The organism is Streptomyces sp. NPDC050759 (assembly GCF_044456945.1).
Taxonomy (GTDB): Bacteria; Actinomycetota; Actinomycetes; order Streptomycetales; family Streptomycetaceae; genus Streptomyces.
Map to the genome: position 1 here is coordinate 1 of NZ_JBITGI010000028.1, position 98,566 is coordinate 98,566.

Annotated in this window: 87 protein-coding genes, 1 tRNA gene and 1 pseudogene; 53 read left to right on the forward strand and 36 right to left on the reverse strand. The window is 71.0% G+C overall.

The features are described 5' to 3' along the window. Nucleotides 1–257: 257 nt before the first annotated feature. The 6 genes from ACIBJB_RS44785 (at nt 258) to ACIBJB_RS44810 (ending at nt 7,270) form a co-directional block, all read left to right on the forward strand. The gene (locus ACIBJB_RS44785) at nt 258–1,199 is read left to right on the forward strand and encodes an LLM class F420-dependent oxidoreductase (RefSeq protein ID WP_398939919.1); all 942 of its coding nucleotides are present in this window, start codon (nt 258–260) and stop codon (nt 1,197–1,199) included. Between the two features lie 11 nt (nt 1,200–1,210). Further along, nucleotides 1,211–1,981, forward strand: a complete 771-nt coding sequence (locus ACIBJB_RS44790; protein ID WP_398939920.1) for an SDR family NAD(P)-dependent oxidoreductase — start codon at nt 1,211–1,213, stop codon at nt 1,979–1,981. A 154-nt stretch (nt 1,982–2,135) separates the two neighbouring features. Beyond that, entirely contained in the window at nt 2,136–3,254 is a 1,119-nt protein-coding gene (locus tag ACIBJB_RS44795; RefSeq protein ID WP_398939921.1) for an LLM class flavin-dependent oxidoreductase, read from the forward strand. A gap of 94 nt (nt 3,255–3,348) precedes the next feature. Further along, nucleotides 3,349–5,079 carry an amidohydrolase family protein gene (locus tag ACIBJB_RS44800; RefSeq protein WP_398939922.1) on the forward strand — a complete coding sequence of 577 codons (1,731 nt, stop codon included), beginning with the start codon at nt 3,349–3,351 and terminating at the stop codon, nt 5,077–5,079. A 107-nt stretch (nt 5,080–5,186) separates the two neighbouring features. Then, complete coding sequence (locus ACIBJB_RS44805; RefSeq protein WP_398939923.1) at nt 5,187–6,599, forward strand: aldehyde dehydrogenase family protein; 1,413 nt, start codon at nt 5,187–5,189, stop codon at nt 6,597–6,599. Nucleotides 6,600–6,733: 134 nt separating this feature from the next. Further along, nucleotides 6,734–7,270 (forward strand): DUF3455 domain-containing protein, encoded by a 537-nt coding sequence (locus ACIBJB_RS44810; RefSeq protein WP_398939924.1) that lies wholly within the window; start codon nt 6,734–6,736, stop codon nt 7,268–7,270. A 75-nt stretch (nt 7,271–7,345) separates the two neighbouring features. On the opposite strand, the gene ACIBJB_RS44815 is transcribed toward ACIBJB_RS44810, so the two are convergent. From ACIBJB_RS44815 to ACIBJB_RS44835, 5 genes are all read right to left on the reverse strand, one after another. Then, entirely contained in the window at nt 7,346–7,846 is a 501-nt protein-coding gene (locus tag ACIBJB_RS44815) for a cupin domain-containing protein (RefSeq protein ID WP_398939925.1), read from the reverse strand. Between the two features lie 42 nt (nt 7,847–7,888). Continuing rightward, nucleotides 7,889–8,833 (reverse strand): NADP-dependent oxidoreductase, encoded by a 945-nt coding sequence (locus tag ACIBJB_RS44820; protein ID WP_398939926.1) that lies wholly within the window; start codon nt 8,831–8,833, stop codon nt 7,889–7,891. Between the two features lie 38 nt (nt 8,834–8,871). After that, nucleotides 8,872–9,696: a helix-turn-helix transcriptional regulator gene (locus tag ACIBJB_RS44825; RefSeq protein WP_398939927.1), complete on the reverse strand. Its 825-nt coding sequence runs from the start codon at nt 9,694–9,696 to the stop codon at nt 8,872–8,874. A gap of 121 nt (nt 9,697–9,817) precedes the next feature. Further along, entirely contained in the window at nt 9,818–10,642 is an 825-nt protein-coding gene (locus tag ACIBJB_RS44830) for a helix-turn-helix transcriptional regulator (protein ID WP_398939928.1), read from the reverse strand. A gap of 72 nt (nt 10,643–10,714) precedes the next feature. Further along, on the reverse strand, nt 10,715–11,107 hold the full coding sequence (locus tag ACIBJB_RS44835) for a nitroreductase/quinone reductase family protein (RefSeq protein ID WP_398939929.1): 393 nt from the start codon (nt 11,105–11,107) through the stop codon (nt 10,715–10,717). 104 nt (nt 11,108–11,211) lie between these two features. Here ACIBJB_RS44835 and ACIBJB_RS44840 point away from each other — a divergent pair, with 104 nt between their 5' ends. Further along, a complete protein-coding gene (locus ACIBJB_RS44840) occupies nt 11,212–12,039 on the forward strand; it encodes an endonuclease/exonuclease/phosphatase family protein (RefSeq protein ID WP_398939930.1) in 828 nt (275 codons plus the stop codon). Here the strand turns inward: ACIBJB_RS44840 and ACIBJB_RS44845 are convergent. After that, a complete protein-coding gene (locus tag ACIBJB_RS44845; RefSeq protein WP_398939932.1) occupies nt 12,031–12,195 on the reverse strand; it encodes a DUF397 domain-containing protein in 165 nt (54 codons plus the stop codon). The two genes, ACIBJB_RS44840 and ACIBJB_RS44845, sit on opposite strands and share 9 nt — an antisense overlap. A 26-nt stretch (nt 12,196–12,221) precedes the next feature. Here ACIBJB_RS44845 and ACIBJB_RS44850 point away from each other — a divergent pair, with 26 nt between their 5' ends. Continuing rightward, nucleotides 12,222–12,446: a hypothetical protein gene (locus ACIBJB_RS44850; RefSeq protein ID WP_398939933.1), complete on the forward strand. Its 225-nt coding sequence runs from the start codon at nt 12,222–12,224 to the stop codon at nt 12,444–12,446. Between the two features lie 13 nt (nt 12,447–12,459). On the opposite strand, the gene ACIBJB_RS44855 is transcribed toward ACIBJB_RS44850, so the two are convergent. Both ACIBJB_RS44855 and ACIBJB_RS44860 read right to left on the reverse strand, forming a co-directional pair. After that, a complete protein-coding gene (locus ACIBJB_RS44855; RefSeq protein ID WP_398939934.1) occupies nt 12,460–13,443 on the reverse strand; it encodes an NADPH:quinone reductase in 984 nt (327 codons plus the stop codon). 20 nt (nt 13,444–13,463) lie between these two features. After that, complete coding sequence (locus tag ACIBJB_RS44860) at nt 13,464–14,042, reverse strand: PadR family transcriptional regulator (protein WP_398939935.1); 579 nt, start codon at nt 14,040–14,042, stop codon at nt 13,464–13,466. A 126-nt stretch (nt 14,043–14,168) separates the two neighbouring features. Here ACIBJB_RS44860 and ACIBJB_RS44865 point away from each other — a divergent pair, with 126 nt between their 5' ends. Continuing rightward, entirely contained in the window at nt 14,169–14,561 is a 393-nt protein-coding gene (locus tag ACIBJB_RS44865; protein WP_398939936.1) for an ester cyclase, read from the forward strand. Nucleotides 14,562–14,824: 263 nt separating this feature from the next. Here ACIBJB_RS44865 and ACIBJB_RS44870 read toward each other — a convergent pair whose 3' ends face one another. After that, nucleotides 14,825–15,958 carry an FAD-dependent oxidoreductase gene (locus ACIBJB_RS44870; RefSeq protein WP_398939937.1) on the reverse strand — a complete coding sequence of 378 codons (1,134 nt, stop codon included), beginning with the start codon at nt 15,956–15,958 and terminating at the stop codon, nt 14,825–14,827. Between the two features lie 201 nt (nt 15,959–16,159). Here ACIBJB_RS44870 and ACIBJB_RS44875 point away from each other — a divergent pair, with 201 nt between their 5' ends. From ACIBJB_RS44875 to ACIBJB_RS44885, 3 genes are all read left to right on the forward strand, one after another. Then, nucleotides 16,160–17,002, forward strand: a complete 843-nt coding sequence (locus tag ACIBJB_RS44875; protein ID WP_398939938.1) for a TIGR03619 family F420-dependent LLM class oxidoreductase — start codon at nt 16,160–16,162, stop codon at nt 17,000–17,002. A gap of 58 nt (nt 17,003–17,060) precedes the next feature. Then, nucleotides 17,061–19,673, forward strand: a complete 2,613-nt coding sequence (locus ACIBJB_RS44880) for a bifunctional FO biosynthesis protein CofGH (protein WP_398939939.1) — start codon at nt 17,061–17,063, stop codon at nt 19,671–19,673. A 98-nt stretch (nt 19,674–19,771) separates the two neighbouring features. After that, nucleotides 19,772–20,332, forward strand: a complete 561-nt coding sequence (locus ACIBJB_RS44885) for a hypothetical protein (protein ID WP_398939940.1) — start codon at nt 19,772–19,774, stop codon at nt 20,330–20,332. Between the two features lie 13 nt (nt 20,333–20,345). Here ACIBJB_RS44885 and ACIBJB_RS44890 read toward each other — a convergent pair whose 3' ends face one another. Then, entirely contained in the window at nt 20,346–20,852 is a 507-nt protein-coding gene (locus ACIBJB_RS44890; protein ID WP_398939941.1) for a DUF2165 domain-containing protein, read from the reverse strand. 79 nt (nt 20,853–20,931) lie between these two features. Continuing rightward, nucleotides 20,932–21,408 (reverse strand): prevent-host-death family protein, encoded by a 477-nt coding sequence (locus tag ACIBJB_RS44895; RefSeq protein WP_398939942.1) that lies wholly within the window; start codon nt 21,406–21,408, stop codon nt 20,932–20,934. A 91-nt stretch (nt 21,409–21,499) separates the two neighbouring features. Here ACIBJB_RS44895 and ACIBJB_RS44900 point away from each other — a divergent pair, with 91 nt between their 5' ends. Then, nucleotides 21,500–24,010, forward strand: a complete 2,511-nt coding sequence (locus tag ACIBJB_RS44900; RefSeq protein ID WP_398939943.1) for a tetratricopeptide repeat protein — start codon at nt 21,500–21,502, stop codon at nt 24,008–24,010. Nucleotides 24,011–24,043: 33 nt separating this feature from the next. Here ACIBJB_RS44900 and ACIBJB_RS44905 read toward each other — a convergent pair whose 3' ends face one another. After that, nucleotides 24,044–24,472, reverse strand: coding sequence for a winged helix-turn-helix transcriptional regulator (locus tag ACIBJB_RS44905; protein ID WP_398939944.1), 429 nt, complete (start codon nt 24,470–24,472; stop codon nt 24,044–24,046). Between the two features lie 91 nt (nt 24,473–24,563). Here ACIBJB_RS44905 and ACIBJB_RS44910 point away from each other — a divergent pair, with 91 nt between their 5' ends. Both ACIBJB_RS44910 and ACIBJB_RS44915 read left to right on the forward strand, forming a co-directional pair. Next, the gene (locus ACIBJB_RS44910) at nt 24,564–25,388 is read left to right on the forward strand and encodes an NAD(P)H-binding protein (RefSeq protein ID WP_398939945.1); all 825 of its coding nucleotides are present in this window, start codon (nt 24,564–24,566) and stop codon (nt 25,386–25,388) included. Between the two features lie 142 nt (nt 25,389–25,530). Then, the gene (locus ACIBJB_RS44915) at nt 25,531–26,649 is read left to right on the forward strand and encodes an ADP-ribosylglycohydrolase family protein (protein ID WP_398939946.1); all 1,119 of its coding nucleotides are present in this window, start codon (nt 25,531–25,533) and stop codon (nt 26,647–26,649) included. A gap of 69 nt (nt 26,650–26,718) precedes the next feature. On the opposite strand, the gene ACIBJB_RS44920 is transcribed toward ACIBJB_RS44915, so the two are convergent. Both ACIBJB_RS44920 and ACIBJB_RS44925 read right to left on the reverse strand, forming a co-directional pair. Beyond that, nucleotides 26,719–28,293, reverse strand: coding sequence for a sodium:solute symporter family protein (locus ACIBJB_RS44920; protein ID WP_398939947.1), 1,575 nt, complete (start codon nt 28,291–28,293; stop codon nt 26,719–26,721). 126 nt (nt 28,294–28,419) lie between these two features. After that, a complete protein-coding gene (locus tag ACIBJB_RS44925) occupies nt 28,420–29,208 on the reverse strand; it encodes an SDR family oxidoreductase (protein ID WP_398939948.1) in 789 nt (262 codons plus the stop codon). 97 nt (nt 29,209–29,305) lie between these two features. Here ACIBJB_RS44925 and ACIBJB_RS44930 point away from each other — a divergent pair, with 97 nt between their 5' ends. From ACIBJB_RS44930 to ACIBJB_RS44955, 6 genes and pseudogenes are all read left to right on the forward strand, one after another. Beyond that, nucleotides 29,306–30,145, forward strand: a complete 840-nt coding sequence (locus ACIBJB_RS44930) for a hypothetical protein (protein WP_398939949.1) — start codon at nt 29,306–29,308, stop codon at nt 30,143–30,145. Nucleotides 30,146–30,227: 82 nt separating this feature from the next. Continuing rightward, nucleotides 30,228–31,121: an SDR family NAD(P)-dependent oxidoreductase gene (locus tag ACIBJB_RS44935; protein WP_398939950.1), complete on the forward strand. Its 894-nt coding sequence runs from the start codon at nt 30,228–30,230 to the stop codon at nt 31,119–31,121. 146 nt (nt 31,122–31,267) lie between these two features. Beyond that, a complete protein-coding gene (locus ACIBJB_RS44940; RefSeq protein WP_398939951.1) occupies nt 31,268–32,038 on the forward strand; it encodes a BTAD domain-containing putative transcriptional regulator in 771 nt (256 codons plus the stop codon). Nucleotides 32,039–32,117: 79 nt separating this feature from the next. Then, nucleotides 32,118–33,386, forward strand: a complete 1,269-nt coding sequence (locus tag ACIBJB_RS44945; RefSeq protein ID WP_398939952.1) for an MFS transporter — start codon at nt 32,118–32,120, stop codon at nt 33,384–33,386. 207 nt (nt 33,387–33,593) lie between these two features. Continuing rightward, the gene (locus ACIBJB_RS44950) at nt 33,594–34,292 is read left to right on the forward strand and encodes a BTAD domain-containing putative transcriptional regulator (protein ID WP_398939953.1); all 699 of its coding nucleotides are present in this window, start codon (nt 33,594–33,596) and stop codon (nt 34,290–34,292) included. A 23-nt stretch (nt 34,293–34,315) separates the two neighbouring features. After that, a pseudogene (locus ACIBJB_RS44955) lies at nt 34,316–35,134 on the forward strand (helix-turn-helix transcriptional regulator); the annotation flags it as partial. 27 nt (nt 35,135–35,161) lie between these two features. On the opposite strand, the gene ACIBJB_RS44960 reads toward ACIBJB_RS44955, so the two are convergent. The 3 genes from ACIBJB_RS44960 to ACIBJB_RS44970 are packed head-to-tail and all read right to left on the reverse strand — an operon-like array spanning nt 35,162 to nt 37,378. Further along, nucleotides 35,162–35,953 (reverse strand): thioesterase II family protein, encoded by a 792-nt coding sequence (locus ACIBJB_RS44960; RefSeq protein WP_398939954.1) that lies wholly within the window; start codon nt 35,951–35,953, stop codon nt 35,162–35,164. Further along, nucleotides 35,950–36,363 (reverse strand): hypothetical protein, encoded by a 414-nt coding sequence (locus tag ACIBJB_RS44965; RefSeq protein WP_398939955.1) that lies wholly within the window; start codon nt 36,361–36,363, stop codon nt 35,950–35,952. Before ACIBJB_RS44965 ends, ACIBJB_RS44960 begins: the two co-directional genes overlap by 4 nt. Then, entirely contained in the window at nt 36,353–37,378 is a 1,026-nt protein-coding gene (locus ACIBJB_RS44970; RefSeq protein WP_398939956.1) for a phosphotriesterase, read from the reverse strand. The genes ACIBJB_RS44965 and ACIBJB_RS44970 overlap by 11 nt, the downstream gene beginning before the upstream one ends. 213 nt (nt 37,379–37,591) lie before the next feature. On the opposite strand from ACIBJB_RS44970, the gene ACIBJB_RS44975 reads away from it, so the two are divergent. Then, nucleotides 37,592–38,278 (forward strand): SDR family oxidoreductase, encoded by a 687-nt coding sequence (locus ACIBJB_RS44975; protein WP_398939957.1) that lies wholly within the window; start codon nt 37,592–37,594, stop codon nt 38,276–38,278. Nucleotides 38,279–38,402: 124 nt separating this feature from the next. On the opposite strand, the gene ACIBJB_RS44980 is transcribed toward ACIBJB_RS44975, so the two are convergent. Next, complete coding sequence (locus ACIBJB_RS44980) at nt 38,403–39,971, reverse strand: FAD-binding oxidoreductase (protein ID WP_398939958.1); 1,569 nt, start codon at nt 39,969–39,971, stop codon at nt 38,403–38,405. Between the two features lie 157 nt (nt 39,972–40,128). Next, a complete protein-coding gene (locus ACIBJB_RS44985) occupies nt 40,129–40,962 on the reverse strand; it encodes a helix-turn-helix transcriptional regulator (RefSeq protein WP_398939959.1) in 834 nt (277 codons plus the stop codon). A 158-nt stretch (nt 40,963–41,120) separates the two neighbouring features. Between ACIBJB_RS44985 and ACIBJB_RS44990 the strand changes: the two genes are divergently transcribed. The 12 genes from ACIBJB_RS44990 (at nt 41,121) to ACIBJB_RS45045 (ending at nt 58,940) form a co-directional block, all read left to right on the forward strand. After that, complete coding sequence (locus ACIBJB_RS44990) at nt 41,121–42,155, forward strand: AfsA-related hotdog domain-containing protein (protein WP_398939960.1); 1,035 nt, start codon at nt 41,121–41,123, stop codon at nt 42,153–42,155. After that, nucleotides 42,152–42,853: an HAD family hydrolase gene (locus ACIBJB_RS44995; RefSeq protein ID WP_398939961.1), complete on the forward strand. Its 702-nt coding sequence runs from the start codon at nt 42,152–42,154 to the stop codon at nt 42,851–42,853. Before ACIBJB_RS44990 ends, ACIBJB_RS44995 begins: the two co-directional genes overlap by 4 nt. Then, nucleotides 42,850–43,116, forward strand: a complete 267-nt coding sequence (locus tag ACIBJB_RS45000) for an acyl carrier protein (protein WP_398939962.1) — start codon at nt 42,850–42,852, stop codon at nt 43,114–43,116. Before ACIBJB_RS44995 ends, ACIBJB_RS45000 begins: the two co-directional genes overlap by 4 nt. Then, nucleotides 43,113–44,348 carry a beta-ketoacyl-[acyl-carrier-protein] synthase family protein gene (locus tag ACIBJB_RS45005; protein ID WP_398939963.1) on the forward strand — a complete coding sequence of 412 codons (1,236 nt, stop codon included), beginning with the start codon at nt 43,113–43,115 and terminating at the stop codon, nt 44,346–44,348. Before ACIBJB_RS45000 ends, ACIBJB_RS45005 begins: the two co-directional genes overlap by 4 nt. Before the next feature lie 37 nt (nt 44,349–44,385). Then, complete coding sequence (locus tag ACIBJB_RS45010) at nt 44,386–45,090, forward strand: SDR family oxidoreductase (RefSeq protein WP_398939964.1); 705 nt, start codon at nt 44,386–44,388, stop codon at nt 45,088–45,090. 34 nt (nt 45,091–45,124) lie between these two features. Beyond that, nucleotides 45,125–46,648, forward strand: a complete 1,524-nt coding sequence (locus tag ACIBJB_RS45015) for an FAD-dependent monooxygenase (protein ID WP_398939965.1) — start codon at nt 45,125–45,127, stop codon at nt 46,646–46,648. Nucleotides 46,649–46,991: 343 nt separating this feature from the next. After that, nucleotides 46,992–47,987 (forward strand): aldo/keto reductase, encoded by a 996-nt coding sequence (locus ACIBJB_RS45020; RefSeq protein WP_398939966.1) that lies wholly within the window; start codon nt 46,992–46,994, stop codon nt 47,985–47,987. Between the two features lie 10 nt (nt 47,988–47,997). Then, nucleotides 47,998–48,858 carry an ACP S-malonyltransferase gene (gene fabD, locus ACIBJB_RS45025; protein WP_398939968.1) on the forward strand — a complete coding sequence of 287 codons (861 nt, stop codon included), beginning with the start codon at nt 47,998–48,000 and terminating at the stop codon, nt 48,856–48,858. Between the two features lie 48 nt (nt 48,859–48,906). Beyond that, on the forward strand, nt 48,907–55,161 hold the full coding sequence (locus tag ACIBJB_RS45030; RefSeq protein WP_398939969.1) for an SDR family NAD(P)-dependent oxidoreductase: 6,255 nt from the start codon (nt 48,907–48,909) through the stop codon (nt 55,159–55,161). Nucleotides 55,162–55,163: 2 nt separating this feature from the next. Continuing rightward, nucleotides 55,164–56,918, forward strand: a complete 1,755-nt coding sequence (locus ACIBJB_RS45035; RefSeq protein WP_398939970.1) for a type I polyketide synthase — start codon at nt 55,164–55,166, stop codon at nt 56,916–56,918. 19 nt (nt 56,919–56,937) lie between these two features. Continuing rightward, nucleotides 56,938–58,521: a methylmalonyl-CoA mutase gene (locus ACIBJB_RS45040; protein WP_398939971.1), complete on the forward strand. Its 1,584-nt coding sequence runs from the start codon at nt 56,938–56,940 to the stop codon at nt 58,519–58,521. 11 nt (nt 58,522–58,532) lie between these two features. Then, the gene (locus tag ACIBJB_RS45045) at nt 58,533–58,940 is read left to right on the forward strand and encodes a cobalamin B12-binding domain-containing protein (protein WP_398939972.1); all 408 of its coding nucleotides are present in this window, start codon (nt 58,533–58,535) and stop codon (nt 58,938–58,940) included. Here ACIBJB_RS45045 and ACIBJB_RS45050 read toward each other — a convergent pair. Together ACIBJB_RS45050 and ACIBJB_RS45055 are read right to left on the reverse strand one after the other, a co-directional pair. Next, on the reverse strand, nt 58,933–60,786 hold the full coding sequence (locus ACIBJB_RS45050) for an MFS transporter (RefSeq protein WP_398939973.1): 1,854 nt from the start codon (nt 60,784–60,786) through the stop codon (nt 58,933–58,935). The two genes, ACIBJB_RS45045 and ACIBJB_RS45050, sit on opposite strands and share 8 nt — an antisense overlap. Before the next feature lie 154 nt (nt 60,787–60,940). Next, nucleotides 60,941–63,619: a D-alanyl-D-alanine carboxypeptidase gene (locus ACIBJB_RS45055; protein ID WP_398939974.1), complete on the reverse strand. Its 2,679-nt coding sequence runs from the start codon at nt 63,617–63,619 to the stop codon at nt 60,941–60,943. A 235-nt stretch (nt 63,620–63,854) separates the two neighbouring features. On the opposite strand from ACIBJB_RS45055, the gene ACIBJB_RS45060 reads away from it, so the two are divergent. The 3 genes from ACIBJB_RS45060 to ACIBJB_RS45070 all read left to right on the forward strand — a co-directional run bounded on the left by ACIBJB_RS45060 (nt 63,855) and on the right by ACIBJB_RS45070 (nt 66,212). Further along, nucleotides 63,855–64,610 (forward strand): GPP34 family phosphoprotein, encoded by a 756-nt coding sequence (locus ACIBJB_RS45060; protein WP_057608460.1) that lies wholly within the window; start codon nt 63,855–63,857, stop codon nt 64,608–64,610. A 339-nt stretch (nt 64,611–64,949) separates the two neighbouring features. Further along, nucleotides 64,950–65,819, forward strand: a complete 870-nt coding sequence (locus ACIBJB_RS45065; protein WP_398939975.1) for a helix-turn-helix domain-containing protein — start codon at nt 64,950–64,952, stop codon at nt 65,817–65,819. 201 nt (nt 65,820–66,020) lie between these two features. Continuing rightward, entirely contained in the window at nt 66,021–66,212 is a 192-nt protein-coding gene (locus ACIBJB_RS45070; protein ID WP_266518024.1) for a DUF397 domain-containing protein, read from the forward strand. A gap of 226 nt (nt 66,213–66,438) precedes the next feature. Here ACIBJB_RS45070 and ACIBJB_RS45075 read toward each other — a convergent pair whose 3' ends face one another. Both ACIBJB_RS45075 and ACIBJB_RS45080 read right to left on the reverse strand, forming a co-directional pair. Beyond that, entirely contained in the window at nt 66,439–66,942 is a 504-nt protein-coding gene (locus ACIBJB_RS45075; protein WP_398939976.1) for a glutathione peroxidase, read from the reverse strand. Further along, nucleotides 66,939–67,943, reverse strand: a complete 1,005-nt coding sequence (locus tag ACIBJB_RS45080; protein ID WP_398939977.1) for an ArsR/SmtB family transcription factor — start codon at nt 67,941–67,943, stop codon at nt 66,939–66,941. Before ACIBJB_RS45080 ends, ACIBJB_RS45075 begins: the two co-directional genes overlap by 4 nt. A 76-nt stretch (nt 67,944–68,019) precedes the next feature. Here ACIBJB_RS45080 and ACIBJB_RS45085 point away from each other — a divergent pair, with 76 nt between their 5' ends. After that, nucleotides 68,020–69,231, forward strand: a complete 1,212-nt coding sequence (locus ACIBJB_RS45085; protein ID WP_398939978.1) for an MFS transporter — start codon at nt 68,020–68,022, stop codon at nt 69,229–69,231. A 50-nt stretch (nt 69,232–69,281) separates the two neighbouring features. Here ACIBJB_RS45085 and ACIBJB_RS45090 read toward each other — a convergent pair whose 3' ends face one another. Continuing rightward, complete coding sequence (locus ACIBJB_RS45090; RefSeq protein WP_398939979.1) at nt 69,282–70,424, reverse strand: DUF2235 domain-containing protein; 1,143 nt, start codon at nt 70,422–70,424, stop codon at nt 69,282–69,284. A 122-nt stretch (nt 70,425–70,546) separates the two neighbouring features. Next, a complete protein-coding gene (locus tag ACIBJB_RS45095) occupies nt 70,547–71,464 on the reverse strand; it encodes an N-acetylmuramoyl-L-alanine amidase (RefSeq protein ID WP_398939980.1) in 918 nt (305 codons plus the stop codon). 197 nt (nt 71,465–71,661) lie between these two features. On the opposite strand from ACIBJB_RS45095, the gene ACIBJB_RS45100 reads away from it, so the two are divergent. Beyond that, a complete protein-coding gene (locus ACIBJB_RS45100) occupies nt 71,662–72,438 on the forward strand; it encodes an SAM-dependent methyltransferase (RefSeq protein ID WP_398939981.1) in 777 nt (258 codons plus the stop codon). Between the two features lie 116 nt (nt 72,439–72,554). On the opposite strand, the gene ACIBJB_RS45105 is transcribed toward ACIBJB_RS45100, so the two are convergent. Continuing rightward, nucleotides 72,555–73,232 (reverse strand): polysaccharide deacetylase family protein, encoded by a 678-nt coding sequence (locus tag ACIBJB_RS45105; protein WP_398939982.1) that lies wholly within the window; start codon nt 73,230–73,232, stop codon nt 72,555–72,557. Continuing rightward, on the reverse strand, nt 73,232–73,900 hold the full coding sequence (locus ACIBJB_RS45110; protein WP_398939983.1) for a glycoside hydrolase family 11 protein: 669 nt from the start codon (nt 73,898–73,900) through the stop codon (nt 73,232–73,234). The genes ACIBJB_RS45105 and ACIBJB_RS45110 overlap by 1 nt, the downstream gene beginning before the upstream one ends. Before the next feature lie 307 nt (nt 73,901–74,207). Between ACIBJB_RS45110 and helR the strand changes: the two genes are divergently transcribed. After that, on the forward strand, nt 74,208–76,361 hold the full coding sequence (gene helR / locus ACIBJB_RS45115) for an RNA polymerase recycling motor ATPase HelR (RefSeq protein ID WP_398939984.1): 2,154 nt from the start codon (nt 74,208–74,210) through the stop codon (nt 76,359–76,361). Nucleotides 76,362–76,390: 29 nt separating this feature from the next. Here the strand turns inward: helR and ACIBJB_RS45120 are convergent, their stop codons facing one another. Next, nucleotides 76,391–76,753 carry a DoxX family protein gene (locus ACIBJB_RS45120; protein ID WP_398939985.1) on the reverse strand — a complete coding sequence of 121 codons (363 nt, stop codon included), beginning with the start codon at nt 76,751–76,753 and terminating at the stop codon, nt 76,391–76,393. Between the two features lie 106 nt (nt 76,754–76,859). Between ACIBJB_RS45120 and ACIBJB_RS45125 the strand changes: the two genes are divergently transcribed. Both ACIBJB_RS45125 and ACIBJB_RS45130 read left to right on the forward strand, forming a co-directional pair. Next, nucleotides 76,860–77,237, forward strand: coding sequence for a winged helix-turn-helix transcriptional regulator (locus ACIBJB_RS45125; RefSeq protein WP_398939986.1), 378 nt, complete (start codon nt 76,860–76,862; stop codon nt 77,235–77,237). A gap of 46 nt (nt 77,238–77,283) precedes the next feature. Then, nucleotides 77,284–77,643, forward strand: coding sequence for a hypothetical protein (locus ACIBJB_RS45130; RefSeq protein ID WP_398939987.1), 360 nt, complete (start codon nt 77,284–77,286; stop codon nt 77,641–77,643). Between the two features lie 58 nt (nt 77,644–77,701). Here the strand turns inward: ACIBJB_RS45130 and ACIBJB_RS45135 are convergent. Next, a tRNA-Arg gene (locus ACIBJB_RS45135) sits at nt 77,702–77,774 on the reverse strand. Between the two features lie 140 nt (nt 77,775–77,914). Between ACIBJB_RS45135 and ACIBJB_RS45140 the strand changes: the two genes are divergently transcribed. Together ACIBJB_RS45140 and ACIBJB_RS45145 are read left to right on the forward strand one after the other, a co-directional pair. After that, on the forward strand, nt 77,915–78,628 hold the full coding sequence (locus ACIBJB_RS45140; RefSeq protein ID WP_398939988.1) for an SDR family NAD(P)-dependent oxidoreductase: 714 nt from the start codon (nt 77,915–77,917) through the stop codon (nt 78,626–78,628). Nucleotides 78,629–78,693: 65 nt separating this feature from the next. Continuing rightward, a complete protein-coding gene (locus ACIBJB_RS45145) occupies nt 78,694–79,389 on the forward strand; it encodes a TetR/AcrR family transcriptional regulator (protein WP_398939989.1) in 696 nt (231 codons plus the stop codon). Between the two features lie 18 nt (nt 79,390–79,407). Here the strand turns inward: ACIBJB_RS45145 and ACIBJB_RS45150 are convergent, their stop codons facing one another. Then, complete coding sequence (locus ACIBJB_RS45150; RefSeq protein WP_398939990.1) at nt 79,408–81,033, reverse strand: helix-turn-helix domain-containing protein; 1,626 nt, start codon at nt 81,031–81,033, stop codon at nt 79,408–79,410. A 152-nt stretch (nt 81,034–81,185) separates the two neighbouring features. Next, entirely contained in the window at nt 81,186–82,463 is a 1,278-nt protein-coding gene (locus tag ACIBJB_RS45155; RefSeq protein ID WP_398939991.1) for a M6 family metalloprotease domain-containing protein, read from the reverse strand. 253 nt (nt 82,464–82,716) lie between these two features. On the opposite strand from ACIBJB_RS45155, the gene ACIBJB_RS45160 reads away from it, so the two are divergent. Next, on the forward strand, nt 82,717–83,361 hold the full coding sequence (locus ACIBJB_RS45160) for a TetR/AcrR family transcriptional regulator (protein ID WP_398939992.1): 645 nt from the start codon (nt 82,717–82,719) through the stop codon (nt 83,359–83,361). 132 nt (nt 83,362–83,493) lie between these two features. After that, nucleotides 83,494–85,035 (forward strand): MFS transporter, encoded by a 1,542-nt coding sequence (locus tag ACIBJB_RS45165; protein ID WP_398939993.1) that lies wholly within the window; start codon nt 83,494–83,496, stop codon nt 85,033–85,035. A gap of 106 nt (nt 85,036–85,141) precedes the next feature. Here the strand turns inward: ACIBJB_RS45165 and ACIBJB_RS45170 are convergent, their stop codons facing one another. Next, nucleotides 85,142–85,651 carry a MarR family winged helix-turn-helix transcriptional regulator gene (locus tag ACIBJB_RS45170; RefSeq protein WP_390106632.1) on the reverse strand — a complete coding sequence of 170 codons (510 nt, stop codon included), beginning with the start codon at nt 85,649–85,651 and terminating at the stop codon, nt 85,142–85,144. A 117-nt stretch (nt 85,652–85,768) separates the two neighbouring features. On the opposite strand from ACIBJB_RS45170, the gene ACIBJB_RS45175 reads away from it, so the two are divergent. Beyond that, nucleotides 85,769–86,560 (forward strand): dioxygenase, encoded by a 792-nt coding sequence (locus ACIBJB_RS45175; RefSeq protein WP_398939994.1) that lies wholly within the window; start codon nt 85,769–85,771, stop codon nt 86,558–86,560. Between the two features lie 17 nt (nt 86,561–86,577). Here ACIBJB_RS45175 and ACIBJB_RS45180 read toward each other — a convergent pair whose 3' ends face one another. Then, on the reverse strand, nt 86,578–87,108 hold the full coding sequence (locus tag ACIBJB_RS45180; protein WP_398939995.1) for a GNAT family N-acetyltransferase: 531 nt from the start codon (nt 87,106–87,108) through the stop codon (nt 86,578–86,580). 194 nt (nt 87,109–87,302) lie between these two features. On the opposite strand from ACIBJB_RS45180, the gene ACIBJB_RS45185 reads away from it, so the two are divergent. Then, nucleotides 87,303–88,301, forward strand: coding sequence for a sigma-70 family RNA polymerase sigma factor (locus ACIBJB_RS45185; protein ID WP_365652806.1), 999 nt, complete (start codon nt 87,303–87,305; stop codon nt 88,299–88,301). 517 nt (nt 88,302–88,818) lie between these two features. On the opposite strand, the gene ACIBJB_RS45190 is transcribed toward ACIBJB_RS45185, so the two are convergent. After that, nucleotides 88,819–89,793: a helix-turn-helix transcriptional regulator gene (locus tag ACIBJB_RS45190; protein ID WP_398939996.1), complete on the reverse strand. Its 975-nt coding sequence runs from the start codon at nt 89,791–89,793 to the stop codon at nt 88,819–88,821. 62 nt (nt 89,794–89,855) lie between these two features. Between ACIBJB_RS45190 and ACIBJB_RS45195 the strand changes: the two genes are divergently transcribed. The 5 genes from ACIBJB_RS45195 (at nt 89,856) to ACIBJB_RS45215 (ending at nt 95,876) form a co-directional block, all read left to right on the forward strand. Next, nucleotides 89,856–91,373 carry an MFS transporter gene (locus tag ACIBJB_RS45195; protein ID WP_398939997.1) on the forward strand — a complete coding sequence of 506 codons (1,518 nt, stop codon included), beginning with the start codon at nt 89,856–89,858 and terminating at the stop codon, nt 91,371–91,373. A gap of 164 nt (nt 91,374–91,537) precedes the next feature. Then, nucleotides 91,538–92,299: a DeoR/GlpR family DNA-binding transcription regulator gene (locus ACIBJB_RS45200; protein ID WP_398939998.1), complete on the forward strand. Its 762-nt coding sequence runs from the start codon at nt 91,538–91,540 to the stop codon at nt 92,297–92,299. 12 nt (nt 92,300–92,311) lie between these two features. Further along, on the forward strand, nt 92,312–93,259 hold the full coding sequence (pfkB, locus tag ACIBJB_RS45205; protein WP_398939999.1) for a 1-phosphofructokinase: 948 nt from the start codon (nt 92,312–92,314) through the stop codon (nt 93,257–93,259). Nucleotides 93,260–93,452: 193 nt separating this feature from the next. Then, nucleotides 93,453–95,522, forward strand: a complete 2,070-nt coding sequence (locus ACIBJB_RS45210; protein WP_398940000.1) for a fructose-specific PTS transporter subunit EIIC — start codon at nt 93,453–93,455, stop codon at nt 95,520–95,522. Nucleotides 95,523–95,621: 99 nt separating this feature from the next. After that, the gene (locus ACIBJB_RS45215; RefSeq protein ID WP_359378389.1) at nt 95,622–95,876 is read left to right on the forward strand and encodes a hypothetical protein; all 255 of its coding nucleotides are present in this window, start codon (nt 95,622–95,624) and stop codon (nt 95,874–95,876) included. Nucleotides 95,877–95,919: 43 nt separating this feature from the next. Here the strand turns inward: ACIBJB_RS45215 and ACIBJB_RS45220 are convergent, their stop codons facing one another. Continuing rightward, complete coding sequence (locus ACIBJB_RS45220; RefSeq protein ID WP_398940001.1) at nt 95,920–96,666, reverse strand: DUF6227 family protein; 747 nt, start codon at nt 96,664–96,666, stop codon at nt 95,920–95,922. Nucleotides 96,667–96,843: 177 nt separating this feature from the next. Next, complete coding sequence (locus ACIBJB_RS45225) at nt 96,844–98,070, reverse strand: Ig-like domain-containing protein (RefSeq protein WP_398940002.1); 1,227 nt, start codon at nt 98,068–98,070, stop codon at nt 96,844–96,846. Between the last annotated feature and the right edge of the window lie 496 nt (nt 98,071–98,566).

Consider the following 98,566-nt stretch of genomic DNA (forward strand, 5'->3'; position numbering starts at 1 on the left):
TCTCGGTCCTGATCGGGGCAGGTGGCCAGGCGACAGGTCCAAGATCAGTCATGGCCGGCAACCTATCGCACGCCCGTGAGAGTGATCCGAATGAATCTTGCTCCCCCAGCAGGGTCGCGGTCGCCCGGACGCGGCCCCAGGACCGGTACGGAGGTCCGGTCGCCTTTTCGGAGGACAGCCCCTTGTCTGACGATCCGTCAGATACGACCATTGGGGTGCGCCAGCGGAAGACGACGACCGTCAGTGAAGGGGGCGCCATGCGAGCCCTGCCGCCGGAAGAACGACTTGCCTACGGCATCCAGCTCCCCGTCCAGTCCCAGAGCACCATCTACGCCGAACCCTGGGAGGCCGGCGCCGGCCCGGAGGACCTCGCCGAGGTGGCCCGGGCCGCCGACCGCGCCGGGTTCGCGTACGTCGCGGCCTGCGACCACGTGGCGATCCCGCGCCGCCTCGCCCCCGCGATGAGCACGGTCTGGTACGACCCGGTCGCCACCCTCGCCTTCCTCGCGGGCGTGACCGAACGGGTGCGGCTGCTGAGTCATGTGGCGGTGGTCGGGCTGCGGCATCCCCTGCTCACCGCCAAGCAGTACGCCACCCTCGACCATCTGAGCGGCGGGCGGCTGATCCTCGGGGTCGGCGCGGGGCATGTGCGGGAGGAGTTCGAGGCGCTCGGGGTCGACTTCGCCCACCGCGGGGCCGTGCTCGACGAGTCGATCGACGCGCTGCGCAAGGCCCTGGGGCCCGAGGAGTTCCCCGAACACCACGGCAAGCTCTACGACTTCGAGGGGCTCGGCCAGCGTCCCCGCCCCGCGCAGTCCCGCGTGCCGGTGTGGGTCGGCGGGTCCTCCCCGGCCGCCGTACGCCGGGCCGCGCTCAAGGGTGACGGGTGGCTGCCCCAGGGAGACCCCCGGGACCGGCTGCCCGCACAGATCGAGCGGATACGGCGGCTGCGGGCGGAGGCGGGCATCGAAGGGCCGTTCAGCGTCGGGGCCATCGCCGAGCCGCTCTACGTCGGCACGCCCACGTGGGACGTCGGCCGCCGGACGCTCAGCGGCAGCCCCGACGAGCTCGCCGAGTCCCTGCGTGCCTACCGCGCGATGGGCGTGGACCAGATCCAGGTGCGCTTCCGCAGCCGCGGCCGTACCGAACTCATCGACCAGATCTCGGCGTTCGGCGCCGACATAGGCCCCCACCTCTGAGGAGTCACCGCATGGGCAAGCTGGACGGACGTGTCGTCCTCGTCACCGGCGCGGCGCGCGGGCAGGGCGAGCAGGAGGCCCGGCTGTTCCGGGAGGAGGGCGCCGAGGTCGTCGTGGGCGATGTGCTGGACGAGCAGGGGAAGGCGCTCGCCGAGGAGATCGGGGCGTTGTACGTCCACCTGGACGTGAGTCAGGAGTCCGACTGGCGGCGGGCGACGCAGGCTGTCGTAGAGGAGTACGGCCGGGTCGACGGGCTCGTCAACAACGCCGGCATCCTGCGCTTCAACTCCCTTCTCGACACGCCGCTCGACGAGTTCATGCAGGTCGTGAACATCAACCAGGTCGGCTGCTTCCTCGGCATCAGGACCGTGGCGCCGGTCCTGTCCGACGGCGGCACGATCGTCAACACCGCCTCCTACACCGGGGTGACCGGGATGGCGGGCGTGGGCGCCTACGCGGCCTCCAAGCACGCGATCCTCGGGCTCACCCGGGTCGCCGCCCTCGAGCTGGCCCCACGCGGCATCCGGGTCAACGCCATGTGCCCGGGTGCCGTCGACACCGCGATGTCCAACCCGGCCGTCCTGGACCCGTCGGCGGACGGCGAGGAGGCCTCCCGGGGGCTCGACCGGTTCTACCGCAAGGTGGTCCCGCTGGGCCGGATCGGGCGGCCGGAGGAGGTGGCGGCGCTCGCGCTCTTCCTGACCTCCGCCGACTCCTCGTACATCACCGGCCAGCCGTTCGTGATCGACGGCGGGTGGCTCGCCGGGGTCTCCGTCATCTGACGGGACATCTGACGAAAGCATCTGGCGGAACATCTGACTGGCCGTCAGCTATTGACGGTGTCTGCGCCCGGTGCCACAGTCGGCGGCAGATCGAGAATCTGACGGAGTGTCAGAAACGGGAGTGTCAGAGACAGACTGGGGACGGTGAACCTCCTTGGAATTCGGGCTCTTTGTACAGGGATACGTGGGCAAGCGCGCCGAGACCGACCCGCTGGCCGAGCACAAGGCGCTGATGGAGGAGACCGAGTACGTCATCCAGGCGGACCGGTCCGGCTTCAAGTACGCCTGGGCGTCCGAGCACCACTTCCTGGAGGAGTACTCGCACCTCTCCGCCAACGACGTGTTCCTCGGGTACCTCGCGCACGCGACCGAGCGGATCCATCTCGGCTCCGGGATCTTCAACCCGCTCGCCCAGGTCAACCACCCCGTGAAGGTCGCCGAGAAGGTGGCCATGCTCGACCATCTCACCGAGAACCGCTTCGAGTTCGGGAGCGGGCGCGGGGCGGGCTCGCACGAGATCCTCGGGTTCATACCGGGCGTGACCGACATGAACTACACCAAGGAGATCTGGGAGGAGACCATCGCGGAGTTCCCCAAGATGTGGCTCCAGGACGAGTACGCCGGCTTCCAGGGCAAGCACTGGCAGCTGCCGCCGCGCAAGGTCCTGCCGAAGCCGTACGGGAAGTCGCACCCCGCGATGTGGTACGCCGCCGGGTCGCCGCCGTCGTACGCCATGGCCGCGCGCAAGGGGCTCGGGGTGCTGGGCTTCAGCGTGCAGAAGGTCTCCGACATGGAGTGGGTCCTCGAGCAGTACAAGACGGCGGTGGTCGACGCCGAGCCGATCGGGGACTTCGTCAACGACAACGTGATGGTGACGACGACGGCGATCTGCGCGCCGACGCACGCCGAGGCGATCGAGATCGCCGTGAACGGCGGGCTGCACTATCTGCCGTCCCTGGTGTTCCGGTACCACGACACCTTCCCGCGGCCCGAGGGGTTCCCCGTGTGGCCCGAGACGCTGCCCGAGTACACCGCGGAGTTCGTCGAGCTGCTCATCGAGGAGGAGCTGCTGATCTGCGGGGACCCGGACGAGGTGGTCCGGCAGTGCAAGCGGTGGGAGCAGGCCGGCGCGGACCAGCTGAGCTTCGGGCTGCCGGTGGGGGTGCCGAAGGAGGAGACGCTGCAGACGATCCGGCTGATCGGGGAGCACGTGATTCCGAAGATCGACACGGATCCTGTGCATCGGACCACGCGGTTCCGTCGGGGGGTTTGAGCGTCGTTGGCGGCTGCGGGTTGTTCGTGGCTGGTCGCGCAGTTCCCCGCGCCCCCAGGTGGGCGATCCGACCCCGTATCAGGAGGTGAACCCCATGTTCGATCACGTCATCAAGGGCGCGTCTGTCGTCGACGGAACCGGCGGCCCCGCATACACCGCCGACGTCGGCCTTCTGGACGGCCGTATCGCTGCCATCGGCGAACTCACCACAGAATCCCGCACCACCGAGGACGCCACCGGGCTCGTCCTCGCCCCCGGGTTCGTCGACCCCCACACCCACTACGACGCCCAGCTGTTCTGGGACCCGTACGCGACCCCCTCCCTCAACCACGGGGTCACCACGGTCGCCGCCGGGAACTGCGGCTTCACCCTGGCACCGCTGAACCCGGCCCGCCCTGACGACGCCGACTACACCCGCCGGATGATGTCCAAGGTCGAGGGGATGTCCCTGGTCGCCCTGGAGGAGGGGGCGCCCTGGAGCTGGAGTTCCTTCGGGGAGTACCTGGACGCACTCGAAGGCCGGATCGCGGTCAACGCCGGTTTCATGGTGGGGCACTGCGCGCTGCGACGGTATGTCATGGGGCCGGACGCCATCGGAGGGCAGCCGTCCCAGGAGCAACTCGCCGAGATGCTGCGGCTGTTCCACGAGGCCATGGACGCCGGCGCCTGGGGTTTCTCCACCACCCAGTCGTCCACGCACTCCGACGGCGACGGAAAACCCGTGGCGTCCCGGCACGCGCTGCCCGCCGAACTGCTGGCGCTGTCACGGGCCGTCGCGGAGCACGAGGGGACACAGATCGAGGCGATCGTCGCCGGGTGCCTCGACCAGTTCAGCGATGCCGAGATCGACCTGTTCGTGGAGATGAGCGCGGCGGCCGGGCGGCCGCTCAACTGGAACGTGCTGACCATCGACTCCTCCGTGCCGGAGCGGGTGCCGAGGCAGCTGTTCGCGAGCGAGCAGGCGAGGAAGGCGGGCGGCCGGGTCGTGGCGTTGACCATGCCGATCCTCACCCCGATGAACATGTCCCTGGGCACCTTCTGCGCGCTGAACCTCATCCCCGGGTGGGGCCCGGTCCTCGGACTGCCCGTCCCCGAGCGGATCGAGAAGCTCCGCGACCCCGACGTACAGAAGGAGCTGCTCAGGCAGTCCCAGGCCAAGGAGGCCGGCGTCTTCCGGCGGCTGACCAACTTCGGGCGGTACGTCATCGGCGACACCTACAGTGAGGCCAACCGCGGGCTCAGCGGGCGGGTCGTGGAGGACATCGCGGCCGAGCGCGGGCAGGAGCCGTTCGCCACGCTGGTCGAGATCTGCGCGGCCGACTCCTTGCGTACGGTCCTGTGGCCCATGCCCACCGACAACGACCCGGCGTCCTGGGCGATGCGTGCCGAGGCCTGGCAGCACGAGGACGTGCTGCTCGGCGGGTCCGACGCGGGCGCGCATCTCGACCGGATGTGCGGGGCGCCGTACACGACCCGCTTCATTGGGGACTGTCTGCGCGGCCGGAAGCTGACGTCGCTGGAACAGGCCGTGAAGATGCTCACCGACGACCCGGCCCAGCTGTTCGGGCTGCGGGAGCGCGGGCGGATCGAGGAGGGCTTCCATGCGGACCTCGTCCTCTTCGACCCGGAACGGATCGCCGCGGGCACGGCCACCCTGGTGCACGACCTGCCGGGTGACAGTCCACGGCTGGACTCCAAGGCGATCGGGATACGGGCCGTATGGGTCAACGGGGTCGAGGCGATCCGGGACGACGTGGTGAGCGGGGCCGTACCGGGCCGGGTACTGCGGTCGGGGCGGGACACGCGGACGGTGAGCACGAGGTGACTGCGTCGGGCGGTGCCTCGGGTCGTGCTTCAGGCCGTGGGTCCGGTGCGCGTGGGTCTGCGGTTGGTTCCCCGGAGGAGCAACGGCTGTTCGTCGGCGGCGAGTGGGTGGTGCCGGACGGCGGGCATTACGCGGTGGTCGATCCGGCCACCGAGGAGACCGTCGGGTGGGCTCCGGAGGCCTCGCGGGATCAGGTGCACGCGGCCTGTGCCGCGGCCCGCGAGGCCTTCGGGCCGTGGTCGCGCATGCCGGCGGGGGAGCGGGCGGCGATCCTCGCCCGCGCCTCCGACCTCATCCGCTCCCGCCTGGTCCCGTACGCCGAACTCGCCCAGGCCGAGACGGGGGCGACCACCGCGACGGCCCGCGCGATGCAGGTCGGTGTCGCCGCCGCCCGCTTCCGGCGGTACGCGCAGGTCGAGCCCGCCGAGTGGGCGATCCCGCCGCAGATCAACGAGGCCGGCCCGATGGGGAAGGCCGCGGTGATGGGCGCACTGGCCGTCCGGCAGCCCGTGGGGGTCGTCACCTGCATCACGTCGTACAACAACCCGTGGGCGAATCCGTCGGGCAAGATCGCCCCCGCGCTCGCCATGGGCAACACGGTGGTCGTGAAGCCCGCCCCGCAGGACCCCCTCTCCGTCTACCGCATGGCGGAGGCGCTGGAGGCCGCCGGGGTTCCGCGCGGGGTCGTGAACGTGGTCAGCGGGCGCGCGGTGGAGGTCGGCGAGGCCGCCGTCGACTCCCGGGACGTCGACATGGTCAGCTTCACCGGCTCCACGGCCGTCGGACAGCGCATCGGCGAGGTGTGCGGGCGGTCCATCAAGCGGCAGTTGATGGAGCTGGGCGGAAAGGGAGCGGCGGTCGTCTTCGAGGACGCGGATCTCGGGTCGGCGGTGGCCGGGATCGGGACCACCTTCTCCTTCTACAGCGGACAGATCTGTACGGCTCCGACGCGGGTGCTGGTGCAGCGGGGGGTGTACGAGCGGCTGGTGGAGAGGCTGGCCGCGTATGCCGGGCGGCTGAAGGTCGGGGATCCCCGGGAGCCGGACACCGTCGTCGGACCGGTGATCTCGGCCGCGCACCGGGAGCGGGTGGAGTCGTACGTCGAACTGGGCCGCAAGGAAGGCGCTTCCGTCATCGTGGGTGGTGAACGGCCCGCCAGGGACCGGGGTTTCTACGTCGCCCCGACCCTGCTCGCCGACTGCGGCCCGGAGATGCGGGTGGTCCGCGAGGAGATCTTCGGCCCGGTGGTGACCGTGACGCCCTTCGACGACGAGGAGGAGGGCATCGCGCTCGCCAACGACAGCGACTACGGCCTCATCGACTACGTCTGGTCGGCGGACGTGGCCCGCGCCTTCCGCGTGGCACGGCGGCTGCGGGCCGGGGGAGTCGGGGTCAACACGGTCGGCCGCAACATGGAGGCACCGTTCGGAGGCTTCCGCAGCAGCGGGGTCGGACGGGACTGCGGGTCGTACGCGCTGCACGCCTACAGCGAGGTGCAGTCGATCGTCTGGCCCGGGTGAGCGGGTCTCTCGGGACGGAGTTCGGCCAACTGGCCGGTAACTTGCGGGTGGGCCCGTAGAGTCCCGGACCGGAGGGCGGTGACATCGATATCGCCGCCCTGACCGACAGTCAATATCCCTTCCGGAGAACCGACTTGAAGCTCACCAAGCGACTCGTTCTGACCACGGCGGGCCTCGCCGCCGCGACCGCCCTGCTGGGCACGACCACCGGTTACGCGACCCCCTCGGACGCCGCGCCGAAGCCGGTGAAGGCGCCCGCGGCCCTCAAGGTGCCCGACGGCAACAAGCTCACCGGCGTGTACCCCGCCCGGGGCGTACAGACCTACACCTGCACCGACGGTGCCTGGAAGCTCCTGGAGCCGGCCGCCACCCTGTCGGACCGGAGAGGCCGTACGGTCGCCCTGCACTCCCGTGGCCCCGTCTGGGTCTCCACGGTGGACGGCAGCGCGGTGAACGCCGCGGCGATCGCCAACTCCCCCAAGACCGGTACCATCCCCGAGCTCCTGCTCCAGGCCACCGCCACCCGGGGCGCGGGCGTCTTCGGGGGCGTCTCCTACATACAGCGCCTGAACACCACCGGCGGTGTGGCCCCGGCCACCGCCTGCACCGGCACGGACCAGGTGAGCGTGGCGTACACGGCGACGTACGCCTTCTACAAGCCGGCGAAGTGACGCGGGCGAGTCTCTGAGCGGGACGGCGGCGGGCTTCCGCCGCCGTCCCGCCACCTGCTCAGGTGCTCGTGCCCCTCACAGGAACTCGCTCCGGTAGGCCGAGGCCAACTCGGCCGCGCGGCGGCGGCGTTCCGTGAGCTCGTCCTCCGACAGGTGGGGCGGCGGCGCGTCCTTGCCCGCGACGACATCGCCGATGCGCGTGAAGTACTCGTCCTGGCCGGCGGGGGTGCACATGCACAGCATGCGGGCCGGCGCACCCGAGGCGTTGCGGAAGTTGTGGGGCGCGTTGGCCGGGATGTTGACCGTGGACCCGGCCCGTACGGTGTGCTTCTCGCCGCGGAAGGTGAACTCGATCTCGCCCTCGAGGATCGTGAACATCTCCTCGAAGTCGTGCCGGTGCGGCGGCGGGCCGCCGCCGTCGGGGACACGCATGTCGATCAGGCAGTACCGGCCGTCGGTCTGCTCGCCGGTGACCAGCATGCCGTACGTGTTGCCCACCAGGGAGATGTACGTCGTACCGGGATCGTCGGGGTCCGCCACGGTCAGCGAGCGGGACGGGTCGTCGTCGGGGATCATCGCGATCGTCTCCTTCGAAGGTCAGAGGCCAGAGGTCAGAGGTCAGGCGGCAGGCGCGACGATGACGACCTTGCCGTGCAGTTCGCCCGTGGCGGCCTGGGTGTGGACTGCCGGCAGCTCCGCCAGCGGCACTCGCCGCGCCACGTCGACGCGCAGCTCGCCGGAGTCGACCAGCGCCACCAGCCGCGACAGCTGTTCGGCGTCGCTGTTGACGAACAGGTCGATGCCGCGCACGCCGCGTGTTTCGTCGCTGGGCGCGGGCATCCACACCGTGGTGTTCACCAGTACTCCACCGGAACGGATCAGGGTGAGCAGCGCGGCCAGCCGCGCCGGGTCGATCGGCGCGAGGTTGAGCACGATGTCGACCGGCTCGGTCACCGCCGCGGTCACCTCGGTGGCGGTGTGGTCGACGACCTCGTCGGCACCCGCCGTCCGCACGCGCTCGCGGCTGCGCGGGCCGGCCGTGGCGATCACGTAGGCGTCGGCGTTCTTGGCCAGCTGCACGGCGTAGCCGCCGACCGCGCCGCCCGCGCCGTTGATGAGCACCCGCTGCCCCGGCGCCAGCTTCGCGTGATCGAACAGCGCCTGCCAGGCCGTGAGACCCACCAACGGCAGCGCGGCGGCGTCGGGCAGCGGGATGCTCGTCGGCGCCGGCGTCAGTATCCCAGCCGGTGCCACCACGTACTCCGCGGCGGCACCGCTCCCCGTCATCGGCAGGAAACCGACGACCCGGTCGCCGATCTCGAGGCCGGTCACGCCCTCACCGAGCGCGTCGACCGTGCCGGAGACGTCGATGCCGGGAGTGTGCGGCAGCGTCACCGGGATGGGGCCCTGCATGAAGCCCCCGCGGATGTTGCCGTCGACACCGTTGAAGGATGTCGCGGCGACCCGTATCAGAACCTGACCGGCGCCGGGTACGGGCTGCTCGACGTCCTCGTAACGCAGGACGCTCGGGTCGCCGTACTCGTGGAAACGTACTGCCTTCATGGGAAATCCTTTCGAAGCACTTGGGGGTCGTGCGATGCCTAAGCGCCCAATGCGGGCAGGAGTTGGAGCTTCTGGTAGCTGGGTGTGCCGGGTGTGGCGGAGAAGACGAGCAGTTCCTGGGCCTGGTCGGGGTCGATCAGGCGCTGGCAGTACAGCTCCAGTTCGCCCAGCTCGGGATGGCGGTAGCGCTTGAGGTCGTTGTGGTGGCTGACGTCCACCTCGTGCAACCGCCAGGCCTCGGCGAACTCGGCGCTATTGGCCAGGAGCGCGGCGACGATCTCGCCGGCCCGGCCCTGCGGGTCCGCCGTGTACGCCGCCCGGATCTCCGAGGTGAAGACCCTGCCCCGCAGGGCGTGGTCCTCGGCGGGGTAGAGCTCGCGTTGCGCCGGGTCGGTGAACCAGCGGTAGACCAGGTAGCGGGACATCCCGGTGAACCGGGTGTAGTCACCGAGCAGGGCGACCGCCGGACGGGTCTGCAGCAGCGCCTCACCGAAGCGGGACATCACCAACACCGGTGTGTCCGCGAGTCGTTCGACGATGCGCATCATGGTGGGGCTGACGTGGTCGTCGCGCAGGTGTCGGCGTGGCGCGGAGTGCCCGGCGAGTTCGAAGAGGTGGTCGCACTCGCTCAGGCTGAGGTGCAGGCCCCGGGCGAGCCCGGCGAGCACCTGCTCGGACGGCATGGGACCGCGCTGCTGCTCGATCCGGCTGTAGTAGTCGACCGACATCCCGGCCAGCGCGGCGACCTCCTCGCGCCGCAGCCCACCGGTACGGCGCCGAGCACCGCGGGGAAGCCCCACGTCCTCCGGCTGCAGCACCTCCCGGCGCGCCCGGAGAAAGTCGGCCAGCAGCGCCCGGTCCATCTCGACCTCCCGTGTTCGACGGACCAAGCGTCGCGTGAGTCGGAACACGGATGAAGGCCTGACTTATCCACGGACAAGTTGTCCGTGGCAGGGCGAGCGGGCAGGTGGGGATGAACGCGGACTAGTCCCGCACGGCGGACAGGAGCTGGAGCTTCTCGTAGCTGGGTGTGCCGGGTGTGGCGGAGAAGACGAGGAGTTCCTGGGCCTGGTCGGGGTCGACCAGGCGCTGGCAGTACAGCTCCAGTTCGCCCAGCTCGGGATGGCGGTAGCGCTTGAGGTCGTTGTGGTGGGTGACGTCCACCTCGTGCAGCCGCCAGACCTCGGCGAACTCGGGGCTGACCTCCAGCAGTGCGGCGACGATCTCACCGGCGGTTCCCTCGGGGTCCGCCGTGTACGCCGCCCGGATCTCCGAGGTGAAGACTCTGCCTCGCAGTTCGTGGTCCTCGGCGGGGTAGAGCTCGCGTTGGGCCGGGTCGGTGAACCAGCGGTAGACCAGGTAGCGGGACATCCCGGTGAAGCGGGTGTAGTCGCCCAGCAGGGCCACCGCCGGTTGATTCTGCAGCAGCGTCTCGTTGAATCGTGACATCACCAACGCCGGTGTGTCCGCGAGCCGTTCGACGATGCGCATCATGGTGGGGCTGACGTGGTCGTCGCGCAGGTGCCGTCGCGGGGCGGAGTGCCCGGCGAGTTCGAAGAGGTGGTCGCGCTCGCTCAGGCTGAGGTGCAGGCCCCGGGCGAGTCCGGCGAGTACCTGCTCGGACGGCATGGGACCGCGCTGCTGCTCGATCCGGCTGTAGTAGTCGACCGACATCCCGGCCAGCGCGGCGACCTCCTCGCGCCGCAGCCCACCGGTACGGCGCCGAGGCCCGCGGGGAAGCCCCACGTCCTCCGGCTGGAGCACCTCCCGGCGCGCCCGGAGAAAGTCGGCCAGCAGCGCCCGGTCCATCCTTCTCCCAGCCTCCGCGAACGAGCCACATGCCGAGGGACTGTCCGGTTCGGCGAGATCCACCGTATCTCTTCAGTGGTCGAGATCCACCCGAACGGTCAACTGACCGGCCCCTATGGCCCGTACGGCCGCGCTGTTCATCGGGGGCAGCGAGCGCAGTCGTACGGCGATGTCGTCGTCCGGCATGAGATGGGCGGTCCCGGTGTGCCACCGCCCCCGGATGCGCACCCGCACCCGCGGATCGGCCTTGATGTTGCGGACGTACTGCGACCGCTCGCCGAACTCCGAGACCAGCCAGAAGGATCCGCCGATCCGCTTGCCGCCCACGGGGGTCCGGCGGGGCAGGCCTGAAGTGCGGCCGGTGGTCTCCAGGACGGTCTGGAGCGGCAGTCGGCGCATGATCGGGTTGAAGCGGCGCTGGAGGGCCGTGACGGCGCGGTACTTGCGCTCGGCGTTGGGGGGCATGGGCGGTGAGACTCCTGTCTCTGGTGCTCTCTCCGGTCTTCCGTAACCTGACCGGCGGACTTGATGATCTCAGGGTGCGGCCGGGTGGACGAAGGGTGTCGGCGATGCGCGTGGTGACCTGGAACCTGTGGTGGCGCTTCGGCCCGTGGGAGGAACGCCAGAAGGCGATCCTGGCGGTGCTGCGGGAACTGCGGCCGGACGTGGTGGGCCTGCAGGAGGTGTGGTCGGCGGGCGGTTCAGGTGGCGAGAACCTCGCGGAGTGGCTCGCCGGCGAGCTCGGCCTGCACTGGGCGTGGGCCGCGTCGCCCGCCTCGGAGCGCTGGCAGCGGCGGATCGGCGACCCTGGGGTGGAGGTCGGCAACGCGGTACTGAGCCGCTGGCCTGTGGTCGACCAGGCGGTTCTCCGGCTCCCCGCCCCCAACGCGCTGGACGACGGCCGCCTCGCCTTCCACACCAGGCTCGCGGGACCGTCGTACGACATCCCCTTCTTCACCACCCACCTCACCTCTGCGCCCACCGCGTCGGCGATCCGCTGCCAACAGGTCACGGCGCTGGCGGAGTTCGTGGCGGCGCGCCGGTCGGGCACCGACTTCCCGCCCGTCGTCACCGGCGACTTCAACGCCTGGCCCGACTCCGACGAGGTCCGCCTCTTCGGCGGCTACAAGACGGCCCCGGCCGCCCCGGACCAACTCTTCCTGGACGCCTGGGAGTACGCGGACCCTACGGCCCCGTCCGCGACCTGGGACCCGGCGAACCCGTACGTCCGCGTGGCCCCGCCGGTCCGCATCGACTACATCCACGTGGGCCCGCCGGGGGCGACGGGGCTGGGCCACGTCCTGGGCGTACGGCGGGCGGGCGACGGTCCGGTGGACGGGGTCTGGCCGTCGGACCATGCGGCGGTGGTGGCGGACCTGGCGGACAGGTCAGAGTGACTTCAGCAGGGCGACGAAGGCGCGGTGGCTGACGGTGACGATGGTTTGGGCGGCGTCGGAGTCCGTGATGTGGACGTTGTCGGGGTCGGTGGATATGTGGACGCAGGCCTCGCCCTCTTGGCAGTAGGACGACTTCCGCCAGGTGTTGGTGGGCATTTCGGCTCCTTCAGAGACTCTGGATGATGGAGTGGATCAGATCCCGGGACTTCTGGGGACTGAGGGCGATGCCCTTCACGACCGACAAGCCCCCCGCCGCCCCGGACGCCGAGAACGGCCGCGGCCTTCACCTCGTACGGGCCTGCGCCGGCGCGATGGGCGTGTCGGTACTGCGGCACTTGGGCGCGTCGAAGGGCGGGAAGCTGCTGTGGGCGGAGTGCGGGTCCGGACCTACTGGCACCGGGTCCTGATCAGGAACCTGCGCTAGTGGGGGATGGTGAGCAGGATGCGGCCGTGGCCACCGCCGGCGTCGACGTGGTCGTGGGCCTTGGCGATGTCGTCCAGCGGGTAGCGGTCGCCGACGGCGACGGTGAGGGCGCCGACGGCAGCGGCGGAGGTGAGATCGCGGGCGGCCTGGCGCTTGGCCTCGGTGGGGAAGTCGTCGCTGCCGAGCAGCCGCAGGGTGACGTTGTTGAACAGCAGAGGCCAGAAGGGGATCTCGGTGCGGTCCGTGCGGGTGGCGTAGGCGGCGATGACGGCCCCCTGGGCGGCGACGGCGTTGTCGAGATCGGCGTTGTCGGACAGCGCGACCTCGATGATCCGGTCGACGCCCCGCGGCGCGTACGAGCGGATGGCTGCGGCGGGGTCGCCGGTGTCCAGGGCGACGGCGTGGGAGACCACGGCCGGGTCGACGCGGTCGAGGTCGGCGGTGCGGCGGACGGTGGCGATCACGGTGGCGCCGGCCCAGTGGGCGAGCTGGGCGGCCAGGGAGCCGACGCCGCCGAGAACTCCGTGGACCAGGACCAGTTGGCCGTCGACCGGGCCGTCGGCGAAGACGGTGCGGTGGGCGGTGATGCCGGGAATGCCGAGGCTCGCGCCCAGTTCGTCACTGAGGTGGTCGGGCAGGAGTACGGCCTGGTGGTCGGATACGACGGTGTACTGGGCGGCGGTGCCGAAGGGGCGGTAGGACTGGGCGCCGTACACCCAGACCCGTTGTCCGACGCGGTGGACATCGACTCCGGCGCCCACGGCGTCGATGACTCCGGCGCCGTCGCTGTGCGGGATCACCCGCGGGAAGGGCATGGACGAGCCGAGCCAGCCGCGCCGTTTCTTGGTGTCGCCGGGGTTGACGCCCGAGACGGTGACGCGGACGCGGACCTCGTCGGGGCCGGGGGCGGGATCGGAGAGTTCACCGACGTGCAGGACATCGGCGGCGGGGCCCTGGGCGTCGTACCAGGAAGCAAGCATGGGGGTACCTCCGTGGACGGTCAGCTCGCGGGAGCGGCGGGCGCATGCGGATCGCTGTCGGTGCCTGCGGTGTCGAACACGGGCGGTTCCTCCCCGAGGGTCTCGCGCAGCCAGGTCCGTTCGGCGCGGCTGGTGGCGCGGGCGGTGAGCAGCATGCCCCGCCGATAGGGGTCGGCGACCTCCTCGGCACGCAGGGGCTGCTCGTTGTCGTAGAAGAAGCTCGCCGGTTCTTCCAGGAACTCCAGCCGCCGGCGCAGCACCGCGTGCTGTTCGGCCACGTCGGGCAGGTGGGAGAGGAAGGCCAGGACGACGTAGAACCGGGTGAAGTCGGTGATCTCGTGGTCGGCGGGCTTGCGCAGGCGCTGCAGCATGTCGGCCCGCCCGGCCGCGGTCAGGCTGAGCACGAACCGGGCCGCCCCCGCGGCCGGGTCGGCGCGCCGCTCGATCAAGCCCGCCCTGGTCAGGCGATTGATCGCCGGATACAGGCTGCCGTCACTGACCGGCCGCGTATAGCCGGTCAGCTGCGAGATGCGGCGGCGCAGCTCGTGTCCGGGCAGGGGTCCCTCGGCGAGGAAGCCGAGTATCGCGAGTTCCAGCATGAGTCCAGTGTCGCACGCGAACATCGAATCGATGTGAACATCGATTCGATGTTACGCTCGCAGGCATCCGCCCAAACGTCTCTGGAGAGGCACAGCAAGATGCCGTCGCAGTCCACCGAGTCAGTGATGAACCGTTTCGTCGAGTTCATCAACACGGGCAACGAGGGTCTCGCCCGCGAGGTCATTTCTCCGGACGCGGTGTTCCACGCGCCGAGCCACCCGGAACCACTGCGGGGGCCCGAGGGGTACATGGAAGTCCTCGGGATGATGCGCGGCGGCTTCTCGGATGTGGAGTGGACGCTGGAGGAGACGGTCACCGAAGGTGACACCGTGGCCGCGCGGTTCACCATGCGGGGAACCCACGACGGTGAATTCTTCGGGATCCCGGCGAGCGGCAACAAGATCTCGGTGCAGGCCATGAACTTCTACTACCTGGCCGACGGCCGGATCGTCGGCGAACGGGGCCAGCCCGATCTCCTCGGGGTGATGCAGCAGATCGGTGCGGTACCGGCGCCGTGACCTTGTAGCGGGTTCGGGCTCCTTCGACACCCCCCCTCGACGACCGACCTGCGCACCGTCCGCCTCGCTGCCTCACCCACCGCACTGGAGCTGCTCCGCACCTACGACCGCGCCAGCACGGCCGCCCTGCAACGCGCCCTGGCCGATCTGACCCCGAGCAGCCGCGAAGCGATCGAACACGCCCTACCCGCCCTCGCAGAGCTGCTCACTGTCCTCGAGGCCGACTAGTACTCCCGGTTTCGCGGGGCGTTCGGCGCAGGCGCTCAGTCAGCCTGCTCCTGCCCCGTGAACATGTCGATCAGGCCGTGCGGTGTGCTCTCGCCGAACATCAGGGCGTAGAGCTCGGTGCCCTCGGTGGCGGTTGCGGCGCTGCGGGGGAGCATGGCCCGCTCGTACTCGGTGAGCGCGGTCTCGAGGTCGTCCGGGTACGCCGCGAGGAACTGCGCGAGCTCCGCGCCGTCGAGCATGGCGAGGTTGGCGCCCTCGCCGTTCGGGGCGGCGACATGGGCGGCGTCGCCGATCAGCGTCACTCCCGGCACCCGCTCCCATCGGTGCTCGACGGGCAGGGCGACGAGGGGACGCAGGACCGGGGCGGTGTCGGTGTCGGTGATCAGTGCCGTGAGTTCCGGGGCCCAGCCGTCGAACTCCGCCGCGATGCGGGCGGTGGCCACGGCGGAGTCGGTGAAGTCGATGTCCGCGAACCACTCCTGCGGGCGGACGAACATCACATAGGTGTGCAGGTTGCTGTCCCTCTCCCGGTGCGTCACGAAGCCCTTGCCCGGCGCGAGCACGAACAGTGCCCCGCCTCCGACCGTTTTCGCGCTGACCGGGTGCCGGGTGTCGGAGTCGTACAGGTACACCTCGACGCAGGACATGCCGGTGTACTCGGGCACCGCGTCCGACAGCAGCGGCCGTACCCGTGACCACGCACCGTCCGCTCCGACCAGCAGGCCGGTGACGACGGTGCTCCCGTCGGCGAACGTCACCTCGTGGCGGCCCTCCCCGAGCGCACGCGTGCCGCTGACCTTGTGGCCCCAGCGGACCGTCCCGGGCGGAAGCGAGTCCAGCAGAAGCTGCCGCAGCTCGCCGCGCTGCACCTCGGGGCGGCCGCCGGTGCCGTCGTCGGCCTTCTCGAACAGGACGGTCCCGTCCCGGTCGACGAACCGCGTCGCCTCACGACCCTCCAGGACGAGACCGCGGAACTCGTCCATCAGGCCCGCCGCCTCCAGCGCGAGCTGTCCGTTGTAGTCGTGGATGTCGAGCATCCCGCCCTGCGCGCGCACCGTGGGCGAGGACTCCGCCTCGTAGACGGTGGACGGGATGCCGTTGACGTGCAGGACACGGGCGAGCGTGAGGCCGCCGAGTCCGGCGCCGATGATCGTGACGTGGGTGGTCATGGTGACTCCTGGAGTTCGCAGGGCCGTCGGGCGGTCACCCGGCGGGGTCTGCGACAAGACTCCGGGCCCCTGTCGACAAGCCCCCGACATCCGACCGACAGCGCCGACAGATGACCGACATAGGGCCGCGGACTCGATCACGGCGTTGATTCCGACCAGTCGGTATGGACATCCCCGCCCCGGCCCGGTACAGATGCAGTCATGCGAATTTCCGTGACGATCTTCCTCACCGATGAGACCATCACCCCGACCCGGATCGCCCGTGAGCTGGAGGCACGGGGCTTCGCCGGGCTGTATCTGCCCGAGCACACGCACATCCCCGTCGAGCGGGTCACCCCGTACCCGGCGGGCGGCGACCTGCCGCGCGAGTACGGCCGAACCCTCGACCCCTTCGTCGCGCTCGGTCAGGCCGCGGCCGTCACCGAACGGCTCGGCCTCGGCACCGGCATCACGCTCGTCGCCCAGCACGACCCGATCGACCTCGCCAAGCAGATCGCGACCCTCGACCACCTCTCCGGCGGGCGGTTCACGCTCGGACTCGGCTTCGGCTGGAACGTCGAGGAAGCCGCCGACCACGGCGTCGAGTGGCGTACCCGGCGCGAGCTCGTCCGGGACCGGATGGCGCTCATGCAGGCGCTCTGGGCGGACGAACCGACCGCCTACGAAGGGCAGTTCGGGAGTGTTCGAGCCAGCCACGCCTTCCCCAAGCCCGTCGGGAAGCGGACTCTCGTGGGCGGCGCCGCCGGACCCAAGCTGTTCTCCCACATCTGCGAGTACGCCGAAGGCTGGCTCCCCATCGGCGGCCGCGGCCTCACCGAGTCCCTGCCCGTGCTGCGCACCGCCTGGACCGACGCGGGCCGCGATCCGGCCGCCCTCCAGGTCGTCCCGTACGCCGTCGTCCCCACCCCCGGCAAGCTCGCCCACTACGCCGAGCTCGGCATCGAGGAGGTCGTGCTGCAGCTGCCGCCGGCGGGGGAGGCCGAGGTGCTCAAGGTGCTGGACGAGTATGCCCGTTATGTCCAGGACGGTGGGGATGGAGTGTGACGTCACCCACCTCTGTGCGGCACCGCCGCCCTGATCACCCCGCTCGTATGCTCGAAGGATGACGACTTCCGCGGCCTCCGGAACCGGCCCCACCGACCGCCCCGGCGGTACGGGTCCCACCGAGAACTCCATGCGTCGCGCTCTCAAACGTGCCCGGGATGGCGTCGCGCTCGACGTCTCCGAGGCCGCGGTGCTGCTCCAGGCCCGCGGCCCGGCCCTGGACGACCTCACCGCGTCGGCCGCCCGCGTCAGGGACGCGGGCCTCGCGCAGGCGGGCCGCCCCGGTGTCATCACGTACTCGAAGAGCGTCTTCATCCCCCTCACCCGGCTGTGCCGGGACAAGTGCCACTACTGCACCTTCGTGACCGTGCCCGGCAAGCTCCGCCGGGCCGGCCACGGCATGTTCATGTCCCCCGACGAGGTCCTGGACGTGGCCCGCAAGGGCGCCGCGCTGGGCTGCAAGGAAGCCCTCATCACCCTCGGCGACAAGCCCGAGGACCGCTGGCCGGAGGCCAGGGAATGGCTGGACGCGCACGGTTACGACGACACCATCGCGTACGTCCGGGCCATCTCCATCCGGATCCTGGAGGAGACGGGACTCCTCCCGCACCTCAACCCGGGCGTGCTGTCCTGGACCGACTTCCAGCGGCTGAAGCCCGTCGCGCCGAGCATGGGCATGATGCTGGAGACGACCGCCGAGCGGCTCTGGTCCGAGCCCGGCGGACCGCACTACGGCTCCCCCGACAAGGAGCCCGCCGTACGGCTGCGGGTCCTGGAGGACGCCGGGCGTTCGTCGGTGCCGTTCACGAGCGGCATCCTCATCGGGATCGGGGAGACGTACGAGGAGCGCGCCGAGTCCCTCTTCGCGCTCCGGCGCACGGCACGGGCGTACCACAGCGTCCAGGAGCTCATCATCCAGAACTTCCGCGCCAAGCCGGACACCGCGATGCGCGCCATGCCGGACGCGGAGCTGGACGAACTGGTCGCCGCGGTGGCCGTGGCCCGGCTCATCATGGGCCCGGCCGCCAACATCCAGGCCCCGCCGAACCTGGTCGACAGCGAGTACGAGCGCCTCATCGGGGCGGGGATCGACGACTGGGGCGGGGTCAGCCCGCTCACCATCGACCATGTGAACCCCGAGCGGCCGTGGCCGCAGATCGAGGAGCTCACCGAACGCTCCGCGGCGGCCGGTTTCGAGCTGCGGGAACGGCTCTGCGTGTATCCCGAGTTCGTCCAGCGCGGTGAGCCCTGGCTGGACCCGAGGCTGCGCCCGCACGTGGCCGCGCTGGCCGACCCCGAGACGGGCCTCGCCCGCCCCGACGCCCTCCCGCAGGGACTGCCCTGGCAGGAGCCGGAAGAGGTGTTCGTGGCGTCCGGCCGCACGGACCTGCACGCCTCCATCGACACCGAGGGCCGTACGTCCGACCGCCGCGACGACTTCGACGAGGTCTACGGCGACTGGGGCGCCCTGCGCGAGGCGGCCGCCCCCGGCATGGTGCCCGAGCGCATCGACACGGACGTACGGGACGCGCTGCGCACCGCCGCCGACGACCCCACCAAGCTGACCGACGCGGAGGCCCTCGCGCTGCTGCACGCCGACGGGCCCGCCCTGGACGCGCTGACCGGGATCGCCGACGACGTGCGCAGGTCGGTGGTCGGCGACGACGTCACGTACATCGTCACGCGGAACATCAACTTCACCAACGTCTGCTACACCGGCTGCCGGTTCTGCGCCTTCGCCCAGCGGCGCACCGACGCCGACGCCTACACCCTGTCCCTGGACCAGGTGGCCGACCGGGCCCAACAGGCCTGGGAAGTGGGCGCGGTGGAGGTCTGCATGCAGGGCGGCATCCACCCGGACCTGCCCGGTACGGCGTACTTCGACATCGCGAAGGCGGTGAAGGAGCGGGTCCCCGGCATGCATGTGCACGCCTTCTCGCCGATGGAGGTCGTCAACGGCGCGACCCGCACCGGGATGTCCATCCGCGAGTGGCTGACGACGGCCAAGGAGGCCGGCCTGGGCTCCATTCCCGGCACGGCCGCCGAGATCCTCGACGACGAGGTCCGCTGGATCCTGACCAAGGGCAAGCTGCCCACGGCGACCTGGATCGAGGTGATCGAGACCGCCCACGAGGTCGGCCTGCGGTCCTCCTCCACAATGATGTACGGCCATGTCGACCAGCCACGCCACTGGCTGGGCCACCTGCGCACACTGGCCGCAATCCAGCAACGCACCGGCGGCTTCACGGAGTTCGTGACACTCCCCTTCATCCACACCAATGCCCCGGTGTACCTGGCCGGCATCGCCCGCCCCGGCCCGACGATGCGGGACAACCGCGCGGTCACCGCGATGGCACGCCTCCTCCTCCACCCCTGGATCCCCAACATCCAGACCAGCTGGGTCAAGCTCGGCACCGAGGGCGCGGCCGAGATGCTCCGCTCCGGCGCCAACGACCTCGGCGGCACGCTGATGGAGGAGACCATCTCCCGGATGGCGGGATCGTCGTACGGCTCGTACAAGTCGGTGAAGGACCTGATCGCGGTGGCGGAGGCGGCGGGCCGCCCGGCGAAACCCCGCACGACGCTGTACGGGGAGGTGCCGGAGGAGCGGCAGAAGGCGGCGGCCGTGTCGGACGGGCGTCTGCCGGAGCTGTTGCCGGTGCTGGACTGAGTGAGGCGGAAGTGAGGCGGAAGTGAGGCGGAAGGTGTCTCGGCGGGGGCCGGTACGATGATCCGACCCCCGTTCGACGGGGATCCTTAGCCGAGGAGATGCGTGCCGTGCCAGCCCCGAAGGTCTGGGTGACGGGTCTGACCGTGGGGGCGATAGCCGCCGTCGTCACCCTGGCCGTACAGGCCGACAAGGGAACAAAGCCGAGCGCGGTTGCCACCGCCCGGCCGAGCGCCTCGTCGTCCCCGCGCGCGTCCGCGCAGCCCGAGCCGTCGGCGACCGCGGTTCCGGACGCCTCCGGGACCGGCCGCCGGATCGTCTACTCGCTCGGCGACAAGCGGGTCTGGCTGATCGACGCGAGCGAGGCGGCCCGGCGGACCTTCGCCGTCTGGCCGGGGACGGTGGACCCGGCCCCCGGCACCTACTCGGTCTCACTGCGCCGGGAAGACCCGACGACCGGGTCCGACGGCGTGCGGATCGAACACATCGTGTACTTCACCGCCGTGGGCGGCGTGAACGTCGCCTTCTCCAACGCGGTGGACGGCTCCTCGCCCCCGCCGGCGAACGGCGTCCAGACCGGCGGCATCCGCATGAAGACGGCGGACGGCTCGGCACTGTGGACGTTCGGCGAGACGGGGACGAAGGTCGTAGTCGTCAACTAGCGCCAACTGGTGGCTAACTGGCAGTACGGTCCGGCAGGTTGACCACCAGCAGCACGACCCCGCTCAGCACGAACACCCGCAGCGCCGCGTCCAGCCCGTTCCAGGTGTCCGACTGCCACATGGAGAACCACTCCCCGCCGATCGCGATGAACCCGGCGCCGAACAGCAGCATGAGCATGAGCAGGCCGTAGGTGGAGAAGCGCCGGGCCCGCGGATCGTCCCCGCGCACCCACAGATAGGTGCCGTAGATCAGCACGAGCGCGGCCAGCGTCTCCCAGACGATGATCGCGACGTACGCCGTGTTCTGAAGTCCCTTGCTGGTGATGGCTCTCCACATCAGATCGTCGTCCTTGAACGTCGTATCCATCGCGAGAACATGCTGCACGAACGCCTGGTTGGTCCCGAAGTCCGTGATGTTCCCGAACGCCACGAGCGCTATGTACAGCGCGACGCTCGCGGTGAGAAGGGTGGCGGAGAGGTGGAGTGCGCTGCGTGTGGTGCGTGGGGGTGTCGATGCCATGGGGGCCATCTTCCCAGCGAGAGGCGATGTGATCCAACGCCAATTCCCTTGGCGGAGAGGCTGCTTGGCCGCGGCTGGTCTACTCGGTGTCTTTGGGGGGCGCCGTCACCTCGCCATGGTCCTCGTCCGGCAGTCGACGGGTGAGCTGTGCCGTGAGACCGGGATCGGCGAGGATCCGGGCCGTCGCGCGCCATTCGACGACGACTCGGTGCAGATTGGCGTGGACGTCCAGTTGTGCGGCGTCGTACGTGGCGTCGATGAGCTCGGCCACGAACTCCTTCGATTCGTCTGCCGACAGATGGCGCATCCATGGGAAAACCGAAGGCAGAGCACGCAGTATGGCCCGCTCGCCGGCGTCACTGCGGACGAGGGCGGCGAGAAGACGAGCCGTGATGTCCGCCGTCTCCTCGCGCTGCTGGTCGTGGCGGGCAGTCGTCAGGTACAGATCCTCGCCGTCTCGACGCGTGATGTGCACGCGCTGGGTCCGGTCGAGCGTTTCGGCGACACGCTTTGAGTTCTTGGAGAGCTCGGAGAAGGCGACCGTGGGGGTGGACATGATCCAACGCTACTTCGGAACGTATTCCGAAGTCAATCGCTGGACGGCTGTCCAGGGCATCGGGACCTCTGCCAGACTGCGGGGTGTTTGCATGACGGGGGTGAGTCGGATGGCGGCGCGGCCGTCGATGCAGGAGCTGATCCGGCAGCGCAGGCGGGCCGGATTCGTGGGGCGGAGCGACGAGCGGGCGATGTTCCGGCGCAACCTCGACCTGGCGCCCGAGGACGAGCGGCACCGGTTCCTCTTCCATGTGCACGGCAACGCCGGTGTCGGAAAGACGTTCCTGGTCCGAGAGCTGGAACAAGTGGCCCGCGAGAAAGGCGCGTTCGCGGCCTATGTCGACGAGAGCGTCGGCAGTGTGCCGGAGGCGATGTCGGCGATCAGCCGCCAACTGGGCACTCAGGGCTGCCGCTTCAAGGAACTGGAACGACTTCTCGCCACCCACCGCGAACGTCTGCGCGAGGCGGAGGCCGCCGCCGTTGTCACCCTCGAAGCGGAGCCCGAGGGCCCCTCGGCGGGCAGCATGGCCGCGGCGCGGGCCGGACTGGCCGGACTCGGAATGGTGCCGGGCGTGGGAGCTTTCGCGGGAGCCCTGGACCCGGCTCAACTCGCCCACGGAGCCGACCGGTTGCGGGCCGGGCTCAGCGCGCGCTTCCGCAGCCAGGAAGACGTCCAACTGGTCATGCACCCGGAGCGGGTACTCACCCCGGTGCTTCTGGACGAACTCACCGACGCGGCGGCCGCGGCCCCCTGGATCGTCCTCTTCTTCGACACGTACGAGCGGACCGCCCCGTTCCTCGACGGCTGGCTGCACGAGGTCATGACCGGTGACCGGTACGGCACCCTCCCCGCGACGGTCGTCGTGGTGACGGCGGGCCAACGTCCCTTCGACACCACCCGCTGGGGTGCCTTCGCCGACTTCATGACGGACGTGCCCCTCGGACCGTTCACGAATGCGGAGGCCCGGGGGCTGCTCGCGGCCAAGGGAGTGGTCGCCGAGCCCGTGGTGGAGGAGGTGCTGCGCCTCACGGGCGGACTGCCCGTCCTGGTGTCGACCCTTGCCGAGCAGCGCCCCACCGACCCCGAGGACATCGGCGATCCCAGTGCGACGGCCGTAGAACGCTTCCTGAAGTGGGAACAGGATCCGGTACGGCGATCCGCGGCCCTCGCGTGCTCGCTGCCCCGCCAACTGAACATGGACGTGTTCCGGGCGGCCGTGGACTGCCCGGACGACGAGGTGGAACAGCTCTTCACCTGGCTGCGGTCCCTGCCGTTCGTCACCGACCGCGGCGACCGGCTCCGCTACCACGACCTGGTGCGGGAGGCGATGCTGCGGATGCAGCGCGGGCGGTCGCCGCGCGGCTGGGGCCGGCAACAGGAGCGTCTGGCCCGGATATTCGGCGAGTGGCGGGTGGCGTCCGAAGACGGGCGCGCGGACGGGGAGCTGTGGGCGGACGAGGAGTGGCGGGAGCTGCGGCTCGCCGAGTCCTACCACCTGCTGTGCGCTCAGGCGCGGGTCGCGCTGCCGCTGGTGCTGCGGGACTTCATGGACGCCTGTGACACGGACGATGTCACCGCGGCCCGGTGGGCGCGGACCCTGCTGGACGCGGGCCGGGACGGCCACATGGAAGCGGTGTCCAAGTGGGGGAGCGAACTGTCCCGGACGCTCACCGAGGGCGGCGTCCCCGCGGCACTCGCCCGACTGCTGTCCCGGGCGGCCCTCGACGAACCGGCCCAGGCACATGCCCGAGTGGTACGGGGCAGCGCGCTACGGCGCCTCGGCGCGCTGGAGGAGGCACTGCGCGAGTACGACCGGGCGGTTGCGCTGGATCCCGGGCTCGCGCGCGCCTACCGGGGCCGTTCCTACGTGCGCGGCGAACTCGGCGACTACGAAACGGCGGTCGACGACCTGGACCAGGCCCTCGCGCTGGAGCCGGACAACGCCTCCGCCCACTCGGTGCGGGGTGAGTACCACAGGGTGCTGAACCACACCGACGAAGCGCTCAGGGACCTGGACAAGGGGATCCAATTGGACCCCGCCCACCACTTGGCCTGGGCGTCCCGAGGCGCCGTCCGCCTGACCCGAGGTGAACTCGACTTTGCCCTGGCAGACTTGGACCGGGCCCTCGACCTCAAACCCGACTACACGTGGGCTCTGGTCCGCCGCGCCCGCGTATGGCGCGGTCTCGGTGATCCCGCCCGCCAACTGGCCGACCTCGACCGAGCGGTCACCCTCCAGCCGGACTGGCCCTGGGGCCGCTGCGAGCGCGGCGACGCCCTCCGCAACGCAGGCCGCCTCGAGGAGTCCCTCCGCGACTACGACCGCGTACTCGCGCTCGCCCCCGACTACGCCTCGGCCCACGCGAGCCGAGGCGCCGCCCTGTCCCAACTGGGCCGCTTCGAGGAGGCACTCACCGCCCTGAACCGCGCCCTGGACCTCGACCCCACCTACACCTGGGCCCTGTGCCGCCGAGCCGAAACCCACCTCGCCCGCGCCACCTTCGACCTGGCCCTCGCCGACGCGGAACGCGCATGCGCGCTGAACCCGGACGATGAGCGGGCGCTTGCGGTGCGGGACCGGGTTCGGGGCGTCGCCGGATAATCCTCAGCGGGTGGGCGGTATACCTGCCCGGCGTCACGCCGACCGCCCGCCGCCCCCGTCCCTGGCGTCATAGGCCCGCCGGGCCTCCTCCACCCGCTCCAGGTTCGGTGACCACTCCGCCAGGGTCGCGAACAACGGGGCCAGGCTGCGGCCCAGTTCGGTGATCTCGTATTCGACCCGGGGCGGGACCTCCGCGTGGTACGTGCGGTGGACCAGGCCGTCGCGTTCCAGTTGGCGCAGGCGCTGGGTGAGGACCTTGGGGGTGATGGTGGCGATCCGGCGTTCCACTTCTACGAAGCGCTGACGGCCGTACTCGTGGAGGGCCCAGAGGATCGGTGTGGTCCAGCGGCTGAAGACGATGTCGACGACGGGGGCGATGGGGCAGGCGTTCTCCGGGGGGACATCGGTCCCGGGCCCGCGGCCGCGTGCTGTGGTCTCCGTCACATCAAGCCTCTCCGCCATTACTTTCCTCTAGGTACCTACTGTCCTCCCGATAGTAGCTTCGCCGTGTGTCCACAGGAACCAGTCCAGGACCTCGGAAAAGGGGAGCAACATGATCGTGGTGACCGGTGCAACGGGGAACGTCGGGCGGCCCCTCGTGAGGGAGCTCCTCGCGGCGGGGGAGCGGGTGACGGCCGTCTCCCGGCGGAGTCCCCGTGAAAGCCCGGCAGGGCTACGGCATCACCCGGCCGACCTCGCCGCACCCCAGACCCTCAAGCCTGCCCTCGAGGGAGCCGAAGCGCTCTTCCTCCTGACCTCCGGCGACTTCGTGGCTCAGGGCGGCAACCTCGACGACGTCCTCGACGTCGTCCGGGCCGGTGGTGTCCGGCGGGTCGTGCTGCTGTCCTCGCAGGGCGTCACCACCGGCGACCATCCCTCCGAACTGGAGGACGCCGTAAGGCGGTCGGGGCTCGAATGGACCATGCTGCGGCCCGCCGGGTTCCACTCCAACACCCTCCAGTGGGCCGGCGCCGTGCGCGCCCAGCGGACCGTGGCGGCGCCCTTCGGGGACGTCGCGCTGCCGACCGTCGACCCGGAGGACATCGCCCAGGTGGCCGCCGTGGCGCTGCGGGATCCCGGCCATGCCGGGCGCGTGCACGAACTGACCGGGCCCGCCCCGATATCCCCGCGGCAGCAGACCGCCGCGATCGCGGACGCGGTGGGAGAGCCGGTGCGCTTCGTCGAGCAGAGCCGGGATGAGGCCAGGGCGGAGATGGTGCGGTTCATGCCGGAGCCGATCGCGGACGCCACCCTCGACATCCTCGGCGACCCGTCACCGGGCCTGCGCCGGGTCAGCCCGGACGTCGAGCGGGTCCTCGGCCGGCCGCCCCGCGCCTTCGCCGACTGGGCGGCCCGCAGCGCCTCCCTCTTCCGGTGACCGCGGTTTCCGGTTGATAGCCGCACTTCGAGGACCAACCGGGTCTCACCTCGCATACCCCCACGCCCCCTGAACCCCGCACCCCCCGTCGATTACAGTGCCTGACGTCGTACATACGGACGGTCGCCACAGGGAGGTCTTGGTGGGTGCGACAGCCGGGGCCGTCGTCTGGGGGCGGGCCGAGCAGCAGGACTTCCGTAGCCGGGTGCGTGGGACACTCCTCGGGGCGGCCGTGGGGGACGCGCTGGGCGCACCGGTCGACGGGCTCGGACTGGACGAGATCCGGGAGGCGTACGGCGCCGAGGGGCTCGTGGACCTCGGGTTCGGGTACGGCCGACGCGGCGCCGTCACTCATCTCACCCAGCTCAGCCTCTTCACCGTCGACGGGCTCATACGGGCCCAGGTCCGCCGGGACACCGGCGCCTGGCATCCGCCCACCGATCTGCACCGGGCGTATCTGCGGTGGGCCGCCACCCAGCGGGACTGGGGGCCCGACGAGCGGCGCAAGGACGACGGGTGGCTGGCCCGGGAGGAGTGGCTGTACGCCCGCCGCGACCCGACCCGGTCCCTTCTCCTCGGGTTCGGCGACGACACCATGGGGACCCTGGAGTCGCCCAAGAACCCGAACGAACTCGGGCCCGAGGCCACGGCCCGGTCCGCGGCCTTCGGGCTGCTGGTCGGGTGGGAGCCGCAGCTCGTCGTACAACTGGCTGTCGAGTGTGCCGCGCAGACCCACGGGCACCCCGTCGCCTATCTGTCGGCGGGCGCGTACGCCGTGATCGTGCACGCGCTGGCCCTCGGCGACAGTCTCGACGGGGCGGTGCAGCGGGCGCTCGCGCTGCTGGCCGCGCGGCCGGGGCACGAGCCCGTGTCGGACGCGCTCCAGCACGCGCTGGGTGCCGTACGGCAGGGGATGCCCACCCCGGCGCGGGTGGAGGAACTCGCCGCCGACGGCTCGGCGGACGGGCTGCTGTCCGCCGCCGTGTACTGCGCGCTGGTCGGGGAGGACGTACGGCACGGTCTGTGCCTCGCCGTGAACCACGACGGGCCCTCCGCCGCGGCCGGCTCGCTCACCGGCGGCCTGCTGGGCGCCCTGCACGGCGAGACGGCCCTCCCGCCGGCCTGGCTGGCCGAACTGGAGGGCCGTCCCACCCTGCTGGAACTCGCCGACGACTTCGCCATGGAGATGACCCAGGGGCCCGCGCTGCACGGTCCGGCGGGGGCGTCGCCGGGGTGGCTGGCCCGCTATCCCAGGGCCTAGACCGGTCCGGTGTCCGAGGGCCTGGACCGGTCCGGTGTCCGAGGGCCTGGACCGGTCCGGTCGTGACTTCTAGTCCTTGACCTTCGTACCGATCACGTCCTCCACACCGCCCACAGGCGTCGGGATCGCCGCGGCCGCCGCCCCGTCCCCGTCCGTGTTGATCTTCTCGATGATCGCGAGGCGCTCCGGGGTGTCCTCGGGCTTGATGAAGCCCACGAGGATGTACAGGATCAGCGAGACCGCCAGCGGGATCGAGACCTGGTACTGGAGCGGGACACCGCCGTCGACGTTCCAGTTGATCGGGTAGTTGACCAGCCAGAAGGCGAGCAGACCCATCGACCAGCTGGTGAGCGCGGCGGTCGGGCCGGAGCGGCGGAACGGGCGGAGCAGGCCGAGCATCATCGGGATGGCCATCGGGCCCATGAGACCGGCCACCCACTTGATCACGACGGTGATGATGTCCTTGAACGCGGGGGAGTTGACCTGGGTCGCCGCCGCCATCGACAGGCCGAGGAAGACGACCGTCGTGATACGCGCGACCCGCAGGCCCTGACCCTGGTTCCAGCTGCGCGCCCTGCGCCACACCACCGGTGCGCAGTCCCGGGTGAAGACGGCCGCGATCGCGTTGGCGTCGGAGGAGCACATGGCCATCGTGTGCGAGAAGAAGCCGACGATCACCAGGCCCAACAGGCCGTGCGGGAGCAGCTGTTCGGTCATCAGGCCGTAGGAGTCGGAGCCGTCCGGCTTCTGCGACTCGACGAGCAGCGGTGACATCCACATGGGGAAGAACAGGACGACCGGCCACACCAGCCACAGGATCGCCGACAGCCGCGCCGAGCGCTCGGCCTGGTACGCGTTCGCCGTGGCCATGTAGCGCTGGGCCTGGTTGAGCATGCCGCCGTTGTACTCGAAGAGCTTGATGAAGAGGAAGGCGAGCAGGAAGACCGTGCCGTACGGCCCCACCAGCGGCTCTCCGTGCCCCTGGAGCTCGGGCTCGTCCCAGGCGCCGAAGAAGCCGATGCCCTTGTCGTTGAGCTTGAGGACGACGGCGATGAACATCGCGACACCGGCGAGGAGTTGGATGACGAACTGGCCCAACTCCGTGAGCGCGTCGGCCCACAGACCGCCGATCGTGCAGTAGATGGCCGTGATGCCGCCGGTGATGAGGATGCCCTGGTTGAGCGACATCCCGGTGAACACCGACAACAGGGTCGCGATCGCGGCCCACTTGGCGCCCACGTCCACGATCTTCAGCAGCATGCCCGACCAGGCCAGCGCCTGCTGGGTCTTCAGGTCGTAACGGTTCTTCAGATACTCCAGCGGGGAAGCCACATGGAGCCGTGAGCGCAGCCGGTTGATACGCGGCGCGAACAGCTTCGAGCCGATGGCGATGCCGAGTGCGATGGGGAAGGACCAGGTGACGAACGACGTGACGCCGTACGTGTAGGCGATGCCCGCGTACCCGGTGAACATCACCGCGCTGTAGCCCGACATGTGGTGCGAGATGCCCGACAGCCACCACGGCATCTTGCCGCCGGCCGTGAAGAAGTCGCTGACGTCGTCCACCCGTTTGTGCGACCAGACGCCGATCGCGACCATCACGCCGAAATAGCCGATGAGCACGGCCCAGTCGAGACCGTTCATATGCGCCCTCCCAGGGATCAGCCCGGCGCTCATCGTGGGCGCCACCGCGTGGACACGACAAGCTGGTGTAGGGTCAAAGGGAGGTAAAGATATTCGTGATGATGGCCTGCGTTCACCTACATGAACTCACCGCATCAGCTCCCCGGCGTTGACCAGCAACGACTGTCCGGTGATCGCTCGCGCCCGGTCCGAGGCCAGGAACACCGTCGCGTCCGCCACGTCCCCGTCGGTCGCGAGCTCGGGCAGCGCCATCCGTTCGGTGAGCCGCTTCAGTACGTCCGCCTCCGGCACCTTCTCCGTATGCGCCGTGAACTGCACGTACGCCTGCACCGGCGGCCCCCACATCCAGCCGGGCAGCACGGTGTTGACCCGGATCCGGTCCGGCCCGAGCTCCCGCGCCATCGAGTACATCGCGCTGGTCAGCGCCCCCTTCGAGGCGGCGTACGCGGCCTGCCGCACCTGCGAGGGGGCGGCCACGGCCGACTGCGTCCCGACGAACACCACCGACCCGCCGCCCGCCGCCCTCAATCCCGGCAGACAGGCCCGGGTCATCCGCAGCGAACCCAGCAGGTTCACGTCGATGACCGACTGCCAGGTCGCGAAGTCCGCGTCCTCGAGCCCCCCGAAGTAGCTGTCCCACGCGGCCACCTGCACGACCGCGTCCAGCCGCCCGAACCGCTCCACCGCCAACTCCGCGAGTCGCACGCACTGGTGCTCGTCGGTGATGTCCGTCGACCGGTACGCCGTGTGCGCCCCGTCCGGATCGATCTCGGCGGCGCTCTTCGCGAGGTTCGCCTCGGTCCGCGCACCCAGTACGGCGTTCCCGCCGTCCCGCACGACGGCTGCGGCGACCTGATGACCGAGCCCGGCCCCGACGCCCGACACGACGACTGTCTTCCCGGAGAGAAGTGACATACCGGCGGCCTCCCTGATTCCTGCCTGGTTCCTGGCTCTGGCGCATTATCTGACGGGGCGTCAGAGTATGGGCGAGTGCTGGAGGAGGGAAGGTCCCATGTCAGAAGAGACCCACAGCGAGACGTACGCCGAACTGGCCGCCGTAGGGCCCTACGGAGCCGATCTCGGCCATGCCCTCATCACCATGGTCGAGCCGCACCCCGGCCGGGAACGCGAGTACAACCGCTGGTACGAGGACGACCACTACATCGCCGGCGCGATGGCCATGCCGTGGATGTACGCCGGGCGCCGCTGGGTGGCCACGCGGGACCTGCAACTCCTGCGCTACCCGGAGAACTCGGCCGTGGCGCAGCCGGTGACGGCCGGCTGCTATCTGTCCGTCTACTGGATCACCGCCGGCCGCTACGCCGACCACATGCGCTGGACCGTCGGCATCAACAAGCGCCTCAACCGCGACCACCGCGTCTTCCAGGACCGCACCCACGTCTTCACGGCCTTCCAGGACCATGTCGCGACCGTCTATCGCGACGGCGACCACGGCCCGCGTGACATTCACGCCCTCGACCATCCCTACGCCGGGCTCGTCGTCCAGGTCATCGACACCGAAACGCCCGAAACCCGCGGGGAGTTGCTCACCTGGCTGCGCGACGATCACCTTCCCAAACAGCTGGCGGGCTCGCCCACGGCCATGGTGACCGTCTTCGCCCCGACGCCGCTGCCCCTGGACCGGATGTCCTACGTCAAACAGGTCGACGGCGTCGGGACCCGGCTGACCCTGCTGTGGTTCCTCCAGCAGGACCCCCGCGAGGCCTGGGACGACCACTTCACCGGCCTGGACACGGCGGTGGCCGCCTCGCGGCTGGGCGACGTGCGGTTCGTCGCGCCGTTCGTGCCCACCGTGCCCGGAACGGACCGGTATGTGGACGAGCTGAGGTGACGGCTGAGTGGGGGTTGGGCAGGACACTGGTGCAAAGAGCACCAGGGACCTCCCTCGCTCCGGGCACCCGTTTCCGGCCAGAGTGGAAGGCACGCCGAGCCCGCGCGGTGGACAGCGCGAGGACGTTGCGGCGGCATCTGTGGAGGTGGCCGAGATGGCTGGAAACAAAAGGGTCGCCCTGGTGACCGGTACGACATCGGGACTGGGCAGGGAGGTGGCCCTGGCCCTGGCCGCACAAGGGGTACACGTTCTGGCACACGGCCGTGACGCGACGCGTCTGGAAGCGGTCGGCGCCGAAGTGCGGGCCGCGGGCGGTCAGGTGGACACCTATCTGGCCGACCTGGCCGATCTGTCACAGGTGCGCGCGCTGGCCGAACAGGTCGGAGCGGACCATCCCGAGCTGGCGATCCTTGTCAACAACGCCGGCCTCGGAGGTGGCCCGCCGCCCCACAAGAAGCGGGAAGTGAGCGCCGACGGCTACGAGTTGCGGTTCGCGGTGAACTATCTCGCGCCGGTGCTGCTGACCCGGCTGCTGCTGCCGCGGCTGATCGCCGGTGCGCCGGCCCGGGTGGTCAACGTCGGGTCGGTGGGGCAGGCGCCGCCCGACTTCGGTGACCTCCACATGGAACGGCGTTACGACGGCGCCGACGCGTATTTCCGCAGCAAGTTCTCGCTCGCCGCGTTCACCTTCGACCTGGCCGACGAACTGCGGTCCACCGATGTCCATGTGAACTGTGTGCATCCGGCCAACTTCATGGACACCTTCCAGGTGCGCGAGGCGGGCATCACCCCGTGGACGTCCGCGGCCGCCGGTGTGGAGCCGGTGCTCAACCTCGCACTCGGCCGGGGCGGCGAGTCGACCGGTCAGTATTTTGACGGGACGCGTTCCAGTCGAGCGAATTCCAAGACCTACAAGAAATCGGTGCGCCAGGAACTGGGAAAGGTCACCGAGGATTGTCTGGCGGCGTTCCTCTGAGGGTACGGGCAGTCGACTGTTCGGCTGCTCGAATTTAGAATCATTTGGGATGCCTGAAACTTGCCTTTTAATGTAAGGCGCGAGGATGGGAGCGTGGTGCGGCTGCAACGGCGGAGCCGCTGGGTCCATATTCAGGGGGAATCAGCGTGGAATTCCGCGTTCTTGGGTCTTTGGGTGTTTCGTCCGAAGATCATGAATGGTATGTTCCCAGTGCCCCGAAGCAGCAGCAGACACTGGCTCTTCTGCTGCTTCAGGCAAACAGGTTCGTCTCCGCTTCCTCGCTTTCCAGGGAGTTGTGGGGAGACGCTCAGCCGAAGACCTCCGGTGCCACCCTCCAGGCCTATATAGCACAGGTCAGACGCTTTCTCGCGAAGGTGTACGGGGAGTCCGTCGAGCGGATCATGAAAGAAGTCCTGGTGACGGAGTCAGGTGGTTACTCGCTTCGGGCAGGTATTCCCGACCTCGATTTGACCTCTTTCGAGGAAAGGGCGCGAGAAGGCCGTGCCGCACTCGCTGAGGGAGATGTCGAAGCGGCTCGCGTACTCTTAAAGCGGGCGCTGGAACTGTTCCACGGATGTGTCCTCGAAAACGTTCCCCATGGTTCCGTGATCGAGGTTCAGGTGCGCCGGATAGAGCAGTTGAGGCTCGCGGTGACCGAGCAGTGCTACGAGCTGAATCTCAGGATGGGACGCCATCACGAAGTCATCGGCGCGCTCTCGGAGATCGTCGAGGAAAATCCGTTCCACGAGAATTTCCACGCGCTCCTGATGCGCGCGCTCCACCAGAGCGGGCAGCGCGTGGAAGCCCTGCGGGTCTACCACCTGCTGCAGTCCCGCCTGAGCGAGGAACTCGGCCTCGCCCCCTCCCCGCAGGTCATGGCGCTGCGCCAGTCCATCCTCGAACCCTCCGCGCGGTGACCGGCGCTCCCTGGTAGCGGTTGCACCAGTACCAACGCTTTCTGGTTGCCGCCGCACCGCGGCGGCACCATCGGTCACCATGAGCCAACTCTCGCAGCGGCGGCCCGACAGCGCCGGGTCCGAACCGGCACCCCTGCGTCACAACAGCCGTACAGTGCGCGTCTTCGCGGTGGTGGCGGGCCTGTGCGTCTCGAACCTCTACTACGTCATCGTCCTGCTTCCCGAGATAGCCGCGTCCCACCACCGCCCCGCGCAGGACTTCGCGCATCTGCTGTCGCTGACCCAGGGCGGATACACCCTGGGTCTGCTGTTTGTCGTGCCGCTCGGCGACCGCGTGGACCGGCGCAGGCTCTGCACCCTGCTGCCGGCCGCCGCCTGCCTGGTGTGCGCCGCCGTCCCCTGGGCGCCCACAGGCACCTACCCGGTGCTCTTCGTGCTGCTCGGGCTGTGCAGTGTGACGGCGATGGTGCTGGTGCCGTGGGGCGCGGACCTGGCCGACGACGCGGCGCGCGGCCGGGTGGTCGGCACCATCATGACCGGCCTCATCCTCGGTACCCTGCTCTGCCGTACGGTGGCCGGCGCCCTCGCCCAACTCGCCTCCTGGCGCCTCGTGTACGGGACCGCCGCCGTCCTCATGGCGCTGTGCGTCGCCGCCCTGTACTGGGGCCTGCCGAGCGGGCAGACGGATCCGCGCCGACCGCGCGACACGGACGGCGAGAGCTACCTCCACCTGCTCGGTTCCCTGCCACGAATCCTGCTGCGCACGCCCCACGTCGGTGAGCGCAGCCTGTACGGGGCGCTCGCCTTCGGAGCCTTCAGCGCGTTCTGGGCCGTCCTGCCGCTGCACCTCCAGGCACGTCCGTTCTCCTTCGGGCCGGCCGAGATCGGGCTCTTCGCGCTGCTGGGCGGCGCCGGGGTGGTGGGGGCCTCGGCAGCGGGCCGGCTCGCGGACCGCGGGCTCCAGACCCCGACCACCCTCGCGGCCTTCGCCACCGTCGTGGCCACCTTCCTGGTGCTGGGCGCCTGGCCGGGATCGCTCGCCCTGCTGATCGTCGGCACAGTCGTCCTCGACATGGGCATCCAGGTCGCCCACATCACCAACCAGAGCGTGATCTACGCGGGCAACCCGGCCATGCGCAGCCGCATCACGACGACCTACATGGTCCTGTACTTCGTGGGCGGCACCCTCGGCTCGGCCGTGGCCGCGACCGTGTGGGGGCGGGGCGGCAACTGGGGCACCACCTGCCTGGTCGGAGCCGGGATGGGGGCCTGCGCGCTGGCCGTCGCGGCACTGCGGGCCGGGCTCGGGCGTCTGCGGGCGGGCAGGACGGCCGACGTACGGCGCTGACCCCCGTAGCTGGGAAGTTCACCGGGACACTGGGTGGGCTCTGGCGGTGCTGGGACAAGCCGCTGGATCTTGTTGCGATGGTTGATGTGGCAAGCATCCGGAACAACGGACGTCTCGGCACCACCGCATATGGGGGTCAGCGTGGCACACAGCCTGATGCAGTCGATCGCTCGTGAACGGCCAACCGCCGGGGCCCGGACGGGCACGGTGACAGTGCGACTCCTGGACGGATTCGCGGCCGGCCCGCTGGTGCCGTCACCGACGCCCGGCAGCGTGTGGCGGATCGCCGCCTACCTGGCGTTGTACGGTCCCACGGCGCGCCACCGGGTTGCCGGGGAACTGTGGCCCGAGGCCACCCAGGAACGCGCCCTCGGCAGCCTGCGCAGCGGGGTGTGGCGGATTCAGCGGGAGCTGCCCGGGCTCATCGACGCCCGCCGGGCGCTGCTGTCCCTGACCGATCGCGCCGTGGCCGACGTGGACGAACTCGTCAGGGAGAGCCGCGCGATCCTGGAGTGCGACAGCCACCTTCCGGTGGACGCGTCCGTGCTGCTGCGACCCGGCGAGTTCCTGCCGGACTGGCACGACGAGTGGATCGTGGTCGAGCGGGAGCGGCTGAGCCAGCTTCGGCTCGACGCGCTGGACGCCCTGGCCGGCAGGCTGCTGGCGCGCGGCAGGTTCGGACTCGGTCTGGAGAGCGCGCTGGCGGCGCTGCGCACGGACCCGCTGCGGGAGAGCTCCTGCCAACGGGTCGTCCAGGCCTGTCTGTTGCAGGGCAACACGGCCCAGGCCCGTCGGCACTACGAGTTCCACGCCGCGCGGCTGAGGAAGGAACTGGGCGTCGAGCCCGCCCCGTTCAGGGCGGCGCTGGTGAGCCTGTCGGAGTCGGCCCGCGCACTGGCCGGGTGAGCCGCGTGGAGACCGTTGACATCGTGGACAGGGCACGGACCACCGGGCCGGCCCGCGCCGAGCTGGCGGAGTTCCTGCGCAACCGGCGGGCCCGCCGACAGCCTGCGGAGGTCGGGATCAGCACCCTCGGCCGGCGCCGCACACCGGGCCTGCGCCGGGAGGAGGTCGCCACCCTCGCCGGTATCAGTGCCACCTGGTACACCTGGCTGGAGCAGGCGCGGGAGATCGGGGTGTCGCGCGGTGTGCTCGGACGGCTGAGCGGGGTCCTCGGGCTGGACCCGGCCGAACGGGCCCATCTCTTCCGGCTCGCGGGCCATGTGCCGCCGGCCCGCGACACCGCGGGGGTGAGCGAGTGCGGGGCACCGCACCGGATCCTGCTGGCGCAACTCGACCCCAGTCCGGCGGTGCTGACCAACCGGCGCCTCGACGTCATCGCCTGGAACCGGGGTTACCAGTCGCTGTTCGGGGACCTGGGCAGGTTGCCCGGCGGCGACCGCAACCTGCTGTGGCTGGCCTTCATGGATCCACGGTTCAGGGCCCTCTCCCCGGAGTGGGAGACCGAGGCGGCGGCCATCCTCGGGCAGTTCCGCGACCGGCTCGGCGACCGGGTCACCGAGCCGGTCACCCGCGCCCTGGTGCGCCGACTGGAGGAGGCCAGCGCGGACTTCCGCAGGCTGTGGCGGGCCATGTCCGTGGCGCCCGCCCGGCCTCGGCGCCGTCCGATCCTGCACCCCCGGCTCGGCCGTATCGAACTGGAGACGATGGAACTCGCGATCTCGGACGGCGGCGAGGCCACGGTGCTCGCCTCGCTGGCGCCGCCGGGGTCGGACCTCGCGGAGCGGCTGTCCGCCCTGCTGGACGAGGTCGATTCAGGCGGCGTCCACCTCGGTGGCACCGCGCGTCGACACGGCGGCGAGATGGTCGCCGAGCACCGCCGACACGACCCGGTGGTGGTTCGGCGCGAGAAAGGCGAAGTGTCCGCCGGTGAGCAGCACCACCCGGCAGTCGGCACCGCTGTGTTCGACCCATCCTGACAGGGTGTGCGCGGGAACCAGCGAGTCGCTGAGCCCGCCGAGCACGGTCAGTGGCACGGACAGTCGTACGTCGGCGAAGTCCTGCTCCGCCTCGGCTCCGAGCCGGATGTCCGCCCGCAGTCTGAGCAGGACGGACGCCCTGATGTCCGGGTCGGCGAGGATCGTCTCGGGGACATCGCCGGCCCGGCCCAGGACGGTGAGCAGGTCCTGCTCACCGGTCACATGCAGGGGCCAGCGGGGGCCGGGGCCGGGAGCCTGGGACGCGGCCACGACGCCGTCGAACAGCTCGGGCAGCCGGTGCGCGGCCCGCACTGCCAGCAGGGCGCCGACACTGCACCCGAACGCCGTGGTCGGGAGGGGCTCACGCGACGCGAGCTCCGTGGCGAGGGCTGCCAGCACCCGGGTCAGGGTGGTCTCGGGCGTCTCCGTGAGCCGTCGCTCCCGGCCCGGCAGGGAGAGGGCGAGCACCTCGGTGCCGGCGGGCAGCAGGTCCACGAGCCCGCCGAGTGCGTGCGGTCCGGCACCGGCGTGCGGGAACACCACGACCCGGTGCCGCGGCCGACCGGCAGGTCGGTGCAGGTCGGTGAGCCAGGAGGGAGCGACCGGGACGGCGCCGTGCAGGTTCATCGGCCGTCCTCCGGGGCCGGTGCTGCGGTGCGCAGTTCGATGGCGACCAGCTTCAGGGGCCGGTCCGAGGTGTTGGTCATGCGGTGCGAGAAGGGGAGCCGCTGCCGGTTGAGCTGAACGGTGCCCTCGACCGCCGTCCCGGCGGCGAGGAGGATGCCGTCCGGGGTGCGGGACTCGCCGTCGGCGCCCGCGAGAACCACGGTGAGCCAGGGATGGCGGTGGGTGTGCGGGGGGCGGCTCTCGCCGGGGGGAACCTCCTCGATCCAGCACTTGACCGTGGGTTCGTCCACGATCAGGCGGGCACCCACGGCCTCCCAGGGTTCGAGGGCCGACCAGGGCTCTTGAGACCAGGGCTCGTCCGGTTGCGGGGTGGTGGACAGCGGCTCGGTGGGCAGCGGTTCACGTCGCATGGCGCGTCTCCCGGTTCGCGGCCGCGTGGCCGGTGAGCAGCCGTCGGGGATTGTCCTCGAAGAGGGTGGTGAGATCGCCGTCGGCGAGGCCTGCCCGGCGCAGCGCCGGGATCACCCGCAGCGGGAGATGGTCGTAGGACCAGTCCGGCATCATCGACTGCCGTACCTCCTCGGGGAAGTGGTCGATGAAGGACGCGCAGTCGTGCGAGAGCAGCAGCTGGCGCAGATGGCCTCGCGCGACCAGGTCGAGCACGTTGGAGACGCGCTGCTCCTCCGGGACCATGACCATGCCGAAGCGGTCGCACCCGATGTAGGCGCCGGAGTCGGCGACCTCGCGCAGATAGCCGGCGTCGGCGATGTCGCCCGCGTGGGCGAGGACCACGTCGCCGGGGTCGACCCCGTGCTTGCCGAGCAGGTCGAGCGCGAGCAGGGCGTTGGGCAGGTCCGGGTCGGTGTGCACGACCACGGGCACTCCGGTACGGCGGTGCACCTCGGCCACCGCGGCCGCCACCCGGCGCAGCGTCGGCCCGGCCTCCTGGTCCTCGCAGGCGAACTTCACCAGGGAGGCCTTCGCCGCAGTTCCCGCGACACCATCGCGAATGTCGGACTCCAGCAGATCGACCAACGGATCCGGCATGTCGAGAATTTCTCCCGGCCCGCGATAGCGCACGATCTGCGGAAGGCCGTCGAGAGCGTATATTCCGGTGGCCAGGACGATATTGACCCGGGTTTTCTCCGCGACCTGTGCGATGAGCTGCGGATCGCGGCCCTGGCCGAGCACCGTCAGATCGACGATGGTGCGGACGCCCAGCTCATAGGCGTCATCCAGCTGGCGTGCGGCACGCTCGACGCCGGCCACGGAGTCCCACAAAGCGGGGAAGTTGCGATGGAATTCCGGGTTCCAGACGAAGAGGTGCTCGTGTGTCAGCGTCATGCCCAAGGCGTCCGCGCTGATATCGCCGCGAACTGTGGATATCCGGTCGGACGGTGTGGTACGGGTATCTTCAGCAGGCATGAAAAAAATGCTAGGGGCGGCGGAGAAGGCCCCGCAAGACGGTCTACCTGGTATTTAAATTCCTGGTATTCGGCTTGCTGGTACCGAAACCAACAGTATCGGCGCGGTTCTCGTCTGCCTGGTAGTGCTGCCACCAGCACAACGCGCATCTGGAAGGCCCTCCGGCGGGGCCTCAGGATCAGTGGCGCAAGCAGGGAATAACTGGAGGCAATGATGCGTGTTGTGATCTTGGGCGGTACGTCGGGTATCGGCCTGGCGACGGCGGAGAAGCTGACAAAGGCCGGCGCCGAGGTGATCGTCACCGGACGCGACGCCGAGAAGCTGGCCGCGGTCAAGGACCGGGTGGCCAGCGCCGAGCAGGTGGACGGCACGGACGAACAGGCCGTCGCCGGGTTCTTCGAGCGGGTCGGCTCCTTCGACCACCTCGTACTCGCCTTCAGCCCGGGCGCGCTGGGGCTCGGCCCGCTGGCCGGCGTTGACGTCGCGGACATCAGGTCCGCCTTCGAGGGCAAGCTGTTCGCCTACCTGTCCGCCGTCCAGAAGGCGCAGGTCACCGGCTCCATCACGTTCGTTTCCGCGGCCACCGCGCGCTCCGCCGCCCCCGGCACCGTGACGTTCGCCGCGGTCAACGGCGCGATCGAGCGGATCGTCTCGCCACTGGCGGCCGAGCTGTCTCCGGTCCGCGTCAACGCCGTGGCGCCGGGTGCCGTGGACACGCCCTGGTGGTCGTTCGTGCCCGAGGAGGCGCGGGCCGGCCAGTTCACCGCGATGGCCCAGGACCTGCCGATCAAGCGGGTCGGCAAGCCCGGCGAGGTGGCGGATGCGATCGCCTATCTCGTCGGTGCGGAGTACGTCACCGGCACGATCCTCCCGGTCGACGGCGGCTTCACGGTCGCCTGACCGCGAAACGCTTCTCGGGGCGGGCTTCGCTGGGCCCGGCTCCGAGAAGCAGGGCCGTCCCCCGGGCCCGATCGCGCCCCACCGGACCGGATCCGGTGGGGCGCGGTGCTGTGCGGGTGCGCTCTCAGTCCGGTAGCCGTACCGACAGCGGGTGCCGGAAGACGTCCCCGGGGTCGTACGCGGCCTTGACCCGCTGGAGCCGCGGGTAGTTGTCCTTGAAGTACAGGGTGTGCCAGGGCACGCCCGAGGTGTTCCAAGCCGGGTCGGCCAGGTCGGTGTCCGGGTAGTTGATGTACGAGCCGTCGGTGGCGCCGTCCGGCACCGGCACTCCTCCGGTCGCCGCGTGCATGTCCCGGTAGATCCCTCGCACCCAGTCCATGTGCTCCTCGTCCCGTGCCGGGTCGGCCCAGGCGGCGCCGGTGTACGCCTTCAGGACGGAATCGCGCTGGGCGACGGCGGTGGCGCCGGGGTCCACCGCGTTGACGCGTCCGCCGTACGACAGGAGGTTCACCGCGCCCCGCCCGGTGAAGGACGGATCCGTCAGATGCCGGTACATGACGGCGACCTGGTCGGCCGTGTACGGGCGGCGCAGATACGCGCCCTTGCCCTTGTAGCGGTTGTCGGTGAGGGAGACGCTGCCGAACAGGTCCGAGTAGACGGCCGTGATCCACGGCATGGTCCTCAGACCGACCGTGCGTGGCGCCCGCACACCCGCGTTCACCGCGTCCAGATACCCGTCCATCAGGGCTGCGGCGTTCGGCGCCGTACCGTCCGTCTCGGCCACCAGCGACAGGGTGCCGACGGACCGGGAGGACAGCACGAGCGAGGTGTACAGGCCGGCGTACGGGGAGCCGTCGGCGCTGTGCTCGGCGTGCCAGGCCCCGTGGTTGCCGACGAGCCGGGTGAAGTCCGCCTCGGTCATGCCCTCCCAGGACCAGCGGACGGTGGCCACCAGGCTGCGGCCGGGCGGCTTCGGCAGCGCTCTCGCCGGGTCGTTGCCCCGCGCGTGCGGCGACCGGAAGAGGAACCGGGTCACCACCCCGAAGTTGCCGCCGCCCGCACCCGTGTGACCCCACCACAGATCCCGGTGCGGATCGCCGGGCTCCCGGGTCGCCACGACCGTACGGGCGCGCCCCGCGCCGTCCACCACGACCACCTCGACGCCGTGGAGATGGTCGACGATCAGCCCCTGCTCACGGCAGAGCGCGCCGAAGCCACCGCCCTGCGTGTACCCCGCGACACCCACGGTGGGGCAGGTGCCGCCGGGTATCACCACACCGTGGCCGAGGTACAGCTGCTTGTAGACGTCGCCGAGCTGCGCACCGGAGTCGACGGAGAAGGCGGCGTGCTCGGGGTCGTAGTACACCGAGTTCAGGCGGGAGACGTCGATGAGGGACGTGACGTCGGGGCGGTCCACCAGGGACTCCAGGCAGTGTCCGCCGCTGCGTACGGCGATACGCCGTCCCGCGGCGACGGACTCGGCCACGGCCTGTTCCACCTGCCGTGCCGTGAAGACCTGGTGGATCACCTCGGGGCGGGAGGACAGCCGGCGGTTCAGACCGCGGGCGCCGAGGTAGTCGTAGCGGGGGTCCTCCGGGGTGACGGCGACCCGTGCGGGTGGCGCGGGGGCCCGGTGGCCGTGCGGGAACTCGGAGGCGTTCGGGACGGTCGTGCCGTCCAGGATTCCGGCCATGTGTGCAGCACACCCATCGTGCGGCCGGTCCGCCCCGGCGGTCCGCCGCACGTCTCGGACCGGGAGGGATCAGGGACGGACCCGAGTGTGGCGAAGGGTTCCAGAATCGCGGCTCAGCCCCGCCAGAGCCGCGCCAGTGGAGACATCAGGGGGCGGCTCAGTCCTCGCGCTCCCGCAGCAGCTCGCCCAGGCGCCGCTCCAGGTCCGAACCCGGATTCACGAGATACGACACGAGGGTCTTGTCGTCGTCCGCGACATGCATCTTGATGTACTCCAGCTCGATCACCCCGAGCCGCGGATGGTTGACCGTGCGCGGCTTGGGGACGAACGGGGCCAGCTCCTTGAGCTGCCACAGCCGGGTGAAGTCCGGGCTGGATTCCTCGAGGGCGTCGAGGAGTTCCACGACGTCGGGGTCGAGGATGCGCTCGCCGACCTGGGTGCGGAACAGGGCGAGGGTGTGTGAGGCCTCCTCCTCCCAGTTCTCCGCCATCGCCCGTACCTCCGCGGAGGTGAAGGTGAGCCACAGGACGTTGCGGCGCTCGTCGGGGAGGGCGCCCAGGTCGCCGTAGAGCAGCTCGCAGCCCTGGTTCCAGGCCAGGATGTCGAAGCGGCGGTTCACGATGAACGCCGGATTCGGGTTCAGGTGGGTGAGCAACAGCTCGTACTGCTTGGGGAGTTCGAGGCGTGGCGGGGCATCGCCGGGTGGTACCTCGCCGGCCAGCCGGAACAGGTGGTCGCGCTCGACCGGGTCCAGGCCCAGGGCGTTCGCGAGGCTGCCCAGCACCTGCCGGGAGACCTTGATCTCCCGCGCCTGCTCCAGCCACGTGTACCAGGTGATGCTGAGGCCGGCGAGCGTGGCGACCTCCTCGCGCCGCAGCCCCGGTGTGCGCCGGTGGCCGACGACGGGCAACCCCACGTCCTGGGGCTTGCGTCGCTCGCGCCGACTGCGGATGAACTGAGCCAGCTCACGCCGCTGTTCCTGCGTGCTCACCTGATCCCCCTCTGGTTTTCCACCCGCCGACCAGCCTAAACGGTGGCCGTGCCGGGACCGGCATGACGGGGCGATGACGGTGCCGTCACGACCCCTGGGTCACTCTCTCCTCGGTTCCAACCGACCGCGCACAACGCGCCGACCGAAGGGCCGGACCGATGGAGGACCTCTCCTTCCAGCAAACCGTCGATCGTGTTCTGGTCCATCGGCACGCGGTGAACGAAGTGTTCCTCACCGACCTGGTGCCGATCGACCGCGACACCTGCGTCATCGGCGCTCAACTCCCCCTGTCGCACCCTTATTTCCTCGACCAGCGCGCACCGACGGCACGGTACGACGCGCTGCTGCTGACGGAGTGCTGCCGACAGGCGGGCACCTATGTCGCACACACCCAGTACGGGGTGGCGCGCGACTGGGTGTTCCTGGCCGCCGCCACCTCCATCGAGCTGGAGCGCACCGACGTCCTGGAGGTAGGCGACAGTCCGGGCGAGCTGACTCTCGAGGTGCACTCCCGGCCCTCCTTCCGTGGCGGCCGGCTGCGCAGCGTCCGCACCCGCCTCGACCTGTCGATGGCCGGCGAGCGGATCGGTGTGATGGAGGGCGAGGGGCGCTATCTGGACCGCGAGGAGTACGGGCTGCTGCGCCAGGGCGGCCGCGGCGGGCAGGTGCCGCTGTCCTCGGCCCTCGGCGTGGAGCCGGCAGGGGTGCCGGTCGCTCCCCGTCTGGTGGAGCGGCGCGATCCCCGCAACGTCCTGCTGGTCGATGCCCACGGCACCACGGAGGGCGTGGCCGCCCGGCTGTGGGTCTCCGGCCGGCACGCGACGATCTTCGATCACCCGCTGGACCACTACCCGGCGATGGCCCTGTTGGAGGCGGCCGCGCAGGCCACGACACTCGCGGTACGGCTCGACGGCGCCTCGTCCGGCCGGGCCGACGGCGCCTTTGCGGCCCGGACCGATGGGGCCGACGTACGGATCACCGGACTGGCGGCCGACTACGTCCGCTTCGCCGAGGTCGACGCCGACGTCGACATCACGGCGACGATCACCGAACGGCCCCCGGCCGCCGGCCACGGACCGCTCGCGGCGAACGTGGTGTTCCGGCAGCGGGGCGCCGTCCTCACGGAGATCGCCGTCAGCGCGGAACTCCATGCCACCGACCGCACCCCGGCCCGACAGGCGGTGGCCGCGTGACGACGGTCCACGAACGGCAGGAGCCACCGGTGCGGGCCGTGTGGACCGACTTCGGAGGCGTCTGCACACCACCCGTGGGGGACACCATGCGGGTCTTCAGCGAGCGGGTCGGCGTTCCGCAGGACCTGCTGCAGAAGGCCATCGGACGGGTCACCGAGCATGCCGGTCTGAGCGACTCCATGGAGCTGCTGGACACCCCGCTGATCACGGAGGCCGAGTGGGCACGCCGGGTCGAGGCGGTGCTCGCCGAGGAGTTCGGGATGTCCGCGGACCTCGGCGACCCGGGACAGGCCTGGTTCGGCGGTCGCCCCGCCAACGACGCGTGGGTGGCACACCTGCGGGACCTCAGGGCGCGCGGTGTCTTCGTCGGCCTGCTGTCCAACATGGTCCCGACCTGGGAACGGCACTGGCGGGCCATGGTGCCGCCGGACGGCGTCTTCGACGCGCTGGTCATGTCGTACCAGGTGGGCGTGCGCAAACCCATGCGCGAGATCTTCGACCACGCGGCCGCCGTCGCGGGCGTACCGCCCGAGGCCTGCGTGCTCGTCGACGACCTCCCGGCCAACTGCGCCGGGGCCGTCGCCGCGGGCTGGCGGGCGGTCGAGTTCAGGAACACCCCGAAAGCCGTCGCCGACGTGGCACGGCTGACCGGCTCCGGGCCCGATCCGGCCCATTCCCAGAGAGGTGACGTGCGATGACCGCAGCGAACAACGAGATCGAGCTGTTCGTCCAGGAGATGCTCCGGACGCGTTTCGACGTGCCCGAGGCGAAGCTCACCGAGCAGGCCACCCTCAAGAGCCTCGGGCTCGACTCCCTGGGCGGCGTGGAACTCAGCCTCACCATCAAGAAGAGGTACGGCGTGCAGTTCATCGCCGGTGAGATCGGCGTGGAGTTCACCGTCACCGACGTGGCGGACCTGACCCGCCAGAAGCTGGGCGAGCTCGAAGCGGCGGCCTCGTGACCGGCACCGCGGGCCGGCGCCCCGACGTGGTGGTGACCGGCCTCGGCGCGGTGTCCGCGGCCGGTGTCGGGGTGCCGGAGAACTGGGACCGGGTCTGCGCGGGCGTCTCCACCGCGGCCCCCGACCCCGGTCTGCCCGGTCTGCCGGTGAACATCACCTGCCGCGTCCCCGGTTTCGTGCCCGCCGACGTGGTCGGCGCCCAGGAGGCCCGGCGCACCGACCGGACCACCCAACTGGGCCTGGCCGCCGCCCGGGAGGCGTGCGTCGACGCCGGGTTCGACCCCCTGGACTGGAACGGCGCCCGCGTCGGCATCGTCATGGGCACCTCGATCGGCGCCGCGCACAGCTACGAGGCCGAGCACCTGCGGTACGTCGAGGAGGGCCACGAGTGGGTGTCCCCGTTGTTCGGCGTGACCGCGCCGATGAACCTCCTGGCGGGCTACCTGGCGGCGGCGCTGCACGCGTACGGCCCCAACATGGTCGTCAACACGGCCTGCGCCGCGGGCCCGGCCGCGATCGGCACCGCCCGCCAGCTGCTCCAGGCCAACCTGTGCGACGTCGTGCTGGCCGGCGGCGCGGAGGCTCCCCTGACGGGGCTGGTGATCAGCGGCCTGGTCCAGATGGGCGCGATGTCCCGGCGGACCGACGACCCGGCCGGCGCGTGCCGCCCGTTCGACGCGGGCCGGGACGGCATGGTCCCCGCCGAAGGCGCCGGCGTACTGGTCCTGGAGCGCGCCGAGGACGCCCGGGCGCGCGGTGCGCGGATCCGAGCCGGTGTCGCCGGGTACGGGGCCTCGGCGGACGGCTACCACATGACGGCGCCGGACCCGGAGGGCGTCGGCGCGGAGCGGGCGATCCGCATGGCGCTGGCGGACGCGGGACTCACCGGCGCAGACATCGGGCACGTCAACGCGCACGGCTCGTCGACCCCGCTCAACGACCTGACCGAGAGTCAGGTGATCGACCGGATCTACGGATCACCGGCGGTCACCTCCACCAAGGGCGTGGTGGGGCACGCGCTGGGCGCGGCCGGGGCGCTGGAGTCCGTGTACACGGTCCTCTCGCTGGAGAACGGCCTGGTGCCCCCGACGGCCAACCTTGTCGAGCAGGATCCCGCGATCACCGTCGACGTGGTCTCCGGCAAGCCGCGCGAACTGGCCCTCCAGGCGGCGATGACCCATTCGTTCGGCTTCGGCGGACAGAACGCCGTCGTCACCTTCACCCGGGCGTGAGGCACCGGGTCCTGCCAAGGGAAGGAACCCCCTCTCCATGAGCCGGTCCGTACTGATATCCGGCGGCAACCGCGGAATCGGCCTGGCCGTCGCGCGGGCGTTCGCCGAGGCCGGGGACCGGGTGGCGGTCACCTACCGCTCCGGCACACCCCCCGAGGGTTTCCTCGCCGTGCCCTGCGACGTCACCGACACCAAGAGCGTCGAGGCCGCCTTCGACACCGTCGAGCGGGAGCAGGGAACCGTCGAGGTGCTGGTCGCCAACGCCGGCACCACCCGCGACGGCCTGGTCCTGGCGATGGACGACGACGACTTCCTCGATGTCGTGGACACCAATCTGGCGGGCGCCTTCCGGATGGCCCGCCGCGCCGCCGGCGGCATGCTCGAACAGCGCTGGGGGCGCCTGCTGTTCGTGTCCTCGGCCGTGGCCGCCATGGGCGGCGCCGGACAGGCCAACTACGCGGCCTCCAAGGCCGGGCTCGTCGGCTTCGCCCGGTCCCTGGCCTGGGAGCTGGGCAGCCGCGGCATCACGTCCAACGTGGTGGCCCCGGGGCCCGTCGAGACCGACATGAGCGCCGCCGTCGACCCGGCACGCCTCGAATGGGTGCTCGGCGCCAGCGCCCTGGGGCGGATGGGCGCCCCCGAGGACGTGGCCGCGGTCGTGCGCTTCCTCGCCGGGGACGAGGCCCGTTTCGTGACGGGCGCCGTCGTCCCGGTCAGCGGCGGCTTCGCGATGGGGGCGTGATCCACGTGAGCGTACGAGACCTACGAGGTGAGCTGTGAACGAGAACACCGACGTACTGATCGTCGGGGCGGGCCCCACCGGGCTCACCCTCGCGGCCGGACTGCTGAGCCGGGGCGTGCGGGTGCGCGTCGTCGACCGTGCCGAGCGGGCCAGTCCGCACTCCAAGGCGATCACGCTGTGGCCGCGGTCCTTCGAGGTGTTCGAGGCGCTCGGCATCGGCCGGGAGCTGTACGACCGCAGCGTGAAGCTGGCCGCGACGAACTACTACACCGGCGACCGGCACATCGGCCGGCTGCGCATGCGCCCGCTGGCGGGCACCCGGTTCCCGGTTCCCGTCTCGCTGCCCCAGGTCACGACCGAGGAGGTGCTGCGCGAGGCGGTGGGCCGCCACGGCGGCCGCGTCGAGTTCGGCAGCCGCCTGGAGTCCTTCGACCAGGACGACGACGGCGTCACCGCCCGGCTCGCCGACGGCACGGAGATCAGGGCCGGCTGGCTGGTGGGCTGCGACGGCGCGCACAGCACGGTGCGCGAGGGCGCCGGAGTCTCCTTCGAAGGCGCCACCTACCCGCAGTCCTTCGTCCTGGTCGACGGCGAGTACGACACCGAGTACGCCCACGACGAGTCGTACTACGTCATGGGGCGCACCGGCGTGATCGTGGTGGCCGGTCTGCCCGGCGGGCTCTACCGCTTCTTCGCGAGCGTGCCGCCCGGGGTGGAGGTCCAGGACGCCGAGGCGGCCGTGGCCCGCGCGGTGGCGGAGAACTCCCCGCTGCGGGCGGAATCCGTGAAGGTGGCGGGCAGCGGCGTCTTCCGGATCCACCGCAAACTCGCCGACCGGATGCGGGTGGGCCGCGTGCTGCTGGCCGGGGACGCCGCCCACATCCACAGTCCGGCCGGCGGACTCGGCCTCAACACCGGTGTCCAGGACGCCGGTTCCCTCGCCTGGCGGCTGGCCGCGGTCGTCCGGCGCGGACTGGACGAGGCCGAGCTGGACGCCTGGCAGGAGGAACGGCTCTTCGTCGCGCGCGGGGTCGTCGCGGAGGCCGACCAGCAGACCCGGATGTGGCTGCTCAAGGGCTGGCGCAGATGGCTGCGGGACATCGGCATCACGGTGGGCCTGCGCACCGGCGTGATCGAGCGGGTACTGCCGCGCCGCATGTCCCAGCTGGATCTGGTGCTGCCCGTGCAGGGACCGGCCGCCGGACGGCTGCGGCCCGGTTCCCGTCTCCCCGACGTGCCGGTCACGGGCCGGGGACAGCACCTGTACGACCTGCTGGGCGGCGGACACCTGCTGCTCGCCGCCGGCGAGGAGGGCGTCGGCGCGCTGGCCGGCCTCGGACTGCCGGCCGACGCCGACCCGGAGGTGCTGCGCATCGTCACCGTCCCGGCGCACGGGGCGCAGTCCCTCGGCGTGCCGCGCCGTTCGCTGTGCCTGGTCCGCCCCGACGGCGTCGTCGCCGCCGCGGCCGTTCCGTCCGACCGGGTGGGCGTCGAGGCCCTGCGCGCCCGTCTGCTGGCCCTCGTCGCGCCCGCACCCGCCGAGAGCCGGGCGCGCTGACCCTCCGCCCCATGCCACGCAAGGCGCCCCCGGGAGGCACCGCGCCCCACGCCGGGACGCACGCCCACCCGGACACAGGCCCGCCGGCCACCAGCGCCGCCGGACGCCCACCCGGCACGCGGCAGCCGACACGCACCGCCCGCCTCGAAGCGCACCGCCCCCGGGAGGCACCGCGCCCCCACGCCGGGACGCACGCCCACCCGGACACGGGCCCGCCGGCCACCAGCGCGGCCGGCCGCACGACGCCCACCCGGCACGCGGCAGCCGACACGCACCGCCCGCCTCGAAGCACCGCCCCCGGCCTGCGCAAGGCGCCCCCCGACGCAAGGAGAGAGCACCCACCATGACGACCACACCCCCGTCCCCGGTCCCCCGGGTCCCCCTCGGCGCGCGGCTGGAGGTCTCCGCGATCGGGCTCGGCTGCATGGGTATGGCCGAGTTCTACGGCCCCTCCGACGAGCAGGAGTCCCTCGCCACCATCGAGCGGGCCGTCGACCACGGCGTCGACTTCGTCGACACGGCCCACATGTACGGCGGCGGCCGCAGCGAGGAGATCGTCGGCCGGGCGCTCGCCCGCATCGGCCGCGACCGGGTCACGCTCGCCACCAAGTGCGGCCTGGAGCGCACCGACACGGGTGTGCGGATCGACGGCACCCCCGACCGCATCCGCGCGGCCGTCGACGAGAGCCTCTCCCGCCTCGGCACCGACCACGTCGACCTGCTGTATCTGCACCGGGTCGACCCCGAGGTGCCGGTGGAGGAGTCGATCGGCGCCATGGCCGAGCTGGCCGCCGCGGGCAAGGCGCGGTTGCTGGGAATCTCCGAGGCCGGCGAGGACAGCCTGCGCCGGGCGCACGCCACCCACCCGATGGCGGCGCTCCAGTCGGAGTTCTCGCTGTCCACACGCGAGCCGCAGCGCACCCTCCTGCCGGTCTGCCGGGAACTGGGCATCGGGTTCGTCGCCTGGGGGCCGCTCAGCCGCGGACTGCTGACCGGGAAGCTCCCGGCGACCGAGTTCCCGGGCGACGACATCCGCAGCGTGCTGCCGCGGTTCGGGCGGGACGCCCTGGCCCACAACCTCCGGCTGGCCGACCGGCTCGCCGGGTTCGCCCGGGACCGCGGTCTTACACTCGCCCAGCTGGCCCTGGCGTGGATCATCGCGCAGGGCGCGGTGCCGATCCCCGGCGCGATGAACCGCGGGCAACTGGACGAGAACCGGTCAGCGGCCGACCTCGCCCTGGACGCACCGACCCTGGCCGAACTGGACGAGCTGGCCCCGGAGGGCGCCTTCGCCGGCGACCGCTTCCACGCGCCGATGCTCTCCACGGTGGACCGGTAGGGGGCCCGCGATGCAGGTGATCGGATTTCCCGGCCAGGGCGCGCAGTCCAAGGGCATGGGAAGTGAACTGTTCGCCGAGTACCCCGAGTTGGTGGCGCAGGCCGACGAGGTGCTCGGGTACTCCATCGAGCGGCGCTGCCTGGACGATCCGCGGGGCGAACTGCGCGGCACCCGGTTCGCCCAGCCCGCCCTCTACGTGGTCGAGGCCCTGGCCTGGCTGCGGCACCGGCAGGACCATCCGGAGCCGGACGTGCTGATGGGCCACAGCGTCGGAGAGTACGCGGCCCTCTTCGCGGCCGGTGTCTTCGACTTCGCCACCGGACTGCGGCTGGTACGGCGACGCGGCGAGCTCATGGCAGCCGGCACCCCGGGCACCATGGCCGCGCTGCTGGGCCTCGACCTGCCCGAGGTCAGGGACCTGCTCAACGGCAACGACCTGACCGAGCTCGACGTGGCGCTGCACAACGCGCCGGGCCAGGTGGCGCTCGCCGGGCCGGAGGACGCCGTGGACCGGCTCGTCGACGTGGCGGCCGAGGCCGACGTGAAGTGCGTACGGCTCAATGTGAGCGGGCCCTTCCACTCCCGTTACATGCGACAGGCCGCCCAGGGCTTCGCCGCGGAACTCGCCCGGGTCGAACTCGCCGCACCACGCGTCCCCGTCGTCGCCAATGCCACCGCCCGGCCCCACGAGCCGGGCCGGGTGGCCGACGCGCTCGTCGCCCAGATCACCGAGCCCGTGCTGTGGCGGGAGAGCGTCGAACGCCTCCTCGACGAAGCCGGCCGTGAGTTCACCTTCACCGAACTCGGGCCCGGAACCACCTTGACCGGAATGGTGCAGCGCATCCGCCGGTCCGTCACGGCGCCGCTGTAGCCGCCGTCGTAGGGCCGAACGCACCCACCTGATCACCGGGAGAACCTCGTGACCGACGCACCACACCCCCCGCTCGCCGTGGTCGGCATGGCGGGGCGTTTCCCCTCCGCCCCCGACCTGGACAGTTTCTGGCGGCTCCTCATGGAACGCGGTGACGCCATCCGGCCCGTGCCCGAGGACCGGTGGGACACCTCGCAGCCGCTCGACCCCGAGGTGCCCGTGCAGTCCGTGGGCGGGTTCATCGACGGGGTGCAGGACTTCGACCCCACCTTCTTCGGCATCTCCCCGCGCGAGGCCGCCAGCATCGACCCGCAGCAGCGGCTGATGCTGGAGACCGGCTGGCGGACCCTGGAGGACGCGGGCATCCGGGCCGCCGACCTCGCGGGCTCCCGCACGGGCGTGTACGTCGGCGCGCTCTGGCACGACTACGAGGTGCTGCGCAAGGACCGCGGCGCGCCGGCCACGCAGCACAGCGCCTTCGGCAACGCCAACGACATGATCGCCACCCGGCTCTCCTACTTCCTCGGCCTGCGCGGCCCCAGCCTCACCGTGGAGACGGGCTGCTCGGCGTCCCTCGTCGCCCTGCACCTCGCGGCCCAGGCACTGTGGGCGGGCGAGATCGAGGCGGCGATCGTCGGCGGCACCAACCTGATGCTCGCCCCCGACCTGACGGTGGGCCTCAGCCACTTCGGCGGCCTGTCGAAGACCGGACGCTGCCAGGCGTTCTCCGCGTCGGCCGACGGATACGTGCGCGGCGAGGGCGTCGCGGCCCTGTACGTGAAGACGCTGGACCGCGCCCTGCGCGACGGCGACCGGATCCACGGCGTGATCGCGCACTCCGTGGTGAACAACGACGGCGGCGGCGAGAGCCTGGTCACCCCGGACCCGGCCGGCCAGGAGGACCTGTTGCGGCAGGCCTGGACGAGCGCCGCAGTGTCCCCCGACGAGGTCGCCTACATCGAGGCGCACGGCACCGGTACCGGCCGCGGCGACCCGGTCGAGGCCACCGCCGTCGGCCGCGTCCTCGGCCGGGCCCGCCGACCCGACAGTGGTCCCCTGCCGGTCGGGTCGGTCAAGTCGAACGTCGGTCACCTGGAGGCCACCGCCGGACTCGCCGGCGTCATCAAGGCACTGCTGTCGATGCGGCACGGGGTGGTGCCGCCGAGCCTGCACTCCGAGATCCTCAACCCGGCGATCGACTTCGACGACCTCAACGTCACCGTCGTACGGGAGCCGCTGCCGCTGCCACGCGACACCGAGTACTACATGGGCGTCAGCTCCTTCGGATGGGGCGGCACCAACGCCCACGTCGTCCTGCGCACCCCGCCCGCCGTGCTGCCCGCCGCCGGGGAGCCCGTGCGGCGGGACACGCTGAGCCTGTTCCTGTCCGCACAGGGACGCCAGGCCCTGGCCCACCGGGCCCGTGAGGTGGCGGCGGCGCTGCCCGCGGCCGGCGACCCGTACGGGTTCGCGGGAACCCTCGCCCGGCGACGCGACCACTTCGCCGACCGGGTCGCCGTGGTCGCCGGCGACGCCGGGGAGGCCGCCGAGCTCCTCACCCGTTTCGCCGAGGCCGGACAGGCCGAGGACGCGACCGAGGAGATCCCCGGCCTGGTCACCGGGCGGGCCCGAAAGCCCGGCCGCACCGCCTTCGTCTTCCCCGGCCAGGGCACCCAGTGGGCGGGCATGGCGAGCGAACTGTTCGCCCGTGACGCGGTGTTCGCCGCGACGATCCACCGCTGCGCCGACGCCCTTGCCCCCCACGTCGACTGGGACCTGACCGGCATCGTCTCCGGCGAGGCCGGTGACGGCTGGCTGGAGCGCGTCGACCTGCTCCAGCCGACCCTGTGGGCGGTGTCCGTGGCCCTCGCCGAGGTGTGGCGGGCCGCGGGCGTGGAGCCCGACGTGGTGATCGGCCACAGCCAGGGTGAGGTCGGCGCCGCCACCGTGGCCGGCATCCTCTCCTACGCCGACGCCGCGATGATCGTGGCCCGGCGCAGCTCCCTGGCCCGCCGTACCTCGGGCCGGGGCCTGATGCTCGCCGTCGACCTGGACGTCGCCGGGGCGCTGGCCGCCCTGGAGGGCTTCGAGGAGACCGTTTCGCTCGCCGTCAACAACGGTCCGCGCTCCTGCGTCCTGTCGGGCGAGAAGGAGTCCGTCCTCGTCCTGAAGGAACTCCTGGAGGCGGACGACGTCTTCTGCCGTCTGGTCAACGTCGACTACGCCTCGCACAGCCCGCAGATGGACGAACTGGAGGACGACCTCCGCGCCGCTCTCGCCGAGGTCGCGCCCCGGACCGGCTCCGTCCCGTTGATGTCCACGGTGCGGACGGCCGTCCTGGACGGACCCGAGATGGACGCCTCCTACTGGGTGGACAACCTCCGGCAGCCCGTGGCCTTCGCGGACGCCATGCAGGCGCTCTTCGCCGACGGGGTCACCCACGTCGTCGAGGTCTCCGGCCACCCCGTCCTGGTGCCCGCGCTGGAGGAACTGGCGCAGGCGCAGAGCGACCCCGTGCGCGTCCTGCCCACCCTGCGCCGCCACCAGGGCACCGTCCGCGACCTCGGCACGGCACTGGCCAGGGCCTACGTCACCGGCCTCGAACCGTTCGGCGGCCTGCCCCGCGACTCCCGGGAGGCGGTGCCCGGCTATCCGTGGCAGCGGCGCCGGTACTGGGTGGAGCAGGGCCGTCGGCGAGGCACCCCGAACGGCGGGACGGACTTCGCCCTCACCCCGTCACCGGCGGAACAGGACACCTGGGAGGGCGGCTGGGAACTGGGCCGCGACGACACGCCCTGGCTACGGGACCACCAGGTGTTCGAGGCGGTCGTCCTGCCCGCCACCGCGATGATGGCGTTCGCCCTCGACACGGCCCGCGCCCGCACCGGGGTGACCCCGCGTGTCCTCACCCACGTCGACTTCCGCCAGGACCTCACCTTCGCCGACGCACCGCGCCGTCTCTCCGTGCGCTGGCAGGAGGACACCAAGGACGGCGGCTCGTACACCCTCATGTCGCTCGCGGAGGGCGCGACGAGCTGGGCGACCCACGCGACGTCACGCGTCTCCTACACCGCGCCGCCCGGGAGCCCTGTTCCCGGTTTCCCCGAGCGGCTCACCGACGTGCCACCGGCCGGCGTAGAGGAGTTCTACGCCGCCCAGGCCGCCCGCGGTCTCCGCTACGGCCCGGCGTTCCAGGGACTGCGCTCGCTGCGGGCCGACGGACGCGAGGCGCTGGGCGAGGTGCTGCTGCCGGAGCGGTGCCGCGCCGGAGCCCGCCCGCACGGCCTGCACCCCGCCCTGTGGGACGCGGCCCTCCAGGTCTCCCTCGCCCTGTACCCGCGGGACACCACCGTGGTGCCCAGGTCGGTACGCCGCGTCGAGCTGCTCCAGGACCCCGCCGAACCGGTCACCGCGATCTGGTCCCACGCGGTGAGGCACGAGGACGGCGAGGTCGACCTCCACCTGTACGACAGCGCGCGCCGCCCCCTGCTGACCATGACGGGCCTGGTCATGGAGCCGCTCGCGACCGCCGACGGCGACACCGACGAGACCGGCACGCACACCTACGGGTTCGGCTTCGTCGAGCAGCCATGGGGCGCGGTGGACCCCGCACCCGGCACCTGGGCGGTCGTCGCGGGCACGGCCGACGACGCGGCCCGTGAGCTGAGCCAGGCACTGACCGCCGCGGGCGCCCCCGACCCGCTGCTGATCGACGGGGACGAGACCGCCGAACCCTTTGCGCGACTGCGGGGCGCCGCCGAGCTGGCGGGCGTCGCCTTCCTCGCACCCGTCGGCGACCTCGACGCACAGCGCCGCGGCCTGCTCACGCTCACCGGGCTGGTCCGGGCGTGCGCCGCCCGGCCGGTGCCACCGCGGCTCGCCGTGGTCACCTCGGGCGCGCAGCCGGTCACCGGCGACGACGACGTCGACCCGGGCGCCGCACTGTACTGGGGCTTCGGCAGGGTCCTGCGCCAGGAGCACCCCGAACTGCGCTCCCTCCTGCTCGACGTGGCCCGCGCCGACCAGGGCTGGCAGCAGGAGTGCGTGGCCGAACTGCTCACCGTGGACGACTCCGAGGACCAGGTCGCGGTGCGCGCCGGCCGCCGCCTCACCGGCCGCCTCACCCACGGCGAGCCGGAACCGGCCGCCACCCCGCCGGCCTGGGCCCGTCCCGAACCCGCCCACCACCTGGTGCCGGAACGCCCGGGACTGTGGGAGGGCCTGGTGTTCCGGCCGCTGGTCCGGCGCGCACCGGCCGCCGGCGGGCTGGAGATCGCGGTGACGGCGTCCGCGCTGAACTTCCTCGACGTCATGAAGGCCCTCGGCACCTTCCCCGACCCGCGAGGAGCGGACCTGCTCGGCATCGAGTGCGCGGGCGTCGTCACCCGTGTCGGCGAAGGAGTCACCGACCTGACGGTGGGGCAGCGCGTGATCACCTGTGCCCTGCCCGCGCACGCCTCGCACATCACGGTGCGGGCCGACCACGTGCGGCCGGTGCCCTCCCACTGGAGCGACGAGGAGGCCGTCAGCCTCCCCATCGCCCTGACGACGGCCTGGTACTCGCTGCACGACGTGGCCCGTCTGGAAGCAGGCGAGACCGTCCTGATCCACTCCGCGGCCGGCGGCCTCGGGCTCGCCGCCGTGCAGCTCGCCCGGCTGGCCGGCGCCGAGATCATCGCGACGGCCGGCACCGCGGACAAGCGTGCCCACCTCAGGGAGCTGGGCATCCGCCATGTCTTCGACTCCCGCGGCCTGGACTGGGCCGAGGAGGTGCGCGCCGCGACCGACGGCCGGGGCGTCGACGTCGTCCTCAACTCCCTCGCCGGGGCGGCCATCCCGCTCGGTCTCGACGTACTGGCCGAAGGCGGCCGGTTCGTCGAGGTCGGCAAGCGCGACATCTACGCCGGACACCGGGTCGGCCTCACCGCGTTCAGAAAGGGCATCAGCCTGGCCTCCGTCGACATCGCCGCCATGATGAACCGCAGGCCCGAGCGCTTCGCGCGCCTCCTGCGGGACGTGTGGAGTGTCGTGGCGGCCGGCGACATCGCTCCGCTGCCCGTCGTGCGCTACCCGATGGCGCGGGCCGCCGACGCCATGCGGGCCATGTCCCAGGGCAGTCACATCGGCAAGTTCGTCCTCACCGCGGACCCGGACGTCCCCGTGGAGGTCGCCCCGCAGCCGATGCGGGAGGGCCGTCTGCGCGCCGACGCCACCTATCTGATCACCGGCGGCCTCGGCGGACTGGGCCTGTCCCTCGCCGAGTTCCTGGCCGACCGGGGCGCCGGCGCACTGGTCCTGCTGGGCCGTTCGGCACCCGGCACCGAGGCACAGGCGCGCATCAAGGTCCTCCGCGACAAGGGACTGCGCGTCGACACGCGCCGCGTCGACGTCTCCGACGCCGAAGCCGTCCACCGCACCCTCGAGCATGTGCGGGCCGAACTGCCCGAACTGCGCGGGGTCGTGCACGCCGCCGGGCTCCTCGACGACGCGACCATCCGCACCCTCGACGCCGGACAGCTCGCTCGCGTCCTCGCCCCGAAGGTCGACGGCGCCCGCCACCTCGACGCAGCGACGGAACAGGACCCGCTGGACTTCTTCGTGCTGTTCTCCTCGGTGGCCTCGTTGGTCGGTCTCGCCGGACAGGCCGCCTACAGCGCGGGCAATGCCTACCTGGACGCCCTCGCGGTCCGGCGCAGGCGCCGTGGGCTGCCGGCCCTCAGCGTGCAGTGGGGCCCCTTCTCCGACGTGGGCCTGGCCGCACACGAGGACGCCCGCGGCTCCCGGCTCGCCGAGCGCGGCATGGGCGGACTCGCCACCGACGAGGCGTGGCCCACCCTCGCCCGGTACCTGGACCACGGTCACGAGGTGGCGTCCTACGTACGGCTCGACGTACGCCGGTGGCTCGACTCCTACCCGGACACCGCGGCGAAGGCGAGCTGGAGCATCCTCCTCGCGGAGGGCACGGACAACGCCCGCGGCACGGCCGGGACCGGCCGGTTCACCGCCGAGCTGCTCGGCACCCCCGACGAGGAGCGCCTGCCACTGATCGAGGCACAGGTGCGCGAACTCGCGGGCCGGGTGCTGCGCCTGGAGACCGCGGCCGTCGATCGCGAGGTGCCGTTCAAGGAACTGGGACTCGACTCCCTGCTCAGCCTCGAGTTCCGCAACCGGCTCGAAGGCGTCTTCGCGCTGAAGCTGTCGCCGACCCTGCTGTGGACGTACGGCACCGTACGCGCCCTGTCGGCGGCGCTGGCCGAGCGTCTCGCGCAGGCCGCGGGGCTCACATCAACGGGAACGGAGTGAGCATGCAGGACACGGCCGGCGGGTCCCCCACCCAGGGACCCGCCCCGGCTCGGGGGGCCACCCCCCTGACCCGGGCGATGGAGACGATCAAGCGCCTCAGGGCGGAGCTCGCGGAACGGCGCGGCGACGGCCCGGTCGCCGTCGTCGGCGTCGGACTGCGCCTGCCGGGCGGAATCACCGGACTCAACGCCTACTGGGAGGCGCTGCACGACGGCCGGGACCTGGTGCGCCCGCTGTCCGACGAGCGCAAGAAGCCCTTCGCGGCCCAGTGGGCCGACCTGCCGCACCGCGGCGGCTTCCTCGACGACGTCTTCGGCTTCGACGCCGAGTTCTTCGGCATCCGCGGCCACGAGGCCCGCAGCCTCGACCCGCAGCACCGGATGCTGCTCGAAGTGGCCTGGGAGGCCCTGGAGGACGCCGCGCTGCCCCCGGACCGCCTCTCGACGGCCAAGGTCGGCCTCTACGCGGGCCTGACCAACCACGACTACGAGCACTGGCGCGACGACGACCCCGAGTTCGGCTGGATCCTCGGCAACATGCCCTGCTTCGCGGCCGGCCGGGTCTCCTACACCCTCGGCCTGCGCGGACCCGCCCTGTCCGTGGACACCGCGTGCTCCTCCTCCCTGGTCACCGTGCACCTGGCCCGCCAGGCGCTGGCCAGGGGCGAGTGCGAGGTGGCTCTCGCGGGCGGGGTGAACCTCATCGTCGCCCCCCACATGACCCGGCTGATGTCCCAGTCCGGCCTGCTCGCCCCCGACGGCCTGTGCAAGCCCTTCGACGCCCGCGCGAACGGATTCACCCGCTCGGAGGGGTGCGGGATCGTCGTCCTGAAGCGGCTCGACGACGCGGTCCGGGACGGCGACCGCATCCACGCCGTGATCGAGGGGTCCGCCGTCAACCACGACGGCCGCTCCACCAGCATCAGCGCGCCCAACGTCCTCGCCCAGGCCGAACTGATCAGAGCGGCCCTCGACGACGCCGGGCTCGAACCGGCCGACATCGGTCTGGTGGAGACCCACGGCACCGGCACCGCCCTCGGCGACCCGATCGAGATGGAGGCCATCACCGAGGTACTGGGCCGGCCGACCGCAGGGTCGAAGCTGTGGATCGGCTCGGCCAAGGCGAACCTCGGCCACCTGGAGGCCGCCGCCGGCATCGCGGGCCTGCTCAAGGCGATCCTCAGCCTGCAACACCGCGTCGTGCCGCCCCTGGTGCACTACCGCACCCTCAACCCGCGCATCGACCTCTCCGGCACCGGGATCTCCATGCCCACCGCACCGGAGCCCTGGGAGACCGGGTCGAGCGGCCGCCACGCCGCCGTCAACTCCTTCGGTCTCAGCGGCACCAACGCGCAGGTCATCCTGCGCGCCCCCGACCCCCAGCAGGACCGGCAGGAGGTCCCGGTCGACGGCTTCGAGCTCTCCGCGAAGACCCCCGAGGCACTGCGCGAACTGGCCCACAGCTACCACACCCACCTCGACGCCACCGAGGACGACGCGTACCCGGCCTTCGCCTACACCGCCACGGAAGGCCGCGCCCGCCATCCGCACCAGGCCCGGATCACCGCGCCCGACCGGACGACAGCGCTCACCGCTCTACGCGCACTCGCAGACGGAACAGACAGCCGGGACGAGGACGCCCCGAGCCCCTACCGCCCGCTGCCGCGCCGGGTCGTGGCCCTGCCCGCATACCCCTGGCAGCGCCGCCACTACGCCGTCGACCCACCGACGAGCGACGCGAGCAGCGTCCGCCACTGAACAGGGAGGACGGAATTCCATGACCTCACGACGGACGTCGGAGTCCGGTCTGCCCATCGAACCCGTCTACGGTCCGGAGACGCTGCAGGGCTGGGACCCGGCCGAGAAGCTCGGTGCGCCGGGCGGGTATCCCTTCACGCGGGGTGTGTATCCGTCGATGTACACGGGCCGGCCCTGGACGATGCGCCAGTACGCCGGTTTCGGTACGGCGAGGGAGTCCAACGCCCGCTACCGGCAGTTGATCGCGCACGGGACGACGGGTCTGTCGGTCGCCTTCGACCTGCCCACCCAGATGGGCCACGACTCCGACGCCCCGATCGCGCACGGTGAGGTCGGCAAGGTCGGGGTGGCGATCGACTCGATCGACGACATGCGGGTGCTGTTCGGCGGGATCCCGCTGGACCGGGTGTCCACGTCGATGACGATCAACGCCCCGGCCGCCGTGCTGTTGCTGCTGTACCAACTGGTGGCGGAGGAGCAGGGGGTGAGCGCGGACCGGCTCACCGGCACGATCCAGAACGACGTGCTGAAGGAGTACATCGCGCGCGGCACGTACATCTTCCCGCCCAAGCCGTCGCTGCGGCTGATCGCCGACATCTTCAAGTACTGCCGGGCCGAGATGCCCCGGTGGAACACGATCTCGGTCTCCGGCTATCACATGGCGGAGGCGGGTGCCTCGCCGGCGCAGGAGATCGCGTTCACGCTGGCGGACGGCATCGAGTACGTGCGCACCGCGGTCGCGGCGGGCATGGATGTCGACGACTTCGCGCCGCGCGTGTCGTTCTTCTTCGTGGCGCGGACGACGATCCTGGAGGAGGTCGCCAAGTTCCGTGCGGCCAGGCGGATCTGGGCGCGGGTGATGCGGGAGGAGTTCGGTGCGCGGAACCCGAAGTCGTTGATGCTGCGCTTCCACACGCAGACGGCCGGGGTGCAGCTGACGGCCCAGCAGCCGGAGGTCAACCTGGTCCGGGTCGCCGTACAGGGTCTCGCCGCGGTCCTCGGCGGTACCCAGTCGCTGCACACCAACTCCTACGACGAGGCCATCGCCCTGCCGACCGACAAGTCCGCCCGCCTGGCCCTGCGCACCCAGCAGGTGCTGGCCTACGAGACCGACGTGACGGCGACGGTCGACCCCTTCGCGGGCTCGTACGTGATCGAGAAGATGACGGACGAAATCGGGACGGCCGCAGGGGAGTTGCTGGTGAAACTGGAAGAGCTGGGTGGTGCCGTGGCCGGCATCGAGCGCGGCTTCCAGAAGGCGGAGATCGAGCAGAACGCCTACCGCATCGCCCAGGAGACCGACTCCGGCGAGCGGGTCGTGGTGGGCGTGAACCGCTTCCGGCTCGACGAGGAGGAGCCGTACGAGCCCCTTCGCGTCGACCCGGCGATCGAGACCCAACAGGCCGAGCGGCTCTGCAAGTTGCGCGCCTGGAGGGACCAGGACCGGGTGGACGTGCACCTCGTCCTGCTGCGGAAGGCTGCCGCGGGGGACGACAACGTCCTCTATCCCATGAAGGACGCCCTGGCCGCCGGAGCCACGGTGGGCGAGGTGTGCAACGCGCTGCGCGAGATCTGGGGCACCTATGTGCCGCACGAACTGTAGAGGAGACGTCCATGCTCACGCCGATCCGCGTGGTGATCGCCAAACCCGGCCTGGACGGCCACGACCGCGGGGCCAAGGTGATCGCCCGTGCCCTGCGTGACGCGGGCGTCGAGGTCATCTACACCGGGCTCCACCAGACCCCGCGACGGATCGTCGACACGGCACTCCAGGAGGACGCCGACGGGATCGGGCTGTCGGTGCTCTCCGGGGCCCACATGACCCTGTTCGCCGAGGTCGTCGCGTTGTTGAAGCAGGCGGGTGCCCAGGACATCACCGTCTTCGGCGGCGGCATCATCCCCGAGGCTGACATCGCGACGCTCCGGGCCATGGGGGTGGCCGCGCTCTTCAGCCCCGGCACACCCACCGGCGACATCGTCCGCTGGGTGAAGAGCGGTCTGCGGCCCCCGGCCGTCACTTGAGCTCGTCGGGACAGGGCGTGCCCCGCGGCACCGTGTACGGCGCCGCCAGCCGGTACGTCCCCGCCTTCGGCGCGACCAGCATCGTCCACTTGTCCCCGTCCGCGTCCTCCGGCGTCTCCATCAGGCACCCGTTGACGTTGTCGAAGGTCTTCGGCTCCCCGTCCTCCCGGTCCTTCGACGCGTCCGTCTCCTGCGGCGGCTTCAGCTTCTTGCCCTCCGCGTCCACGATCGACAGCCAGGGCGAGTAGGGGATCCGGATGAGGATGCGCCCGGCCTTCTTCACGCGCATGGTCATCTCGCCCTGCGCGGCCCGGTCGACGACCGTGTTCGGGGAGGCGAGCGGCGCCGGGTCGGTCACCTGGAACAGCTGCCAGTTCGCGTCGCCCCAGATCTGCTTCAGATACGGCATCCCGCGCTGGACCAGCTCCCGCTCCCGTTCGCCCCCGTCCCCGTCGGGCTCGTCCTTCGGCACGACCACGAAGTGCACGGCCCAGCGCTGGAGCCACTCGTGGTAATTCGCGGAGTTCAGGGTGTCGTCGTAGAAGAGCGGGTTGCGCTCCATGTCGGCCTGCCGGTTCCAGCCCCGGGCGAGGTTGACGTACGGCGCGAGCGCGGACGCCTCGCGGTGGGAGGCGGCCGGTACCACCTCGACGCGGCCCTTCTCGGCGCCGACCTCCTGGAGCTCGTTGACCAGGGGGGCCAGCTCGCGTGCCCAGGACGCCGTGGGGGTCGTGTGGACGACGTCGTCGACGGACTTGAAGCCGATCCAGGTGGTGAAGCCGGCGAAGGCGACGACGAGGGCGTACCACTTGCGGGTGCGCGGCACCGCGAACGGCAGCGCGGCCGCCAGGGCCACCCCCGCGAACAGCATCGACAGGCGCGAGATGTTGGAGCCGATCTGGGAGCTCACCAGCCAGACCAGGACGACCGACAGGCTGTAGACCCCGGCCGTGATCCGGACCGTCGTCCACTCGCGCGGGACGAGGAGGAACACCAGGAGGCCGTAGGCCAGCGGCAGGAGCACCGAGGCGATCTTCATCGGCTGGGTGCCGGCGAACGGGAAGAGCCAGGCGGACACGGCGACGACGGCCGTGGGCGCGATGCCCAGCGCCCAGGTGCCGGGACGCCGTTTCTGCAGGAAGAGGGCGACCGCGACCAGGCCCACGAACAGGCCGGCGACCGGTGAGGCCATGGTCGCGAGCGCGGCGAGCGAGGCCGCGCACAGGGCTTTCGCCCGGCGTTTGTGGCGCCAGCGGTGCGGCCAGCAGAAGACGACGGCGACCGCGCCGAGCGCGAACATCGTGCCGAGTCCGAAGGTCACCCGGCCCGAGGCCGCGTTGCACAGGAAGGCGTACACACCCGCCAGCGAGGCCCACAGGGGGTTCTTCACCGACCGGCTGCGGATGAGGACCAGCGTCAGCAGCCCGGCCGAGACGGTCCCGGCGAGCATCATCGTCGTACGGACGCCGAGGACCGACATCAGATACGGCGAGACGATGCTGTACGACACCGGGTGCATGCCGCCGTACCAGGCCAGGTTGTACGCGGAGTCCGGGTGCCGGCCGACGAACTCGGCCCACGCGTCCTGTGCCGCGAGGTCGCCGCCGCTGTTCGCGAACGTGAAGAACCAGACGATGTGGAGGACGCCGGAGAGCGCGGTCATGGAGAGGACGGGGTGGCGCAGCAGGCGCTCGCGCAGCGCGAGGAGGGCGGTCCAGGTCCTGGCTCTGAGGCCCGTGGGAGGGCTGCCGGTCCCGGTCTCAGGTTCTGCGGGCTCGCGTATTCGCGGGCCGGTACCCGGGCCCGGGTCGGTGTCGTCGGCGCGTGTCGGCTCCGCAGTGGCCACCTGAAGGCACTCCCCGTGGTGTCCCGTCTTCATGTCCCGGTCGCGCCCCAGCGTCGACCTGCCCCGGTTCGTGACGCTAGCACGCGGCCCGCCGTCCGGAACCCGGGCGGGGTCCAGGCGGTGGGCCGCGTGAGGTGTCGGTCCCGGTTCCGGGTCAGCCGACGCGGGTCAGCTTGTCGGTGAATCCCGGTTCGGTCAGATCCTTCTGCAGGGTGACCGGCACCTTGACCGCGCCGCCCTCGCCGTCACCGACGGTGAGGCTGCCGACCTTGGTGCCGGCCTTCGCGGTGTGCGGTACGTCGTCGGCGGCGAAGGACAGCTTCACCTTGAAGCCGGCCCAGCCGACGGCGGTGACGTCCTTGGTCAGCACGACGGGGGTGTGGCCGCCGAGGCCGTCGTCCACGTATCCGACGACGTCGCCCTTCTTCAGGATCTTCGCCGAGGTCAGGGCGTCCTCGGCGGCGAGCAGCGCGACCTTGCTGACGTCGTTGACGGTCTTGATGATCGGTGCCTTGTGCTGGCCGAGGATCGCGCCGACGACGGTGACGGTCTCCCCTCCGACCTCCTTGCGGCCCGCGAAGAGGAGGTTGCCGCCCGCGGCGGTGGTGGTGCCGGTCTTGATGCCGATGCCGGTGTAGGGGACCAGATAGTTGTAGTTGTACCACTTCTGTCCGGACGGATCGATCCACTGTCCCATGGACGTGATCTCCACCAGTGCCGGGATCTTCACCAGCTCGTTGCCGAGCTTCACCTGGTCCTCGGCGGTGGAGACGGTGGTCTCCTTCAGGCCCGAGGCGTCGGTGTACTTCGTGTTCTTCATGCCGAGTTCCTCGGCGGTGTCGTTCATCTTCTTGATGAACGCCGCCTCGGAACCGGAGTCCCAGCGGGCGAGCAGCCGGGCGATGTTGTTGGCGGACGGGATCATGATCGCCGCGATCGCCTGCCTCTGGGTGAGGACGTCGCCCTCCTTGACGGTGTTGAGGGTGGACTCGCCCTGCTTGTTGTAGCCGCCCTCCTTCTCGGCGAGCGCGTCGACGGTGATCTTCGCGCCCTCCTCACCGGACTTGAGGGGGTGGTCCTTCAGGACGATGTACGCGGTCATGGCCTTGGCCACGGAGCCGATCGCGACGGGGGTCTGCTTGCCGAAGTCCCCCATCGTGCCGACGCCGTTGACGTCCAGCCAGCCCTGGCCCTGGGTGGGCCAGGGGAGGGTGGCCTTGCTGCCGTCGAAGGTGTAGGAGTCCTCGGCGGTGAGGCTGAGGGTGGGGGCCGGCAGCGGGCGCAGGGTCTGCGCGATCGCAAACGCTACGACCAGGAGGAGCAGGATCGGGGTCCAGATCTTGACCCGGCGGCCGAGGGTGCGCAGGGGGCTGGGCGGGGGCGGCGGAGTGTTGGTGAGCTCCGCGAGCAGGTCGAGGGGCGGCTTCGGCGGCAGGGGCTGCTGCGTGGTCCGTTCCGGGCCGACCTGACCGACCTGACCTACCTGGGGGACGGCGGCCGTCACGTCCGGCTTCGGGCGTGACTCGCGGGGCTCGTCGAGGGCCTTCAGCGCGACGAACTTGCTCGTCCGCTCGGCGGGGGTCTCCGGCTTGCGGGGGGTGTCGGGGTCCTTGGGCTCCGCCGCCTTGCCCAGTTTCAGCATGGTGGTGGGCTGGTCCACGGGGGGCCGGGGTGCCTTGAAGACGGCGGTGGGCTGGTCGACGGGGGGCTTGTCGCTCACATCCGCGTCACCGGACCCACCGTCTTCGGCGGTCTCGCCGTCGTCGCCGGGCTCGTCGTCCGTCTGCGGGGCGGTGGGGGCGGGGCGGGAATCCGAGTCCGGCTCGTCGTTCGTCTGCGGGTCGGTGGGGGCTGGTCGCGCAGTTCCCCGCGCCCCTGGGGGGTTCGTGTCGCCGGTGTCCGGGCTGGGCCGGTCGTCGGGGCCGTCGTTCGTCTGCGGGTCGGTGGGGGCCGGTCGCGCAGTTCCCCGCGCCCCTGGGGAGTCCGTGTCGCCGGTGTTCGGGACGTGGTCCTCGGCGTCGGCTACGGCGGTCTCGGGTGCCGCGTCGGTGTCCGTGGCCGGCTCCGGCTTGCTGTCGGTTTCCGACTGGGCCTTCGGCGCGGTGTCCGGGGCGGACTCGTCCTCGGAGGCGTCGTCGGTGGACTCGGCGCCCTTGCCCTCGGGGTTCTTCGCGGCCTCCGCCTTGCTGGAGCCGCCCTCGGGCCCGGTCTTCTCGTCCCCTGTGCGGACCCACGCCGCCACCGCATCCCGCAGCCGCGCATCGGGTGTGCCGGAATCGTCCGGGTCGTCGGTCGTGTTCGTGGCGTCCGGGTCTTCCGCCGTGCCGGAGTCGCCCGAGCTTTCGGCCGTGCCGGAGTCGTCCGCGTCTTCTGTCGCGCCGGAATCGTCCGGGTCGTCGGCCGTGCCGGAATCGTCCACGTCTTCCGCCGCACCGGAGTCGCCGGACCCGCTGTCGGAGTCGCCGGGGCTCTCAACCGTGGCCGAGTCCTCCGGGCTCTCCGTCCCGGCGGGGTCCTCAGGGCGCTTCTCCGCGGACGAGGGGGTGTCGTCGGGGTTCCCGGTGTCGGATCCGCCTGTTCCGGCCTCTGTGGGGCTCTCGGCGGGCTTCTCGGGGGTCTCCGGGGCCTTAGGGAGGTCGCGTACCGAGAAGGCCCTCGTGGCCGTGTCGACGCCGGCGAGGGAGATGGACTCCCGTGCCACCGCGAGCCGGGGATCGCGGGTGGAACTCCTCGCCTCGGGAACCGGACTCGCGCTCCCCGACGTCGGTTCTGCCGACGACTCGCGCTGCTTCGACCTGTCGGGGGACTCGCCCGCCACCGATGCCTCCTCCATGTGCCGCGGGTGATCGGTATCCGTCACCCTGCGTCTGCCGAACCGTTGAATCGCCGCCCGGGCAGCCGCCACACCACGCTGTCCGAACCATGTACCAGTGTCCTGTGTGTGGCCCTGTCCCAAGCGGTAGACGAGAACGACATACCTACCGGTTCCACTACAAAGAGGTCACGCACCCTCGACAGACCAATGTGAGAGGGGTCACCCTGTCTTTCATCCACGCGGGGAGGCATGGATGGGCAGGAGCCGCAGAACACTTCCGGAAGAGCTTCTGCTGCTGGCGTTGGACCCGACCACGGGTACCACCGCACAGCCGCAGTCGCTCGACCTCGGTCTGGCCGGAGCACAGCTAGTGGAGCTGGCGCTGGCCGGACGGATAGCCCCGGACGGGGATCGTATCGCCGTGGTAGCCCCACGGCCGACTGGAGATCCGACTTTGGACTGCGCGTTGGAGTTGCTGCGAAGGCGTGGCGCTCCCGTGCGGGCAGTGAACTGGATCGGCGGGCCGCGACTGGGGCTCCGCCAGACATACCTCTCGCATCTGGAGCGGTGCGGCATGGTTCATGCCGTGGCGGGTCAGATGTGCGGAGTGCTGCCGACGACTCGCTACCAGGCGACGGACAACGAGATCAGCCGGGAGATCAAGTCCCGACTGGACTCGGCGATCCGCACCGGCGTACCGCCGGACCCGCGGACCGCCGCGCTCGCCGCCCTGGCGCACGCGGTCGGCCTCGGCAAGCACCTGTATCCGGGCAACGAGGGACGTTCCTCGAGGTCCCGGCTGCGGGACCTGATCAGGCACGACCCGATGGGCGGTCTCGTCGCGCACGCCGTGATGGACGTCCAGAACGGTGTGGCCGCACAGCCACGTCGTAGCCCGGCACCCGCCGGCCGTCAGGCCGCCCCGGGAGCCAGGCCCGCACCGGAACCCGCTCGCGGCGTTCCGATGCAACCGCGCCGAGGACCGATGGCGCGCGCCGTGGCTCACTGAGCCGCAGTCCCACGGCACGCACCGCCGACAGCACGACCCGCACCACGCACCACACAGCCGCCGCACCGTCAGTCCCCACAGACCGGTTCGGGAGCCGCTGGTCCGCGCGGGGTGACGGAACGGTACGTCCGTACATCGGGCGTCGCCGGTTCCGCCGCCCCGCGCGGCCGCATGTCCGGGCGCGGTCGGCCCGGCGTTCTTCGACCCGCGTCCCTCAACTGACGTGTACGCAGCGCATATACACCGTTTCCCAGCGGTAATAAGCACCTTGGTGGCAGTCTGCTCAACAGCAGATACGCAAAGTCAAGAACGAGGCACGCAGCCGGAGGTGCACGTCCCGTGGCGTCCAATGTCAATCCCACCGTCAGGCGGCGCCGGCTGGGCCAGGAGCTGCGCAGGCTCCGCGAGCTCAAGGGCATGACGGCCGAAGAGGTGGCGGAGCGGCTGCTGGTGTCGCAGTCGAAGATCAGCCGGCTGGAGAACGGCCGGCGCAGCATCAGCCAGCGCGACGTCCGCGACCTGTGCGGGGTGTACGAGGTCGAGGACCAGCGCATCGTCGACTCCCTGATGCAGATGGCCAAGGACTCGCGGCAGCAGGGCTGGTGGCATGCCTTCGGGGACATCCCGTACAGCGTCTACATCGGTCTGGAGACCGACGCCGAGTCGCTGCGGGTGTACGAACCCCAGATCATCACCGGCCTGTTGCAGACCCGGCCGTACGCCGAGGCCATCGTGCGCGGCGGCGCGCCCGAGGCGACGGAGACGGAGAACGACAAGCGGGTCGAGGTACGGCTGCGGCGGCAGAGCCGGGTCGCGGCCGAGCGGGATCCGCTGCGGCTGTGGGTGGTCCTCGACGAGGCGTCCCTGCGCCGGGTCGTCGGCAGCCGGCAGGTGATGCGCGAGCAGCTGGAGTACCTCGTCGAGATGTCCCAGCAGCCCCATATCACCGTGCAGGTACTGCCGTTCGACGTCGGCGCCCATCCCGGACTCAGCGGCCAGTACTCCATTCTGGAGTTCTCGGACGCGGCCGATTCCAGCGTCGTCTACATCGAGGGCGTCACCAGCGACCTGTATCTGGAGAAGGCGCACGACGTGCAGAAGTACACCGTGATGTACGAGCACTTGAGGGCGCAGGCGCTCAACGTCGACCAGTCGCGTCAGCTGATCGAGGACATCGCCAAGGAGTACGCCCGGGAATACGCCCGCTGAAACGCTTCTGAGCCGCTTCCGGACAAGGCGGGCCGGATAGTACACCCCGGCCTTGCCCGTCTGGAAGAGTCCCTTGGAATATGCCACCAGAAGAGTGAACGACTGCTCCGAAAGAGGAAGTCGGCGAGTAGCGTCGATCACGCCAACGATCAATAAAGGTTGGCGTGATCCGCACACTGCACATCTGGCTACGGAGCGAATATGGCAATTCGTCTGGGAAACCTGGACACATGGACGACCTCCACCTACACCAACGCCAACGGCGCGTGCCTGATGGTGAGGTCGACCGAAGAGGAAGCACTCGAACTCGGCGACACGAAGATCCCCGAGGGTCCCAAGCTGGCCTTCCCCGCCGAGGCGTGGAGCGCCTTCGTGGCCTCGGTCAAGGTGTGAGGGGCGGACCGGTCTGATCCCCGTCCCGTTCATCCACAACTGCACACCACAACTGCTCGCGACAACAGCACAAGCACCACCACAGAGCCCTCTCGACCAGATCGCCGTCCTTGCCGAGGGGGCTCGGCGTGTGCCTGCGGCGCCCCGCGCCTCTTGAGTAGGTCCAGCTGCACCCACCCAGGGGCGCGGGGAACTGCGCGACCAGCCACGACGGACCCGCGGCCGCCTACGCCAGCGCACCCTCCACGGCGGAGACGACCTCGTCCGACTCCGGCTCCGTCTGCGGGGAGAACCTCGCCACGACCGACCCGTCCCGGCCGATCAGGAACTTCTCGAAGTTCCAGCGGATGTCCCCGGTGTGCCCCTCGGCGTCGGCGAAGTCCACCAGACGCTCGTAGAGCGCGTGGCGCCCCTCGCCGTTCACCTCGACCTTCTCGGTCAGCGGGAAGGTCACCCCGTACGTCGCCGAGCAGAACTCCGCGATCTCCTCGGCGCTGCCGGGCTCCTGGCCCATGAACTGGTTGCAGGGCACGCCGAGCACGGTGAAGCCCCGCTCCGCGTAGCGCTCCTGGAGCTTCTCCAGGCCGTTGTACTGCGGGGTGAGCCCGCACTTGGAAGCCACGTTCACGATGAGGACGGTCTTGCCGGCGTACTGGCCGAGGTCGGCGGAACCGCCCGTGAGGGCACCGATCTCGACGCCCAGGGGAGAGGAACCATCTGTAGTCGTCATGACCGGATGCTAACTCCGCTCAGTGAATCCCCGGTTCCGGCCCCCGACGCCTCCACCAGCACCTCCCCGGCCGCCGTCCGCGCATACAGCACCGACCGCCCCGCCCGCCGCCGCTCCACCAGCCCCGCGTCCAGCAGCACCCGCAGATGCCGTCCCACAGAGCCCAGCCCCTGCCCGGTCACGGCGACGAGCTGGCTGGTGCTCAGGGGGGAGTCCAGGAGGACCAGCACCCGGGCCCGCGCGGCGCCGAGCAGCGTGCCGAGGCTCGCGGGCACGCTCCGGGCGCCCGGGTCGGCGAGGGCGCCCGTGCAGCCGTAGACGATGGCGTACCGCCGCGGCTCCTCCCACGTCGCCCAGCCGCGGCCGGCCGTGACCGGGAGGAAGACGAGTTCGGCGCCGCGGATGTCGCGGGGCGGGCGCTCGTGCCGGTTCACCTGGAGCCGGTTGTCGCCGAGCCAGCGTGTCTGCCCCGGCAGCAGGGAGTCGATGACGGCCGCCCAGCCGCCCCGGCTCACCTGGGCGGTCCGGGCCACGACGTCCGCCTCCAGGATCCGCCGCCGACGGTGCCAGTCGGGCCGTACGGTCGCCGTCCAGACGTGGGCGAGGAGCGCGGCCGCCCGCTCCGGGAGGTCGTCGCGTTCCAGGGCGGCGGGCAGCGGGCCGCGCAGGGAGACCCGGACGTTCGCGCGGGCCTCGGCGGGGTCGGTCGCCCGGATCCGCGCGAGCGTCTCCTCCAGGGGCGTGCCCTCGCGCGGCAGGGGCGCGAGGAAGTCGGCGATCCAGGACGTGCCCATCGCCGAGCGCACCAGCAGCGCGGTCACCGGGTCGGCGGCGAGGCGCGCGCGGTAGCCGGGCAGGTGGGTGCGGAGCCAGGCCTCCTCGCCCGGGTGGGCGGCGGTGCCCTTGTCCAGCAGCCGCAGGGTCGCGAGGGTCTCGGTGAACGGGCAGACCACGAACCGGCTGCGGACAAGGGTGTCCGCGTTGACCTGCCACCAGCCCATGGACCTGGACCCCCCTTGGTTTCGCGACCGCGCGAAACACTAACCGTCAGCCGCAGGCCGCTCCGAGACTCCCCGCATGCGCAGCTACCGCACCCTCTTCCGCACCCCGGAATACGCCCCCTTCCTGCTCTCCTTCGCCGGCTACGCCGCCGCCCAGACGATCGCCGGCCTGGCCCTCGCCACGCTGGTCTACCGGGCCACCGGCTCCCCGCTGCTGTCGGCGGTGAGCATGTTCGGACCGCAGCTGGCGCAGTTACTGGGAGCCGCGTTCCTGCTCTCCGGCGCCGACCGCCTGCCCCCGCGCGCGATCCTCACCGTGATCTCCCTCGCCTTCGCGGCGGGTACGGCGGTGCTGGCGCTGCCCGGTCTGCCGGTCTGGGCGGTCTTCGTCGTCCTGCTCCTGCAGGGCCTGGTCGCGTCGCTCGGCGGGGGAGTGCGCGGGGGACTGATGAACGAGATCCTGCCCAAGGACGGTTACGTCCTCGGCCGTTCGGTGTTCAACATGCTCTGGGGCCTGGTGCAGGTGACCGGCTTCGCGACCGGCGGCGCGCTGCTGGCCCTGCTGTCCCCCCGCGTCTGTCTGCTCCTCGCGGCGGCGTTCTACGTGGCGTCGGCCCTCGTCAACCACGTCGGCCTCACGCCCCGCCCGCCGCGCTCCGCCGGCCGCCCCTCCTTCTCCGCGACCTGGCGCACCAACGCCCTCCTGTGGTCCTCCCGCCCCCGCCGCCTGGCCTACCTGGGCCTGTGGGTCCCCAACGGCCTGGTGGTCGGCAGCGATTCGCTCTACGTCTCCTACGCCCCCGCGGCCGCCGGCACGATGTACGCGTGCGGGGCGCTGGGCATGTTCGTGGGCGACCTGGCGGTCGGCCGCCTGGTGCCGCCCGCGCTGCGCCCCCGTCTCGCGACCCCGCTGCGCCTGCTGCTGGCGGCGCCCTACCTGTTCTTCGTCCTACGGCCGTCGGTGGCGCTGTCGGTCGCGGCCGTCACCGTCGCCTCCGTCGGGTTCGCCGCGAGCCTGGTCCTCCAGGAACGCCTGATGTCCCTCACCCCCGACGACCTCGCCGGTCAGGCCCTCGGCCTGCACACCACCGGCATGGTCGCCCTCCAGGGCATCAGCGCCGTCGTCGCCGGCACCCTGGCCCAACTGACCTCCCCCGCCACGGCGATGACCCTGATGGCGACCGCGTCGGTCGCGGTGACCCTGACGCTCTTCACACTGGAAAGGCGCGAGGAACGACAGCCGGGTGCCGGTGTGCCGACCGCCGCGGAGGCGACCGGCACCGGGTGAAGGGCGAGGACGACCGGGAGCGCGAGGCCCCGGGGCGCGGTCGTCGGACCCTACGGAGTGGCGACCGCGCCTTCGGTGGCGGTGAGGGGGACCGTTTCGACGTCCCGCTCCCCGACCTCCTTCAGGTAGCTCTCGAGCGCCGGCGGGCGATAGCCGGCGTCGCCCTTGCGGCGCAGCAGGACCGTGTCGGCCAGGTATTCGTGGCCGACGAGGCGGCCCCGCTCGTCCTTCTCCTGTCCGATGGGGCGGTGCAGCGGCTTGAAGATCCGGTAGAACCCCTTCCGGGAGGGGTCCCACGGGCCCATCGGGTTCGGCTGGACGGCGAAGTCGACGCGCTCGTCCGGGTCCATGGTGTCCGGCCCGTGCTCGCTGAGGACCAGGGGGTCGAACTCCAGGTCGTACCGGGCGGCCTGCCGGACCATCCACAGGAGGGTGATGTCGGACAGGCCCGAGTCCTTCTCGCCGCCCCCGACGGAGGTGTGCACCCCGGAGAACCAGACCTGTCTCAACTCCTGGCCCTTGGGAGCGTGTTCGTCCTTCCGCCACAGGGTCGGCGGGAACGCGGAGCGCTCCTCGTCCACGGCCAGGGCTTGGAAGGCGCCGTTCACCGACTTGCCGAGGGTGGTGTCGTGGAAGGCCCAGCGGTGGTTGAAGCGGTTGACGAGCGGCTGGAGGAACGAGGGCGCCGGCACCGGAATGCCCAGGGAGCCGACCGTGTCCCAGACGCCCACGAAACGGATCTCCGTCTCGTACGAGTACGCCCTGCGGAACAGCGTGGCGGCCACGCTGGTCGGTTTGTCGACGCGGCTGCGGTACAGCGCCCATGCCTCGTCGATCCGGTAGGTCTGGTCCGGGCGCAGGATGCCGCAGTTGTGCACCAGCCCCGCCAGACTGCGCGCGGTGAACGCGCCCCGGCTGAACCCGAACAGGTACAGCGTGTCCCCGGGTTCGTAGGTGTGGATCAGGAAGCGGTAGGCGTCGAGCACGTTGCGTGAGAGCCCCACCCCGAACGCCCCGCCCCGCAACCTCTCCCGCCGGTTCGTGCCGACCCCGCTGTGGTAGTACACCCGCTGTTCCGTTCCGACAGCGGAGCGTCGCCGTACGGCCAGGGCCACCTTGGCGACATTGGTCTTGCTCGGCTGGTCGGCGAGATTCCAGGTCCCGTCGCAGCAGATCACCAGACGCTTGGCCATCATGTGTCTCCTCTCCCTGTAGAGAGGACCCCGCGACTGCTCGGTGGATACAGCCAGTACCGCAGGGACCGTGCCGACCCGCAACTCGGAGCCCCGGTGGCGGGTCGGCGGCGGACCGGTGATCAGGCCACGACCGTGAACAGTCCCGTCTTCTCGCCGAGCTTCGTCAGCGAGCTCTTGCCGGGGATGCCGTTGGCGTCGGCGCCGCTGTAGCCCAGGTGGCGCTGCCACTTGGCGTACGCGGTGATGGTGGTGGTGCCGAAGGAGCCGTCGCCCGCGTAGGTCCGGGAGAGATAGCCGAGTTCGACGAGGGCGGCCTCGGTGAGGTTGGTGCCGGCCATGTAGCTGACGTGGCCCTGCTTGGCCCCGGGATCGGTCTTCGCGGCCGTGACCAGCCGGGACAGGTCCACGCGGGGCTTGCCCGCCGGCTTCGTCGGCTCCGTCTTGCCGACTCCCGCCGCCAGTTGCTTCTTCACGGCGGCCCGGAAGTCGTCCATGTCGAAGCTGGGGTCGATCTTCCCCGGCTGGCACTCCTTGTGCCCGGCGACGGACTTCTCGCTCCAGCCGTGGGCCCGGCAGATCGCCGCCGCCCACAGCACGGCCTGCCGGTACTGCGCGTCCGGGTACGGGTCGCCGCCCTTGCCGAGGTTCTCGATCTCCAGGCCGTACAGACAGTCGTTGCCGTCGGCCCTGGCCACGTCGTCGTGGGGGAGCGGCTTCTCCTCGCGGAGCGCGTTCAGGACATCGATGTCGGCGTAACCGGCGTGGTTGGTACGGCCGTTGCCGATCATCCACAGCCCGGCGGTCTTCCCGAGCCAGGCGTGGCACAGCGGTCCCGGCAGGTCGGATCTGCCCTGGTAGCAGAGCTCCTTGTCGTTGTGTCCGCCGGTGTGGTGGATCAGGACCCCGATGACGGGTCCGAAGGACTTCCCGGACGCCGCGTCGCGGTTGTGGGTCTTCCAGCCGGCGTGCTCGTGCACGGTGAGGCCCTCGGCCTTCAGCGCGGCGAGCATCTTCGCGGCGGACAGGGGTGTGGCCATGGTGGTGGTTCCCTCCGGGGGGTGCGTCGAAAACGCGTCAACTACTGTTCGGATCTTGTGGGTTGACGTTTCGTTGGCATTCAGTGGGACGTGCTCGCCCCGCAGTTGCCCATGATTACGTCAACACCGCGCCCGGCGGGGGGAATCGCAGCATTCACAGCCGAACGGGGCCCCGCCCCTCGTCCGCAGGAGTTGCCGTGCCGCACACCCCGATCGACACCAGCAAGCCGCACTCCGCCCGCTTCTGGAACTACTTCGTCGGCGGCAAGGACAACTACGAGGTCGACCGGGAGATCGGTGACCAGATCAAGGAGATCTTCCCCGGCCTCGTCGACGTGGCGGTCACCAGCCGCCGGTTCCTGGGCCGCGCGGTCCGCCATCTCGCCGGGGAGCAGGGCGTACGGCAGTTCCTGGACGTCGGCACCGGCCTGCCCACCGCCGACAACACCCACGAGGTCGCCCAGCGCGTCGCGCCGGACGCCCGGATCGTCTACGTCGACAACGACCCCATCGTGCTGGCCCACGCGAACGCCCTGCTCACCAGCGCACCCGAGGGCAGGACGGCCTATCTGGACGCCGACCTGTACGACCCCGAGTCCGTCCTGGAGGCGGCCGCGGACACCCTCGACCTGTCCCGGCCGGTCGCCTTGATGATCCTCAACACGCTCGGCCACGTCGCCGACCACGACCGGGCCGTCGACCTGGTCCGGCGGCTCATGTCGGGCCTGGCGTCCGGCAGTTACCTGGTGATCAGCGACAGCACGGCCACGAGCGAGGGGATGATCGCGGCGTCGGAGGCGTACAACTCCAGCGGGGCGGTGCCGTACCACGTACGCCCCGTGGCGGACATCGCCGCGTTCTTCGACGGCCTGGAGCTGGTCGAACCGGGGGTGGTGCGGGTGACGGAGTGGCGGCCGGAGGAGCCCGGTCCGGCCGGGGTGGACGCGTACTGCGGTGTGGGGCGCAAGCGCTGAGCGCTGTGGGCGTCGTACGCGCGTAGTGATCGCTCAGTGATGCGGTGAGCCGCGTTCGGCGCGGCGGCCCGAGGGGGACGGCCGCCGCGCCGGGGCGGGGTCGCCGTGGCCGTGGATCAGCCCGGCGCCACCGCGCGGCCGGTCTGGGGCGAGATCATGCCGGAGCACAGCCCCTTGGCGGCCAGTGTCTGCGCGATGCGCGGGATCGCCGCGCGGGTGTTGGCGGGCCAGTCGTGCATGAGGATGACCTGCCCGTTGGTGAGCCGCCCGACCGCCGCGACGATCGCGTCGGTACTGGCGTTGTTCCAGTCCTGCGAGTCGACCTGCCACAGGACCTCGGTCAGCCCGTACTTGGCCTCCACGGCCTTCACCGTCGCGTTGGTCTCGCCGTACGGCGGCCTGAACAGCCTGGGCGTGCCGCCGCCCGCGTTCGCGATCGCCTGCTGGGTGCGGGAGATCTCGGAGTCGATGGTGGCCTGGCTCTGCTGGGTCAGATGCGGGTGCGTGTAACTGTGGTTGCCGACCCACATCCCGGCGCTGACCTGGGCCCTGACGAGGGCCGGGTTGGCGGCCGCGTACTGGCCCTCGTTGAACATGGTGGCCCTGAGGCCGTACTGCCGCAGGGAGTTGAGCAGGGTGGTGGTGCCGCTGCCCGGGCCGTCGTCGAAGGTGAGTCCGACGTATCCGGCGCAGGCGGCGGCCTGCTCGGGGGCAGCGGCGGCGGGGACCGCGAGGGTGCCGGCGGCGGCCAGAGCGGCGGCGGCCAGTAACGGGAGATGCGACCGGGCCCTCATCAGGACACCGTGATGTTCGAGCTGCCGCTGCTCTGGTAACCCTCGGTAGCGAGGATCATGTAGTACTTGAAGCTGCCCATCGGCATGCCGGCCCGGGCCCACGCGTCGAAGTGGTTGCCGGTGGTGATGGTGCCGCCGGTCCGCCTCGACTGCCGGACGCTCCAGTACTGGTTGAAGGTTTTGGTGCCCTCCACGGACGGGGCGTTGTACCGGGTGGTCTGGTAGATGTCGTACGTGCCGCCGTCGCTGGTGACGGTGCCCTTGTACGTTCCGGTGGGCCGGTAGGTGCCCCAGTTGTCGACGATGTAGTACTCGACGAGCGGGTTCGAGGTCCAGCCGTAGAGGGCCAGGTAGGCGTTGCCGGACGGGTTGAAGCTGCCCGAGTAACTGACGGTCCTGCGGGAGCCGTTGGCCCAGCCCTTGCCGGCCACGAAGTTGCCGGTGTTGCGCCAGGACGTGCTGTAGTTCCCGCCGGAGTTCAGGGTCATGGAGACCGTGCCCTGGGCGTCGGTCCAGAACGAGTAGTAGTAGCCGTTGTTCGTTCCGGTCTGGTTCGTGGTGATGACCGTGGCCGCCTCGGCGGTGCCGGGCAGGGCCAGGGTGGCCCCGGTGGCCAGCAGGAGGCCGCAGACGCTGCGGCGCGTGGGGTGTGCGGGTGTGGAATTCATGCCCCATAGTTTTGGTCTGCCCCTGTCAAGCGTCAACAGTTTCGGCAGATGTTTCGAATGCTTCGAGATCGCTCTCACCTGAGGAAATCGGCGAAATCTTTCGGAAGATCGCAGAGAGGTGGGGGTGGGAAAGGTCGACAGGACGTCGAATGTTTCGAAGAGTTTCCGGACGCCCGGGGCAAAAGAAAAAGGCAGGGAGGTCAGCACCTCCTTGCCGTGTTCAACGTATAGCGTACTGGGGGGCTTGCGGCAAGGCCCCGGGGTGGGCGCACACTTACCGGCCGTACCCGAAACCGGAGCTGCTGACTTGAATTCCCTGCCCACGAGCGTGTTCGATCTCCCGGACCGCCTCGCCGCCAAGGCCGACCCCGCACTGATCGCCGACGACGAGCGGCACTTCGCGGCCATCGCGGAGTGCCTGGAGCAGACGATCGCCGAACTGTCCGCCACCCTCGACGCCACCCGCAGGGCGCCCGGCGGCATCGGCCAGGAGGCGATGGACCGGGACACGGAGATCCACCGGCTCAGCGCCCGGCTGCGCACCCTGCGCCGCTTCGGCCTGGACCTGTGCCTCGGGCACATGGTCGGCGCCGACGACCCCGAGCCGGTGTACGTCGGACGGCTCGGCCTCACCGACAGCACGGGCCGCAGGCTGCTCGTCGACTGGCGGTCCCCCGCGGCCGAACCGTTCTTCGGGGCCACCCACGCCCGCCCGATGGGGCTGGCGAGCCGCCGCAGGTACCGCTGGACGGGCGGCCGGATCAGCGACTACTGGGACGAGGTGTTCTCCCCGGACGGATTCGCCGGACACCACGCCTCCCTCGACGACCAGTCCGCCTTCATCGCCAGCCTGGGCAGCGACCGCTCGGAACGGATGCGGGACGTCCTCGGCACCATCCAGGCCGACCAGGACGCCATCATCCGCGCGGGATCCCGCGGCGCGCTCGTCGTCGACGGCGGGCCCGGCACCGGCAAGACCGTGGTCGCCCTGCACCGCTCCGCCTACCTGCTGCACGCCGACCCGCGTCTCGGCCACCGCCGCGGCGGAGTGCTGTTCGTCGGCCCGCACCGGCCCTATCTGGCCTACGTCTCCGACGTCCTGCCCAGCCTCGGCGAGGAGGGCGTCCAGACCTGCGTCCTGCGGGATCTCGTGGCCGAGGGAGCCACCGCAGGGGTCGAGACCGACCCGGAGGTGGCCCGGCTGAAGGCCTCCGCGGACCTGGTGAAGGCGATCGAGAAGGCCGTCAGGTTCTACGAGGAGCCGCCGACCGAGGGCATGACCGTCACGACCCACTGGTCCGACATCCCGCTGACCGCCACCGACTGGGCCGAGGCCTTCGACGCGGCGGAAGGCGCCCCGCACAACGACGCCCGCGACCAGGTCTGGAACGAACTGCTCACGATCCTCGTGGACCGGCACGAGGGCGACGCCCCGGAGAACCTGCTCCGCAAGTCCCTGCGCCAGAACCGGGAGCTGCTCACGGCCTTCAACCGCGCGTGGCCGCTGCTGGAGGCGGCCGACCTGGTCTCGGACCTGTGGACGGTCCCCGCCTATCTGCGGATGTGCGCCCCCTGGCTCGACCGCGACGACGTGCGCAAGCTCCAGCGCGCGGACGGCCAGGCCTGGACGGTGTCCGACCTGCCGCTCCTGGACGCGGCCCGGCAACGGCTCGGCGATCCGCGGACCTCGCTCCGCAAGCGCCGGAACGAGGCCACCCTCGCCGCCCAACGCGAGCACATGGCCACGGTCGTGGACAACCTGAGTGCGGTCGCCGACGACGACTACGGCATGGGCCTGGTGACGATGCTGCGCGGCGAGGACTTCCACCACGCCCTGGTGGACGAGAGCGCCCTGCACACCGCCGACCCGGACCTGCTCGCCGGCCCCTTCGCGCACGTCGTCGTGGACGAGGCGCAGGAGCTGACCGACGCGGAGTGGCAGATGCTGCTGCTGCGCTGCCCGTCCCGGAGCTTCACCATCGTCGGGGACCGCGCCCAGGCCAGGCACGGCTTCACCGAGTCGTGGCAGGAGAGGCTGGAGCGGGTGGGCCTCGACCGCGTGGAAATGGCCTCCCTGAGCATCAACTACCGCACCCCGGAAGAGATCATGAAGGAGGCCGAGCCGGTCATCCGCGCCGTCCTTCCCGACGCCAACGTCCCGACCTCCATCCGCAGCACCGGCACCCCCGTCACCCACGGCTCGACCGCCGACCTGACCCCGACCCTGGACACCTGGCTCACCGCCCACCCCGACGGCATCGCCTGCGTCATCGGCGACCCCGCTTTCCGGGCGACGCCCCGGGTCCGCTCCCTTCCTCCAGAACTCTCGAAGGGCCTCGAGTTCGACCTGGTGGTCCTCGTCGACCCGCAGAACTTCGGCGAGGGCATCGAGGGAGCGGTGGACCGCTATGTGGCGATGACCCGGGCGACGCAACAACTCGTCGTCCTCACCAGCCCCTGACAGCGGGGTCCGACAGCCGTGTGCGTGTGTCAGAACGCGGTGGCCAGCCACGCGGCGACGGCGGCGAGGAGGATCAGCACGAGGTTCAGACCGGTGTCCTTCGCCTCTCCGCGCGACAGGTGAAGCCCGGCCGCCAGTATCTGAAGCACCACGAAGCCGACCGCGGCCAGGATCGCCAGAACCGGCGCGATCCCGGTCGCCGGCGGCAGGATCAGCCCGGCCGCGCCGAGCACCTCCACCACGCCGACAGCCCGGACGGCGGGCATCGGGACGGTGTCGACCCACCCCATCATCGGCGCGAGCTGCTCCCGACTCTGGGCGATCTTCTTCCCGCCGGCGTAGAGGTAGAAGACACCCAGCAGCCCGGCGATGATCCAGTACGCGACGGTCATGGCGGCACCCTCCAATGGTTACCCCTTGTAAGAAGGGCCATGGTGGGTCACTGTCGGAAGGCTTACAAAAGGCACACGCGTGTGTGTGACCGTCACCAGGAGCGCGATGTCGGAGTACAGGAAGACCTGCCTGATCCGCGGCGACGGCGGCCGCGCCATCCGAGGCGTCCTCGACCGCATCGGAGACAAGTGGACGCTCCTGGTGGTCGCCACCCTCCACGGCGAACGCATGCGCTTCACCGAACTGCTCCACCGCATCCCCGGCATCTCACAGCGGATGCTCACCCTGACCCTGCGCCACCTGGAACGCGACGGCCTGGTGGGGCGCACGGCCCACGCCGAGGTACCACCCCGGGTCGAGTACGAACTCACCCCCGTGGGCCGCACCCTGATCGAACCCGCCGTGACCCTCGCCGAGTGGGCCATCGAGCACAACCCCGACATCGAACGCAGCCACCAGGCCTACGACACCCGCGGCGACTGACCTCCCCCGGCCGCGCCACCGGGGACGGTGCATAGAATCCGGTCCCATGGCGAACCCTGACGAGCTGATCGTTGACATCGCCGCCCTTGTGGAGTCCGGGCGGAGCAGTCACATGTCCCTGACCGTGGTCACCGGTGGTGCCGTCATCACCGGTCGACTGGCTCCCGAAGCCATGTGGAGGCAGCGGGTGTCGGAGGTGCTGACGGACTCCTCCGACCTGGGCGAGTTCTCCGCCGTCTTCGCCACCCCCGTGAAGAGGGACGGCCCGCCCACGCATCTGCACTTCCACGTCGCCCGGATCCTCCAGGGCACGGTGGGAATCCCGGAGACGGGCGGGATGTACCGCGTCGCGATCGAGGACGTCAGCGCCTGGACCGTGGGCGACTTCAGCTACTCCGACCACTGACACGCGAACGGCCCCGGACGAGGAGTCCGGGGCCGGTCAGAGTGCTGGTCACGCGGTGTGCCCCCGGCAGGATTCGAACCTGCGACACCGGCTTTAGGAGAGCCGTGCTCTATCCCCTGAGCTACGAAGGCGGGCTGGTCGGGCGTGGTGCGATGCTCTGCACAGGGTCACCTGAGCAGACAACGCGACGCACCGACGGCTGACCAGTCATAGCGTAGCGGATGTACGTAGGGGAGGGCCCTCCTGCAGGGGGCCACCGGAGAGGAGTGACATGGCACTGATCCTGGTGACCGGCGCGGCCGGTGGGCTCGGGCGTGACACGGCGAACGCGTTGGCCGACGACGGGCACGACGTGGTCGTCCATGTCCGGAATCCGGCCCCACTCGCCGACGCGGAGGACGCCGGGCGGTGGAAGGGTGTCATCACGGGGGACCTCGCCGATCTCGACGAGATCCGCGACGTCGCCCGGCAGGCGGGCGGGTTCGGTCGCTTCGACACCGTCATCCACAACGCCGGCACCATGGACACCCGGGACGCGGGCACGGTCAACACGGTCGCGCCCTATGTGCTGACGGCCCTGATGGCCAAGCCGGCCAGGCTCGTCCACCTCAGCAGCTCCATGCATCGCAACGGCTCCACGGATCTGCGACGGCTGGCCGCCGGTTCCGCGTCCTACAGCGACAGCAAGCTGTGGGTCACCACCCTCGCGCTCGCTTGCGCGTCCCGGTGGGAGGGAACCACTTGCCACGCGGTCGATCCCGGGTGGGTGCCGACCAGGATGGGCGGCGCCGGCGCGCCGGACGATCTGGCCGAAGGGCACCGGACCCAGGTGTGGCTCGCCACGCACGACGACGTGACCCCGCGCACCGGCGGCTACTGGTACCACCGGCGGACGCAGACACCGCACCCGGCGGCGCGGGACGAGGAGTTCCAGGCCCGCCTTATCCGGTTCCTCGAGAGCCACACAGGCGTTCCGCTCGACTGACGCGCACCAAACCGGCGTACGGTGACAAAAATGGATAGGTCAATCCGATTGCTAGAGTGGCCGGTATGACCCCTGGCGCCCAGCCCTCAGACGGTCCCGCCGCTCAGCCGCTGCGCAGTGACGCCGAGCGCAACCGGGAGCGGATCATCGCCGCCGCCCGCACGGTGTTCGCGCGCGACGGCCTGAACGCGTCCATGGCCTCCGTGGCCCGCGAGGCGGGCGTGGGGATCGCCACCATGTTCCGCCGCTTCCCCACGAAGGAGGAACTGGTCGACGCCGTCTTCTCCGACCGCATGGGTGCCTACGTCGAGGTGGTCACCGTCGCCCTGGAGGACCCCGACCCCTGGAACGGCTTCGTCGGGTACATCGAGACCGCCTGCGCGATGCAGGCCGCCGACAGCGGCTTCGCCGACGTCCTGACCATGACCTTCCCCACCGCCAAGGTCCTGGAGGAGCGCCGCAACCGGGCGTACGAGGGCATGCTGGTCCTCATCGACCGCGCCAAGGCCACCGGCCGGCTGCGCGAGGACTTCGACCCCTCGGACCTGGTGCTGATCCACATGGCCAACGCCGGCGTCGTGAACGCCACCGGCGACGCGGCCCCGGACGCCTGGCGGCGCGTCGTCGCCCTGATCATCCAGTCCCTCGAGGCCCCGGCGCGCGGTCCCCTGCCCGCCTCACCCGGGCACGAGCCCCTCTACAAGGCCATGCTCCGCGCCGGACAGGGCACCTCCGCACCGCCCTCGGGCAAGAGCGGCTGACCTCGGGTCCGGGTGGCGTCAGAGGAGGGGGACCCGGGTGAAGTGGCTCGCCGCGTGCAGTTCGGTCTCCAGGCGGGTCGCCGTGAGACGCAGTTCCGGGAGGATCTCCGCCACGCATTCCCCGGCCGTGCGGCCCGCCGCGTGCAGGGCCACGTTCACGGCGGCGACCACCCGGCCCGTACGGTCGCGGACGGGCACGGCGATGGTACGGAGCCCGTCCTCCCAGTTCTCGTCCAGCAGGGCGTAGCCCTGGGTGCGGACGCGGTCGAAGTCGGCGGAGCGCTCCTTGTCCGCCAGCAGGACCCGGCCCAGCGAGGTCGCCGAGGCCGGCAGGCGGGTGCCGGTCCTGATGTCCACGCCCATGATCCGGGGGGAGACGGCCCTCGCCGTGTACTGGATCTCCGCCCCCTCGCCCGACCCCGGCGGCACCAGGACCGCCAGTGCCGTCGACTCCCGCACCCGTGCCGAGAGATCGGCCAGGTGCGGGGCCGCGATGCGCGGGAGGGTCGTACGGGAAAGGGGTGGGAAGCCGAGGGACAGGACCCGGGGGGTGAGGCCGAAGGTCCGGGTCTCCGGCTGCTGGCGGACCAGGCCCAGGTGTTCGTAGGTGATCAGGGCCCGGCGGGCCGTCGCCCTCGCCAGCCCGGTCGCCCGGGCCACGTCCGTCAGCGTCAGCGCGGCCCTGCCCTCGCCGAACGCCGTCAGGACCGTCAGGCCGCGGGCGAGGGACTCGATGAACTCCCGGCCCAGTTCGTTCTTGGCCGCGCCGATCCAGGAGGCCGATCCCGAGGGGGGCGGGTCCGGGTCCGGGTCCGGGGTGGACGCCAGTTCGCGTTCCATCTCCACCACCGTCGCCCGCAACCGCGGCAGCAGGGTCTCGCGCAGGTCCGCCGCGGTGTGGCGGCTGGTGTGGCTGACGACGTTGGCCACGCAGGCGATCCGTCCCGTGCGCGGATCCCGTACGGGGACGGAGACCGCCACCAGACCCGGCTCGATCAACTGGTCGTCCAGCGCCCAGCCGTCCCTTCCCGCCTGCGCCGCCTTCGCCTCGAACTCCCCTTCCACGGCCGGGAGTTCCCGAGGCGGTACGGCGGGAAAGCCCCGGTCCTCCGGGTCCGCCGCCCGGCGTTCGCGCCAGGTCCGCCAGTCGGCGTCGGTCCACTCCGACGCGAACAGGGGCCCCGGCGCGGTGCGTTCGGCGGGGAGCAGGTCGCCGATGCGGAAGCTCAGGGACATCGCGCGGCGGCGGGTGGCCTGGTGGATGAAGCGGATGCCGTCGCGGTCGGCGACCGCCAGCGACACCGACTCGTCCAGCTCGTCGGCGAGGGCGTCGGCCCGCCCGGACAGCAGAGCGGGCAGGCGCAGGGCGGCGAGATAGGCGTTGCCGAGTTCCATCAGCCGGGGGGTGATCACCGCGTCCCGGCCGTCCAGGCGGACGTACCCCATGCGGGCCAGCGTGGACGTGATGCGGTCGACCGTGGAACGCGCCAGGCCCGTCGCCCGCTCCAGACCGCTCGGGCTCAGCCTGCCGCCCGCCTCGGTCAGCTCCCGCAGCACCCCGACCCCCCGGATCAGCGGCGTGACCGCCTCGGCCGGCACGGCGGACTCCGGCACCGGCGGGGATGTGGGCGTGTCAGCGGGCATCGGTTCTCCGGTACGGCGATCGCGGGACGCCTACGGTAATCCGAACGTCGGCCACGGCACGCCCACGGCCACCCGACTCGGCAGGTCGACCCGCACCTGCTCCCGCGTGATCCGCACCCGCTGGTCGCGCGGCTCGGCAGTTCGCCCCGCCTCTACTCCCGCGTGACCCGTACCCGGTAGTCGCCGTCCCCGTCCGCCCCCACCACCCGCACCCGGACCCCCTGGCCCGGATCCCGGAACTCCTCGCCGACCGCGAACGACGCGTCGGAGAGCTCCGCGTGGACGTTGGGGCTCCGCGTGCACCCTCCGCTGTTGCGCCGCGCGTCGTACACCCGCACCGGGCCCCGCCCGGTGTCCACGTCCGCGTCGACCTTGTAGACGAGGACACCCGGCCGGCACACCGCCTCGTCGTTGCCCTCGCGGGTGCGGAGCTCGACCGCGTAGCCGGTGCGGCTGCCGAGGGGGACGAAGAGGAGTTTGGTGCCGGGTCCCGGCCGGGCCAGCGGGGTCAGGGTGTACTCCGAAGTCCCGCGCGCCGTCACGCAGTCGACCTGTGCCGCGGCCAGCCAGCCCAGCTTCCACTTGTGCCAGCCGAGGAGGTCGTTGTTGGCGCCCCAGTCCTCGCTCATGATGTCCCAGTGGCCGACCGCGCTCCCGCCCGCCTGGGTGTAGAGGTCGGGCAGGCCGAAGACATGGCCGTTCTCGTGGGGCAGGACCCGGTAGCCGGTCTGCGGGTAGGAGCCGGAGCCGTCGTCCTGGCGGGAGTAGACGAAGGAGGCGTTGGCGACCGGGACGCCGTCGGCGACCGGGGCGTCGACGTTGCCGGCGAAGCTCACCGACAGGACCGTGTCGAGGGCGGAGGGACCGGCGTTCGGGGTCACCAGCACGTTCAGGAAGTCGTAGGACCGGAAGTCCACCTGGGGATCGGCGGCGGTCACGATGTCCTGGACCAGCCGGCGGTAGCCCGGGTCGAAGGGGGCGCCGCGCTCTATGCCGTAGGCCCGGAACGACTTCGGCATGCGCAGCCAGTCGGTGATCGGGGCCTCGGGGCGGTAGTCGAGACGGCCGTAGGAACTGGTGCGGAACCAGTCCTGGGTCTGCGGGAAGAACTCGCGGAACCGGTCGAGCGCGGGCCCGGAGCCGGGTGCGTCGGAGAAGTCGATCATCAGGGTGAGGGCGTGGACGGTGCCGGTGGAACGGGAGTAGCCGCCGGGTGTGGGCAGGCCCTCGGACATCTGGACGGCCGGGCCGCCGCTGATCAGACAGGCGCCGTGGGCGTCGGAGCGGGCCACGGCGATCGGACCGGCGGTCGTGGCACCCGGGGCGAGGCGCTCGGTGCCGGCCGAGGTGCTGACCGCGAGGGTCAGCGCGGTCACGAACACGAGGGCGGCGATGCGGCGCGGGCGTATGCGGCGACTGGTCCACGGCATGCGGGCACCCTTCGGAGCGCGGCAGCCGCTGGTCGGAAGGCTGCACCTTCTCGATCACCCTCTGCCGGGGCAGGGACCGACGCGCGCTGGAGGAGACCGAACGTGGGTACCGCCAGGAATGTGACTCAGGTCACAACATGATTTCTCCTCAACCCGAAATAACCGGGGAGCGTCTCCCCGTTTAGACGTGTGTCCGAGCGAAACGGGGACTGAATCCCCGGATCGCGAAACCAGACCCCGAGGGGAGTGCACCGTGACCGCCACGACGACCGCACCGCGCAAGGCGCCCCGGCCCCGCGCCGACGCCCTGCGCAACCGCGAGCGGATCGTCACCGCCGCCAGCGAGATGTTCACCGAGTTCGGCCCAGACGTGCCGCTCGACGAGATCGCCCGCCGGGCCGGCGTGGGCAATGCCACGGTGTACCGCAACTTCCCCGACCGCGACGCGCTCGTCCGTGAGGTCGTCTGCTCCGTCATGGACCGGACGGCGGAGGCGGCCGAGCTCGCGCTCGCGGCGACCGGGGACGCCTTCGGCGCCCTGGAGCGCTTCGTGCACGCCTCCGCCGACGAGCGGATCACCGCACTGTGCCCGATGGTCCAGAGCACCTTCGACCAGTACCACCCCGACCTGGTGGCCGCGCGCGAACGCATCGAGCAGCTCGTCGAGCAGCTCATGGACCGGGCCAGGGCGGCCGGTCAGCTGCGCGGTGACGTGAGCGTCGGTGACCTGATGGTCGCCGTGGCCCAGTTGTGCCGGCCCCCGGCCGGCACGGGCTGCCTCACCCTCGACGGGTTCGTGCACCGCACCCTTCAGCTGTTCCTGGACGGACTGCGGGCCCCGGCCCGCTCCGACCTGCCGGGTACGGCGCTGAGCATGGAGGACCTCCGCCAGGCCTGATCCGATGACCACCGATTAGTTCAGAGCGCGAGAACAGTCAGCACCAACGACTTTCGACCGGCCGTCACCGAAGACGGACCGTCCCCTCAAGACATCTTTTTTCCGTCCCGAAGTACCGGAGTGGGTACCCCCATGTCTGACACAGCCGCAAAGGCTCCCGGCGCACCGGCCACGTCCGGTGACGCCAACCGCTGGAAAGCGCTCGTCTTCATCGCGCTCGCCCAGCTGATGGTCGTCCTCGACGCGACGATCGTGAACATCGCTCTGCCGTCCGCCCAGACCGACCTGGGCATCTCCGACGGCAACCGTCAGTGGGTCGTCACGGCCTACGCCCTCGCCTTCGGCGGCCTCCTGCTCTTCGGCGGCCGCATAGCCGACCTGTGGGGCCGGAAGAACGCCTTCGTGGTCGGCCTGATCGGCTTCGCGCTGGCCTCCGCACTGGGCGGCGCGGCCACCAGCGGCGCCATGATGTTCGGCGCCCGTGCCCTCCAGGGCGTCTTCGGCGCGCTGCTCGCGCCCGCCGCGCTCTCCCTGCTCGCCGTGATGTTCACGGACGCCAAGGAGCGCGCCAAGGCCTTCGGCATCTACGGCGCGATCGCCGGTGGCGGCGGCGCCGTGGGCTTCATCCTCGGCGGTGTGCTGACCGAGTACATGGACTGGCGCTGGACCTTCTTCGTGAACATCCCGTTCGCGATCGTGGCCGCGCTCGGCGCGTACTTCGTCATCCGTGAGCCCGAGGGCGGCCGCAACCGCAACCCGCTCGACATCCCCGGCGTCCTGCTGTCCACCCTGGGCCTGGTCGCACTGGTCTACGGCTTCACCCGCGCCGAGTCCAACGGCTGGGGCGACTCCCTGACCGTGGGCATGTTCGTCGCCTCCGCGGCCCTGCTCATCGCGTTCGTCGTCACCGAGGCCCGTACCAAGGCCCCGCTGCTGCCGCTGCGCGTCATCACCGACCGCAACCGCGGCGGGATCTACCTCTCGCTCGGTATCGCGATCATCGCGATGTTCGGCACCTTCCTGTTCCTCACCTACTACCTCCAGATCGTGAAGGGCTTCACGCCGATCAAGACCGGCTTCGCCTTCATGCCGATGATCGTCGGCATGATGGTCGGCTCGACGCAGATCGGCGCCCGCCTGATGACCCGCGTCCCGGCGCGGCTGCTGATGGGCCCCGGCTTCCTGGTCGCCGCGGTCGGCATGCTCCTCATGACCCAGCTGGAGATCGGCTCGTCGTACGCCTCGATCATCCTGCCGGCGATGCTGCTGCTCGGCCTCGGCATGGGTACGGCGTTCATGCCGGCCATGTCCCTGGCCACCCTGGGCGTCGAGCCCCGGGACGCCGGAGTCGCCTCCGCGATGGTCAACACCTCGCAGCAGGTGGGCGGTGCGATCGGTACGGCCCTGCTGAACACGATCGCCGCGTCCGCCACGACCTCCTACATCGCCGACCACATCGGCTCCGCGACCTCCAGGTCGCAGCAGCAGCTGGTCGCGCTGGAGGGCCAGGTGCACGGCTACACCAACGCGATCTGGTTCGCCGTCGGCATGCTGGTGCTCGCCGCGGTGATCGTCGTGACCCTCGTCAACGCCGGCCGCACGGACACGGCCACCGTGACCGGGTCCGGCGAGGGCGCCGAGGAGGAGCTGGCCATCCCGGTCGTCGCCCACTGACGGCGACCGGCCGGTCGTACCCCTTCGAGAACCACGTACGTACGGGGAAGGGGACGCCCCGTACGTACGACCCCAGGAACTGCCCTGGCCCAGCTGAGTGAGCGGCTCAGCGGAGCCAGGGCAGATCCGCGCCCGCCTCGTTCGGCTGGAGTCCCTCGGCGACGATCTGCATGATCTCGCCGAGGGACTTCTGCTGTTCCGGGGTGAGCCGGTCGAAGACGGCGTTGCGTACGGCCCGCACATGGCCGGGCGCGGCGCCCCGCAGCATCTCCAGGCCCGGGTCCGTGAGCACCGCGAACTGGCCGCGCTTGTCGTCCGGGCAGTCCTCCCGGCGCACCCAGCCGTTGCGCTCCAGACGGGCGATCGCGTGGGAGAGACGGGACCGGGTGATCTTCGCCTTCATGGCCAGCTCGGTCATCCGCAGCCGCCGGTGCGGGGCCTCGGCCAGCCCCACGAGCAGCCCGTAGTAGATGTGCGGCATGCCGGCGTCCCGCTGGAGCTGGCGGTCGAGGTGATCCTCGAGGAGGGTCGTGGCGTGCACATAGGAACGCCAGATGCGCTGCTCTTCGTCGTCGAGCCACTGGGGCTCCTCGTCGGGGACGGATGCCGTATTCATGTATCCCACTCTACGAGCTTTCTCCTTGAAGCTTAAACAAATGAGGCGTACAGTCATGTCAAGAAGCTTTAAATTTGAAGCACTGCCCGCATCGGAAGTACCGGAGGAGTCCCCGCCATGTCCGCCGACACGCTGGAGCGCATGCCCGCCCTCTATCTGAGTCACGGCGCGCCGCCGCTCGCCGACGACCCGATCTGGCCCGGTGAGCTCGCCGCCTGGTCCGCGGACCTGCCCCGTCCCAAGGCGATCCTCATGGTCTCCGCCCACTGGGAGGAGGCCCCCCTCGCCCTCGGCGCGGTACGGACCGTCCCGCTCGTCTACGACTTCTGGGGCTTCCCCGAGCACTACTACAAGGTGACGTACGACGCCCCCGGCGCCCCCGAACTCGCCGATTCCGTACGCAAGTTGCTGCGCGCCCCCGGCGTCCCCGTACAGGACATCCCGGACCGCGGACTGGACCACGGCGCGTATGTCCCGCTGGTCGAGATGTTCCCGAAGGCCGACATCCCCGTCCTGCAGATCTCCATGCCGACCCTCGACCCGGTCAGGCTCATGGAGATCGGCCGCAAGCTCGCCCCGCTGCGCGACGAGGGCGTCCTGATCGTCGGCTCCGGCTTCTTCACCCACAACCTGGCCGCCCTGCGCCACACCGGTTCCGGGGTGCCCACCTGGTCCTCCGAGTTCGACGACTGGGGCCGGCGGGCGCTGGAGACACGGGACGTGGACTCCCTGCTGGGCTTCCTCAACAAGGCTCCGGCCGGGCGCTACGCCCATCCGCGCACCGAGCACTTCGCGCCGCTGTTCGTGACCATGGGCGCGGCGGACGTGAGCGGCGAGCTGGACGCGCAGAAGTCCGTCATCGACGGGTTCTGGATGGGGATGGCGAAGCGGTCGGTGCAGTTCGGCTGACACCCGCCGGCGAGGGCTTACAGGTCCTTCTCGTACCAGGCCACGTCCCAGTAGCGGCCGAACTTCCGGCCCACTTCCCGGTAGGTGCCGACGTGCCGGAAACCGAAGCGTTCATGCAGCCGCGTGGACGCTTCGTTGGGCTGTGCGATGCCCGCGTAGGCGCGATGCAGGTCCTCGTCGGCCAGGGCCTCGAAGAGGGCCTTGTAGAGGAGGGTGCCGATGCCCCGGCCGCCCGCGTCCGGGGCGAGGTAGACGGTGACCTCCACGGAGGTCGCGTACGCGGGCTTGGCACGGAAGGGGCTGGATGTGGCGTACCCGAGGATCCGCTGTGAGGTTCCTGTCGGGTCCGTGTCGGTGGCAACCATCAGACGGTACGGGCCGTCTTCAGGGTGGGAGAGCAGCCAAGGGCGGCGCTCTTCCGGAGTGAAGACGGCGGTGTCGAATGTGATGGGCGTCTCACGAACGTAGTGGTTGTAGAGGTCGGTGAGAGCACCGAGGTCGCTTTCGGCTCCCGGCCTGACCTGCACCTCTGTACGTTCCGACGGCATCATGCCTCCTCGTGTGGCCGGACAGGGTACTGCAAGATCAGAAAAATAGCGGCACGCCTTGGGAATTCTGTCCGGTTTCCAGTCGTTGTTTCCATCGGATGCAGGGCACCCGAGGAGAGTCCGGAAGCAAACCGGAGCCGGGACCCAGCGTCCGAAGGACCACCCGCTGACCCAAACATCGCAAGGGAGCACGCATGGCAACCCGTGCCGTCGCCCGTCGTAAGTCCGCCACCGGCGGGTCTACCGACGCGGCGCGCAGTGTTCGCGTCCATGGCGGCGAGATCGCCGACCGCGACCTGGTCGGCATGTACCTCGACGAGATCGCGCGTACGCCGCTGCTCGACGCCGCCAAGGAAGTCGAGCTGTCCCAGATCATCGAGGCGGGTGTGTTCGCCCGACAGGTCCTCGACGGGTACGAGGAAGCCAAGGCGGACGCCACCCGCGAAGAGCTGGAGGCCCTGGTGGAGGAGGGGGAGCGCGCCAAGGACGTGTTCATCCGCTCCAACCTCCGCCTGGTCGTGGCCGTGGCCCGCCGCTACCCCCGCAGCGGTCTGCCCCTGCTCGACCTGATCCAGGAGGGCAACGCCGGCCTGGTGCGCGCGGTCGAGAAGTTCGACTACCGCAAGGGCTTCAAGTTCTCGACGTACGCGACCTGGTGGATCCGTCAGGCCATCACCCGCTCCATCGCCGACCAGTCCCGCACCATCCGGCTGCCCGTCCACCTCGTGGAGGAGCTGGGCCGCATCCGCCGTGTGCAGCGCGAGTTCAACCGCGAGCACGGCCGCGACCCGGAGCCCGCGGAGATCGCCGCCGAGCTCGGCTCCAACCCGGAGCGCGTGATCGACGTCCTGGACTGGGCCCGCGACCCGGTCTCGCTGAACATGTCGGTGGACGACGACGGCGACACCCAGTTCGGTGACCTGCTGGAGGACACCTCGGCGGTCTCGCCGGAGCAGTCGGTGCTGACGCTGCTGCGCAGCGAGGAACTGGACGACCTCATCGGCCGCCTCGACCAGCGCACCGCTTCCATCATCAAGATGCGGTACGGCATCGACGACGGGCGCGAGCGCACGCTGACCGAGGTCGGCAAGGAGCACGGCCTCACCCGTGAGCGGATCCGGCAGATCGAGAAGCACGCCCTGCTGGAGCTGAAGAAGCTGGCGCGGTCCACCGGGTTCGACGCGGCGGCGTAGGCGGGGTCTGCCCGCGTACGCCGGGTGGCGAAAGACCGCGTAAACATGGCCGTACTAGGCCGCTTCAACTTGGCGGACCCTGGGAACAAGACTTCAGGGTCCAGGTGTTCGGGTCCCGGAGGCCATACCTTCGGACCCTCCTGAACCAAGTCCCGACGCAATCCCCCCCGGCGCCGGGACTCTCCCCGAGCCGGACTTCGGCGCCCCTCCCCCCGGGCGCCGGGGTCCGGCTCTTTCTGCGCCCGACAAACGGAACGGTGGGTCACCCCGTACCTGAACCACGGGGTGACCCACCGAATGGCAGATTCTGTCACATCGGCATGGTGCGCCGGTTGTGAGCAGGTCCGTCGTGGTGCGGAGTGCGGCGAACGGTCCGTTGTGGTGCGCGAGGTGGCGAACGGTCCGTCGTGGCGCGGGTGACTGCAACTCCCCAGGGGCGCGGGGAACTGCGCGACCAGCCCCCACCGGCCTGCAGACGCGCAAGGGCCCGGCGAGGCACCCCCCGTAGGCGCCCCGCTCAAGCCCCGCGCCCGCGGCCCGCCCGGACCAGCCGTCCCCCCAACTCCCGTACCGCCTCGACCAGTTCCGCAGGTTCCTCCACACGGAACTCCACCCCCGTCATCGCCAACCGCACCGCCATCCACTCCACCGCGTCCCCCACGGTCGCCCGCAACACGCACCGCCCCTCCCCGAGAGCCTCCGGCACCCCCATCCACGCCGGCACCCGACCCCCCACCACCGTCACATCCGCCTCGAACGTCACGGCGATCTCGTACGTCTCCTGACGGCGGTACATCGACTGCCGCAGATACTCCGCCGCGCTCCCCGTCGGCAACTCCCGCGGAGCGAACCGCGCCCCCGTGGCGAAGGGATCGTCCACCCGGTCGACCCGGAAGGTCCGCCAGTCGCCGCGGTCGAGGTCGTAGGCGACGAGGTACCACCGCCGCCCGGTGGAGACCAGACGGTACGGCTCCACGACGCGTCGGGACTCGGCCCCGTCCTTCGCCCGGTAGGCGAACCGCAGCCGCTCGTGCCCGGCCACCGTGGACGCCATCACCGTCAGGGTCTCGGTCGGGATGCTCGCCCCGTCCCCGCTGGTCAGCGGAGTCGTCGCGGCCTGGAAGGTGGAGACGCGGTGCCGCAGGCGGGACGGCAGGACCTGTTCCAGTTTCGCCAGTGCCCGCACCGACGCCTCGTCCATCCCCTCGACCGCGTGCCCCGCCCCCGCCCGCAGCCCGACCGCGATGGCCACCGCCTCCTCGTCGTCGAGGACGAGCGGGGGCATGGCCTTGCCCGCGACGAGCCGGTACCCGCCGTCGGAGCCCTTGGTCGCCTGGACGGGATAGCCCAGCTCGCGGAGGCGGTCGACGTCCCGTCGGACCGTGCGTCGGGAGACCCCGAGGCGGTCGGCGAGCTCACCGCCGGGCCATTCACGGGGCGTCTGGAGGAGGGAGAGGAGCGTCAGGAGCCGTGCCGGGGTGTCCGTCGTCATGAGTTCGAGGATGCCGTAGAACTAGGACACGATCTGACCTAATGGGGTCGTAGCTTCACGGTATGACCTCCACCGAGACCACATCCACCGCTGTACAGCCCGCCGCAGGCGACCGGCGTCGCTGGTTCGCCCTCGCCATCGTGATGACCGCGGCCTTCATGGACCTCGTCGACGTCACCATCGTCAACATCGCCATCCCGTCCATCCGGAAGGACGCCGGTGCCTCCGTCAGCCAGATCCAGTGGATCACCGCCGGCTATGCCCTCGCCTTCGCCGCGGGGCTGATCACCGGCGGGCGGCTCGGTGACATCCACGGGCGCAAGCGGCTGTTCCTCGTCGGCATCGGCGGGTTCACGCTCGCGTCGGCGCTGTGCGGCCTCGCCGCGAACCCGGAGATGCTGGTCGCGTCCCGGATCCTGCAGGGCGGCATGGCGGCGATGATGGTGCCGCAGGTCCTGTCGATCGTGCACGCGACCTTTCCGGCCCATGAGCGGGGGAAGGTGTTCGGACTGTTCGGCGCGGTCGTGGGGCTCGGGGCCGTCTCCGGTCCGCTGCTCGGCGCGCTGCTGACCGAGTGGAACCTGTTCGGGCTCGAGTGGCGGCCGATCTTCCTCATCAACCTGCCGGTCGGGATCATGGGACTCGTGCTCGGGAGCCGTTTCATCACCGAGTCCAAGGCCCCGCGGGCACTGAAGCTGGACCTGGTGGGCGTGGCCGTGGTCGTGCTCGGGCTGCTGATGCTGCTCTACCCGCTGACCCGCGGCGAGGAGCTGGACTGGCCGGTGTGGGGATACGTGTCGATGGCCGGCGCGCCCCTCGTGTTCGCGGCGCTGGTGGCGTACGAGCGGCGCAAGGCCGCGCGGGACGGGTCGCCGCTGGTCGAGCTGTCGCTGTTCAGGGTGAAGAGCTTCGCGGCCGGCATCGCGGTGCAGACCGTGTTCGGGGTCGGGCTCGGCATCTTCTTCCTGGTGTGGACGCTGTACATGCAGACCGGGCTGGGCTGGAGCCCGCTGCGTGCGGGGCTGACCGGGGTGCCGTTCTCGATCGCCGTCTCCACGGCGGCGGGTCTGTCGGTGCAGCAGCTCGTCCCGCGCTTCGGGCGCAAGGTGCTCCAGGCCGGGGCGCTGCTGATGGCGGTGGGTGTGCTGCTCTACCTCTGGGAGGCCGGGCGGTACGGCATGGGGATCAGCTCGTGGCAGATGGCGTTGCCGCTGGTCGTGATGGGTGGCGGCATGGGTCTGATCGTCGCGCCGCTGACGGACGCGGTGCTCTCGGAGGTACCGCGCGAACACGCCGGTTCGGCGTCGGGGCTCATCAACACCGTGCAGCAGATGGGCAACGCGCTCGGACTCGGACTGGTGTCCGTGGTGTTCTTCGGGGTCATCGGCGACGACCTGCGATCCGCTCAGGTGGGCCCGGCCTTCGTGGACGCCTTCCAGCACGCGCTCGGGTGGGTCGCGGCGGTGATGGGCGTGATCTTCCTGCTGATGTTCGCGCTGCCGAAGCGGCCCGCGCAGCACGTGGAGGGGGCCGCCGACCTTCCTGCGGTGGAGGAGAAGGAGCCCGAGCTCGTGTCCTGAAACCCGGGTGAGGGGCCCGGCACCTCCCAGGTGCCGGGCCCCTCGTGTGGGTCCGGAAGTCCGTTCATGCCCGGATCGCGCCCGAACCTGTTTACTTTCCGGAAATGCAGGCGTAGCCTCCCTCTGAAACCACACGTTCGGGCATGGATCGGAGGCGAACGGACATGTACGCACCGGAGCGGCAGCAGGAGATCCTCCGGCTCGCTCGGGACGGCGGGCGGGTGGACGTCGTCTCGCTGGCCGAGGAGTTCCAGGTCACCGCCGAGACCATCCGGCGCGACCTGAAGGCCCTCGACCGCGCGGGGCTGCTGCGCCGGGTGCACGGCGGGGCCATCCCGGCCGGGCGCCTCGACTTCGAGCCGGACCTCGCCGAGCGCGAGACGACCGCGGCCGACGAGAAGGACCACATCGCCAAGGCGGCCCTCGCCGAACTGCCGACCGAGGGCACCCTGATCCTCGACGCCGGTACGACCGTCGCCCGCCTGGCCGCCGCCGTCCCGCTGGAGGCCTCGCTCACCGTCGTCACCCACAGCCTGCCGATCGCGGCCCGCCTCGCGGACCACCCCGGCATCCAGCTCCATCTCGTCGGGGGGCGCGTACGGCACCGTACGCGCGCCGCGGTCGACGCCTGGGCGCTGCGGGCGTACGGCGAGATCCGGGCCGACGTCCTCTTCGTGGCGGCCAACGGCTTCTCCGCCGATCACGGTCTCACCACCCCCGACCTCGCCGAGGCCGCGGTCAAGCGCGCGGCGATCGCCGCCGCCCGCCGGGTGGTCCTGCTGGCCGACTCGGCCAAGCACGGCCAGGAGCACTTCGCCCGCTTCGGCGACCTGAGCGACGTGGACCTGCTGATCACCGACAGCGGGCTGAGCCCCGACGACGCCGCCGTGATCGAGCGCGGCGGCACGGAAGTGCTGTGTGTTTAGGAACGAGTGCGCATGATCCTCACCGTCACCCCGAATCCGTCCCTGGACCGTACGTACGAGGTCCCGTCCCTCGAGCGCGGTGAGGTCATCCGCGCCACCGGTGAACGCATGGACCCCGGCGGCAAGGGCGTCAACGTCTCGCGCGCCGTCACGGCCGCCGGGCAGCGCACGGTCGCGGTCCTGCCCCTCGGTGGTGCGCCGGGGGCGCTGGTCGCCGACCTGCTCGACGCGCAGGGCATCGAGGTCGCGCCGGTGCCGGTCGCCGGGGCCACCCGCTCGAACATCGCGCTCGCCGAGTCGGACGGCGTCCTCACGAAGATCAACGCACCGGGTCCGGAGTTGTCCGCCGCCGAGCAGGAGCTCCTGCTGGAGACCGTGCGCGAGCAGTCGCGCGACGCCTCGTGGATCGCGTGCTGCGGGAGCCTGCCCCGGGGGCTCGCGCCGTCGTGGTACGCCGAGGTGGTCGCGCGGGCGCACGCCGGTGGTGCGCGGATCGCGCTGGACGCCTCGGGGCGCGCGCTCCTGGAGGCGCTGCGCGAACGGCCCGACGTGGTGAAGCCGAACGCCGAGGAGCTCGCGGAGGCCGTCGGGCGCCCTCTCGCGACGGTGGGCGACGCCGTGAAGGCGGCCGAGGAGCTGCGGGAGATGGGCGCGCGCGCCGTGCTCGCCAGCCTGGGCGCCGACGGGCAGCTGCTCGTGGACGGCTCGGGCGCCTGGTTCGGCAGCGCGCGCGTGGAGGTCGTACGCAGCAATGTCGGCGCCGGCGACTCCTCGCTGGCCGGCTTCCTTATCGCCGGCGGCAGCGGCCCCGAGGCCCTCGCCTCCGCGGTCGCGCACGGCGCGGCGGCCGTCCAGCTGCCCGGCAGCGAGATGCCGACGCCGGACGACCTGGACCCGGCCGCGGTGACGGTCACGACCGAGGTGCCCATGGACCGCGTACTGACGGAGCCGGTCTCATGACCGGCCCGATCCATTCCCCAACGGTGGCGAACCGTACGGCGACGAGCCGCGCGGTGGCGAACCGTACGGCGACGAACCGTACGGCGACGAACCGTACGGCCACCACCCCCGAAACCCCACACCGCTGCACCCCCGTCCCCCTCACCACCGCCCACCCCACTCCCCGGGCGATACGCGTGCGAAGGAGCCCGCGATGAGCGACATGATCACCGCGGACCTGGTCGATCTCGACCTGTCCGCCGACACCAAGGAAGCGGCGGCGCGTGCCCTCGCCGAGCGCATGGTCGCCCTGGGCCGGGTGACCGACCTGGAGGGCTTCCTCGCCGACGTGGCCGCCCGCGAGGCACAGATGCCGACCGGCCTCGACGGCGGGATCGGCATCCCGCACTGCCGGAGCGTTCACGTCACCGAGCCGACCCTCGCCTTCGGGCGCAGCGTGGCCGGGATCGACTTCGGCGCGGCGGACGGCCCCGCCGACCTGATCTTCCTGATCGCCGCACCGGCCGGCGCGGACGACGCCCACCTGACGATCCTGTCCTCGCTCGCGCGCCAGCTGATGAACGCCGAGTTCACGGACGCGCTGCGGTCGGCGGGGAACGCGGAGAGCGCCGCGGCGCTGATCCGTGGGGACGAGGCACCGGCGGAGGCGGCCCCCGAGGCCACCGCGGGTGCCGGTGAAGACTCCGTTGCGGCATCGGCGGCGGCCTCCGCCGATGCCGCAACGGCCAGTGCCGCGGCGGAGCCGGCGCAGGACGCGCGCCCCTTCCGGATCGTCGCCGTCACGTCCTGCCCGACCGGTATCGCCCACACCTACATGGCGGCCGAGTCGCTGGAGAACGCCGGCCGCGAGGCGGGTGTCGAACTCGTCGTCGAGACGCAGGGCTCGGCCGGCTTCGACCGGCTCGACCCGGCCGTCATCGCGGCGGCGGACGGCGTGATCTTCGCGCACGACGTCCCCGTACGTGACAAGGACCGCTTCGCCGGCAAGCCCACCGTCGACGTCGGGGTGAAGGCGGGCATCAACCGCCCGGCCGAACTCATCACCGAGGTCCGCGGGAAGGCCGAGCGCGGCGAGGTCAGCGCGGCGGGCCGACCCGGCTCCACGCCGGTCGAGCGGGCCGGAGAGTCCGGCGACAGCTACGGCACCAGGCTCCGCAAGTGGCTGATGACCGGCGTGAGTTACATGGTCCCGTTCGTCGCCGCGGGCGGTCTGCTGCTCGCCCTCGGGTTCGCGATCGGCGGCTGGCAGATCGCGAGCGCGCCCTCGGTCATGAAGCACTTCTCCTGGACCGAGATCGACAGCTGGGGCGCCCTGCTGTTCCAGATCGGCCAGGTCGCCTTCGGCTTCCTCATCCCGGTCCTCGCCGGATACATCGCGTACGGCATGGCGGACCGCCCCGGTCTGGTCCCGGGCTTCGTCGGCGGAATGATCGCCTCCAACATCGCCGCGGGCTTCCTCGGCGGCCTGGTCGCCGGTCTGCTGGCGGGTGGTGTGGTCCTCGCGATCCAGCGGATCAAGATCCCACCGGTGCTGCGCGGCATCATGCCGGTGGTGGTGATCCCGCTGATCTCCTCGCTGATCGTCGGCTTCCTGATGTTCGTCGTGGTCGGCAAGCCCATCGCCGAGGCCCAGAAGGGCATGACGGACTGGCTCAACGGCCTCTCCGGCTCCAACGCCATCCTGCTCGGCATCCTGCTCGGCCTGATGATGTGCTTCGACCTCGGCGGCCCGGTCAACAAGGTCGCGTACGCCTTCGCCACCGCCGGCATCGCCGTCCAGGACCCGAGCGACTCCGCGATGAAGGTCATGGCCGCCGTGATGGCCGCGGGCATGGTCCCGCCGCTGGGCATGGCGCTGGCGACCACCGTCCGCAAGAAGCTCTTCACCCAGACCGAGCGCGAGAACGGCAAGGCGGCCTGGGTCCTGGGCGCCTCCTTCATCTCCGAGGGCGCGATCCCGTTCGCCGCGGCCGACCCGCTGCGCGTCATCCCCGCCTCCATGGCGGGCGGCTCGGTCACCGGCGCCCTGTCGATGGCCTTCGGCGCCACCCTGCGCGCCCCGCACGGCGGCATCTTCGTGGTCCCGCTGATCGGCAGCCCGTTCCTCTACCTGATCGCCATCGCGGCGGGCGTGTGCGTCACGACCGCATTGGTGGTCGTCCTGAAGAGCATGCGCAAGCCGGCTCCGGGGACGGCGGCCACCGCGGCGCCGGAGGCAGCCGACGCCCCGACGGCCGAGCAGAAGCAGCCGGTCGCCGCGTAACCACTGCCCCTTTGGGGCGGCTGTGAGTTGTTCACGGCACCTGCGAGATACGTCACGGTCCGGGACCAAAGTCCCGGACCGTGGTGTCTACTGGAACGCATGCCTGAGCACGTCTCCGTCTACCAGTTGCTTGGTATGACCCTTCTTGTCCTGGTGGCCGTCGCCTGGGCGATCGGGCTGGCCGTCATGCTGCGCCGCGGCCGCCACGAGGCCGCGCTGTGGCGCTCCGGCCATGGTCTGCCCGCCCTGCCCCACCAGCGCCAGACCGGCCCCGGCCGTGAGTCCGTCGAGCTGACGCCGGCGGAGGAGGACGCGTTCGCGGGTCTGGTACGACAGCTCAGCGGCGGCCGCTGACACGGACGCCGGAGTCGGACGTACGGGGGCGTGAGTGAGCCCCTCAGGAGACCTGAGCCGCGCGCCGCTCCATGGCGTCGCGGGCCGCGTCCTCGGTGACGTACACCTCGCACATGTGCCGCCCGTCGGGCGTCGCCGTGTGCTCGACCTCCCACAGGGAGATCTCCGCGCCGTCGCGCAGCAGGAACGCGTGCTCGTACAGCGAGAAGGCAAGTCCGGCGCGCGCCGCCCGGCACGGGCGCCCGAACGCCTGCGTGATCTGGTGGGCGAACGCGTCGGCCAGCAGCGCCGCCGTCTCCGGGCCCGGCCGGTCCGTGTTCTCCGCGCGGCGCAGGAGCCGACGCGCGTGGTCCGCCGAGTCGTCGGGGACGTAGGCGTGCCGCGGTGTCTGCACGGCTGTGAGCTGCACCGTCACCGGCAGCTCGAAGTCCGGGGTGTCCGGCGGTAACGGCAGGCGCGCGGTCGCCGCACGCACCTCCTCCTCGTCGACGTACACCTCATGCTGCGGAACGCTGTCCCGCGCGGTGTTGTGGACGAGCTCCCACAGGGTGAGCGCCGAACCGTCGGCGAGCAGCCATGTGTGCCGGTACGTCTCACGGTGCAGCCCCGCGCTGTGGTGCGCGGAGTGCAGCGAACTGTCGTGCGCCAGCGCGCAGTCCAGTCGCCGTATCGTCTCGTCGGGCAGCTCGAAGGAGTTCAGGGCACGACCGAGGAGCCGCGCGAGGTGCTCCTCCGGAGACCCGGGCGACTCGGGTGGTTCGTACGCTGCCGTCTCGTACGGAACGCTCAAGGTTTCTCCCGGCGTTGCTGCATGTCACCTTGTGGGTGCATACCGTAGCCCCTCGGTCGGACATCATGTCCGGGAACCGAGAAAACGTACGCCCGGAAAACGCCCGGGCCGCGCAGGATGTTCCCGCGCGGCCCGATGATCCGTCAAAACCCCCCGGTCAGAGGGCCCTTGCGGCACTCAGGACGTACTGACGGCACTCCCCGCGACCCACTCGTTCCACGACATGTTCCAACCGTTCAGCCCGTTGTCGGGCGCCACCGTCTTGTCGGGGGAGTTCTTGACGATCACCACGTCCCCGATCAGCGAGCTGTCGTAGAACCACTTGGCCGGGGTGTCCGACTGCCCGCCCTTGACGTCCTGCAGCCCGACGCACCCGTGGCTGGTACCGGTGCGCCCGAAGGGCGGATTCGCCTTGTTGTACCAGTAGTTGCCGTGGATGAAGGTCCCCGACTGCGTCAGCCGCATGGCGTCCGGAACGTCAGGAATGTCGTACGCGTTGGCCAGCGCGACCGTCCTGCTGTCCATGCGGATCTTCTTGTACTTCTCGGAGATCACCATCTGCCCGTTGTACGTGGTGAATTCCGGGCTCCCCGTAGAGATCGGCACCGACTTCACGGTCTGCCCGTCCCGCACGACCTTCATGGTCTGGGTGTCCGCGTCCACGGTGGACACCTGAGAGCGCCCGACCGTGAAGCTGACGGTCCTCTCCTGCACGCCGGTGACGCCGTTGGCGCCCTCGACCCCGTCCAGGTCGATCTTCATCGTGACCTTGGAGCCGGCCTTCCAGTACTCCTCGGGCCGGAAGTCGAGCCGCTGCGCCCCGAACCAGTGCCCGACCACCTGCTGCCCACTGCTGGAGCTGACGGTGATGTGCGACTGCACGGCCTTCTTGTCGCTGATCGCCTTGTCGAAGCTGAACGACACCGGCATCCCCACGCCGACCGTCGTCCCGTTGTCCGGCGTGTACGTCCCGATGAAGCTGTTCGCCTTGGAGACGGTCGTGAAGACGGACTTCGCGGCCACGGACTTGCCGTCCGAGTCCTTCGCCGTCGCGGCTATCTCGTACTTCGTCCCCCGCTCCAGCTGCTCCTCGGGCTTCCAGCCCTTCCCGCCGGCGACCATCTCCCCCGGCACGTCCTGCCCCGTGCCCGCCACCGTCATCTTCACGCCGGTCAGCGTGCCGTCACTGACCTTCACGCCGGTCGAGTTGATCGACGCGCCCGTCGAACCGTTCTTGGCAGAGATGACGATCTCCGCCGCGGAGGTCTTCGCGGGGTCCTTGCCGCCCTTGCCTTCGCTCCCGGCGTCGGAGTCGCCTCCGCACGCGGTGAGGGTGAGGGCGCCGACCATCAGGACGGCACAGGCCCCCAGCGCGCGCCGCGCTGCTATGTCCGGCGTTGTCACGAGATGCTCCAGATTCATGTGAGGTGCGCTGTCCGCTCCACTCCGTGAAGAAAGAGGGACCCGGTCCCCGCCCGGGTTCCCTGCCAACGCGACGAATGCCATGCCGTGACAGAACCCGGACGATATGCGGGGGTGCACTTGAGGTTGGCGGGGGCGCCTATGGGTGTGCCGGGTCAGGTTGTCGGGCGGCTGCGGGCCGGTGGGGGCTGGTCGCGCAGTTCCCCGCGGGCCGCATGCGCGGGGCTTGGGCCGGGCGCCTACGGGGGTGCCGGGTCAGGTAGTCGGGCGGCTGCAGGCCAGTGGGGGCTGATGGCGCAGTTCCCCGCGCCCCTAGGGAGTTGCAGTCACCTGCGCCACGATGGACCGTTTGCCGCGTACGGCGCGCAGGGGACGGGGTGGGGGGTGTCCGCCCGCAGCGGCCGGCGTCCGTTACCGAGCACCACTCAAGAAACCGAGCCGCCGGACCGAGGACGGACACCCCCCCCCCCCGCCCCCC

Excerpts from the sequence above, each read along its gene's own strand:
- ACIBJB_RS44980 (WP_398939958.1), bottom strand. The coding sequence starts at position 39,971 with ATGGCCGGAATCCTGGACGGCACGACCGTCCCGAACGCCTCCGAGTTC.
- ACIBJB_RS45020 (WP_398939966.1), top strand. The coding sequence starts at position 46,992 with ATGACGACCACACCCCCGTCCCCGGTCCCCCGGGTCCCCCTCGGCGCG.
- ACIBJB_RS45075 (WP_398939976.1), bottom strand. The coding sequence starts at position 66,942 with ATGACGACTACAGATGGTTCCTCTCCCCTGGGCGTCGAGATCGGTGCC.
- ACIBJB_RS44925 (WP_398939948.1), bottom strand. The coding sequence starts at position 29,208 with ATGTCACTTCTCTCCGGGAAGACAGTCGTCGTGTCGGGCGTCGGGGCC.
- ACIBJB_RS44900 (WP_398939943.1), top strand. The coding sequence starts at position 21,500 with ATGACGGGGGTGAGTCGGATGGCGGCGCGGCCGTCGATGCAGGAGCTG.
- ACIBJB_RS44830 (WP_398939928.1), bottom strand. The coding sequence starts at position 10,642 with ATGGACCGGGCGCTGCTGGCCGACTTTCTCCGGGCGCGCCGGGAGGTG.
- ACIBJB_RS45085 (WP_398939978.1), top strand. The coding sequence starts at position 68,020 with ATGCGCAGCTACCGCACCCTCTTCCGCACCCCGGAATACGCCCCCTTC.
- ACIBJB_RS45090 (WP_398939979.1), bottom strand. The coding sequence starts at position 70,424 with ATGGCCAAGCGTCTGGTGATCTGCTGCGACGGGACCTGGAATCTCGCC.
- ACIBJB_RS44800 (WP_398939922.1), top strand. The coding sequence starts at position 3,349 with ATGTTCGATCACGTCATCAAGGGCGCGTCTGTCGTCGACGGAACCGGC.
- ACIBJB_RS45040 (WP_398939971.1), top strand. The coding sequence starts at position 56,938 with ATGACCTCACGACGGACGTCGGAGTCCGGTCTGCCCATCGAACCCGTC.
- ACIBJB_RS44875 (WP_398939938.1), top strand. The coding sequence starts at position 16,160 with ATGCGAATTTCCGTGACGATCTTCCTCACCGATGAGACCATCACCCCG.
- ACIBJB_RS45150 (WP_398939990.1), bottom strand. The coding sequence starts at position 81,033 with ATGCCCGCTGACACGCCCACATCCCCGCCGGTGCCGGAGTCCGCCGTG.
- pfkB (WP_398939999.1), top strand. The coding sequence starts at position 92,312 with ATGATCCTCACCGTCACCCCGAATCCGTCCCTGGACCGTACGTACGAG.
- ACIBJB_RS45130 (WP_398939987.1), top strand. The coding sequence starts at position 77,284 with ATGGCGAACCCTGACGAGCTGATCGTTGACATCGCCGCCCTTGTGGAG.
- ACIBJB_RS45140 (WP_398939988.1), top strand. The coding sequence starts at position 77,915 with ATGGCACTGATCCTGGTGACCGGCGCGGCCGGTGGGCTCGGGCGTGAC.
- ACIBJB_RS45120 (WP_398939985.1), bottom strand. The coding sequence starts at position 76,753 with ATGACCGTCGCGTACTGGATCATCGCCGGGCTGCTGGGTGTCTTCTAC.
- ACIBJB_RS44965 (WP_398939955.1), bottom strand. The coding sequence starts at position 36,363 with ATGCGACGTGAACCGCTGCCCACCGAGCCGCTGTCCACCACCCCGCAA.
- ACIBJB_RS45215 (WP_359378389.1), top strand. The coding sequence starts at position 95,622 with ATGCCTGAGCACGTCTCCGTCTACCAGTTGCTTGGTATGACCCTTCTT.
- ACIBJB_RS44860 (WP_398939935.1), bottom strand. The coding sequence starts at position 14,042 with ATGCTGGAACTCGCGATACTCGGCTTCCTCGCCGAGGGACCCCTGCCC.
- ACIBJB_RS45195 (WP_398939997.1), top strand. The coding sequence starts at position 89,856 with ATGACCTCCACCGAGACCACATCCACCGCTGTACAGCCCGCCGCAGGC.
- ACIBJB_RS44945 (WP_398939952.1), top strand. The coding sequence starts at position 32,118 with ATGAGCCAACTCTCGCAGCGGCGGCCCGACAGCGCCGGGTCCGAACCG.
- ACIBJB_RS44960 (WP_398939954.1), bottom strand. The coding sequence starts at position 35,953 with ATGAACCTGCACGGCGCCGTCCCGGTCGCTCCCTCCTGGCTCACCGAC.
- ACIBJB_RS45200 (WP_398939998.1), top strand. The coding sequence starts at position 91,538 with ATGTACGCACCGGAGCGGCAGCAGGAGATCCTCCGGCTCGCTCGGGAC.
- ACIBJB_RS44820 (WP_398939926.1), bottom strand. The coding sequence starts at position 8,833 with ATGAAGGCAGTACGTTTCCACGAGTACGGCGACCCGAGCGTCCTGCGT.
- ACIBJB_RS45190 (WP_398939996.1), bottom strand. The coding sequence starts at position 89,793 with ATGACGACGGACACCCCGGCACGGCTCCTGACGCTCCTCTCCCTCCTC.
- ACIBJB_RS45095 (WP_398939980.1), bottom strand. The coding sequence starts at position 71,464 with ATGGCCACACCCCTGTCCGCCGCGAAGATGCTCGCCGCGCTGAAGGCC.
- ACIBJB_RS45180 (WP_398939995.1), bottom strand. The coding sequence starts at position 87,108 with ATGCCGTCGGAACGTACAGAGGTGCAGGTCAGGCCGGGAGCCGAAAGC.
- ACIBJB_RS45110 (WP_398939983.1), bottom strand. The coding sequence starts at position 73,900 with ATGAATTCCACACCCGCACACCCCACGCGCCGCAGCGTCTGCGGCCTC.
- ACIBJB_RS44910 (WP_398939945.1), top strand. The coding sequence starts at position 24,564 with ATGATCGTGGTGACCGGTGCAACGGGGAACGTCGGGCGGCCCCTCGTG.
- ACIBJB_RS44870 (WP_398939937.1), bottom strand. The coding sequence starts at position 15,958 with ATGACCACCCACGTCACGATCATCGGCGCCGGACTCGGCGGCCTCACG.
- ACIBJB_RS44825 (WP_398939927.1), bottom strand. The coding sequence starts at position 9,696 with ATGGACCGGGCGCTGCTGGCCGACTTTCTCCGGGCGCGCCGGGAGGTG.
- ACIBJB_RS45045 (WP_398939972.1), top strand. The coding sequence starts at position 58,533 with ATGCTCACGCCGATCCGCGTGGTGATCGCCAAACCCGGCCTGGACGGC.
- ACIBJB_RS44850 (WP_398939933.1), top strand. The coding sequence starts at position 12,222 with ATGGAGTGGATCAGATCCCGGGACTTCTGGGGACTGAGGGCGATGCCC.
- ACIBJB_RS44975 (WP_398939957.1), top strand. The coding sequence starts at position 37,592 with ATGCGTGTTGTGATCTTGGGCGGTACGTCGGGTATCGGCCTGGCGACG.
- ACIBJB_RS45175 (WP_398939994.1), top strand. The coding sequence starts at position 85,769 with ATGTCCGCCGACACGCTGGAGCGCATGCCCGCCCTCTATCTGAGTCAC.
- ACIBJB_RS45000 (WP_398939962.1), top strand. The coding sequence starts at position 42,850 with ATGACCGCAGCGAACAACGAGATCGAGCTGTTCGTCCAGGAGATGCTC.
- ACIBJB_RS44890 (WP_398939941.1), bottom strand. The coding sequence starts at position 20,852 with ATGGCATCGACACCCCCACGCACCACACGCAGCGCACTCCACCTCTCC.
- ACIBJB_RS45060 (WP_057608460.1), top strand. The coding sequence starts at position 63,855 with ATGGGCAGGAGCCGCAGAACACTTCCGGAAGAGCTTCTGCTGCTGGCG.
- ACIBJB_RS45165 (WP_398939993.1), top strand. The coding sequence starts at position 83,494 with ATGTCTGACACAGCCGCAAAGGCTCCCGGCGCACCGGCCACGTCCGGT.
- fabD (WP_398939968.1), top strand. The coding sequence starts at position 47,998 with ATGCAGGTGATCGGATTTCCCGGCCAGGGCGCGCAGTCCAAGGGCATG.
- ACIBJB_RS44865 (WP_398939936.1), top strand. The coding sequence starts at position 14,169 with ATGAACCGTTTCGTCGAGTTCATCAACACGGGCAACGAGGGTCTCGCC.
- ACIBJB_RS45080 (WP_398939977.1), bottom strand. The coding sequence starts at position 67,943 with ATGGGCTGGTGGCAGGTCAACGCGGACACCCTTGTCCGCAGCCGGTTC.
- ACIBJB_RS44885 (WP_398939940.1), top strand. The coding sequence starts at position 19,772 with ATGCGTGCCGTGCCAGCCCCGAAGGTCTGGGTGACGGGTCTGACCGTG.
- ACIBJB_RS45055 (WP_398939974.1), bottom strand. The coding sequence starts at position 63,619 with ATGGAGGAGGCATCGGTGGCGGGCGAGTCCCCCGACAGGTCGAAGCAG.
- ACIBJB_RS44905 (WP_398939944.1), bottom strand. The coding sequence starts at position 24,472 with ATGGCGGAGAGGCTTGATGTGACGGAGACCACAGCACGCGGCCGCGGG.
- ACIBJB_RS44970 (WP_398939956.1), bottom strand. The coding sequence starts at position 37,378 with ATGCCTGCTGAAGATACCCGTACCACACCGTCCGACCGGATATCCACA.
- ACIBJB_RS44790 (WP_398939920.1), top strand. The coding sequence starts at position 1,211 with ATGGGCAAGCTGGACGGACGTGTCGTCCTCGTCACCGGCGCGGCGCGC.
- ACIBJB_RS45070 (WP_266518024.1), top strand. The coding sequence starts at position 66,021 with ATGGCAATTCGTCTGGGAAACCTGGACACATGGACGACCTCCACCTAC.
- ACIBJB_RS44880 (WP_398939939.1), top strand. The coding sequence starts at position 17,061 with ATGACGACTTCCGCGGCCTCCGGAACCGGCCCCACCGACCGCCCCGGC.
- ACIBJB_RS44990 (WP_398939960.1), top strand. The coding sequence starts at position 41,121 with ATGGAGGACCTCTCCTTCCAGCAAACCGTCGATCGTGTTCTGGTCCAT.
- ACIBJB_RS45210 (WP_398940000.1), top strand. The coding sequence starts at position 93,453 with ATGAGCGACATGATCACCGCGGACCTGGTCGATCTCGACCTGTCCGCC.
- ACIBJB_RS45145 (WP_398939989.1), top strand. The coding sequence starts at position 78,694 with ATGACCCCTGGCGCCCAGCCCTCAGACGGTCCCGCCGCTCAGCCGCTG.
- ACIBJB_RS44815 (WP_398939925.1), bottom strand. The coding sequence starts at position 7,846 with ATGATCCCCGACGACGACCCGTCCCGCTCGCTGACCGTGGCGGACCCC.
- ACIBJB_RS45155 (WP_398939991.1), bottom strand. The coding sequence starts at position 82,463 with ATGCCGTGGACCAGTCGCCGCATACGCCCGCGCCGCATCGCCGCCCTC.
- ACIBJB_RS44835 (WP_398939929.1), bottom strand. The coding sequence starts at position 11,107 with ATGCCCCCCAACGCCGAGCGCAAGTACCGCGCCGTCACGGCCCTCCAG.
- ACIBJB_RS44930 (WP_398939949.1), top strand. The coding sequence starts at position 29,306 with ATGTCAGAAGAGACCCACAGCGAGACGTACGCCGAACTGGCCGCCGTA.
- ACIBJB_RS44785 (WP_398939919.1), top strand. The coding sequence starts at position 258 with ATGCGAGCCCTGCCGCCGGAAGAACGACTTGCCTACGGCATCCAGCTC.
- ACIBJB_RS45185 (WP_365652806.1), top strand. The coding sequence starts at position 87,303 with ATGGCAACCCGTGCCGTCGCCCGTCGTAAGTCCGCCACCGGCGGGTCT.
- ACIBJB_RS45170 (WP_390106632.1), bottom strand. The coding sequence starts at position 85,651 with ATGAATACGGCATCCGTCCCCGACGAGGAGCCCCAGTGGCTCGACGAC.
- ACIBJB_RS44855 (WP_398939934.1), bottom strand. The coding sequence starts at position 13,443 with ATGCTTGCTTCCTGGTACGACGCCCAGGGCCCCGCCGCCGATGTCCTG.
- ACIBJB_RS45010 (WP_398939964.1), top strand. The coding sequence starts at position 44,386 with ATGAGCCGGTCCGTACTGATATCCGGCGGCAACCGCGGAATCGGCCTG.
- ACIBJB_RS45105 (WP_398939982.1), bottom strand. The coding sequence starts at position 73,232 with ATGAGGGCCCGGTCGCATCTCCCGTTACTGGCCGCCGCCGCTCTGGCC.
- ACIBJB_RS45035 (WP_398939970.1), top strand. The coding sequence starts at position 55,164 with ATGCAGGACACGGCCGGCGGGTCCCCCACCCAGGGACCCGCCCCGGCT.
- ACIBJB_RS44895 (WP_398939942.1), bottom strand. The coding sequence starts at position 21,408 with ATGTCCACCCCCACGGTCGCCTTCTCCGAGCTCTCCAAGAACTCAAAG.
- ACIBJB_RS44920 (WP_398939947.1), bottom strand. The coding sequence starts at position 28,293 with ATGAACGGTCTCGACTGGGCCGTGCTCATCGGCTATTTCGGCGTGATG.
- ACIBJB_RS45125 (WP_398939986.1), top strand. The coding sequence starts at position 76,860 with ATGTCGGAGTACAGGAAGACCTGCCTGATCCGCGGCGACGGCGGCCGC.
- ACIBJB_RS44845 (WP_398939932.1), bottom strand. The coding sequence starts at position 12,195 with ATGCCCACCAACACCTGGCGGAAGTCGTCCTACTGCCAAGAGGGCGAG.
- ACIBJB_RS44840 (WP_398939930.1), top strand. The coding sequence starts at position 11,212 with ATGCGCGTGGTGACCTGGAACCTGTGGTGGCGCTTCGGCCCGTGGGAG.